A 111,579-nucleotide genomic window follows, 5' to 3' on the forward strand; every position below is an offset into this window, starting at 1 on the left:
GTGGGTCTCGTTTATGGTGGGGGGTGCGGTGTGGGGGGCCGTGGTGTGCGGGGCCGGCCGGGGGGGGGGGGGGTGGGGGCGGCGGGGGCGGGGGGGGGGGGGGGCGGGGGTGTCCCCGGGCCCCCGCGTCGATACCTGCTCCGGCGGGATGAAGCGGCGGCTTGAATCGCTCCGGGGCCCTTCAGTCGCCGTGGCCGACCCCGCCGCTGCCGAAGCCGCCGCTGGAGATGCCGCCCCACTTGCGGCGTTCCTCGCTCGGCGGCTCGGGCGATGTCTCGGATCCCGTGGTCCCGCCGCCCTTGAGCTGGTGAGGCGTGAGGCGATGGGGCCCATCGGAGAGAGGAACCTCGGCCGGCCGCCGGTACTCCGACATCTCGCCCGGCAGCCTGTCGGTCTGAGGCCGGTGCGGCTGTGACTCGGGATCGGGCGGCGGCAGTTCCTTGTCCCTGATCCTCATGCCGAGGACGAAGGCTCCGATGATGACAGCCACGAGGACGAGCCCTCCGAGAACCTGCGCGAGCCCTGATTGCCAGACGCCGGCCGTGGTCGTCAGAGAACTCGCTTCGAATCCGTGGGTACCCATGACTCACCTCAGATCGAACAAAGAGGACCGTGGCCCGGGGGGCTCGCGGTCTCACGCAGGAGGCGCCTCGATCGTGGCGCCACTTCACCCATGCTTCGGGTGTGTCCCGTGTTCCGGATGCAGTCAGCACGGGTGCCGTGGCCGCATCGTCCGGAGCGGCGCCTCCGCCCTTGGCGAGTCGGGCGGAGGCGCCGCGGGGCCGGCCTGTCGGAGCCGGCCGTTTCGGGGCCCGGTCGTGCCGGGCTTCACCAGGCCTGTGTGGAGGGCGGGGTCCCGTCCTGGCGGGGATCGAGGGCGGCGCGTACGGCCTCGGGATCCACCGTGAGGTAGCCGCGAGGCGGTGGGGGAGCCCCACGGGTGGCCTCCGGGGGCGGCCCGGCGTGCGGTGCGGAGCCCGGGTCGGCGTGAGGTGTGGCGTACGCCTCGGCCCGCTGACCGGCGTACGGCTCCGCGCGCGTTCCGGCGGCGCTGCGCGGGGTGAACGCCGACCAGCCGGCGGGCTGTTGCTCGGAGCGCCTGCCGGGAAGCGCGGACGGACCGTCGGCCGGCTCCATTCCGGTCGGTATCCGGTCCTCGTCGGCCTCGGTCCCCCTGCCGAGATGGTTGAGGAGGTAGTTGAGCAGCACGGCCACCAGGCAGCCCGCGGTGATGCCGGAGCCCAGGACGGTGGAGAGCGGCTCGGGCAGCCCGGCGTAGAAGTCCGGCTGCGTGATGGGGAAGAGGCCGAAGGCGAACGTCACCGAGACGATGAGCCCGTTGTGTCCGGTACCGAGCGACGCCTTGGCGAGGGTGCGGATGCCGGTGACGGCCACCGACCCGAAGAACACCACCCCCGCGCCTCCGAGGACGGGCATCGGAACCAGTGCGACGAGGGAGCCGAGCACCGGCACCAGGCCCATGAGCACCAGGATCGCGCCGCAGCAGGCGACGACGTGACGGCTGCGGATCCGGCTGAGCGCGACCAGGCCGACGTTCTGGGCGTACGCGGTGGTCATGAAGGCGCCGAACACGGAGCCCAGCGCGGTGGCCGCGCCCTGGGCGCGCAGACTCCCGGTGATGGTGCGGCCGTCGGCCGCGCGGTCCACCACGGCGCCGAGGGCGATGAGTGATGCGGTGGACTCGGTCATCGACACCAGCATCACGACGAAGGCGGTGGCGATCGCGGTGGCCTGGAACTGTGGGGCGCCGAACGCGAAGGGCTCGGGAAGGGCGAACAGCGGTGCCTGACCCAGCTGTTCGAGATCGACCATCCCCAGCGGGACGGCGCACAGGGTGCCGACGGCCATCCCGAGGAGGACGGCGATGCGGCCGAGGAACCTGCCACTGAGCAGTCGGTGCAGCAGCAGGGTGACGGCGAGGGTGCCTCCGGCCAGGGCGAGGTTCGCGCCGGAGCCGAAGCCGTCGGCGCCTGCGTTCCCGCCCCGGGCCCAGGAGCTGGCCACGGGCAGCAGTGAGATGCCCACGAGCGTGATCACACAGCCGCTGACCAGAGGTGGAAAGAATCTCACGAGGCGGGTGAACACGGGGGCGAGCAGCAGGCAGGCCAGACCGGCGACGAGCGACGAGCCCAGGATGACCGGCAGTGCGTCGTCGCGGTCGACGGCGACGAGAGCGAGCGCCGGAGAAACGACCGCGAACGACACGCCGTTGGTCAGCGGCAGCCGGGAACCGAAGCCCCACACGCCGATCGTCTGGGCGATGGTCGCGAGTCCGGCGACCAGCAGGCCGGCCGAGAGCAGCGTCGCGAGCTGGGCGGGGCTCATGCCCAGGGCCCCGCCGATGACCAGCGGAGGGGCGGCGAGACCCGCGTACATGCTGGCCACGTGTTGGAGGGCGGCGGGCAGCAGACGGCGGCCCGGCAGCCTCTCGTCGACCGGGTGCGGGTGCGGGTGCGGGTGGCCGGGGTCGGGGCCGGTGGCCGGGTCTTCGGTGCGGTGGGTGCCGCGGTGGGCGCGGGAGCGCATGGGGATCCTTCGGGTATCCGCTTGGCCTGGCTGAACCGGGGTGGGGACGGGCTGTCGGAGAGCAGGCGGGGCGGTGAGTCCTGGGCAGTGACGCTTGAGGTGCGGTGGTGGTGACGCGGGTGGACGGGCCCGCGTCACCGAACCGAGGGAGGCCCGTGCGCGGTGCGGCATGAGGGTGGGCGCCGCGATCGCACAGGTCTTTTCGTTCTGCGGAAAAACTTTTCCGATGTGGACGTCGGGACTCTAGGAAGTCCGGCGCGCAACCGTCAACTCCCCCAAGCGGAGGACATGGGCAGCCCGATATTTCGGAGGATCCGCCAAGAGCCTTCACCCGCCGGACAGCCCACAGGCGCCGACGTCCGCGCGGAGCCGCAGCTCGGAGGCGACCTACCGGGAGTACGTGCAGGTATGGCCGGGCAGCCCGCAGGCTCAGCCGCCGCGCCCTCGGACCGCCGTGTCGGCCTCGTCCCGTACCGCGCGCTACTTGGCGACCACGGTGCGCCTCTCTAGGGTGTCCGCTCATGCCCTCCAGAGAACCGAACGCAGAGCCCTTCCCTCCTCTCGATCCACACCGTCTCGTCGCCGTGCGAGAACAGCTCGGACTCACCGTCGGTCAGGTCGCCTGGGCGGTCGGAGCCTTCTGGGGCCGCCCGCTGCACCCCGGAGTGGTCATGGCGTGGGAAGTCGGCGAGGCGCTTCCCGACACGGACGGAGTCCGTGCCCTCGCCGCGGCGTTGTGGTGCGAACCCGCCGACCTCGTCGGCGAGCCCCGCACGCTGCTCCAGTGCCGTACGCTCGCGCGGCTCACCCTCGAACAGGCGGCCGCCGAGGCCCGGATGCCGCGCGACCGGTACGCGGAGTCCGAGGCGCGCGGCCGGTGGCGGGGCTCGCCCGAGCAGACCGCCGGCATGGTCGCCGCGCTCCGGCCGCCCCCGGCGGTGTACGTGGCCGCCTGCGGACTCACCGGACGGCTCCGTGTCACCCTGCGCGAGGCGGTGACCAGCTGGTGGCCCAACTACCTGGGACCACTGGGCCGGATCGTCCCCGTCCGGGCCGCCGACCTCGAACGCGCGCTGGACCAGCTCCATCGCACCTACCAGCGCCTCGACAACCTGGCGGATGCCGGGCACGGGCAGGCTCCGCACGACGCCGAACTCCGTGCCGCGGCCTTCCTGGACCGGATCGACCAGCACCTGTGGGACGCCCTGCGCGGCTCCACCGGCTGACCGGCCACTCCCCGAAATCCGAACCGTTCTTCCTTGAACAACGCTTGACAGCAGGGTGAATGCGTGAGGAACTTGCCCGGTCCGGTGGGACCGGAGCCGCACTTCGTCAGTGGATGCGAAGTGGCGCGGGTCCACCGGAGTGACGTCGGACCACCCGGGACACGATCCCGGCCCGAAGGTCACCGCACGCCGGCTCGCGCCGGAACCGTCACGTGCCCCAGCCGTTCAGAGGCCCGCACGCACCGACTCGGCGCCCGTGCACCTTCACCCGCTTCACCCTGCTCGATCATCACGACGCCGGACAGGCAGTTCCCTGCCGCGGTTCCGTGACCTTCGCATCCAGGCTCCCTCGGGCCGGTCCAGACCGAGTACCCGAGTACCCGCGTACCCCAGTACCCGCGTGTTCGTGCTCGACCGCAAGGCCGACGAGAAGACGCTCGCCGCCGCCCTGCGCGCGGACGGTCTCGGCACCGCCGTCAGCCCCTTCTTCAACGGCTTCGCGGCGAGCGCGTTCGCCCAGGACTCGGCCTCGTCGCCATCACCAAGGTCCGCAGCCGCTTCGTCGTGGCCGCGGCGGGCGGCATCCTGATCCTGCTCGGCCTCTGCCCCATGCTCGCGTCGCTCGTGGCTCTGATCCCGCAGCCCGTGCTGGGTGGAGTGGGCATCGTCCTCGACTCCGGCATCAGCACCGGGTGCGTGGTGGCCGTCCTGCTCAACCTGGCCTTCAACCACGTCGGCCACCGCACCGAGACACCGACCGACCCGGCGGCCGCACCCCACCTGACCCACTGACGGCCCGGTACCCCACCCTGCCCGGCGATCCCAAGTCGTGAACCCGACGGGCCGGCCGCGGCTCTCGACGCACCACCGCCTCGTGCGCATGCGCTCGTCAGCCGCGTCGCCCGTCGTTCATGGGGCCTTGAGGGCGTCGTTCAGGGTCGTGAACGGGTCCGTGAGCGTCGCCAGGAGGTAGGCCCTGTCGTACGCGCTGTCGCCGATCTGCTGTCGTGCCGAGCGCTGTGACCGTTCGCGCAGAGGGCCCAGCTCAGGGGTGCCCCGCTGGGGATGCCCGACCGTTTCCCAGAACGCCTGGCCCGCCCCGTACGCCGAAGCGGACTCGTCGGCGCGGTTCAGGGCGGCCAGAGCGGCTGCAAGGAGGTCGAGGCCCAGCCCGAGCCCGAAGGCGTCGCCGATCGCCCGTTTGTCCCGCAGCATCGACCGGGCGTGGGCGGCAGCGTCGGCCGGCCTCTCCTCGTGCAGCGCTATCAAGGCGAGTTGGTACTCGGTGTACGACCGGGTCCAGCGTTCCCCCGCCGCGGCGGAATGCTCGCGGAGGGCCTCGGCCTCGGCGCGTGCTTCTCCCAGGGCCCCGGACGCCGTGAGGGCGAACACACGGACAAGCCGGCACCGTGCCCTCGCGGCCGCGGCGCCCTGCAGATCCGCCAGCGCTCGCTCCGCGGCATGGAGGGCGTGCAGAGGGTCGCCGCGTAGCAGCATCACCAGGCCCTGCAGATAGGCGGCGTCCAGGAGGAGCGACTCGTTCGCCGCGCGCAGGGCCTCCGTCCGCGTCCTCTCACCCAGCCCGGCCGCTGCCCGGTACTCGCCCCGTAAGCAGCGGACCACTCCGAGAGACCAGCACAGCTTCGCCATGACGTCAGCCGACGCCTCCGCCGACTGCATGCACTCTTCCAGGTAGTGCCCTGCCTCGTGCAGGTAGCCGCAGCACGCCCAGAAGAAGCCGAGCTTCCCTGCCATATCCGCCGCCCGTGGCGGATCCGTGGCCAGGAGATGTTCCAGCGCTGAGCACAGGTCCGTGTGGCTCGCCGAAAGCCGGCTGTACGCGGCCGCCTGGCCCGGCCCCCACCAGTCTCGCTCGGCAGCTGCGGCCACGTCATGGAAGTGTCGTGCGTGCCGGTCGGCCAGGGCCCTCGTCTCGCCGAGCTCCGCCAGCCACATCGCCCCGTACTCGCGGACGGTGTCCAGCATCCGCAGGCGATCGCCGTGCAGTGCGACCAGACTCTTGCGCCGCAACCCCGAAACGGCCTCCGCGAGCACCCCGTCGGTCAGCGGCCCGCCGCGGCACACCCGTACGACCTCGTCCAGGGACGCGTCCGAGCGGAACACCGACAACCGTGCCCAAAGGAGCCGCTCATGCGGCTCGCACAGTTCATGGCTCCATCCGATTGTGGTGCGAAGCACCCGCTGGCGCGACGGCTGGACGGTGGTCCCGGTCTGCGCCGCGAGCGCGAGTCTGCGCGCAGCAGCCGAGCCATGGTGCGAACCGGCCGATCCGGTAGCTGCGCGGCGGCCAACTCCAGTGCCAGCGGGAGTCCTTCGAGCCAGTGACACACCTCGGCGGCCGCGACCCGGTCCTCCGGCTGCTCCCACCGCACCCCGACTGCACGTGCCCGCTCGGTGAGGAGCTCCAGCCCGTCGGTGTCGGGCGCCAGCGGATCGACACGGAACAGGCACTCACCGGCCACCCCCAACTGCTCCCGGCTGGTCGCGAGCACCACCAACGAGGGGCAACGGGCGAGCAGTACCTCCAGCAGCTCGGCGCACTCCGCGACCAGATGCTCACAGGAGTCCAGGACCAGCAGGACGCGGCGCGTTCCGATCCGCGCGGTCAGCGCGTCGACGGGATCGCGCGCCGAGTGGTCGGACAGCTCACAGGCATCGGCGACCAGCGCGGTCAGCAGGGTCCTGCTCCCCAGCGACCACAAGGGAGCCCAGTGGATGCTGTCGAATGCCTCGGGCGGGAGAAGACCGGCAGCCCGCGCGGCCAGGCGGGACTTCCCGACCCCACCCGTACCGACCAGCGTCACCAGGCGGTGTTCTGCCAACCCTGCCGTCAGCGCTGCGACTTCACTCTGCCGCCCTACGAACACTCCGCGCTCCGGCGGCATCCAACTCTGCACGAACGTATTGTGCGCACACGGTGTGGGGCCAGGGGGGTCATGCTTCCGCCGGGCGCATGCCGGAACGTCTCCGACGAGTGCGAGTGGGAGTGCGAGTGCGGGTACGAGGACGAGGACGAGGACGAGGCCGGGGGGTTCACCCCTGTGGCCGCACGACACAGCAGCGGATGGCAGGGGCCGTCCTCCCGTCAAGGTGTGGATCCACCCGCCCGGGGAGATGAGCAGGGCCCCCTGTTATCGTGCGCCGATGTCAACGATCAAGCAGTTCCAAGTGACCTTCGACTGCGCGGAGCCTGCGCGCCTCGCCGCCTTCTGGTGCGAGGTGCTGGGATACGTCGTACCGGCAGTCCCGGAGGGCTTTGCCACGTGGGAGGAGTACCACCACACGCTGCCGCCCGAGGACGAGGTCTATTTCGCGTGCACTGATCCCTCGGGTGTGGGCCCGCGCGTGCTCTTCCAGCGAGTTCCCGAAAGCAAGGTCGTCAAGAACCGGGTGCATCTTGACGTGCGGGTCGGCACGGGGCTCGTGGGCGACGAGCGCCTGGCCACACTCGAGGCCGAATGCGCACGGCTGATGGCGCTCGGCGGGAAGCACGTGCTGACGCAGCGCGCCGATGACGTCAACGAGTCGTGCATCACGATGCAGGACATCGAGGGCAACGAGTTCTGCCTCGGCTGATTCCCCTCCCGGACTGGGAGGGGAAGCCGTCTCCCGGTGCCTCTCAGGTCGCGTACGCGGCACCGGCGACTCCGCGCCCCACGTGCTGCGCCGGGACGCCGGGAGGCTTGACTCCGGCCGCATGGCGCAGTGCCATGGGTACGGATGGACGGGGGCGGGATGAGCAACGGGGATCGCGACACTGAGAGCCGGGGCGAGGGTTCGCCACGGCGCCCGAGTTCCTCAGGTTTCCCAGACAGGTTCTGGACCGTGCTGCTCGCGCTGATCGTACTGGGGCTGTTCCTGTACGGCCTCACGCGGGGCGAGACCGGCGGAGGGCACCCCGACGGGTACACCGGTTGGCGCTGAGCGGATGGGCGCTGGTTTCGATCGGTCGATCGGAAGGAACCGGGACCCCACACCGTAACCGCAGACGCTCCATCACGTAGGCACGTACGTCGTCGGGGTTCGGCCCGTGTGAACCGATCGAGCTCCAGGCCGTCAGCCCTCGAACGCCTCTTGCCCGGCGGGCAGTGTCTACGCTGTGACGTGCTGCCGCCGCATGACCCTCAGTCGTCACACACCGATGATCAACGGTGGCCGCACCTGTCTCCGCAGCGCGTCAGGGGCGCGCAGCGTCTGCCTTCCGTCATGTGTCTGGAGGACTTGTGCAACGTGGCGAAGTCTGGTGGGTCCAGTTCGACGAGCGGAGGTTGGTCGTACTGCTGTCGGGAGACGACACGTCCGGGATCCGGGTGATGCAGGTCGTCGCTCCGGCGGGCGTCGACATCGGCGGTCTGGGCATCGAGGTGACTGTCGGCGCCGGTGAAGGACTGCCGTTCGAAGGCGTGCTGCGGCTCGCGTTCCCGCGTCCAGGCTTCACCCCGTGCACGTGGCTGACCACGGTGTCCCGGGACGACCTGATAGAGCGGGCGGCCGTGCTGTCCTCCGTGAAGCTCAGCGAGATCGACGACGCCCTCCGACTCGCTGAACAAGCACAGGAGCGGCCCCCGGCCACGACCGCGAAACTCAGCGAGACAAGGGATGCCCTCCGTCTCGGTGAACTCGGGTAGACGAGCTGCTCCGCCGGGTCACCCCGCACCCCCGCCCGAGCACGCCCAGGCGCGAGGAAGCCGGGAATCCTTGCGCCTGTGTACGTGTGAGACCGAGCCGGAGCCCGACCCTGGTGTCCCCGGGCACATCGCCGCAGCCTTCGAAGACCTCGAACGCCGTGGCCGTGTCCACGCCCCCACCACCCAGGCCGTCGTGGTGCTGGCCGGCCTCGGAGACGAACGGGCCCTGCCCAGCTTGCTCATCGCGCTGGACACCGGCACCGATGCCTGGCGCGCGGTGGACGCGGCCGACCGCCTGCCCCGGGCCGCCGCCGAACTCGGGCCCCGGCTCATCCGTCGCTTCGCTGCCATCGACTACGCCCGGGAAGGGCCCGGTTTCGGTTTCACATCCTTCACCATCGCCCTCTCCAGGCTCGGCGACCCGGCGGCCGTGCCCGTACTCACCGAGGCATTGCGGGTCGCCGTCGAGCACGACCAGAGGCACATCGCAGAGGCCGTTCTCGAAGCGCTCGCCTCGTTCGGCCTCCACGCCGTATTCGCACTGGAGACGGTCCGCCCCCTCACCGAGGCGCACGACGCAGCCCTCCGGACAGCCGCGGCGAACGCCCTCTACGAACAGCGCTGGATCGGCGCCGTCGCTTTCGACCTTGAGATCGAACGCACCTGCCGAACGATCCTGGCGCGCCTGCAAGACTCCCGGCCTCTTGGCACCCGAACGATCGCTGCCAGCTTGCGGCAGTCGCCGCGTGCGGCCCGGAGGGCACCACTGCCGACGGCGCGTCCGGCGGCTCTACGGCCTCCGCCCAGCCGTCGGGGAATCCGTCCGCAGGCGAGAACTCCTCGGGCGGGCCTGCCGACGACTGCGGGAAGGCGCCCATGCTGCCGGCCGGCCACAAGATGGTGGAGATCGTCGAGCCGCCGTCGAAGGGTTCGATGTCCGCGAAGGACGCCCAGCCGACCTGCACGCCCAACGACTGGATCTACCAGGGTGAGGGCGAGGCGAAGTACTACCTGTTCGCGCAAGAGGTGCAGGCGGAGCTGTCCGCCGGTCCCGGCTCCACGAAGACGGTTCCCGTCGGCGAGTTGTGGGCGCATGCCGGTGACTGCATGACGAACCAGGCTGCGGTGAAGTCGCCGTACAGCTGCTCCGGGAACGTCTACGACATCACGCTGGACGGCGAGGGCAACGTGAAGACCGTCAAGGAGGTCTGGCACCCGTAGCCCTCCCTGGCGCTGCGCGGCGGGCCGCGCGTGCGCAGTCGGCTGCACACGGACGCAATCGTGTGCCTGCCGACCCGAACGACCACGCGTCCGGCTCCGTGGCCTGAAGCCGGACCGACGAATGCGGCGGGTCTGCGGCCGACCCCGGACCCGCCGCCGCTCGTCGGGTGCCGAGCGCGTCCAGGTGGTTCAGCGCCTTCTGCGAAGGCCGACGAGTGCTGGGGCCTGAACCCCGCCTTCTGACCTGCACGGATGCCGCAGGCCCCCGGCCTCCTCGCGATGGCGTGCAGGGCTGTCGTGCCGTCCGGACCAGGAGCGTTCCGAGCAGGTGACGGCCGGGTCGTCGGCGGCAGGTCGGGCCGGTCCGGGACGGACGCCGCCCGAGCGCGTCGTCGGCCCACCCCGGCGCGTTCGCCGGACCGGTCGTGCCGAGCGAACCGCCCGACCCCGGATGTGGCCCGAGACACACCCGTGACCTGCGGAAAGATCCACCAAGGGGGTTTCCACCGGTTTCGTCGCCACGCGCACAGGATCGTCACCGAACCGACATACCGAACGGTCGGAACCCCCTTACGTAGGAGCTATACCCATGAGTAACGTACGCGGACCACCAGCGCCACCCGCCCGTCCCCCGGGGCCGCAAGGAGCAAGATCGATGTCGTACCACCAGCCTTTCCCCGGCCCACCGCCCGTACCCCAGCACCGGAACGCCGGGCGGCACCACCAAGAGGCGGCGTCGCATTCCTGGGAGGACGGATCGCCGTCCTGGAACGCCGATCCACAGGCGGCCTGGGACTCGTCCCCGCGAGCGTGGGACTCCGCGCCGCAGGGCCGGGACTCCGCGCCGCAGACCTGGGGCGCGCCCCCGCAGCCGCAACCGCCCGCCGCCACCGGTGATCGTGATGATCTGCACCGGCTCGGATCGGCCTACCGCAGGCTCCGCCGCGTCGCCACCTTCACCGCCCTCGGCTACTTCGTCATCTTCCTCTTCCTGTCCGGCTACGCCCCCTCGCTGATGACCGGCAACATCACCGGTGGTCTCACCATCGGTCTGGTCCTGGGTCTCCTCCAGCTGCCCGTGGCGCTGGCTGCGATCGCGGTGTACGAGCGGATCGCGCGCAACAACGTCGACCCGCTCGCCGCGGCGATCCGCGAACGCGCCGAGCAGGCAGCCGCGGCAGCCGCGCCCAGGACGGAACGCCAGAGCCGCTCCGGACGTCCCGCGTGGCAGCAGCCCACCGGAGGTGCGCGCGCATGACCAGCTTCAGCCCCGAGGCCCAGACCATGTCGCTGATGGCGTTCATCGCGGTCATCACCGTCACGCTGCTGCTGTCCGTGATGACCAGCCCCGATCGTGACGACCTGGGCGATTTCTACACCGGCTACCGCTCGCTCTCCCCCGTGCAGAGCGGCCTCGCGATCGCGGGCGACTACATCTCCGCCGGCACCGTGCTCGGCACCATCGGCATCATCGCGCTCGTCGGCTACGACGGCGTCACCCTCGCCCTGAGCACCGCGCTCTCGCTGGTCCTGATGATGTTCCTGCTCGCCGAACCGCTCCGTAACGCCGGCCGGTTCACGATCGGCGACGTCTTCACCCGCCGCCTCCCGGGCCCCGCCGTGCGGATCACCACGGCCGCGGTCACCCTGACCGCACTGCTGCCGCTGGTGATCTTCCAGCTCGCGGGCGCCGGCGATCTCCTGTCCGTCGTCCTCGGCTTCGACTCCGACGGGTTCAAGACCGGGGCGATCGTGTTCCTGGGCCTGCTGATGATCGCGTACGCGGCGATCGGCGGCATGAAGGGCACCGCCTTCATCCAGATCGTCAAGACCGTCGTCCTGCTCGGCGCGTCCCTCGCGATCGCCGCGCTCATCCTCAACCGCTTCGACTTCAGCCTGCCCTCCCTGCTGGACGCCGCCAAGCGCGGCAGCGGGGCGGGAGACGCCTATCTCGCCTCCGGCCTTCAGTTCGGCGGCAACGAACTCGACATGATCAGCACTCAGTTGACGGTCGTGCTCGGCGCCGCGGTGCTGCCGCAGATCACCATGCGCATGTTCACCGCGCGCAGCGCGGCAGCCGTGCGGCGCTCGATGTCCTGGGCCGTGTCGGTCGTCGTCGTGACCTGTCTGCTGATCGCCGTCATCGGCTTCGGCGCGGCGGCGATCGTCGGCCACAAGGGGATCGTCACCGGTGACCCGCAGGGCAAGACGGCGTTCCTCATGGTCAGCCAGGCCGTCATGGGCGCGGACCAGACGACCGTCGAGACGCTGCTGTTCACGGCCGTGGCGACAGCCATCTTCCTCACCCTGCTGGCCTCGGTCGCCGGGATCACCCTCGCCTGCGCCAACACCCTGGCGCACGACCTCATCACGCACGGGTTGCGGCGCAAGGCGCGACTGAAGGCCTCCGCAGAGATGGCCATCGCACGGACCGCCGCGGCGGTCGTCGGGTTCGTGGCGATCGCGATCGCCGCCGGTGCACGGCATCTGAACCTTCAGGCACTGCTCACCCTGTCGTTCTGCATCGGCGCGTCCGCGGTCGCGCCGGCCCTCATCTACAGCCTCTTCTGGCGGCGCTACTCCCGTACGGGACTGCTCTGCACCCTCATCGTGGGCAGCGCCTCCGCGATCGTCCTCATGACCGGCAGCAACCTGGTGTCCGGAACGCCCCAGGCGATCTTCCCGGACCAGGACTTCAACTGGTTCCCGTTCACCACATCGGGCATCCTCTCGGCCCCGCTGGGCTTCCTCGCGGGCTGGCTCGGCACGGTGCTCCGCGAGCGCGACCCGGCCGACCAGCGCATGCGGTACGAAGCGGTGGAGGAGACGATTCTGGCCGGCACACCCGCGGCGAACAGCGCCTCCGCGTCCTGACGCGCCCGCCCTGACGGAAGGGAGCCCGGCCGGAAGTTCCAGGCAGGGCTCCCTTTGGTTGTCCTGAGATTCCTGGGCCCTCTCGTTCGGGTTCTGCCGGGCTCGCGGGCGGAGGGGGCCAGGCACGGCCCGTACTGGCTGAGGCTGGTCGACCCCGACGTCCACGAAGGTGTCAGCCCGGAGAGGAGCGCGTACGTCCTGCGGGCGTGTGCACGAGCACTCCCACGGGTTCGTGCTCTTCGACCGCTCGGCTGGACGGATCACTCTCCTTGTCGCGGCCGACGACTGAGTTGAAGCCTGGAGACCGTCACGGGACCGGGACTCGTGGCCGCCGGCGGACCACGTACCTCTACGCTCTCGATCATGACTCACGAACCTGTCGAACTGGTGATCTTCGACTGTGATGGCGTCCTGGTGGACAGCGAGCGGATCTACTGCCGGGTGGACCGCGAGGTGTTCGCCTCGCTCGGGGCGGTGTTCACCGAGGCGGAGATGGCGGAGCTCTTCGTCGGCGCCTCGCACGAGATGCTCACGACGATCGTGGAGGAGCGCAGGGGCGGATCCCTGGAGCCCGGCTGGCAGGTGCCCTTCAAGCAGCGGTACGAGGACGCCCTGGACGCGGAGCTGACGGCCGTCGAGGGCGTCACCGGAGTCCTGGACGCGCTGGCCGTCCCGTACTGTCTCGCCTCCAACGGCAGCCACACGAGCATCCGCAAGAACCTGGGCCGGGCCGGGCTGCTCGACCGCTTCGAGGGCCGGATGTTCAGCGCCCGTGACGTGGCGCGCGGCAAGCCCGCCCCGGACCTCTTCCTGCACGCGGCGGCCGCGATGGGCGTCGCTCCGGAGCGCTGCGCGGTCGTCGAGGACAGCCCTTACGGCGTCCAGGCCGCCCGAGCTGCCGGCATGCGCGCCTTCGGCTACTGCGGCGGCCTGACCAGGGCGGACCGGCTGATGGGCCCGCGGACGGTCGTCTTCGACGACATGCGGGAGCTGCCGGGCCTCCTCGGGGAGCCGGTGTAGGCGCGCCTGCCATCGGCTCCCGTCACGCGCGGTCTCAGGTGATCCCCGAGACGCCCCGAGACTGACGGCCGGAGCCTTGGACGCCGACCGGCCCACGGCGCTGCCGCGCCCCGGCGAGACCGGAGCGCGCGGGTGTTCTAGCGTGGAAGGAGACACGCACCGGGCAGCGGCGACGGCCGGGGCTTCCCGTCGTCCGTCGGCCGCCCTCGGGCAAGGGTCCGTTCGGCAGGTGAGGTCCATGAGCGGCGCAGCCGGCTCGACCGGCGACGGAAACCACCGATATGACGTGATCGTCGTCGGCGCACGGTGTGCCGGAGCACCGACCGCGATGCTCCTGGCCCGCCTCGGGCACCGGGTCCTCCTGGTCGACCGGGCGACGTTCCCGAGCGACACGATCTCGACGCATCTCATCCATCCGCCCGGGCTGGCCGCGCTCGACCGGTGGGGACTCCTGGAGCGGGTCGTGGCCACCGGGTGTCCGCCCATTGACACCTATGCGTTCGACCTCGGGCCGTTCACCATCGCCGGATCCCCGGCCGGCGAGGGATTCGACGCGTCCTACGCCCCGCGCCGCACGGTCCTGGACAAGATCCTCGTCGACGCCGCCGCGGAATCCGGCGTCGAGGTACGCGAGGGGTTCACGGTCGACGAGGTCCTCTTCGACGGGGCGGCGGTGACGGGCGTCAAGGGTCACAGCAAGGACGGCGGCACCGCCGTGGACGAGGCCCGAGTCGTCGTGGGCGCGGACGGGGTCCACTCGTCCGTCGCGAGGGCGACGGGTGCCGCGGAGTACGCGGAGAAGCCGAAGATCAACGCGTACTACTACACGTACTGGGCAGGCCTGCCCATGAACGGTGTCTTCGAGGCGTACGACCGCGGCGACTGCGCCTTCGCCGCGTGGCCCACCAACGAGGACCTGACGCTGGTCATCTGCGGCTGGCCCATGCGCGACTTCGAGGCCAAGCGCGGCGACGTCGAAGGCAACTACCACGCCACGCTGGCCCGGGCGCCGGGGTTCGCCGAGCGGGTCGCACAGGCGACCCGTGCCGAGCGGTTCGTCGGCATGGCCGTACCCAACTACTTCCGCGAGTCCTACGGGCCCGGCTGGGTCCTGGTCGGCGATGCCGGGTACCTGAAGGACCCCATCACCGCGCAGGGCATCCAGGACGCCTTCCGGGACGCGGAGCGGTGCACCCGCGCACTCGACGACGTACTCGCCGGCCGCCGGCCGTTCGACGAAGCGATGCGGGACACGCAGGAGGCGAGGGACCAGCAGGTCACGAGCATGTACGAGTTCACGGCGGACTTCGCGACGATGGAACCGCCGCCTCCCGAGATGCAGCAACTGCTCCTCGCCGTGACGCAGAGCCCTTCGGCCTGCGACGAGTTCGCCAGGGTGACGGCGGGTGTGACCCCGCCCGAGGAGTTCTTCGGCCACATGGCCGAACGAATGGACCGCCGGATGCCCGACGCGGCCTGATCCCGTTCATCGGCCGAGGCCGCGGCCGCGGAGGTCGCGCCATCGACCGCCCGGCCCCCGCTCCGGTGCGAGCGGGGGCCGGGCGGTGGGTGTCTCTGATGCGCGGTCGAGCGATGCGGTCGAGCGTGTCTACGGCGCGATCTCGAACTGCGGCGGCTGGAGGCCCGCCAGGCAGCGGGTGTCCGGACGGGCAGGGTCTGCGAAGAACGAGGTGGTGATCGTCTGGGCGCATCGCGAGTCGGCGAAGACGACGTGGGCCACGTAGGGGACCGTGACGGCGTGGGACCGGCTCAGCGTACGGGCCACGTAGGCCCCGTTGCTGGGTGCGGTCTGGGCGTCGAAGCCGCCGGACAGGGCGAGGGTCGGGATGTCGCTGTGTGTCACGTCCCTGATCCAGGGGGGTGCAGGGGGGACGTCCCAGGCGCGGCAGTCGTCGTGGAGCCAGGCGAGCTGCGGCGCGTTGGCCAGCATCGAGCGGGGGAACGACGGGAACGCGCGGTGCCCGCCCCGGATGATGTCGGCCCGGCTCTCGTACGGGGTCCACTGGCTGCAGAAGATGCCGTAGACCAGCCCATGGGCGACCCTTCCCATGGCCTGCGGGCTGTACTTGCCGCCCGCGAGCTGCTCGGCGATCCGCTGCCCGTTGCCGTGGGCCAGTTCGTCGATGGAGCGCGGCACTCCCTCCGCCAGGTGGCTGGCGAACGTCAGCCAGGTGACGAGCTGGCTCCCGTCCAGCACGACCTTCACCGGCTCCGGATGGACCGGGACCGGGACCGTGACCGTGACGGTGAGCGGCTTGGCCTCCAGCTCGCTGACGAGGCGGAGGAAGGTGGCCTTCAGGTTCGGGTAGCGGGTGTTGCAGGCGGGCTGCTCCGCGCAGGCCTTGAACAGACCGTCGAAACCTTCTCGCGCGGCCTTCCAGGTCACGGCCCCGCCGCCCAGTGAGGGTGGCAGGACGCCGTCGATGCCGACCGACCGGATGCCCTTCGGGTGCAGGCGCATGTAGTTGAGCGCCAGGTGGGTGCCGTAGGAGATGCCGAAGACGTTCCACTTCTTGACCCCGAGCGTCTTGCGCAGGGCGTCGTAGTCGGCCGAGCTCTCGATGTCGTTGTAGGCGCTGCGGTCGGCGCCCGTACCGTCCACGCGGTCCCGGCAGGCCCGGGTCGCCTGGACGTGCAGGCGACCGGTCGACGGTGCGTTGGAGACGAGACTCAGGGCGCGGGCGTTGAACTCGTCGATGTCGGGACAGGTGAGCACCGGGTCGGCAGAGTAGGTGCCGCGCTGGGACATGAAGATCACGTCGCGGTCCCGGTTCAGGTCGCCGGCCAGCGCCATCGGGATCTCGGAGACCGCGTCGTCGCCGGGACCGCCGGCGAGCCACACGATCGGGTCGGGTGACGGCTTGCTGCTCTCCGCGGGCATGATCGCGACAGCGAGGGTGATCTTGCGTCCCCCGTGGCTTCTGGGCTCCTTCGGCCCCTTGGGTCCCTTGGGCCGGTGCTTCTCGGGCACGGTGAGGGTGCCGCAGCGGGCGCGCGCGAGATCGGGGATCGGGTCCGCCGTCCTCGGACAGGGGCCCGGTTCGAAGTGGGCGTCACCCACCGTACGGGCGACCGTGCCGATCGGGCCTCCGGTGCCGGTGCCGGGGCCGGTGCCGGTCTCCGCGTGTGCGGGCAACGCGGCCAGGCCGATGACGAGGGCTCCGGCCGTGGCTCCGGCCAGTGTTGCCGGGAGCCGCCGCGCGGTGCTCCGGCGCGGGGTCTTACGTGGGGACATCGTGCGTCCTCCTGGTCAGGGGATGATGGTGAACGGCTTGGGCACGACATCTGCCACGCAACGGGTGTCGGGCTCGGTGGGCCTGTTCAGGAAGGAGCGCAGGACCGACGCGGCGCAGGGCTCCTGGGGAACCACCCAGTGGGTGATCCCGGGGACCACCACGGCGGTGGAGCGGGGGAGCGTACGGCCGGCGAACGGCCCCCAGCTCGCGCCGGTCTTCGCGTCGAAGGTCCCGCTGATGATGAGCGCGGGGACCTTGCTGTGGGTGGCCACCCGCTGGACCCCGGTGCGGTCCGGGACGTTCCAGGCGCGGCACAGGTCGTGCTCGAAGGGCAGCTGCGGGGCGTGGGCCAGCACGGAGTCCGGCCAGCCGGGGAAGGCCCGCCGGCCCGCCTGCAGCACATCGCGCTTCGAGTAGCCCGGGGCCCACTCGGCGCAGGCCACCGAGTGCGTCAGTCCGTGGGCGAACTCGCCGATGGCGGGCGTAGCCCCGGCGGCCTGGGCCCGGGCGAGGCGTTCCGGATTCCCGGCGGCCAGTTCGTAGAGCGCCGCGGGGACGTCGGCGGACGGGACCAGTTGGCCGTTGGTGACCAGCAGGTTCACCAGCGTGCCCCCGTCGAGGACGACGTTCACCGGGGTGCCGCCACCGGGCGGCGGCACGGTCAGCCTCAGGGGGTTGGCCTCCAGCCGCCGGACCTGCTCCGTGAGCGTCCGGGAGAGGTCCGGGTAGCGGGCCTTGCAGGCGGGCTGGGCCTCGCAGGCCGCGAAGATCGCGTTGATCCCCTCCCGGGCGCTGTCCCACGCCCACGGCAGGCTCACGATCTGCGGCGGGACGACCGAGTCGATCGCCAGCGAGCGGATGCCGTGGGGGTGGCGCCGCAGGTAGGTGAGGCCCAGGTCGGTGCCGTAGGAGTAGCCGTAGACGTTCCATTTCTTGATGCCCAGCGCCTTGCGCAGGGCGGCGAAGTCCGCGGCGTTCTCGGTGGTGTTGTAGGCGCTGAGGTCGGCTCCCTCGGCTGTCAGGCGGTCCCGGCACTCCTTCGCCGCGCGCACCAGCCCTCGCCCGGTGGACGGCGCGTCGTAGGGCATGCCGACGGCGGAGGCGTTGAACCGGTCCATCTCCGGGCAGGCGAGGTTCGGCTGCGAGTGGAGGGCTCCGCGCTGGGTCATGACGATCAGGTCGCGGTCCCGGTTCACCTGGGAGGCGATCAGGAAGGGGATGGTCCCGATCGCGTCGCCGCCGGGGCCGCCCTCCATGAAGACCACCGGGTCCCCGGCGGGCTTCGCCGACGTGGCCGGGATGATCGCGACGGTCGTCCGGATGGTCCGGGTGTGCTTGAGGGTGCGGTTCTCCGGCACCTCCAGGAACCCGCACCGCCCGGGGATCGGCTCCGCGGTCTCCGGGCACGGACCGGGCACGAACCGGGCCGGGTGTCCCGGCCGGGGGCCTTCCGTGGAGGGTGCCAGGGCGCTGGTCGGTGTGGGGCCGAGCGCGCCGACCACGGCCAGCCCGGCCGCGACGAGCGCCGTCCTGGTGCGTGTGCGGTGGGGGCGCCCTGGTCGAAGGGTGTGTCGCGCCGTCCGGCGCCGAACCGTCCTGCCGGTCCCGTGACCGGACGGCAGGTCGTCCGGACCGGTGATCTGTTCCGCCATGTCTTCCCGTCTCTCGGACGTCCCCGGTCACTCGGGGCCGGGGCGCGTGGGCGTGGCCGCCTCTCGCATGTCCGGCGAGGTCGGCGTACGTCAGCCTGCGTCCGCGGCGGGAGGCCCACCACTCAAGGACTCCACTCGGAGCACGGGGTCGTCGACACGGGAAGGTGGGCATGCCACGAGGGGGAGGGCGGGGGTTCACGGAGACCGTCGGCTCCTTCGGCCGCGGTCTGTGGCAGGCTCGGTCGCGTAGCGGCTCATCGCACCGCCGGGCGCCTGTCGGCGCTCCAAGACCCATCCCGGAGCGCCGATACCCCGTGAGTGTCGTTCCAGCGTGGAGCTACGGACCTTGCGCTGTTCCGCGGCCGTCGCCGAGGAACTCCACTTCGGCCGGGCCGCCACCCGACTGCACATGAGCCCCCCCCACATGCGATCATGCTGCTCGCCGATGTGCCAAGGAGGGGTGAATGGCGGGTGTTTGGGTGACGGTCTGTCTGCCGGGTGAGGCCGCAGGCGATGTCGAAGGGGCGCTGGAAACGGCTCTTGCGCCCTTCTACATAGACACGGATGAGAATCCCGTGGACCGCGGCATGTGGGACGCGCGGCGTGTCTACGGAGGCAGCGACGGCAGGGGCTTCGCAGTTGCCCCTGGGCACTGGGAAGATCCCCGGCTCATCCACGATGATCCTCAACACAACGGCTCACCGCTCCCCAGCGTCCCGGGTGTCTGTGCCGGAGGACCGCGTGCCCTGCTCGACTTCTCGCAGCCGGTTCTCGCTTCCGAGCGTGCGGTCGCCGCGTCCTGGGATCTGTGGCACAGCCTGTCGGACCTCCATCCTCCGGCCACACCGCTCGCGGTGTTCGTCGACCGCTGGCGGAACGACCCTGACGCTTTCCCCGGTGACCGGTGGGGAGACGAGATGCTTGCCGCTTACCGGGGCCAGCCGTTGATCAAGGCCTACCTCGACCACCCCTTCAGCCTGGGCATGGGGTATCTCGGGTTCGTGGGATCCATCGGTCCCGACGAACACCCTGTCATCGGCTACGCGGGAACACGTGCCGAGTACATCCGTGAGTTCACTGATTCGGAACCACCGAGCACGGACGTGCTCACAGAGGACGGCTGGTGGTTGGAGGGCGGCACGAACGCCATCCACGCCTCCTGTGATCCCGACTCCTGCCCTCACGACTCTCCAAGGCCCCCCGTGTGGCACGGCAGCGAGGCGTACCTCGCGAACCTCCCCGGCGACACCGTCATCGTCCGGCTCCGCTGCCACGCTTGATGTCACACCCGGTGCGCAGTCGACCGGGCAGCTCGGACGGTCCTCGAGGAGAGCCGTCCTCGGGCGGTGGGGACTCGGCCAGAAACAGCTCGTCCACGTAGCACCAGCCCCAGTCCTCGCCGGGGTCGAGGGAGAGCACCACCGGATGCCCCGTCGCCGCGTGGTGCGCGTGGCTGTGGCGCCCTCGGGAGCTGTCGCAGCACCCGACGTGCCCGCACGTGGTGCACCACCGCAGCCTGGACCAGGTCCAGCCCAGGACGAGGCACTCCGCGCAACCCTCGCCGACGGGACCGGCCGGTCGCGCGATGCCGGTGAGGTGCTCACAGCGGCGTTCGTACGGGCGCCCGGGGTCTGGCGCCACCGTCCATGACGCCTCGCTGCCCGCGACGGGTCCCCTGCGGTCCGCGCCTGCCCGACCTGTCGCCATGGCCCTGCCACCTCGCCTCTCGTACCGTCCCCTGCCCTTCCCCTTCGGGCGGGGGAGCGCCGGTGGATGCGCCGCTGCACCCCAGAGCGAACGAGAATGATCATCCGAGCCGGGCGCATGGCCAGGTGACGAGCCGATCTCGCTCAGCCCCACAGAAATGAAGGCAGTTCACTAAGCTGATACGAGCATGTACAGCCAGTGACGGAGGCTCTGATGTCCGACCCGATGACAGTCCTGGCCATGACGGGTGCGACCACTGTCGTAGCCGCGATGGCCACCAGTGTTTGGGAAGGCACACGGGACCGGGTCGTGGACCTGTTCCGGCGCCGTGACGAAGACCGGGGTGAGGTGGTGCGGGCCCAGCTGGACGGTGACGCCGAACTCGTCCTGGGGGAGGGGGACGACACCGACGGTGTACGGGATGACTTGGTACGGCCCTGGGCGCGTCGGCTCGCCGTACTGCTGCGGGACCATCCCGAGGCCGCCGAGGAACTGCGGGCTCTGGTCGAGGACAGTGCCGCGCCCAGGGACGGGGGCACGTGGTCCCAGCACGTCGTCGCGCGCGCGGGCGGCGCCGCGTTCGGGGCACAAGGCCCGGGCAGCAGCGTCCACGTTCACCACCACCGGCCGGCCTCCGGTGACGCCCCGGCATGAGCGAGCGGGACCCGATCGCACGCCAACACGTCAGAGCCGAGGGCGGCTTCGCGTACGCAGTGGTCGACGGTGACATCCATGTCTACGTGGACGGACTGCCCGTCTACGTTCTGGAGAACTGGCGCCCTGCCTTCGAATCGGACGCGGAGTGGCTGCGCGAGCTGCCCAGCCGCATGCTCAGCGCCCGGCACGAGATCGTGCCGTTCACGGGGCGGGCCGAGGAGCTTGCCGATCTGCGCGCCTGGCGCGACTCGACGCGCAGACTGGCCGTCCGATGGCTCCAGGGCCCCGGGGGGCAGGGCAAGAGCCGTCTCGCGGCAGCCTTCGCCCGGGAGGCCGCCGCCGATGGTTGGAAGGTGGTCAGGGCGGTCCACGGCCCCGGGAACGTGCTGGCGCCGCCGGCCGGCGGTGAAAGCGTCGACCTGCGGACCGGTGGCGCGTCCGGGCTCCTCCTCGTCGTCGACTACGCCGACCACTGGCCTTTGCCGCACCTGACCTGGCTGTTGAGCAACCGGTTGCTTCACCGGCCGACTCTCCCGACGCGTGTGCTGCTGCTCGCCCGTTCCTCCGACATGTGGCCGGCCGTGCAGGCCACGCTCAACGACGTCCAGGCCGCCACCTCCGTCCAGATCCTTGGCCCGCTGCCGGGCGGGGACGACGGCAGCGGACCGCGGGCCGAGATGTTCCGCGCCGCCCGGGACGCCTTCGCAGCCGCCTACGAACCGGTGCACGGTCCGGCCTTTGCCGCGAAGGCGGGGCCATCGATGCCTCTGGACGACGGGGACTTCGGCCTGACGCTCAGCGTCCACATGGCCGCCCTGGTGGCGGTCGACGCGCTGGTGAGGGGCGAACCCCCGCCCACGGACGCCGCGTTCCTGGTCACGTACCTTCTCAACCGGGAGAGGTCGCACTGGGCCCGGCTCCACACGCAGGACGCGGGCCGCCGTTCGGCCGCGGCCGGGCGGGTCTGGACGACGCCGCCCGAGGTCATGAACCGGACGGTGTTCGCCGCCGCTCTCACCGGACCGGTTCCCCGGCAGGCCGCTCTCGACGTCGTCGGCCTTGTGGCTGCGAACGCTCCGGCCGTGGCGCACCCCGTCGACCGGACCGTCACGGATCACGCCGCGTGTTACCCGCCTGACGGGCCCCGTCGGGGCACCGCGCTCGAACCGCTCCTTCCCGACCGGCTCGCCGAGGACTTCCTCGCCCTCACCCTCCCCGGCCACACAGCGGAGACCGCCTACCCGTCCGCGCCGTGGGCCCCCGCGGTCCTCGGTGCGCTGTTGCCGTACGGGGCGGACGAGCGGCCGGCGCCCTGGGCGCCACGGGCACTCACCTTCCTGGCCGCCTCGGCCGCGCGCTGGCCGCACCTGCGTCACGGGCACCTGTACCCGCTGCTACGGCAGGCCCCCTGGCTCGCCGTGGCCGCCGGGGGCCCGGCACTCAGCACCCTGCTGGCCCTCGACGACATCGAGCCCGCTCTGCTGGAGGACATCCATGCGAAGCTGCCCGGACACGAGAGCCCTGAGTTCGACCCGTCGCGTACCGTCCTCGTGGAACGGCTGTTCCCCCACTGGACGGACACCACTGACGACCCGGCCCGGCAGGCGGCGGCGTACGAGTCCCGCGCGTTCGCGCTGACGGGTTCCGGACGGCTCCTGGAGGCGCTCGACGACACCGAGAAATCCGTCGCACTGTACGAGGTCCTCGCGGCGCGGCATCCGGTGGCGCGCACGCCCGACCTCGCGAGGGCGCTGGCCAACCTGTGCGGTGTACTCAACCACCTCGACCGGCTGCCGGAGGCCGAGGAGGCGGGCCGCCGCGCGGTCGAGCTCAGACGCAGGCTGACACGGATTCACCTGGACGACCAGCGCCTTCCGCTGTCCGGCGCACTGGCCGGCCACGCGGCCCTACTGCGCCAGTGCGGGCGGGACATCGAGGCCTTGCGAGCACAGACCGAGGCGCTGGAACTGGTCAAAGAACTCGTCCGTGAGCATCCCGAGGCGCACGAGGACACCCTGGGCCTCCGGTTCCTCGAGGTCGGCGTCACCCTGACGGCGGCGTTACGGGAACCCGCCGCCCTCGCCGCGACGCACGCAGCGGTCCTCCTCCTCGACCGCGAAGCACGCGACGGGCTTCCCGTACGCGACGGCCCCCTGTCGACCGCCCTGACCAACCTGGCGCGCCTCCTGCTGCGGATCAACCCGGAACTGCTGACCGGGGTCGACCAGCGGAGGTGGGCGCTGCGGGCGAGTGCCCGCGCGGTGGACATCAACCGGCGCCGGGCCAAAGCGAATCCCTTCCCGTTGACGGAGGATCTCGTCCAGTCGCTGCGTGTTCACGCCGCCGCGCTGGAGGCGGCAGGCCGTCGCTCGGCCGCCCGTACGGTACGGGACGAGGCGGAGCAGCTCTCCTACGCGCCGCCTTCGTCCAACCGCCATCTCCCTTACGTCGAGTACGACCGTCGAGAGACCGAGGAGGTGGTGGACGCCGTCGAGCTGGCCGTGTTCCGGCACATGGCCCGGCACGACGTGCGCGGATATGGCGACCATCTCCTGCCTCGCCTCCATGCCGCCCTTCGCCAGGACGGCGCGGCGGAGATTCCCTTGCTGGTGGAGATCGCCGATCTCCACCGCCGCATGGCCCCCCACAACGGGGTGCACCGGTCCCTGCTCAGCGACACATACGTGTCGATCGGTCTGGGACTCTGGCAGGCGGACCGCCGTCTGGAGGCCATCCGAGCGCTGGAACGCGCCGTGGAGGTCGACCGGCACCTTGCGGCCTCGGACCCGGGACGATACCGCGACCACCTCATCGACCGCCTCTCCATGCTGGCGGCCCGCCAGAAAGCGGCCGGCCTGCGCCTCGAGGCACGTGCCATCCGACGTGAGGCTCGCCGCCTCCGCTGGTTCCCGCGCAGGTGGAAAGCCGGCCAGTCACCTCGATGACCGGTTATCCCGGGTCGGTTCCCGGATACGGGGCGACGGTGGTGGTGTCTATGTGGCGGCATCCGAGAAGGCGCTGAAGGTCTGCCGGAGCCCAATGCACTCAAGGGTGCGGAGCACGTGCAAAGCGCTGAATCCTCCTGTGGAAGGCAACTTACTCGGGCTCACGGAGCGGCGCGCTCTCGCGATTTGGCGGGGGTGACCGCCTGGTCGCTGCGCTGCGGTCGACGAGGTCCGGACCCGTACGGGGGAACTCGGCCGACGCACGCCTGACCGTGATCACAGCCTGCGACCATCGAGCGCATGGGCAAGCACCGCCGACCCGGCCCCCCGAACCAGCCGTCCCGCGCCTTCCCACGCGTAAACCCGGACGACCCGCTCGCGGCGTACGACAAGCGTCGCCGTCCGCCGCTCGACATCTCCCGCCGGCACCGGCCCGTCCACGGTGGCGCCGGCCACCTTCGGCCCGACGAGCCACGGATCCTGGAGGAATGGGACGGCTTCAACTACGTCCCGGCCGGGACCGCGCCGGATCTTGCGGCCGCGCAGGCGTGGGCGAACAGGACCGGCCCCGACGCCGCTCCCGACGGGCGGTAGGCGGCACCTGGGCGGACGCGGCGACCGAGTCCACCGCCCCACGCCGGCCTGATTGTCCGGGACCGGGCGTGGCCTGCTCGCGCATCGACGTAGCCACCACTGGCCCACCGCTGCGCCACGACATGCGGGCCACCCCGCCGACTGTGGCGGCCAGGGCGACGAGCCACCCGGACGCGGTGGCTGCCCTCTCCGCCGGACCCGCAGCGGAGATCCGGTGAAACGGTGATGTGAGCGCACTGGTGCCGCCACGATGGCGGCATGAGCGAAGAGGATGCGGGGCCGGGGGAGTGGCCGGTGGTGGTGGTTCCGGTGGAGCCGGTAGAGGCTGCGATGGAGGCTGATGCCGCCGACGCGGCGGTACGTCACAGTGCCCTGGCGGTACGGGGCCCGCTGTTCGGTGTCGCCACACAGGGCAAGGGCGGCGGGCGGCGGTGGCGGGTGGTCGTCGAGGTCACCCACGGCTGTCCGCAGCAGGCCCGCGACGCGCTGAACTCCCGGTTGTGGTTCCAGGCGAAGGACGAGGCGAAGAGCCCGGCGGAACGCCGAGCACTGTTGGAAGCGGTCGCCCGCCTGGAGACCGAGTACGTCGACGAGATCACCGTGCTCGGCACCCGCTACCGCGTGGTGCGGGCCGAGGAGTACGCGGCCCTCGACGAGCACGGCGGCATCGAAACGCCCCGCCCCACCGACCCCGAACCCCTGACCCTCGACTGGAGCCCCGGCGCAGGTGCTCGCAGCCCGAGGGTCGACGACGGCCTCGTCCTGGATCCGGACGCACCGCTGTCCCCGCTCCAGGCGGCGGAGCGAGTCGCCCTGCGCCCCCAGGCCTACAGCGGGACCGGCTTCCCCGCCCCCGTTGTGGCCGACTCCGCACGGGCCCTGGAAAGCCACCCGGACGTCCTGCTGATGCCGGCGGCGTTCCTGATCGTCGAGCGGACCGGCGACGGCCCCTGGTCCCCGGGCAGCGGGCTGCAAGCCACCGCCCACGACGCCCGCCGCACCCTGGATTTCGCCCTGACCTGGATGGAACCACGCACCCGCGGCCTGATCCCCCACAACGCCGACCGCACGGTCGACGCGCGCGGCCCCGCCGCCGGAACCACCGACGCGGCAGCCGCCGAGCTCAAGGAGTTCGCGGAGGCCGCGGACAGATTGCGCGCCGGTCGCTGCGACGAGACCGAGGCCCACGGCACCGTCTACCGGATCGCCCGCTCCCGACGCCTCCTGCGCTGGGGCCCCGACGGACCGGAAGGCCCGCGGCCGTCCGACACCAGCACCCACGCCCCCGCAGCGCTCCACCCGCGCCTCGACGAGTACGGCACCGTCCACTTCGACGAGCCGGAGGGTGACGACCCCGCCTGACAACGAGATCGCTCGTGTGGCCCCTGGCCGAGGAGGCCAGCTTCGTTCACGTGAAGTGGTTCTGGCTCAGCTTTCGTGCCGAGTGACGCTCACGGATCCGTTGGACACCTATTTGACGTTGTGCGCGAAGAGCGTGTGGGGGCAGTTGGCGCAATTGCCGTCATTGCCTCTCTTCCACCCCTCGCATACGACACATCTCAGACAGTTGATCGTGTCCAGGCCGGTCACCAGCCCCGCGCTCTCCAGGCGAGACCGGGCCCTTTTCTGCACATCATCAAATTGACGCTGAAAATGGTCCAGGTCGTCCGCGTTCTCCTGGAGCGCCCGCTTCTGAGCTTCGGTCAGTTCGGTGTGGAGACTCACTGTCCTGCCTCCCTTCGCAAGAGGACTTCTCTGTCCGATCCCATTCTCGTCCGGGCGCAGTGGGCGGGCATCCGGGATGCGATTCGATCGCGGTCAACTATTTCCCCGACAAACGAAGAAGGATCAACCAAGTCCGTCCGCGCTCTGCTCGTATGCGCGCCCGTATCTCCCACAAGGTAGATGGTGGCGGTCCTGTGGTGCCGGATGGCCAGATCGCGCCACGGCTCGACTGTCTTGATGCAGCGCTCGACGGTGTTGCGCCGCTCGTATGTCTCGCGGTCGAAGGCCGACGAGCGGCCGCCGGCGCGGCACAGCTGTTTGCGGTTGGCAATCTGGTCGGCGGGCTACGGGATGACCGCCCGGATCCCGCGCCGCCGGAGGTGGCGTGCGGTCGGCAGCTGTCGTCGGACGCGAGGTGGACCTTCGTGGTCAGACCGGCACGGGATCGCTTGAGAGCGTGATCATCCGGCTCGCCGGCCGGAGCCCCCTTTGACGGGCCCCGGCGGCGTGCCGGTGAGCACGGACGACGGTGGTGTCGACTGAGGCGACCCGGTCCGGTACGTGAAGGCGATCGCGTCGATCACCTGCCGGTGATCGCCACCGCCCGCCCCGCCGAGACGTCCGGTCCGGCGACAACGGCTCGATCCGAGCTCACTGGGCATCACTCAACGACACACCAGACCGACGACCAGATGTTATGAAACGACTGCCCTAGGTCGAGAGCGGACTGTACGTCGTGTACGCGTCGGCGTAAGCGGTCGTACCGAGCTTGCTCGGGGCATTCCCGGTGTCCGGGAAACGTTTCCGGCGTCCATCAGCGGCGGATGAATCGGCCGATTCGTCTGACGATCGGTGAGACGCCTTCGCGTCCCAGTTGCGAGATCTTGTTGACGGCCTCGACGCCCTTCGTGGTGGCTTTCTCCGTGAGGCGGGTCACTATTGCGGAGGGGACGATCGATTTGAGGCTGTACGCCGCCTGGCCCGCCTGCACGAGGAACTCACGGCTCGTCCAGCCGTATTCGATTCCGTACAGGATCGCGCTCGCGGAATTGAACGCGGCGGCACCGACGCGGAGGGTGGTTCCGATGGTGACGAGGAGCGCAGCGGCGGGTGGGAAGACGACCCCGGCCGCGATCCCGGCGATTCCGACGCCAGTGCCCAGCAGCCCGGCGACCGTGCCGGCCTGGCTGAGAACGTCCGCCCACCACTTGACGTCGGAGTCCCCGGCCGCAGGAGGGTCGACCTTGACGGTGTCGCTGGCGGTCGTGTCGCACGGGTTGGTGCCGGCGTCCTTGGACGCCTGGGCCGCCTCCGCGGCCTGCTTTGCCGCTGCCGCGACCTCCGCGCGGCGCTTTTCGCCCTCGATCTGCCACGCGTGGCTGGCGGCGGCCGCGGCGGCAGCCTTGTCCTGGCTGGCCTGGAGCGCTGAGGCACGAGCGGAGACGGCGGAGTTCTGTGCGGCGTTGGCGGAGGCGACAGCGCTGCGGGCCGATTGGATGGCCCGATTGGCGGAGTAGTTCGCCGACCGCTCGGCGAGCCGGGCGCCGGCGGCTGCCTGACCGGCCCGTTCGGCCGAGGCCTGCGCGTCTTTGGCCGACTGCTCGGCGTCGGCCGCAAGGGTGTTCGCCTGCTGGGCGGAGGTGGCGGCCTGCTCGGCCGAAGCCCTGGCCCGGTCCGCCCACTGGAGTGCCTCGGCGGCGGCGGAGCGTGCCGTGGCCGCCGCTTCCTGGGCGCGGGCGGCGTCCTCCTGTGCCTTGTGGGCGATCTTCGCGGCGGCGGCGATCGCGCCCTGCATGGCGGCGATGTGGGTGGCCGAGTCGAAGTCGAGCTGCGCGCTCTCGAACTGCACCGAGGCGATGAAGTTGCGGCGCATCCACGCCGGGCCGTCCATCGCGGCCTGGGCGTGGGCCTTCACGTAGGGGCCGCCGGTCCGTAGGAGCGTCGCGGTGGCCACCGCGTCGTCCTCTTCCTGCGCCTTCTGGAGACCCGTGGTGAGGAACGCGGACAGCGCCTCGGGGGTACCGGAGTCCAGGGCGGCGTTCGCCGCCTGGGTCACCGCCCGGCCGGGGTTCTCGTTCAGGACGCGGGCGACCGCGACGCGGTTGTCCATGGCGGCGGCCCGGACGGCGCCCTCGCGGAGGAAGGTTCCGGCCGCGTCCGGGTCGTTGCTCTCAAGGGCTGCCGCGGCGGCGAAGGCGACGTCGGGCGGAGTGATCCTGGCGAGGAAGAGGACGGACTCCCGGTCGTCCTGCCGCTGGGCGATACGCCGGTCGACGTCGATCCAGGCGTGGACCTCCGCGTCCGTCCCGGCCAGGGCGTAGCGGGCGGCCTCCTGGGACCAGCTGCCCGTGGCGTTCAGCAGAGCCAGGGCGGCCTTGCGGCCGAGGTCGGTGGCGCTCGTGGCGTTCCCTGCGCGCAGGGCCGCTTCGGCCTGGGCGATGAGGTCCTTGGTGGCCTGGTCGGTCTGCTCGGCCTGGGTCCGCTTGAGGTCGTACGCGGCCCGCTCCTCGGCTTCCGCCTGGGCGAGCAGGCGCATCTCCGTGACCGCCCGCTGTGTGTCCTCGTCCAGGCGCTGCCACTCGGCCTCGCGGGCCGCCTTCTCGACCGCGACGGCCTGGGCGACCGCTTCGGTGGCGGTGTTCGCCGCCTTGGTGGCCTCGTCGGCGAACTCGGTCGACTTGTGGGCGTACTCGACCGCCTGGCCGGCGTACTGGACGGCCCATTCGGCGGCCGCGGCGGCCTTGTCGGCGTGTGCGGCGGCGCTGTTCGCGGTGTCGCGGGCGGTTCGCGCGGCGGCGGCGGAAGCATGCGCGAGGGCCTGTGCGGTGCCGGCGGCGTTGGTGGCGATCGTCGCGTTGGAACCGGCGATCTCCGCCTGCTGCTTGGCCTCGGCGGCGGCATTGCGCGCGGCACCGGCGGAGGCCGAGGCCCGGGCGGAGGCCGACGCGGCGGCGGCGGCGTTGCGCGCCGCGGACGCGGCGGATTCCCCGGCACCGGCGGCCTGAGCGGAGGCGGCCGCCGCATGGTCGGCGGCCTGCGCCGCGCTGCGGGCCTTCGAAGCGGCATTACGTGCGGCAACGGCGGCGTCCTTGGCGGCGGCCGTCTGAGAGGCGTCCTTGGACGCGGCGATCGCGGCCCTGTACGCGACGGCAGCGGCCGAACCCGCGCTGGCCGCCGCCTGGCCCGCGGCCGCGGATGCGTAGGAGGCGCGGCGGGAGGCCTCGACGGCCGCGTGGGAGGCGTCGATCGCGAGGCGGGAGGCATCGGCGGCGCCCTTGGCGGCGTCACCGGCCTTGCGTGCGGCCCGGCCCGCGGCGGCCACGTCGTCCTGGGCCGCCTGCGCCTCGGCGGCGGCGTTCTCTGCGGCCTCCTTCGCCTTGGCGGCGGCGCTCACCGCGCGGGCGGCGGCCTCCTCCGCCTGCCGGGTCCTGGTCTCGGCGTTCCTGCCCTCGCGCTGGACGACGGCGACGAGCTCCTCGATCTTCGCGCGCTCCTGGTCGCGGGCACGGGCGATGTGCTGCCCGGTCTCCAGGAACCACACGACATCGTCGCCGGTGCCGGAAAGGGCCCGGTCGGCGTACTTCTGCACCTCGGGCCCGGCCTGGAACATCAGCTTGGAGGTCTCGACCCGCAGGTCCTGCAGCCGCGCTGTGTACTGGCCGTCGAGGAGGAAGGCCTCCAGGGCGGCCTGGCCGCCGTCGTCCAGCGCCGCGCTGCCGGCCCGGTTCACGGCCTTGCCGCCCACGCCCATCACCGTGGCCGTCGTGACCCGCAGGTCCTCCGTCACCGCGGCCTTGAAGCCGCCGCCCAGAAACGCGGCGATGGCCGAGTCCCCGTTGTCGAGCGCAGCGGTGGCCTCACGGCGAGTGCCCTTGCCGGCTGACGCAAGGCCCCGCATGACGGCGACCCGGTTGTCCTGCGCCGTCTCACGGGCCAGATGGACGTCGAGGAAGACCCGTACGTCGGCGTCGGATCCGATGAGCGCGGCCGCGGCGGCGGCGCGGACGGCCCGTCCGCCCATCAACCACGCCCTGACGACCTTCGCCCGCTCGGTCTCCGGAAGCCGGAAGGGATCGTCGCCGGCGGGCGGGGCATCCGCCGCCCGGGCAGCCAGGGGATTGAGTACGAGACTGGAGGTGGCGGCGACGGCCGCGGTGGCCGCGATGGCCTCCAGCACACGGCGTCGGCTCCAATAGGTGCTGTCCACAAAGGTCCTTCGGGATCAGCGTCCGGTGCGTGCCGCGCGGCACGCACCGGACGGAGAAAGAGGGAAAGGGGTGCGCCCGCGTCCCTGGCCCCCCGGGGAGGCAGGGACGCGGGCGCGCGGCCGGATCAGATCTTCCAGACCTGATCGGCGTACTGCGGGTCACAGCCGACCTGGAGCAGGGGAGCCCCCCACTCCGGAGTGGTCCACGAGACGTACATGCACTTGTCGGTCACCGAGTTGCGAAGGGAGTAGCCGCCGGCGACCGGATCCAGCCTCCACACCTGGTCGCCGAACTCCGGGTGGCAGTCGTACTGGGTGACGGGGGCACCGTCCTGGGGAGTCCTCCACGACACCACGAGGCAGCGGTCGGTCTGGCGGTTGCGGATCTGGTAACCGCCCTCGACCCGCTCGAACTTCCAGACCTGGTCGGCGTACTGCGGGTCGCAGTCCACCTGCTGGGCCGGTGCGTTGTTCTCGGGGGTGCGCCAGCTCACGTACGCGCAGCGGTTGCTCAGGCTGTTCTGGAGGGACGCGGTGGTGAGGCGGACCTCCTGCAGCCAGCCGGCGAGGGGGTCGGTGCGGACGGAGAGGGCGCCGGTGCGGGTCTCGGTGGCGGGGGTTCCGAGGCATCCTCCCTGCCAGGAGCGGGAGTTGATCCCCACGATCGCACCGTCGGCGTTGAGGAGCGGACCGCCGGCGTCGCCCTTGCAGATCGCCCCGCCGTTCTTGCCGGTCACAGCGAGGTTGGTGGCCGTGGTGGCGGCGGGGTCGATGGTGAAGGTGCCGGTGTGAGGTTTGTCCGGTACCCACTCGGTCTTGGTACGGCCGAAGCCGACGGCCGTCAGTTCGGTACCGTCCGCCGAGGCGGCGGCTGCCGAGACGGTGGTCGAGAGGCGAGCCGGTGTGATCGTGGTGACGGGCGTGGCAAGGCGGACGAGGGCGGCGTCCCGGTCCGCACGGGGGGCTACCTCGATGACCTCGATCCTCTTGCCGTCGCTGAGCGTGGCGGTGGTCTTGAGAGCCGGCTTGCCGGCGGGGACAGTGGTTCCCGGGGTGGCGGCGAAGCAACTCGCGGCGGTCAGGACCCAGAATCTGTCGACCAGGGTTCCGGTGCAGGCGCGGGAGTTCGCCTCGTCGCCGAGGTCGAGCCGGAGCACGGCCGGGTGCGTGCCTGTGGCGGCCTCGGGGCCGGGGACGGCGCCGGCCGGGGTGGCGGAGAGGAGGGCCGTCGACAACAGGGCGGTGGTGGCCAGGAGGCCGGAGATCCGCGAGGCACGCGGACGGAGTGCGGACACGTCTGTTCCTTCGAAGACAGGGCGCGGGCGTGGAGGCACGGCGATGCGGACGCCGGCGCGCGGGCCGACGCATCGGCCGGCAGGTTCATGGGATGCGGTGTGAAGGGCGCGGCAGGGGGCGCCCTGCGGTGCTACTTGGACGTGCGGATCTCCATGAGCATGAAGTCGCGACCCTGGTCGTCGGCGCTCTCCCCGATGGTGGTCCAGGCGTTCTTGTTCAGGTCGAAGGACTTCTCCTCGGTCCCGGTGGTCATGTCCACCGTCGTCGCGTAGCTGTTGCCCCTCATGGCGAACACCGCGGGAATCTCCAGACTCAGGTAGCCGGAGACGCCGGTGACCCGGAAACAGATCTTCTTGTCGTCGGCGCGGGACCAGAGCTCCAGCAGGTCGGTAGCGCTCCCGCAGTCGGCCAGTGTGATGTGACCGTCCCCGCGCTTCAGCGTGATGCCCCGCTCCGTCAGGATCCGGTCGGCGTCCGGATAGCCGAAGTCCTCGATCGCGTAACCGGGCCCCTCCTCGGCGACCACCGCCATCGCGGCCGGGGGCTCCTGCCTGGATACGAGCGAGGTCCCGCCACCGACGGCGAGCCAGGCCAGGGCGCCCGCGGCCAGGGCCGCGCCGGCGGTGCGGAGCATCGTCTTGCGTGTCTTCAAGGGGCTGTCCTCGTCATCGGTTCGGGTGAATGCACCGAAGCGGTCGTCGATAGGGATGTGAAGGAAGCCTTCCGAAAGAGGGAGGCCTGCTCCTCGGCGGTCGTCATCTCCGCCCTCGATCCGCGACTCACTCTCCCAATTCTCGACGGGGAACGCATTGACGGAGGGTGCACAGTGTCTTGACGGGCAGTCGACACCGGCGTTCCGCCCGAACCCCTGAAGGTTTAATTCCGGATTACTGGCCGGAGAGGGGAATGCCTGATTCAGGCGCCGGCCGCCGCCTCTCCCGTGCGCGCCGCGCCACGGAACTCCTTGTCCGGATGGCTTTCGCTGCTGTAGACACGTGGGCATGCTGCCCGAGATGACGTTTCGCAGTTCCGACTTGCCGCCCGCCGAACGGTTCGATTTCTGGCGAGAGCTCATGTCGAAGACCCACGCGCCCCTGGACCTGCAGAGCGATTATGCGGATGACTTCTGGGTGAACCAGCGCACGATTTCTCTGGGCGAGATAACCGTCTACCCTCTGGAATGCAATCCCCTCGCGTGGCGACGCACGCCGAAACTGATAAGACAGTCAGACCCCGAGGCCTTCCATCTCTCGCTCATCAAACGCGGGGCCGGAGTCGTCACGCGGGGGAAGGACAGCATCGCGCACAAAGCTTTCGAGTACCACACCAGCGACACCTCGCGCGCGTTCGAGATCACTTCCATCCGGGATTCATTCGAGGTCATAGGAGTGGAAATCCCCAAAGCTCTTCTTCCCTTACCCCCGCGTATCGCCACCCAGGTCGTCGGCAAGCGCATATCGTCCCGAGGCGGCATGGGGGCCCTGCTGGCCACCTTCCTCGACCAGATAACCAGGGACAGCCACACCTACCAGCCGGCCGACGGCCCGCGCCTGAGCACCGTGCTGGCAGACCTCGTCGCTTCGCTCTTCACCGGAGTCCTCGACGCCGACCGGTCCCTGACCCCGGAGACCCACCGACGCACCCTGACGCTCCGCGTCATGGCCTTCATACGAAACAACGCCGACGACCCGCGGTTGGACATCGCCACGATCGCCGCCGCCCACCACATCTCCGTCAGCTACCTCCACCGCCTGTTCCAACAGGAAGGCAACGGGGCGACGGTGGCAGGGTTCCTGCAGCAGCAGCGACTCGCGCGAGCACGCCAGGACCTGGCGGACCCCCTGCACCAGGGGCTGCCCGTGTACGTGATCGCCGCCCAGCGCGGCTTCACCCACGCCTCCGCCTTCAGCCGGTGTTTCCGGGATGCCTACGGCATCACGCCGGCGGCCTTCCGCGCTCGGTCCCTGGCCCTCCTCCCCAAGGAGTGCGACGCGCATCCGTGCCCCGATCCGAGAGCGAGCGGCGAGGCTGCGACATCCCGGTGAACGCCTGCCCCGAGCCACCCCCCACCTGCTTCGGCACGGCTGTGTTCGTGACAGGATGACGGCATGTTGATCAGAAAGGGCGATGCCTCGTAGGCGCCCGAAGGCCGTCCGTGACGAGCAGTGGCGGCCTCGCAGACACGTTGTAGTTCGGCGGATCCGGGGCGTGTCTGCGAGGACTCGTGCAGCTGTCCGCCGCGTCGAGGGTGAGCGGATGTGGTCTGGAGCCGTCTCGGACGCGCTCGACCGTTTCGAGTGGGCGTTCAGGCAACCCGGCCGTTATCTCAATGCTCCCCCGGTCTGGCAGCCCGGGCTGGAGGTGGAGTATGCCCGCGATGATCTGGAGGAGGCCATGCTTTACCTCCCTCGCGGTGCCCGGCGTGATCTCGGCCGGCTGATGGATCGTATCGACGAGGAGTTCGAGCGTCGCACTCTGCCGAACCCTGTGCCGGTGAACGCCGCCACGGTGGGCGGGTGGTGGTGGTCAAGGATCCGTGAGCACTGAGGAGGGAGGGTCCGGCGCTTCATCTGCTCACAACGAGGGCCCCGGCCGACGAAGGCCATGAGCTGTGGTAGATGCTGTCGGATACGTGGCCCGACAGCATCTTCGAGGAACCATGACCGACCACCTGCAGGCCGTCTTCGACATGCTCGGCCCGGCGGAGAGCCGATATGCCGATCCTGCCGCGTGGCTTCGTCTGGAGCAGGAACTCGGCAGAGAGCTCCCCACGGACTACAAGGCGATCGTCGACGTGTACGCACCCGTCCAACTCAACAGCCACCTCTACCTCTCATCTCATCCGGCTTGCGCATGGCGGGAGCTGGGCGAGGAGATCCGGTCGACGTCGAAGGTCTGGGCGGAGAGCCTGTGGGAGTCCTACGACCTGGAGCCCGACGAGGATCCCCGCGTGATCTGCAACCGCCCACAGGTCACCTTCGGCACCCCCGACGGGCTCATCCCACTCGCCAGCACGGACCAAGGAGCCGTCATCTTCCTTGCCCCGGAGGTCCACGGATTTCCCGACGGTGTGGTGGTGCTGGGGGAAGAGGGGGAATGGGCCGGCCACCCCATGACCTTCGCCGAGTGGCTGTACCGCTATCTGATCGGTGAGGAGATGGCCGGCTGGGACAGCGCGACCTCGTACCCCGGCCCCGTCCGGCTCGACTACCTGCCCACAGGACCGGGAGAACGCACCCGCGAGGCGTACGGGCCAGAGCGCGGCATGTGAGGTTCGCGCCAAGGGAGACGACCTCTCAGTGACCGTTACCGTTCCCGACTTGAGGACTCCAGGCCGAACCGGAGTCACCTGACCTCCCGACCCGACCGGTCCTCCCCCCCGCCATCGTGACCTCCGCCCGGCGGCGACTGTGAAAATCGCTGTCCGATCACCGCAGCACGGTGATAGACACCCGGCGTGGAAAAGAATCTTGAGTTCCCTGACCTGTTGCGACTGATCGATGAACGGTCGACCGCCTTCCGCGCCGTGGTCGCCGCCGCGCCCGGTCTCGACGCGCAGGTGCCGACCTGCCCCGGGTGGACGCTGTTCGATCTGGTGAAGCACCTGGGTGGGGGAGACCGTTTCTGGGCCGCCATCGTCGGCGCGGGGTCCGCCGACGCTCCACCCGCCGAGGCCGTCGCCGCGCGCGCCGCGCTGGAAGTGCCGCAGGAGCGTGAGGCCCTGCTGGCCTGGCTGGACGCGTCGACGCGGCTTCTGCTGGGCGCCCTGCGCGCGGCGGGACCGGAGAGTGGTTGCTGGACGTGGTGGCCCGCGTCGCAGTCACCGCAGACCGCCGGCGGCACCGCCCGGCACCGGGTCCAGGAGACCGCGGTGCACACCTACGACGCCCAGCTCGCCGGGGGCTTTCCGCAGCCGCTGCCGGTCGAGCTGGCACTCGACGGTGTGGAGGAGTTCCTGTTCACCGTCTGCGCAACGCCGAGTGCGTGGCCGCACAAGCCGACGGCCTTCGACTTCCACGCCGCCGAGGGCCGCTCCTGGCGCCTCACCGTCGACGGCGACGGCGCACGCATCACCCGCATCCCCGTTCCCACCGCCGCGACCGGCGAGGACTCGGACGCAGCCGGCGCCTCCGTCCACGGAACGGCCAGTGAGCTGGTCCTCTACCTGTACGACCGGATCCAGGCCGACTCCTTGCACGTTAACGGAGACGCAGGGCTGCTCGACCTGCTCCGCGCCTGGGAGCCGGAGGAGAAGTAGGACGTAGCAGGGGGCGGTTGGCCGCGCCTTGAGCCGGTAGGACAGGACTCTTCGCGAGCGACGGGGCAAAGGGCGGCTCGATCCCGACGAAGTATTGCCGGTTCCGTGGCACGGGCGGGCGCCTCCGCTCAGTCGATCACGGCGGTGGCTTCGATCTCGACCAGGTGCTCGGGGATGTCCAGGGCCGCGACGCCCAACAGTGTGCCCGGCGGTACCGGGGTGACCCCGAGCTTCGTGGCCGCCCTGGCGATCCCGTCCATGAGCTGGGACATCTTGTCAGGCGTCCAGTCGACGACGTAGATGGTCAGTTTCGCCACGTCGTCGAAGGAAGCGCCGACCTCCGCAAGGGCGGTGCTGACGTTGAGGTAGCACTGCTCGACCTGGGCAGCCAGGTCGCCTCTGCCAACGGTGGCCCCGTTGACGTCCCAGGCGACCTGCCCGGCGATGAAGACCAGCTTCGAGCCGGTCGCGATCGACACCTGCCGGTAGGCGTCGACTTCCGGCAATGCGCTCGGGTTCACCAGGATGACGGCCATGCTGCGTGCCTCCCTTGTTGTGAGCGCCCGTGAGTCCGTTGACATCAAGACCACGACACGAGCGCTCTCTTGTGGTTACTCAGGAACCGTAGGAGAGTGGCCGCTGACATGGAAGAACGCACTTTTCGGTGACTGGGGAACCTGATGGTGACCAAGCAGTTCACGGGCTCGCCCGACGAAGCAGACCTCAGGCGCGCGGACTCCCTGGCGCGGGAGATCTTCTCCGACGTCGCCAACAAGTGGGCGCTCCTGATCATCGAGGCCCTGGGGGATCGCACCCTGCGCTTCGGTGAGGTGCGGAGCGAGATCGAGGGCATCAGCCACAAGATGCTCACCCAGAACCTGCGCATGCTGGAGCGCTACGGTCTGGTCGAGCGGATGGTGCACCCTGTCGTGCCGCCAAGGGTCGAGTACACCCTCACCCAGCCTGGTCAGGCTTTGCGGGTGACGATCGACGGACTGTGCGACTGGACCCACCGGTACCTCGGTCACATCGAGGCGTCGCGCCACCGCTTCGACGCCTGACAGATGGGCGCGCGTGGTCAGCGGCGGGGGGCGTCTTGGGGCGGTGCTACGGGCCGGAGCCAGCGAGAAAATGGGGCCGGTACGCGGCTGACAGCCCTCAGTGGGAGGCAGTGCGATCCAGGCGTCCGTGAAGCTCCGCAGCGCCATCTCAGCGGCACCACCGCCCTGCGAGAGATTCGGTGAGGCGTGGCTTGTTCATTGACGGGTTGCGGGGGAGTCGCCCCGCAACCCGTCAACGTCGCCCGTCCAGAACCGGCTGCCGAACCGCGATTTCGTGATCGGATTGCTGGCGAGGTCGCTGCCGCGTGTGGGGGCGGTGGGCTCACACGCCACCAGTCGTGGACTCAGGACCCGGACGCTCCGGCACGCCGGGTCGCAACCGCGTACATCAGATGGGTTCTGCGGTTATCCAGTGTTCGTCGAGGAGGCCGTCCGCCACGCGGACCATGTCCATCAGGACGATCTCGAAGCGCCGGCCGGTGGGCGGCTTGCCGAAGAGGTCGCCTGCGTGGGTGCCGCGGACGGTGTAGCGGTTGGCGACCCAGTCACCGTTCTCCACACTTGCCTCGGTGATGATCTCTATGTCGGGGATGGCAGTCACCAGATGCTCCCACTTCCGCTGCCAGTTCTCCCGGTTGACCGGGCGCCCCTGATCGAGCGCTTCGGGTGCGACGTACGCCAGTGCGGAGTCGAAGTCACCGGCGCGACGGGCGCTGTTGATCGCCTGGACCACGGCGGCCGGCCCGAGGTGTTCGGACATGGACTGCTCCTTCCAGTCCAACCGGGGACTGTCCCCGTTTGGGTGGGATGCCATACGGGGACTGTCCCCGGTTAGACGATGGGAGCCTTGTGATGCCAGCCTCCGCGCATTCCGCACAACCGCCCGGAGCGCAGGGGCCGTCACGCTCCGACGCCAGGCGCAATCGCCAGAAGCTCCTCGACGCGGCGGCGCTGGCCTTCAACGACGAAGGCACCGGTGCCTCACTGGACGACATCGCGCGCGCTGCCGGCGTGGCCAATGCCACCTTGTACCGGCACTTCCCCACGCGGCAGGCGCTCATCACGGCGGTGTACGACGATCGGTTCCGCGGACTGTGCGCGGCTGCCGAGGAATTGCGCTCCGCCCGGCCGCCACTCGAAGCGTCCGGGGTGGGCAGTGGATATCGAGGCGAGTTTTGTCGGGTCGACAACGATGTGGATGAGTGCGAGGCCGACCGAATCGGCCAGCGCCACCAGCTCGTCCGGCGCGGGGGCATCGTGGGGCGTCACCACGAGCTGCGCGAAATCTTCCCATAGGCGCTTTCGGGCCGAGCGCGGCGGGATCTCAGGAGATCCAGGCTGAGGCGGCCGACCACGGTGGTCAGCCAGCCGGCCAGATTGCCGACGGTCGCCGCGTCCCGCCGAGCGAGACGTATCCAGGCTTCCTGGACCACGTCCTCGGCATCGGCATGCGAGGCCGGCACTCGGTACGCGACGGCACGCAGCCGATCACGCTGCGCTTCGAACGTCTCGACCAGGAGACCAGGCGGGTGCGCGGTCACGGCTTGAGCTGCTGACGGAGCGAGATCCGGTTGCCATCGGGGTCCATCGCCTCGATGCGGACCCCGAACGGATAGTCCACGGGTTCGGCCTCTTCGAAGACGACGCCGCGCCGGCGCATGGCCTCGAAGTCCTTGCGCAAGTCCTCGGATTCGAGGAGCAACGGACCAGGCGCGCCCGCTCCGCCTGGCTGCCCTGCGGCCGCCGGATGCGACCACAGGATGATCTGCACCGGGCTGCCGGGAACACCGACGGTGAGGAACCGTCCGGCGGGGCCCGGGTGGTCGAGCCGCTTCTCCAGTCCGAGTCCCTCGGTGTAGAAGTCCAGCGCACGGTCCTGATCGGTGACGTAGACCGACACGTACATGATGTTGGTCAGCATCCTGCTCTCGATGCACTTGCCGGTGTTCCGACCGCTCGTATCCGGCCGTCACACCCATGACGCGCGCCGACGGGTGAAGGTAACAGGACGGTGCGCCACAGCGGACACCAAGCGCATGCGGTGTGGTTCGGCAGCCCGCCTGCAGCCCGGCACGCCGAGAAGGATCATGAAAAGGACAGGTCGTGTGCGGCTCGCGGGACGTCCTCGGACATGCCGGAAGGGACCTGTTGCTCGCACGATCATGGTGGCCTGTGACCACAGGCGGCGCGGGGCAGGGCCGGCTCAGGGGGCGGGCGGTCAGTGGATGCGTACGGTGGCACAGGTGAACGTGGTGTCCTGCAGCAGCTCCGGAGTGACGGCGACGCCGGTCAGGTGTTCCGCCAGAGCGAACGCCGCTAGGTGATGAAAGTCCGGTTCCGGGTCCTCTATATCGCGAGGGAATCCGATCTGCCGTATGACGTCGCGAAGTTCGTCCGCTGCGGTGCCCCACCGGTCACTCGGCAACATGGGGTCGAAGCACAGCCGCAGCACCTGATCCTCTGCCCACAGGAACGTGCCGACGGCATTGATGTTGCTGAAGTGGGAGATCCAGCTCGTCCCGGCGGAGGCCGACAGCGCTCGTTCTTCCGTGACCCCGACGTAGCCGTTGGGCTCGATCAGCAGGGTCCAGGTACCCACAGTCGTCATGGCGACCAGCTGCCGGTCTCCTATGCCCAGTTCGTACTGGGCGAAGGCGGCGTCGACGACGGCGGCAATGCCCTGCACGGATCCCTCCGGTCGTCCTTCGAGCCGGGACGTCAGCTCAACAGGCGAAAGGCCCCGCACCAGGGTGATGCAGTACGCCTCGGCGATGTCGGGGAAATCGTCCTCGAACCACGCGTAGTCCGCTCCGGTCTTCGTCATGCCGCCCATCCTTGCGCCTGCCTCTGACACAGGGCGGTGCGTGGTCATCATCGGGCCGTGGTGCGGCGTGACGTGGACCGCTGGAAGAGCGTCTTGTCCGGGCAGGTGTGATGGAGATGTCGACGGTTCGTCGCCGCTCGGGAGCGCCTTGAGTCGAGGAAGGGCGCCTCTGGCAGGATGACGACATGCTCGATTTCGGCATTGCGGGCTACCAGCCGGCGTGGTTGGACAGCCGTCGTGAAGTCGCGCAGGCGCATGGGAATCGGCTGCGTGGTCTTGGCGGCCGGACGCTCACGAGGGTCTGGATGGTCTGGGACCTCAGGGATGACGAGTGGTTCTGTGACTGCCCGGTGCTGCTCGACTTCGGTGGCGAGCAGGTCGAGATCAACCATCACAAACTGGACGATCTCTCTCTGACGTGGAACACGATCGACCCCACCCAGCAAGTCCGGTGGCCCGGCTTCGACCTGCAATGGCGCCCTGAACCCCTCCCCGGGCTGCAGGCTCTGCAGGGGCTGCCCCTCAAGGGCGCCGAACTGCTCGAATGGACGGGCGGGGACGTAGCGCAGGGAAACGTCGACATCAGCTTCGCGTTCGAGACGGGTCGCGTGACCGTCTTCAACGCACTCGACGAGAACGGGGTGAGCTTCGACCCTCCAGGTCCGACCCAGCGGGTCCACACGTTCCATTGACGGTCCCGGAATTCAGGTAGACATGCGATGTTCCGCGGTGCCGCTTCTCCGGTTCAGCTGCTGAGTGCGTTGAGGAGCGGGTGGACCAGGTGCTCGCGTACGGCGTGTACCGGGTCTGCGCCAGGGCCGAAGGGCGGGGCGGTACCCACCGCAGGGTGGGCGGCGAAAGAGGTGTCCAGGTGCGGCATCCGCACGTCCATGACCTCGAGGCGGGCACGACGGGCCTCGCGTCCGGCGACGCCGAGCCAGGTGGCGAGAGCCGTCTTCGCTGCCGCGTAGTCGGCCATGCCCCGCGCGGGGCGGTCCACGATCTCGCCCGTCACCACGGCCACGACGCCACCCGGGGACAACACCCCCAGGGCGCCCCTGACGACAGCCATCGGCGCCAGGGCGTTGACGGTGAACAGGTGCTCGGCCGATGCGTCCGACACCTCAGTGGCTGATCCGAAGCCGGCCACGCCGATGGCCACCACCAGCCCGTCGAGCCCGCCCAGCGCGGCCTTGGCCCACGGGGCCAGCCGGGCGCAGCCGTCCAGGTCGTACGCCTCGAAGGTGCGCCAGGGGCGCCCGTCGAGCGCCGAAGCCCGTTCCGCGAGCCGGTCTCGGTCACGGCCGGCAAGAGCGGTCGCGATGCCGCTCTCGGCCAGCTGCCCCGCGGCCTGCCCGCCGATGGCACCGGTCGCGCCGACCACGAGGACTCCGGCTCGGACGAGTTCCATGGTCATGCTCCTTCGCGTGGGGGCTCCCGCTACTTCTTCGGCGGTTCGGTTCCTCCCGGATGCGCCACCACCGATCAGCATGGTCAGCATCGGCGATGCCACCACGCCAACTCCGGATCTGCCACGGGCTCGTGATGAGTTCGCCTGAGCAGCACCTCATCCAGACTCTCGACCTGTACCTGGAGCTCGGCAGCGGCGCTCGACGGCAGCATGAGCAGAGCTTCTTGCAGCTTGTCCCGAGCCCAGCCCTCACCACAGCACAGGCAGGTGAACTCGGCCTCCCAGCACCTCCAGCGGCGCTCGGTGCCGCGCCACCGGGCCCTGCTCAGGATCGAGCGGCTTCTCCTGACGCCGCACACACCCCCACACATCCCGCCCGGCCCGCACCGGACCCCCGGCATCACCCCACCCGACCCGCACGTACCACGACCCACAAGCCGTGATCGCACCAGGCACCTCCCTGCTCACAGCGGAAGAAGCCTGGCGCATACCGTCGACCGGGGGGCGCGCCCCAGCGAACTCCTAGGGCGTGTTGCGAAAGTCCCGCCTGCCCGACGGCGTCTGGCACGCACGCTCGCCGCGTTGTCGGGATCACCCCGATACATCCAGTATCGGGGCGACCCTCCGCCTTGCGATCGCACGCACCAGACGCCGTCGGGCCCGCCCTTCGGGCGGCCGGCGCTACTTTCGCAACACGCCCTAGTACGAGTCGAGGCGGAACTTCTGGAAGTGCCCGAAGTCACCGTCGGGGAAGTGGCACGGCCAGGTGCGCAGGTTCCCCCCGTGACTGTCGTCCAGGCACTTGCCGGTGGCCCAGTTCTTGAACCCGTATGTGCCGTCGCTGTTCTTCCAGCGGGTCCACCGCTGGAAGTCGGCGTAGTCGCCGGACGGGTTGTGGCAGTCGAAGTGCCGCAGCCCGGCATTGCTGTCGTCCATGCACAGACCGGTGGCGCGGTTCCTTATCGAGTAGCTGTCGCCGATGTACTGGATCAGATCGAACTTCTGGAAGTCGGCGTACTTGCCGTACCGGTCCTGGCACGTCCAGTGGCGGAGTCCGATGTTGCTGTCGTCCACGCACTGCTGGGTGGCCACGCTCTTGAGACGGCGTGTGCTGACACTTCCGAATCCGAAGGCCGTGGCACCGGTGGCGTCGGCCGAAGCCCCGGCGGCCGACGGCGCCTGACCCGTCCCGGTGGCGGTGTCACCGGCGGGAAGGGCCGTCGAGGGGCCGCTTGGGGCGACGACGAGAACGGCCGCCGTCAGGGCGGAGCCGACGAGGCGTGCGCCCCATCCGCGAAGCGTGTTCTGCATGGTGATCCGACCTCCGTGGAGCCGGCGCGAAGCGCGGCGACGAGTGATGTCCTTGGTGCCCGTGTTCTCGGCACGACACCCAGGATTCGCCGCCGTGATGTTGTTGCGCGGCCCCCTTCCGGCCGTGAAACAAACCTGGTCAACACCCCGGACCGCCGCCACTGCCCGGCCTGAAGAACACCTGATGCCGCTTGATCCCCCGGGAACCCGTCCCGATCTCCCGACGCCGACGGCCGTTCCCCTCTGGGGCCCGTCGGGCCAGAGGTCCACAGCCAGGAAGCCGATGAATGTGGTGCTGGTCTCGCGTCTTTTCTAGGTCTGCAGTTGTCCTACTTGGGTCCTAGGGTCGTCGCATCGAGAGGGACCGTGGGAGAGGACGAGACCGATGAAGCACACTGCGCCCGAGGGTTACACCAGCGTCGCACCGTGGGTGGTCACCGATGACACCGGTGCGCTGCTCGACTTCATCACCGCCGCGTTCGACGGCGAGGAGATCGCGCGGGTTCCGGTCGAGGACGGCACCATCGGCCATGGTGAGATCCGCGTCGGCGACACGGTGGTGCTGGCCTTCGACCGACGGCCCGACTGGCCGGTGATGCCCTCGCTGCTGCGGGTCTACGTCCCGGACGCGGACGCCGCCATGGCCGCCGCTGTTGCGCACGGGGCTCAGGTGGTCACCGAGATCGCTGACAGCGCGTGGGGGGATCGCGGTGGCCGGGTACGCGATCCGTTCGGCAACATCTGGTGGGTGGTGAGCCGGGTCGAGCACGTCGAACCGGACCAGGCCTGGGAGCGTATGTTCGAGCCGCAGTACGCCGCGTCGATGCGCATGGCCCAGGAGACGCTGGACGCCGAACTGAGCGGCCGGGACTCAGGAGTGGCGAGCGCCCCGCGGCGCCCGACCGACTGAGCCTTCTCGGGCTCGTGGTACCGGCCGCGAGCCCGACGTGCCTGTGTGACTGCGAGGCAGGTGACGGACGGGATTCTGCGCAGGGTGCGGCTCGGGGTGCAGTGGCGTGACCTGCCCGAACGGTTCGGGCCGTGGAAGGCGGCTACGAACTCCACCGCCTGTGGTCGGCCGACGGCATCTGGGAACGCCTGCTCCAGCAGGTCCAGGCCGCGGTCGACACGGCATCTGGCTCCGCACGTGATCGGCCGGGGCCGAGCGATTGGTCCCTCATCGTTCGTTCAGGGCGAGGGCAGGCCGTGCTCGTAGCCTTCAACCTCGTAGTCCGTGAGCATGCGCGAGACCGCTTCCCGAACCGGCCCTTGCAGGTAGGGAATGGCATTGTCCAGATACTGCCTCGCCTCGAGCAGGCACTCCAGAACCTGGAAGTAGACTGCGCCGCGCCGATGCGCGCTGGTGTCGGCGTAGACGTCCTCCACGAAGCCGAAACATCGCTGGAGCAGGTCGCTGTCCGGTTCCGCACGTTCCAGAGCCGGCTGGAGAACCCCCCTCGTCAAGAGGTCGAGGAGGTTCTCGTACAGATGGACCCCCGTGTCGACTGTCGGCGGCGCTTCATCTCGCCGAAGCCCGTACTTCTCCTCGACCAAGCGCCTGGTCTCGGGAACGCGTTCGACCAGTAGAGCCAGGAGATCGTCGTCAGCGATCTCGGCACCGTCTATTCCTGTCATGCGAGGACGATAGGGCATCGTCCAGCCGCCCGACCTTGTGTGAATCGAGGCTTGCCCGGCTGCATCCAGCTACACGCATGATCGCCCGGACAGTGCCCGGCCTAGACACCGGCGACCAGCATTCCGCCCATGGCCAGCATGGTCGCCGCGACCAGCCCGTCCAGTACCCGCCAGGCCTTCGGCCGGGACAGGACGCCGCTCAGCAGCCGCGCACCGAAGCCCAGCGCGAAGAACCAGCCCAAGCTGGCTGCGGCTGCGCCCACGCCGAAGGCCCATCGCAGGTCGCCGCGGTCGGAGGCGAGTGAGCCCAGCAGCAGCACGGTGTCCAGATACACGTGCGGGTTCAGCCACGTCATCGCCAGGCAGGTCAGGACCGCCCGCCGGGCCGAGCCCGCATCCGGTCCGCCCGTGGCCAGGGCCGCGGCCGGATCAGGACGAAGGACGCGACGGGCCGCGAGGAGACCGTAGCCGAGCAGGAACGCCCCGCCCGCCAGGCCCACCACGGTCAGCGCCGCCGGCCACGCCGTGACCACCGCACCGACACCCGCCACGCCGAGCGCGATCAGCACCGCGTCCGAAACAGCGCAGATCGCGACAACCGCGAGGACGGCGTGACCGCGGGCGCCTTGACGCAGGACGAACGCGTTCTGTGCGCCGATGGCCACGATGAGGGAGAGGCCGGTGCCGAATCCGGCGAGCACGGCGGCGAAGAGCGGGCTGATCATGTTCCGACCGTAGGAAACCCGGCCTGATGAGTACAGCTAAAGATTCTTAAGTAGCCTTAGCTCTACTTATGGATGAGCTTCCCCTGGACCAGGTCCGGACGCTGCTCGCGGTGGTCGACGAGGGCACCTTCGACGCCGCGGCCGTCGCCCTGCACGTGACGCCCTCCGCCGTCAGCCAGCGCGTCAAGGCTCTGGAGCAGCGCACCGGCCGGGTCCTGCTGCTGCGCACCAAACCGGTGCGCCCCACCGAGTCCGGCGAGGTGGTGGTGCGGTTCGCCCGCCAGCTGGCGCGGCTGGAACGGGACGCCCGCACCGAACTCGGCCTGGGGTCCGAATCGGGTCCGGTCCGGATCCCGATCGCGGTCAACGCCGACTCCCTGGCCACCTGGTTCCTGCCCGCGCTCACCCGGGTCCCGCAGGCCCCGCCGATCTCCTTCGAGCTCTACCGGGAAGACGAGTCGCACACCACTGCCCTGCTGCGTGAGGGGCAGGTGATGGCAGCCGTCACCTCGTCGCCCGACCCCGTGGCCGGCTGCACGGTGCGCCGGCTCGGACTTGCCCGCTACCGCGCCGTCGCAGCACCCGAGTTCGCCGCCCGCCACTTCACGGGGGCCCTGTCACAGGATCTGCGCGAGGCCCCGACCGTGGTCTTCGACCGACGCGACGGCCTCCAGGACGCCTTCGTGCGGGCGCTCACCCAGGGCCGTTCAGGCGCCGGGCGAATCCGTCACCTCGTGCCCACATCAGACGGGTTCCGGGATGCGGTGGCCTTCGGCCTCGGCTGGGGCATGGTGCCCGAACCGCAGGCAGAGCCGCTCTTGCGCTCGGGCCGGCTGGTGGAACTGGCGCCGACGCGACCCATGGACGTCCCGCTCTACTGGCAGCAGTGGAAGCTGGACTCGCCCGCCCTGTCCACCGTTGCCCAGGTGATTTCGACGGCCGCTGCCGAAGCGCTCCTGACCGACCGAGGAAGCGGCTCGTCCGCGCACCCGTGACCCCCGGCCTCCGGCAGGTGAGACAGGACGGCCCCGCAGAAGGGCAGACGCCGGCAGCGGGGGACCGTCGAGACCGTCGCCCGCCGGTTCGAGGAGCATCCGGAGGTGGAGATCGTCGGGCGCGACCGGGCCTTCCTGGCAGCCATGGGCGCGCTCCTCACCGAGGCGGCCATCGCGTAGTTCCGGCGGGAACTCGGACTTGCCACCTGTACCCGGGTACAGGTCTACCGTCGGAGATGTGCCCGCCCACGAGGGTGGAAGCGACGAGGACGGAAGGGGTCACGATGAGTGCCTGGGTACCGGACTCGTGCGCACTGCCGACCGCCGAGCAGCCGCTGCGGGTGGCCGAGTTCGACATGCTGTTCACCGAGCGCCTGACGGAAGTGGCCCGGCCCGACCGGCTCCGGCTGTGTCTCGCGCTCGTCGGCGGGGACGGCGTGCAGGAAATGGTGCGCGACCTGGTCGCGCGTGAGAGCGGCTGCTGCTCGTTCTTCACGTTCACCGTCAGCCCGGGCCCCGGGCTGATTCGTCTGGACATCTCTGTCGACTGCGCCCACGAGGCCGTGCTGGATGCCCTGGAGGAGAGGGCGGCCGCCCGCCGGGATACGCCGTGACCGGCGAAGCGATGCGCAGCGGGCAGGTCGCGGACGCGGCTGGGGTGAACATCCAGACCCTGCGCTCCTACGAGCGGCGTGGCCTGCTGCCCGCTCCCGACCGCAGCCCCGGCGGGCACCGTCTGTACGACGAAGAAGTGATCACCGTGCTGCGGGTGATCAAGGCCGCACAGTGGCTGGGCTTCACGCTGGACGAGGTCGCCGAGTTGCTGGAGGCAGGCCGCCACCGTCATGGGCGACCGGTGGCGGGGCATGATCGCCGCGACCACCCCGATTCCGAAGCCGGCCACAACACCTGCGGGCACCTGAGCCCACGGCGGCAGCGCGAGCGTCTCCACGGCGGCAGCGCGAGAGTCTCCACGGCGGTGGTGCGTGTGACAGCCAGGGCGGCTGCCATGAGCGCCATCAGAGCCGCCAGCACTTTGTAGAGGGTGGCGCTCCGCATGGGCACGGCCCAGGTCGCTCCCGCCCAGGCGCCCAGTAGGCTGCCGGCCAGCAGGTTGACCGCGACGGGCCAGCGTGCGGCCACTTCGGTGGCCGGGACCGCCGCGAGTCGGGCGGGCAGTGCGACCAGCACCACGATCAGGCTCATCGCCTTGTTCAGGATGACGGCCGAGAGCGCGGCGAACGCGAAGAGCCCGATCAGCAGCGGCAGGCGGAACTCCGCGCCGCCCAGACCGATCATCCCGCCCAGAACGCCGATGGCAGCTCCCGCGCCGAACACCACAGGCGCCGGGTGTGTCGAGCGGGCAGGGGCGAGGTCTTGGTCCGCGGTCATCAGGGGCATCCTCGCTGGTGACCGCCCACCCAGCGAGAGCGCAGCCAGACCTTCGGGGAATGACACCGGGCATACGCTCAGGATTCGGCTGGACCTCCGAGCCTGGGCATGGTCCCCAAGCGGGCAACCGCACGCCGGACCTCAGGGCGTCGACGGGAGCGATCCGCTTGACGAAGAGTCGGGTCCACCGCCCGAGCAGCCGCGCACCTCCGACGGTTACCGGCCTACGCCGAGCTGACCGCTGTCCGGATCCTTTGTCCGCTACGCCCAAGGCGCTGCGACCGACCCGGACCCGTGCATGGACGGCGACATCCGCACCATCCACACGCGTCCCGCCGGCTCAGGCGGTGCCGAGCAGGCCGGCGATCCGGCGGGCGGCTTCGCGAGCGGGCCGGCCGACGCCGATGAGGGTGGCGGACGCCGGTCCGGTCCAGTCGCCGTAACCGAGGAGGTGCAGGCGGGGCTCGCCGATCGCCTGGGTGCCGGCCGTGGGGATGTGGCCCCGGGGTCCGCGCAGGCCGAGGGGTGAGAGGTGGGCGAGGGCGGGGCGGAAGCCGGTGCACCAGACGATCGCGTCGGCGTCTGCGGTCGTCCCGTCGGCCCAGGCGATGCCAGTTGCCGTGATCCGGTCGAACATCGGCTGGGCTTTGAGCAGTCCGGCGTCGCGGGCCTCGCGTACGGGCGGGACGGCCACGATGTCGCCCAGGGAGGCGACGCCGCCCGTGTCCGTGTGGCCTTCGTCGAGGGCGCGGCGGCGGGCGGTGGCGTGGTCGAAGAGGGCTCGGCCGTCGATGTCGTCGGCGAGATACCGAGGTTCGCGCAGGGTGACCCAGGTCAGCTCGGTGTCGTACGCGAGATCGGCGGCGATCTGGGCGCCGGAGTTCCCTCCGCCCACCACCACGACCCGCTGCCCGGCGAAGTCGGCCGGGCGTCGGTATTCGACCGTGTGGAGCTGGGTGCCCTGGAAGTCCGTACGGCCGGGGACGGCGGGGATGAACGGACGCCACCAGGTGCCGGTCGCACTGACGACCGCACGGGCGTGCCAGGTAGCGGTATCGGCCTCGACGCGTAGGAACTCGCCGTCGCGGTGGACCGCTCCGACGCGGACGGGGCGCACGACGGGGAGCTCGTACCGCTGCTCGTAGTCGGTCAGGTAGTCGACGACGTGTGCGGCCTCCGGGTATGTCTCGCCCGGCTGTGGTGGCATGAGCCGGCCCGGGAGGGAGGAGTACGCGGCCGGGGAGAAGAGGTGGAGCGAGTCCCACGTGTGCCGCCAGGCTCCGCCCGGAGTGGCCTGGGCATCGAGGACGACGAAGTCCACGCCGAGGCGGCGCAGGTGGTAGCCGGCGGCGAGCCCGGCCTGGCCGCCGCCGATCACCACCACATCCACGACCTCGGTCATTCCGCGTCCGTCTTCCCACGCATGAAGATGACCGCGACCAGGGCCAGGCCCGCAGCTGCTCCGATGATCTGCATGCCGACGAAGGCGGGAACGGAGGCGGGCGCGATGCCGGCGAAGGTGTCGGTGAAGGCTCGGCCGATCGTGACCGCCGGGTTCGCGAACGAGGTCGAGGAGGTGAACCAGTAGGCGGCGCCGATGTACGAGGCGACGGCCACGGGTGCGAAGCGGAGCCGGTCGGTGCGGGCGAGACCGAAGATCAGCAGGATCAGGCCGGCGGTCGCGACGACCTCGCCGAGGAGCAGGTTCCCGGCCGAGCGGTCGTGCGTGGACCACTTCACCAGCGGCTCGCCGAACATCGCGTCCGCCAGGACCGCGCCCGCGATCGCGCCGACGATCTGGGAGGGCGCGTAGACGGCGAGTTCACGGGCGTTCACGCCCGCGCCGCCACGGCGGGCGGTCCACCACTCCGCCAGGGTGACGGCGGGGTTGAAGTGCGCGCCGGAGACCGGTCCGAGGAGTGCGATGAGGACGCCGAGGCCGAAGACGGTGGCGGTGGAGTTGGCGAGGAGCTGCAGCGCCACGTCGTCGGTGAGCCGGGTGGCCTGGATGCCGGACCCGACGACGACGGCGACGAGCGCGGCCGTACCGACCAGCTCGGCGGCGGCGCGGGCGACCAACGGGGTACGGGGCGGGGTGGCGCCAGGCGCGGGCTGCGGCGACGGGTCGGTGGCCATGGCGTCGCTCGCAGCGGGCTCGGTGGCGGTCACGGGCGGGTACTCCTCGGCAGGTGAGGCACAGGGGGCAGGGTCAGGGGCAGGATCGCTTGAAGTTCGCCTCGGCGGTCAGGCGCGCGGTCTGCGCGAGGGCGGCGAACTGCCCGGCGAGCTGCTCGATGACATCCGGCTTGAGGCGGTAGTAGGTGAACCGGCCGCAAGGCTCCGTCTCCACGACCCCCGCCTCGCGCAGCACTCTCAGGTGGTTCGAGAGGTTGGTCTGCTTGGCACCGGTCTCCTCCACGAGATGAGAGGTGCACAGCGTCTCTCGGGCGAGCAGGGTCACGATCTGGAGGCGCAGGGGATCACCCAGAACCCGAATCAGATCAGTATCGACTGACGTCATCATGTGCTGATACTCTCACATCACCCGGAGCTGATACCAGCCTGGGCTGACCTCTTTGAGCCCAGGGGGTTCTCTCCATGACCGCGTCCTCGCACCCGGTCCTTCCCGAGGAACGCCTCGCGGCCGGTGTCGCCCGCCTCGCCGTACGCCACCAGGGCCGGTACTCGCTGGAGACAGTGCAGCGGCTGATCGCCGACTCCTACGAGCAACTCGCCGAGAGTGCGCACGTCAGCACCCACCTCGTGGTCCTGGCGGAGCGGTTCGCGGCAGCATCACCACCCTGCTGGATACCCTGCCCAGCGCCTGAAGCCTCCCCTCCCCGCGCCACGCTCCATCCCCGCCTAAGGAAGAACCGATGACCACCGCTCCGCTCGCCTCCGTGCTCTTCGTCTGCGTCCACAACGCGGGCCGCTCCCAGATGGCCGCCGGATTCCTCAACCACCTGGCCGGCGATCGAGTCGAGGTCCGCTCCGCCGGTTCGATTCCGGGCGACCAGGTCAACCCGGCCGCCGTCGAGGCCATGGCCGAGGTCGGCGTCGACATCTCCGACCGGAAGCCGAAGGTGCTGACCACCGAGGCCGTCCAGGCGTCCGACTACGTCATCACCATGGGCTGCGGCGACGCCTGCCCGATCTTCCCCGGCAAGAAGTACCTCGACTGGGCGCTGGAGGACCCGGCCGGCCAGGGTGTCGAGGCCGTCCGCCCGATCCGTGACGAGATCAAGGTCCTGATCGAGGGCCTCGTCGCCGAGATCGACGCGAAGCAGGAGGCGTGACACGCGTGACCGACCACACCCCCGACGACATCCGCGAGGTCATCGTCATAGGCTCCGGCCCTGCCGGATACACCGCCGCCCTCTACACCGCCCGCGCGCAGCTGAAGCCGCTGCTGTTCGGCAGCTCGATCTTCGTGGGCGGCTCGCTGACCACGACGACCGAGGTCGAGAACTTCCCGGGCTTCCCGGAGGGTGTCGACGGGCCGGTCCTCATGGAGAGCATGAGGGCCCAGGCCGAGCGCTTCGGCGCCGAGATGATCGACGACGACATCGTCTCCGTCGAGCTGACCGGCGACATCAAGGAAGTCACCGACTCCGAGGGCACGGTCCACCGCGCCAAGGCCGTGATCATCGCGACCGGCTCCGGCTACCGCAAGCTCGGCCTCCCGAACGAGGACGAGCTCTCGGGCCGCGGCGTCTCGTGGTGCGCCACCTGCGACGGCTTCTTCTTCCGCGACCGGGACGTCGTCGTGGTCGGCGGCGGTGACACCGCCATGGAGGAGGCCACCTTCCTCACCCGCTTCGCCCGCTCCGTCACCGTCGTCCACCGCCGCTCGACCCTGCGCGCCTCCCAGGTCATGCAGAACCGCGCCTTCGCGGACGACAAGATCTCCTTCGCCTTCGACAGCGAGATCGCCGAGATCAAGGCCGAGAACGGCATGCTCGCCGGCGTCGTGCTGCGCGACACCTTCACCGGCAGGACCCGCGACCTCGACGCCACCGGTCTCTTCATCGCCATCGGCCACGACCCGCGCACCGAACTGTTCACCGGCCAGGTCGATCTCGACGACGAGGGCTACATCACGGTGGAGGCGTCCTCCACCCGTACGAACCTGCCGGGCGTCTTCGCCGCCGGTGACGTCGTCGACCACACCTACCGGCAGGCCATCACGGCCGCGGGCTCCGGCTGCCGGGCCGCACTCGACGCGGAGCGCCACCTCGCCGCGCTTGCCGACAGGAACAAGGCCGCCCCCAGCGTGTCGCTCGCTTCCTGAAGCAGTCGTCGCCGACAGCGCTCAGCCCCCCTGAACACCAGCTCCTGTCCGTCGCGTTGGCGGATGCGACGGGCAGGAGCTGGTTCCGCGGTGCCCGGCAGGAAGCAGAGCACTGCCGACCCAGACATGGACGAGTCCGCAGCCTCCGCCCCTGGCCGGCGCCTTTGCCTGGACCTCCGTGGCGCGGTCGACAGCGAACCTGCGATGTCACCGAACTGCTGCGCGGGTTCACCTCCGAGTGCCGGTTTGCCGCCCGCTGCCCGCTGCCCGCCGTGAGCCTCACGAGGCGGGCGACGCTCGCTCATGGAGACGTCAGCTCCTGCACGTCCGACGTCGCGATGGCCTGGTCGACTGCCGCAGGGCTGAGGGTGTGCTCGATGACCATGACGGAGGCGCCGATGACGCCGGCGCGGTCGGCGAGTTCCCGTCCCCGGATGGCGAGATGCTGGGTGGCCAGGGGCAGGGAGCGGCTGTAGACGACCTCGCGTACGCCGGCGAGCAGGTGCTCCCCGGCCTCCGAGATGTCTCCCCCGATGATGATCACGCCGGGGTTGAAGAAGTTCACCAGCGCGGCCAGGACGTCGCCGATGTCGCGGCCCGCCTGACGGATCATCTGGATCGCGGCCGGGTTCCCGGCGCGGACCAGGGTGACCACGTCCCGGCCGTCCTGGGCGTCCGCGCCCGCCTCCCGGAGGCGCGCGGCAAGTGCGGCGCCGCCGGCGACCGCTTCGAGGCAGCCGGTGTTGCCGCAGCGGCAGGGCCGGTCCTCTGCCCCGGCCACCCGGATGTGGCCGATGTCGCCGGCCGAGCCCTGGGCGCCGCGGTGGAGACGGTGTTCCGTGATGATGCCGCAGCCGATGCCGGTGCCGACCTTGACGAAGAGGAGGTGCTCGACCTCGGGGCTGGCGGCCCAGTGCTCCCCGAGAGCCATGATGTTGACGTCGTTGTCGACCAGGACGGGGGCGCCGAGGCGGGGCGCGAGCCAGCCGGGTACGTCGAAGCCGTCCCAGCCCGGCATGATCGGCGGGTTCACGGGCCGGCCCGAGGTGTGCTCGACGGGGCCGGGGAGGCCGATGCCGACGCCGCACACGTCGGCGAGGGTGCGTCCGGTCTCGGCGAGCAGCTCCGTGAACTCGTCGACGAGCCAGCCCAGGACGTACTCGGGGCCCTCGGTGATCCGCAGGTCGCGGCTGCGTTCGGCGAGGACCCGGGTGGACAGGTCGGTGAGGGCGATCCGCGCGTGAGTGGCCCCCAGGTCGGCGGCGAGGACCGTCCGCGCCTCGGAGTTGAAGGAGAAGGCGACGGCGGGCCTGCCGCCGGAGGAGATCGCGTCCTCCGTCGGCCGGATCCAGTGCTGGTCCGCGAGGGCGTCGAGCCGCTGGGACACGGTCGACCGCGCCAGGCCGGTGAGCTGCACCAATTCGGTACGGGTGCGGGCTCGGCCGTCGCGGAGGATCGCCAGGAGGGCGCCGGCGCCTGCCGGTTCGGTGGTCAACTCGCTGTTTCCTTCCCTGTCGCGGTCAGGACTGCCGGGAACGCACTAATCATAACTCCCGTCGCACTTATGGTTGACGCCCGTCATAAGTCATCCCTACGATCCGAAACATGCTCGACATACAACGACAGTTGGCGGAAGTACGGGTGGGGATCGTCGGAACTGGCTTCATCGGCCGGATCCACGCCCGGGCCGCGCGACAAGTGGGCGCACGGTTGGTGGGCGTCGCGGGAGCTGACCTGGCGAGTGCCCAGGAGGGGGCGCAGGCACTCGGCGCCGAGCGGGCCTTCGCGTCGGCCGCCGAGCTGATCGCCTCCGGCTGCGTCGACGTCCTCCACGTCTGCACGCCCAACCACCTGCACGCCCCGCTCGCGCTCGCGGCGATGGACGCGGGCCTGTCCGTGATCTGCGAGAAGCCGCTCGCGACCGACTCCGCGACGGCCCGGAAGATGGCCGAGCGGGCCAGGGAGAAGGAGCTGGTCGGCGCCGTCCCCTTCGTCTACCGCTTCCATCCGATGGTCAGGGAGGCGCGGGCACGCCTGGCCGACCTCGGCCGCGTCAGCCTCATCCAGGGCAGCTACCTCCAGGACTGGCTGCTGGAATCGACCGACGACAACTGGCGGGTCGACCCCGAACTCGGTGGTCCCGGGCGCACGATCGGCGACATCGGTTCGCACTGGTTCGACCTCGTCGAGTTCGTGACGGGGGACCGGATCACCAGGCTGTGCGCGCAGACCTCCGTCGTCGTCCCGCACCGCGTGGGCAGCGGACCGGTCCTCACCGAGGACCTCGCCACCGTGCAGTTCGCCACCGCCTCCGGGGCCCTCGGCTCCGTGGCCGTCAGCCAGGTCGCCCCCGGCCGCAAGAACCGCCTCTTCCTGGAGGTGTCCGCCGCCTCCGGCAGCCTCGCCTTCGACCAGGAGAACCCCGAACAGCTCTGGCTCGGCGGCCGGAGCGGCTCCCAGGCGCTCGTCCGCGACCCGCTCAGCCTGTCCGAGGCCGCCAGGCGGTACTCCCCGCTCCCCGCCGGCCACCCGCAGGGCTTCCACGACTGCTTCGAAGCCTTCGTCGCCGACACCTACGCCGCCATCGGCGGGGAGCTCCGCGACGGACTGCCCACCTTCGACGACGGCGCCCGCGCCGGGCAGCTCACCGACGCCGCCCTCCGCTCCGCACACGACGGCGGGTGGGTCACATGCTGAGAATGACCGGCATCGGCAAGAGCTTCCCCGGAGCCCGCGTCCTCACCGACGTCGACCTCGACGTCGAGCGCGGCGAGGTGCACGCCCTCATCGGCGAGAACGGCGCGGGGAAGTCGACACTGATGAAGATCCTCGCCGGGGTGCACACCCCCGACGAGGGAACGATCGAACTCGACGGCCGGACCGTCTCCTTCAGGCATCCGACGGACGCCCAGCGTGCCGGGGTGGCGATCATCTACCAGGAGCTCACCCTCCTGCCCGAGCGGACCGTCGCCGAGAACGTCTTCCTCGGCCGCGAACCGAAGCGTTTCGGCCTGGTCGACCGGGCGGCGATGGAGACGGCCACCGCCACCCTCCTCGACGAGCTCGGCGAGTCCTCCTTCGGCCCGCGCGATCTCGTACGCCGCCTCTCCGTGGCGCAGCAGCAGGTCGTCGAGATCGTCAAGGCGCTCTCGGTGGACGCCCGGATCGTCGTCATGGACGAGCCGACGGCCGCCCTTTCCGAGAGCGAGGTCGAGCTGCTGTACCGCCTGGTTCGCCGGCTCAGCGAACGCGGGGTCTCCGTCCTCTACATCTCCCACCGGCTCCGGGAGATCTTCGAACTCGCCGCCCGCGTCACCGTCCTGAAGGACGGTGCCAAGGTCGCCACCCTGCCGATCGAGGAGCTCACCACCGCCGGGCTCGTCCGGCTGATGGTCGGCCGCGAGCTCACCGAGTACTACCCGGCACGCGCCACGCGCCCTGCCGGGGACGTCCTCCTCTCGGTGACCGGCGGCGGCAACGACGTCCTGGACGGGATCGACCTGGAGCTGCGCGCGGGCGAGATCGTCGGCCTCGCCGGGCTCCAGGGAGCGGGCCGTACGGAGTTGGCCAAGGCGCTCTTCGGCGCCGAGCCCTTCACCCGGGGCGAGATGACGCCACGGCGCCCCGGCTCCGTGCAGGACGCGATCCGCGCGGGCATCGGGCTCGTCACCGAGGACCGCAAGGCCGAAGGCCTCGCCCTGCACCAGTCCGTACGGGACAACGCCCTGCTCGTGGCCCGGGCGAGCGGCGGCGCGGGCGCCGGGACCTCGGTCCTGGAGCTCCTGGAGCGGGTGCGCCTCGCCCCGCCGCGCCCGGAGCGGGAGGTGCGCCACCTCTCCGGCGGCAACCAGCAGAAGGTCGTCCTCGCCAAGTGGCTGACGGTCGCCCCGAAGGTCCTCCTCTTCGACGAGCCCACCCGGGGGGTGGACGTCGGGGCGAAGGCCGCCATCCACGAGCTCGTGAGGGAACTCGCCGAGGACGGCATGGCCGTCCTGATGATCTCCTCCGAGCTCCCCGAACTCATCGGCATGAGCGACCGGATCGTCGTCCTCAGGGACGGCCGGATCGCCGGACACCTGCCCGCAGACTCCTCGGAGGAAGCCGTGATGCACCTGGCGGCCGGATCATGAGCCAGCAGCTCCAGACCCCCCTCCCGCTCAAGCCGCCCGCCCTGCGGGGCTTCGCCGTGGACAGCCCGGCGAGGCCCGTGTTCGTGGCCCTGGGTGTCATGATCATGATCGGTTGGCTGCTCTTCGTCCTCGACGGCGGGGAGTTCTTCGGCCAGAGCAACATCGTCGGCATCCAGCAGCGGTCCGCCGCCCTCGGCATCGTCGCCGTAGGCCAGACCCTGGCCATCCTCGCCGGCTCCCTCGACCTCTCCGTCGCCTTCCTGATGAGCCTCTGCTCGCTCGTCGCCGCCGAGACCATGGCCGAGTACGGCGTCCTGCCCGCCATCGGCGCCGTCCTCCTCGTCAGCGCGCTCACCGGACTCGTCAACGGTCTCGTCATCACCGCCCTCAAGGTGCACGCCTTCATCGCCACCCTCGGCGTCTCGCTCATCATCAAGGGCATCCTCGAACACCGCTACGACGGACCCGCGGGCCGTGTCCCCGAGTCCTTCCAGCACCTCGGCTACGACCGCATCGGCCCCGTGCCCGTCTCGGCCCTGCTCTGGCTCGCCATCGCGGCCGCCGCCTGGTTCCTGCTGCGCCGCACCCCGCTCGGCTACCGCATCCACGCCGTCGGCGGCGACCCCGAGGTCGCCCGCCTCTCCGGCGTACGGACCGACCGCGTCCTCGTCGCCACCCACGTCCTCTGCTCCCTGACCGCCGGCGCCGCGGGACTGCTGCTCGCCGCCCGCCTCGGCGCGGGCGCACCCACCGTCGGCACCGACGGCGGCTACGACCTGGAGTCCATCGCGGCCGTCGTCCTCGGCGGCACCGCCCTCGCCGGCGGCAAGGGCGGCGTCGCCGGCACCGTCGGCGGAGTCCTCCTCCTCGCCGTCCTCGACAGCGTCTTCAACCAGCTGGAGATCGATTCCTTCGCCAAGGACGTCGTACGAGGAGTCGTCCTCGTCGCCGCCCTGGCGCTCTACGCCCGCCGGAGGCGCGCACGATGAGACGCAACCTGCCCATCCTCGGGGTCCTGGCCGTCCTCCTCGTGGCGATCGCGATCGCCAACCCCTTCTTCCTCGAACCCGAGGGCTTCCTCGCCTTCGTCAAGCGGGCCGCGCCGCTCGCGATCCTCGCCGCAGGCCAGTACTTCGTCATCGTCTCCGGCGAGTTCGACCTCTCCGTCGGCTCCCTGGTCACCGCCGAGGTCGTCATCGCCGCCCGCCTCATCGACGGCGACTCCGGCGCCACCTGGCCGGTCGTCGCCCTCCTCCTCGCCTTCGGGGCCCTCGTGGGCCTCGTCAACGGGACGGTGACCACCCTCCTGAAGGTGCCGTCGTTCATCGTGACCCTCGGCATGCTCCTCATCTTGTCCGGTGCCGTCTTCCTCTGGACCGACGGCTCCCCGCAGGGCGCGCTCTCCGAGGAGTTCCGCCGCTTCGGCCGCGGCACCCTCGGCCCGGTCCCGTGGTCGGTGCTCGTGCTCCTCGCCGTCATCGGAGCCGTACTCGCCCTCATGCGCTCCGACTTCGGCCGCACGCTCCTCGCCTCGGGCGACAACCCGGTCGCCGCCGGACTCTCCGGCGTGCGGGTGCGCCGCGTGAAGACCCTGGCCTTCGTCCTCTCCGGCCTCTCGGCGGCGGTCTGCGCCGTCCTCCTCGGCGGCTTCGCCGGGGTCTCCGCCAAGGTCGGCGAGGGCCTGGAGTTCCAGGCGATCACCGCGGTCGTCCTCGGCGGCGTCGCCCTCGGCGGCGGGCGCGGCTCCGCCGTCGCCGCCATCGCCGGAGCCTTCACGCTCCAGGCCCTCTTCACCCTGCTCAACCTGTACGGGATCTCCGGCGCCCTCGAATACACCGTCCAGGGCCTGATCCTCGTCGTCGCCGTCGCCCTCGGGAACCTCCGGATCCCGCGGCGCGCCAAGCCCTCCTCCACCCCCTCCGACCCCGTCACCACCACCGCCTAGAGGAAGCATCATGCAGCTCATCCCCAGACGTGTCCTCGCCGCCTCCGCAGTGGCCGCACTCGTGGCGCTGACCGGTTGCTCCAGCGACCTGCCCTCGGACTCCGCGGCCCCCGGCGCCGCGAAGACCCCCGGCACAGAGACGACCACCGAGGGACCGAAGAAGACCGGCGACCAGTCCGCCTTCTTCGTCCAGGCCGACTACGAAGCCCAGCTCGCCATGCGCGCCGCCCAGCCGACCGGCCCCGCCGACAAGCCGTGGGAGCAGGCCATCGACCCGAAGCCGGTCGACACCGCGAAGTACAGGAAGGCCGGCCCGCACCACCTCTGCTTCTCCAACGCGGCCACCAACAACCCCTGGCGCCAGGTCGGCTGGAAGACCATGCAGGCCGAGGTCGCCGCCCACCCCGAGATCGCGAAGTTCACCGTCCTCGACGCCGAGGGCAAGGACGACAAGCAGATCTCGGACATCGCCGAGCTCCAGGCCAAGGGCTGTGACGCCCTCATCGTCTCGCCCAACACCACCGCCACCCTCACCCCGGCCGTCAAGGGCGCCTGCCCGAAGGTCCCCGTCATCGTCTTCGACCGCGGTGTCGGGACCGACTGCCCCGTCACCTTCATCAAGCCGATCGGCGGCTACGCCTTCGGCGCCGAGGCCGCCGAGTTCCTCACCGAGAAGGTCAAGCCCGGCGGGAAGATCCTCGCGCTGCGCATCCTGCCCGGCGTCGACGTCCTGGAGACCCGCTGGTCGGCCGCGAAGGCCGCCTTCGACAAGAGCGAACTCGACGTCGTCGGAGTGGAGTTCACCGACGGCGACGCGGCCAGGACGAAGAGCGTCGTCACCAACTACATCCAGCGCCACGGAAAGATCGACGGCGTCTGGCTGGACGCCGGAGCCACCGCCGTCGCCGCCGTCGAGGCCTTCGAGGACGCCGGCCTGCCCGTCCCGCCGATCAACGGCGAGGACCAGCAGGACTTCCTCCAGAAGTGGAAGGACGCGAAGCTCACCGCGATCGCGCCGACCTACCCGACGTACCAGTGGCGCACGCCCGTCCTCGCCGCGCTGAAGATCCTCAAGGGCGAGAGCGTCCCCAAGGTCTGGAACCTGCCGCAGCCGACCATCACCCAGGAGAACCTGGACACCTACCTCAAGCCCGGCATGCCGCCGCTGCACTACGCGCTCTGCGGCTGCGAGAAGATGGCCGGCTACCCGCAGAAGTGGGGCGGCAAGTAGTGGCGGCGATCGGAGTCAACACCTGGGTCTGGGACTCGCCCTCCACCGACGGGACGCTCGGCCGGCTCGTCCCCAAGGTCGCCGGATGGGGCTTCGACGCCATCGAACTCCCCGTCGAGCAGCCGGGCGACTGGTCACCCGAGCGGGCCGCCGCCCTCCTCCACGAGCACGGACTCGCCGCCTCGGTGGTCCTCGTCATGCCCCCCGGCAGAGAGCTCGTGGCGGCCTCGCCCGAGACGGTCCGCGACACCCAGGAATACCTGCGGCACTGCGTGGACGTCGCCGTCGCCGTCGGCTCCCCGACGGTCAGCGGCCCGGCCTACGCCTCCGTGGGCCGCATCTGGAAGCTCGACGCGGACGAGCGTCGCGCCGTCCTCGCCGAGCTCCGCGAGAACCTCGCGCCCGTCCTCGCGTACGCCGGCGAGCGCGGTGTACGGATCGGGGTCGAGCCCCTCAACCGGTACGAGACCAGCCTGATCAACACCGTCGAACAGGCCCTCGACGCCCTCCCCGACGAGTGCGGCATCGCGCTCGACACCTACCACCTGAACATCGAGGAGAGGAGTCCCGCCCAGGCGATCCGGGACGCGGGATCCCGTATCGCGCTCATCCAGGTCTGCGGCACGGACCGCGGCGCCCCCGGCGCCGACCACTTCGACTGGACCGCCTTCGCCTCGGCGGTCAAGGACGCGGAATACACCGGCCCGTGGGTCATCGAGTCCTTCACACCGGACAACACCACGATCGCGACGGCGGCCTCCGTCTGGCGCCCCCTGGCCGCCAGTCAGGACGACCTGGCCACGAACGGACTCGCGTTCCTCCGCACCCTCTGACCCCTCCGTCACTTCCGTAGCGACCCACCACCACCGCACTACCGACGTACCGCACCTCACGTCTCTCCCTTCCTCATCACGGAGATCCCAGTGCAAGCATCACGCGTGAGCCGCGCTCTGGCGGCTCTCACCGGTACCGTCCTCACGGCCTTCCTCATACCGGGCGGTTTCGCCCAGGCCCAGCCCGTCGAGGACGCCGCCGCCACCCACAAGGTCCTGCTCTTCACGAAGACGGCGGCCGGTGCCTACCGGCACTCCTCGATCGACGCCGCCGTCCAGACCTTCACCCAGCTCGGCGCCGAGAACGACATCCAGGTGGACCGGAGCGAGGACGCCGACGTCTTCAACACCGCCGCCCTGAACACCTACGACGCCGTGGTCATGCTCCAGACCTCGGGCATGGTGTGGGACACCGACGCCCAGCGCGCCGCCGCCCAGGAGTACGTGCGCAGCGGACACGGCATCGTGGCCGTCCACAACGCCACGGACATGAACATCGAGTCCGAGTTCCCCTGGTGGGACGAGGTCGTCATGGCCGGCGCCCACATGACCGCGCACTCCAGCATCGTGCAGGGCACCGCCAAGGTCGCCGACCGGACGCACCCGTCGACGAAGGGGCTCCCGGACCGCTGGACGCGGGCCGAGGAGTGGTACAACTTCGACAAGAACGCCCGCGGTGACGTGCACGTCCTCGTCACGGCCGACGAGACCACGTACGACGCGGGCGGCGCGAAGATGGGCGCCGACCACCCCATCTCCTGGTGCCGCAACGCCGAGGGCGGCAAGGTGTGGGTCACCGCCATGGGCCACGAGACCGCCTCCTACAGCGAACCGCTGTTCCGGCAGCACCTGCTCGGCGGCCTCAAGTGGGCCGCGGGTGCCGCCGAGGGCGACTGCGGCGGCACCGTCGCCGACCGCTACCAGAAGGTGACGCTCGACAGCGCGCCCGACCAGCCCATGCAGCTGGACGTGGCCGACGACGGCGACGTCTGGTACGTCTCCCGCTCCGGCGCCGTCAACGTCATCCACACCCACGACAACGTGCCCGAGACCCATGTGGCCGGACGCCTCGGTGTGTACGACGGCGGTGAGGACGGCGGCATCGGCCTCGCCCTCGATCCGGACTTCGCCACCAACCGCTGGGTGTACGTGAACCACTCGCCGGCCGGGACCGCCGAGATCAACCGGGTCTCGCGGTTCACCGTGAAGAGCGACGACACGCTCGACATGGCCAGCGAGAAGACCGTCATCGAGGTCCCGGCCTACCGCCAGACCGACGAGCCCGGCCACACCGGCGGCGGCCTCGACTTCGGCCCCGGCGGCAACCTCTACATCGGCGTCGGCGACGACACCAACCCCTTCGCCTCCGACGGCTACACGCCGATCGACGAGCGCCCGGGCCGCGAGAAGTACGACGCCCAGCGCTCCTCCGCGAACACCGACGACCTGCGCGGCAAGATCCTCCGCGTCCACCCCGAGGCGGGCGGCGGCTACACGATCCCCGCGGGCAACATGTTCGCCCCCGGCACCGCCAAGACCCGCCCCGAGATCTACGCGATGGGCTTCCGCAACGCCTTCCGCTTCGGGGTCGACCCGGTCACCGGCTGGATCTCCGCCGGCGAGTACGGCCCCGACGCGGGCTCGGCCAACCCGAACCGCGGCCCCGAGGGCACCGTCGAGTGGAACCTCATCAAGCAGCCCGGCTTCTACGGCTGGCCGTACTGCGTGGGCGACAACACCCCGTTCAACGACTACGACTTCGCCACCGGTGCCTCCGGCGCGAAGTTCGACTGCGCGGCGCCCGTCAACAACTCGCCGAACAACACCGGTCTGACCACCCTGCCCCCGGCCAAGGCCGCCACCGTCTGGTACGACTACCACGCCTCGGAGGAGTTCCCCGAGATCGAGGTCACCGGCGGCGCGGCCCCGATGGGCGGCCCGTTCTACCACTACGACGCGGCCAGCACCTCGGAGCGGAAGTTCCCCGCGTACTACGACAAGACGCCGTTCTTCTACGAGTGGAGCCGCAACTTCGTCAAGGAGTTCCGTCTCGACGGGGGCGGCGGCCTCCTGAAGATCAGCCCCTTCGTCGCCGAGCTCGCCCCGCGCGCCCCGATCGACATGAAGTTCGGCCCCGACGGCGCCCTGTACATCGCCGAATGGGGCAACGGCTTCGGCCACTCGAACACCGACGACGGCATCTACCGCGTCGACTACGTGGCCGGCAACCGCACCCCGCTCGCCAAGATCGCCGCCACGCCCGACTCCGGCCAGGGCCCGCTCCAGGTCACCTTCTCCGCGGCCGGCTCCGCCGACCCCGACGGCGACGCCCTCACCTACGCCTGGGACTTCGGCGACGGCGCCACCGGGACGGGACCGGACCCCACGCACACCTACACCGTCAACGGCACCTACACGGCCCGCGTGACGGCCACCGACACCGCCGGCAAGGCAGGCATCGCCAGCACCACGATCACCGTCGGCAACACCCGTCCCAAGGTCACCTTCACCACCCCCGCCAACGGCAGTGTGGTCAACTACGGCGACACGCTCTCCTACACGGTCTCCGTGACCGACCCCGAGGACGGCACCGTCGACTGCTCGAAGGTCGTCGTCACCGCCGCGCTCGGCCACGACAGCCACAGCCACGACACCGGCCAGTACACCGGCTGCACCGGCTCGATCACCACCAGTGCCTCGGGCCACGACGCCACCGCCGACACCTCCGTCGTCCTCTCCGCCGACTACGTCGACGACGGCGGCCTCCAGGGCACCACGACGGTGAAGCTCCAGCCCCGCCACAAGCAGGCCGAGTACTTCACCGGACAGTCCGGCATCCGGGTGGTCGAGCAGAGCGGCGCCGAGAACGGCAAGCGCATCGGCGACATTGACGACAACGACTGGATCTCCTTCTCGCCGCTGAACCTGGCCGGCGTGGAGACCGTCACCTTCCGCTTCTCCGCCCCGACCGCGACCGGCGGCGCCATCGAGCTCAGGGCCGGTTCGCCGACCGGCGCCCTGATCTCCTCCACCCCCGTCCCGGCCACCGGGGACTGGGACACCTATGTCAACACCGTGCCCGTCCCGATCACCGATCCGGGTGGCACGCAGACGGTGTACGCGGTGTTCAAGGCGCCCACGGCCCGCTCGTACGACGTGGACGCGATCGTCTTCGACGGCGCCGGAACCGGTGTACCGACCCCGCCGGAGAGCGGCCACACCTACACCGTGACCAGCGCGCACAGCGCCAAGCGGATGGACGTGCGCGCGGTGTCGCACGCCGACGGCGCCGCCGTCATCCAGTACGAGGCGAACGGCGGCACCAACCAGCAGTGGCGGCTGACCGCGGCCGGCACCGACGCCTTCACCCTCGCCGCGGTCCACAGCGGCAAGTGCCTCGACCTGCCGGACGGCAAGGGCAGCGTGAGCGTCCAGCAGTGGACCTGCTCCGCCACGGCCACCGACCAGCGGTGGAAGCTCGTCGAGGTCTCGACCGGCGCCTACCAGGTCGTCTCGCTCTCCAGCCGCAAGTGCCTGGACATCCCCCGGAGCTCGGCCGACAACGACATCCAACTCACCACGGCGCGCTGCTCCACCGGCGCGACCAGCCAGCTGTGGAGGTTCGGCCTGATCGGCTGAGCCCCACCCGACACCCGGTGCCCGCCCGCACCCTGACCGCGGGCGGGCACCGGGACCCACCCCTCCCGCAGCGCACACCCCCTGTTCCTGATGCCGGAAGTGGAGACGCCATGACCCGTCCGATCACCCTCTTCACCGGTCAGTGGGCCGACCTCCCGTTCGACGAGGTCTGCAGGCTCGCCTCCCAATGGGGCTACGACGGCCTGGAGATCGCCTGCTGGGGAGACCACTTCGAGGTCGACCGGGCCCTCGCCGATCCGGCGTACGTACGCCGCAAGAGAGACGTCCTCGACGCCCACGGCCTCTCGGTCTGGGCGATCTCCAACCACCTCGTCGGCCAGGCCGTCTGCGACGACCCCATCGACGAGCGGCACCGGGCCATCCTGCCCGCGCGCCTCTGGGACGACGACCCCGAGACCGTACGCCGCAACGCGGCCCGCGAGATGGCGGACACCGCGCGCGCGGCGGCGCTCCTCGGCGTCGACACCGTCGTCGGCTTCACCGGCTCGTCGATCTGGCACACCGTCGCCATGTTTCCGCCGGCCACCCCCGGCATGATCGAGGCCGGCTACCGCGACTTCGCCGACCGGTGGAACCCCGTCCTCGACGTCTTCGAGGAGCACGGCGTCCGCTTCGCCCTCGAAGTCCACCCCAGCGAGATCGCCTACGACTACTGGACCACCCGCCGCACCCTCGAAGCCATCGGCCACCGCCCCTCCTTCGGGCTCAACTGGGACCCGTCCCACATGGTCTGGCAGGACATCGACCCGGCCGGCTTCCTCCTCGACTTCGCGGACCGCATCTACCACGTCGACTGCAAGGACACCCGCGTCCGCGTCGGCGACGGCCGCCGCGGCCGGCTCTCCTCCCACCTGCCCTGGGGCGACCCCCGGCGCGGCTGGGACTTCGTCTCCACCGGGCGCGGGGACGTGCCCTGGGAGGACTGCTTCCGCGCGCTGAACTTCATCGGCTACGAGGGCCCCGTCTCCATCGAGTGGGAGGACGCCGGGATGGACCGCCTCGACGGCGCGGCCGAAGCCGTCGGCCTCATCCGCCGCCTCGCCTCCACCCGGCCCCCCACCGCGTCCTTCGACGCCGCGTTCGCCACCGCCGAACCGATGGACCAGAAGGACCTGAAGGACCTGAAGGACCAGAAGGAAGGAACCCGCCATGAGTGAGACGACCACGCGGGAAACGGCAGGCGCGACCGGGCGCCTCGGCGTCTGGTTCGTCGGCGCCCGCGGCTCTGTCGCCACGACCGCCGTCGTCGGCGCCGCCGCCCTCGCCGCGGGCCTCGTCCCGCCCACCGGCCTCGTCACCGCCCTCGACGACTTCGCCGCCGCCGGGCTCCCCGCGCTCGACCGGCTCGTCTTCGGCGGCCACGACGTCACCGACACCCCGCTGCCCAAGCGGGCCGAACAACTCGCCGCCGGGGGAGTGTTCCCCGCGATGCTGCTGCCCGCCGTCGAGGCCGCGCTGCTCGCCGCCGACCGCGAGATCCGACCCGGCGCCCGCATGCCGTCCGACCGGCCCCAGCGCGAGCCCGCCACCGCCCTCACCGACGACATCGTCTCCTTCCGCGAGCGCCACGGCCTCGACCAGGTCGTCGTCGTCGACGTCTCCTCCACCGAACCCCCGGCCGCCGCCCACCCCGCCCACAGCGACCTCGCCGGCCTCGAAGCCGCCCTCGACCACGAGCCCGACGTCCTCCCCGCCAGCTCCCTCTACGCCTACGCGGCCCTGCGCGCCGACTGCGCCCACGTCGAGTTCACGCCCTCCCAGGGCCTCCGCGTCCCCGCCCTCCGCGCCCTCGCCGCACTGCGCCGGCTGCCGTACGCGGGCTGCGACGGGAAGACCGGCGAGACCCTGGTCCGTACGGCCCTGGGGCCGATGTTCGCCCACCGGGCCCTGCGCGTACGGTCCTGGTCGGGCACCAACCTGCTCGGCGGCGGCGACGGCGCCACCCTCGCCGACCCCGAGGCCGCCCTCAGCAAGAACACCTCCAAGCGCAGCGGCCTCACCGCCATGCTCGGCGACGGCGTCGAGGGCCTCACCCACATCGACTACGTGCCGAGCCTGGGCGAGCGGAAGACGGCATGGGACCACATCGCCTTCGACGGCTTCCTCGGCACCCCGATGACCCTCCAGTTCACCTGGCAGGGCGTCGACTCGGCGCTCGCCGCGCCCCTCGTCCTCGACCTCGCCCGCTTCCTCGCCCGCGCCCGCGAGCACGGCGCCACCGGACCGCAGGAGCAGCTCTCCTTCTTCTTCAAGGACCCGGTACGGACGGAGGGCGCACCCGCCGAACACCGCCTGGTCACCCAGTTCGAGGCGCTGCGGAGCTGGTACGCGGGGGAGGCCCGGTGATCGGCGCCAAGGCCCGCGCCTTCGCGGAGCTCGTACGGGCACCGGCCGCGCTCACCGTCCTCGGCGACACCCTCGCCGGCGCCGCCGCGAGCGGCCGTCCCGCCGCGCCGACCGGGCGCCTCGCGGCCGCCTCCACCTGCCTGTACTGGGCGGGCATGGCGCTCAACGACTACGCCGACCGCGAGGAGGACGCCGAGGAACGCCCCGCCCGCCCCGTGCCCTCCGGCCGGGTCAGCCCGCGCGCCGCGCTCGCCACCGCCACCGCGCTCACGGCGGCCGGACTCACCGCCGCGGCCGCCGCCGGGGGCCGCGACACCCTCGCGGTCGCCGTCCCGCTCGCCGCCACCGTCTGGGCCTACGACCTGGGGGTGAAGAACACCCGGTACGGGCCGGCCGCCATGGCCGCCGCCCGGGGCCTCGACGTCCTCATGGGCGCCGGCGCCCGCCGGGCCCGGCGCGCCCTCGCCCCGGCCGCCCTCCTCGCCGGTCACACGTACGCCATCACGGCGGTCAGCCGCCGCGAGACCCTCGGGGCGGGCGCCTCCCTGCCGGCCGGGGCGCTCGCCGCCACCGGCGCGGTCGGCCTGGTCACCGCCGCGCTCACCCCGCCGGCCACCGCCCGCGCCCACCGCGTCGTCTCGACCGCCCTCATCGGCGGCTACGCCCTCGCCGCCGGCTCCGCCCAGCTGGCCGCGACCGTCCGCCCCGACGCCACCCACCTGAAGCGCGCGGTCGGGGCCGGGATCCACGCCATGATCCCGCTCCAGGCGGCCCTGACCGCGCGGGGCGGCTCCGTCCGTACCGCGCTCTCCCTCCTGGCCGCCTACCCGCTGGCCAGGAGCCTGTCCCGGAAGGTGTCCCCGACATGACCCCACGGCCCGGGCCCCCCGCGGCCCCCGCGCCTCTTGCGCCGAGAGCGCTCCGCTTCGGCTACGGCACCAACGGCCTCGGCGACCACCGCCTCGACGAGGCCCTGGAGGTGATCGCCGGACTCGGGTACAGCGGTGTCGCCCTCACCCTCGACCGCGGCCACCTGGACCCGTACACCGCCGACCTCGGGCGCCGCCTCGCCCGCACCCGCCGCAGGCTCGCCGCGCTCGGCCTCTCGGTCGTCGTGGAGACCGGCGCCCGCTACCTCCTCGACCCCTGGCGCAAACACGCCCCCACCCTCCTCGACAGCGACCCCGAGGGCCGCGCGCGCCGACTCGGCCACCTAAGGCGGGCCGTCGGGATCGCCGCCGACCTGGGGGCCGAGGCGGTCTCCTTCTGGAGCGGCACCCCCGAACCCGGGCTGTCCGACGAGGAGGCGTTCCGGCACCTCACCGAGGGCTGCGCGGCGCTCGTCGAGACCGCGCGACCGGCCGGAGTGCGGCTCGGGTTCGAACCCGAGCCCGGCATGCTCGTCGAGGACCTCGACGGGTACGAGCGGCTGCGCGAGGCCCTCGGCGACCCGGAGACCTTCGGCCTCACCCTCGACATCGGCCACTGCCAGTGCCTGGAGAAGGCCCCGCCCGCCGACTGCGTACGCCGTGCCGCGCCCTGGCTCGTCAACGTACAGATCGAGGACATGCGCCGGGGCACCCACGAGCACCTGGAGTTCGGGGACGGCGAGATCGACTTCCCGCCCGTCCTCGCCGCGCTCGCCGAGTCCGGATACGGCGGTCTCGTCTCCGTCGAGCTCCCGCGCCACGGACACAGCGGCCCGCGCACCGCCGCCCGCTCGCTCGACGCCCTGCGCGCCGCCTCTGCCCACCCCTGGACCACCGAGGCGGTCCACCGCGTCCGCACCGAACCCGAATCTCTCGCGACGCTCTTCCCCGTCGCAGCCCGGCACACCGACCCCGGCACCGGGGACGCCGTCCGCGCCCAGCTCCTCCAGGCAGTTCCCGGCCCCGAACAGGTGAATTTCCTCGTGGAGTTGTACGAGCAGGGGGACGCGGCCGAACGGCTCGCCGTCCTCCGGGCCCTGCCCCTCCTCGACCGCGACGGGGAGCTCGGCGCCGGGGCGCTGCCGCTGGTCGCCGACGCGCTGCGCACCAACGACGTCCGGCTCGTCACGGCCGCCGTCGGCCCGTACGCGGCCCGGCACCTCGACCGGGCGGACTGGCGCCAGGCCGTCCTCAAGTGCGTCTTCATGGGCATCCCGCTCGACGCCGTCGCGGGTCTCGCCCGCCGCGCGGACCCCGAACTCGTCCGCATGTTCCGGGCGTTCGCCGCCGAGCGCACCGCCGCCGGCAGGCCCGTCCCCGACGACCTGCGGGAACGGCTCGACCTCCACGAGACGGGAGAGCGCCATGCGCATCTTTGACCCCCACATCCACATGACCTCCCGCACCACCGACGACTACCGGGCCATGGCCGCCGCGGGCGTCCGTGCCCTCGTCGAGCCCGCGTTCTGGCTCGGGCAGCCGCGCACCAGCCCGGGCAGCTTCCACGACTACTTCGACGCGCTGCTCGGCTGGGAGCCGTACCGCGCCGCCCAGTACGGCGTCCGGCACTTCTGTGCACTCGCCCTCAACCCCAAGGAGGCCAACGACCCGCGGTGCCTCCCGGTCCTCGACGACCTGCCCCGCTACCTGCTGAAGGACAACGTCGTCGCCGTCGGCGAGATCGGCTTCGACTCGATGACCGAGGCGGAGGAGCACGCCTTCACCGTGCAGCTGGCGCTGGCCCGCGAGCACGGCCTGCCCGCCCTCGTCCACACCCCGCACCGCGACAAGGCCGTCGGCACCGCCCGCACTCTGGAGATCGTCCGCGCCGACGGCATCGACCCCTCGCTCGTCGTCGTCGACCACCTCAACGAGGTCACCGCGCCGCTCGTCGCCGCCTCCGGCTGCTGGATGGGCTTCTCCGTCTACCCCGACACCAAGATGGACCCGGACAGGACGGTCGCGATCCTCAAGGAACACGGCACGCGCCGCGTCCTGGTCAACTCGGCCGCCGACTGGGGCCACAGCGACCCGCTGCTCACCCACGCGACCGCCCTCGCCATGCTCGGCACCGGTTTCACCGAGGACGACGTCGACCAGGTGCTGTGGCGCAACCCCGTGGAGTTCTACGGACAGAGCGGCCGTCTCCTCCTGGACGAACCCGAACTCCAGCCGCTCGACGAACTGTTCGCCGGGAACTCGATCCGCCGGGGCGGCTGCTGATGCGGCTGCGCCACCCCGGCGGCGAGCTCGTCCACCTCGGCTACTGCACCAACGTGCACCCGGCCGAGGACCTGGACGGCATCCTCGCCCAACTCGACGCCTACGCCCTGCCCGTCCGCGCCCGCCTGGACGAACCGGTCCTGGGCCTGGGCCTGTGGCTCGCCCACGAGCCGGCCGCCGCGCTCGCAGCCGACCCCGGCCTGACACGGCGCCTCCGGGCCGAACTCGCCGTGCGCGGCCTCGAAGTGGTGACCCTGAACGGCTTCCCGTACGGCGGTTTCCATCAGCCCGTCGTCAAGCACGCCGTCTACCGCCCGGACTGGACCACACCCGAACGGCGGCTCCACACCGAGAACCTGGCGTGCGTCCTCGCCGGACTGCTCCCCGACGACGTCGAGGAGGGCAGCATCTCCACGCTCCCGCTCGGCTGGCGCGACGACTGGCAGCACCCGTACGACTCCGATCTGGCGAACCGCCAGATCAAGCTGCTCGGGGACGAACTCGACGCGATCCGGAGGGCGACGGGACGGACGATCCGCATCGCGTTCGAGCCGGAGCCGGGCTGCGTCGTCGAGACCACCGACGACGCCGTACGACACCTCTCCGGACTCGACCCGCGCCACTTCGGACTCTGCCTCGACGTCTGCCACCTCGCCGTCGCCTTCGAGACTCCCGACGAGGCCCTGCGGCGGCTCGCCGGAGCCGGGATCCCCGTGACGAAGGTCCAGGTCTCCTGCGCCCTGCACGCCGACGACCCGTCCGACCCCGCCACCCGCGCCGCGCTCGCCGCCTTCGACGAGCCCCGCTTCCTCCACCAGACGCGCAGGGCGGGACACCCCGCCACCGGCACCGACGACCTGCCGGCCGCCCTCACGGGCCTCGCCGCCGACGTCCCCTGGCGCACACACGTCCACATCCCCCTGCACACCGACCCCGCACCCCCGCTCGCCTCCACCCGACCCGTCCTGCGCGCCGCCCTCGCCGCGCTCCTGCGCGCCGACCACCCCGTCGCCCGCCACCTCGAGACCGAGACCTACACCTGGTCGGTGCTGCCCGAGCCCCCGCGCGACACGGCCGGGCTCGCCGACGGGATCGCCGCCGAACTGGACTGGACCCGCCGCGAACTGCTCGCACTCGGCCTGACCGGACAGGCCCTGGCCCCCGAACCGAACAGGAGCACCCACAACCGATGAGTGTCGTCGTCCTGGACGTCGTGGGCCTCACCCCACGCACGCTCACCCACATGCCCAGCCTGCGCGCCACCGCCGGGACGGGCTTCACCGCCACCCTCGACACGGTCCTGCCCGCGGTCACCTGCTCCGTCCAGTCCACCTTCCTGACCGGCCTGATGCCCGCCCAACACGGCATCGTCGGCAACGGCTGGTACGACCGCGACATGGGCGAGTTCGCCTTCTGGCGTCAGCACAACGCCCTGGTGCAGGGTGAGAAGGTCTGGCAGACCGCCCGCCGCACCCGCCCCGGCCTCAAGGTCGCCAACATCTGCTGGTGGTACGCGATGGGCGCGGACGTCGACATCACCGTCACCCCACGCCCCGTCTACCGCTACGACGGCCGCAAGTCCCCCGACTGCTACACCGTCCCGGCCGAGCTGCGCGACACCCTCACCGAGGAGCTCGGCCCCTTCCCCCTCTTCGACTACTGGGGCCCCAAGGCCGGCCTCGCCTCCTCCCGATGGATCGCCGACGCCACTCGCCGGGTCCTCGCCGACCACGACCCGGACCTCACGTTCGTCTACCTCCCGCACCTGGACTACGACCTCCAGCGCTTCGGCCCGGACTCCCCGCAGGCCCGCACGGCCGCCCGCGAGCTCGACACCGTCCTCGCCCCGCTCCTGGACACCCTGGCGGCCCGGGGGAGCACGGTCGTCGCCCTGAGCGAGTACGGCATCACCGAGGTCCGGCGGCCCGTCGACATCAACCGGGCGCTGCGCCGCGAGGGCCTCCTGAACGTCTACACCCAGCAGGGGATGGAGTACCTCGACCCCTGGACCTCGCGAGCCTTCGCGACCCCGGACCACCAGCTCTCGCACGTGTACGTGGCCGACCCCGACGACGTGGAGCGCGTACGGGAGCTGCTCCTGAAGGTCGAGGGCATCGACCAGGTGCTCGACCGGGACGACCAGGCGAAGGCCGGGCTCGACCACCCCCGGACCGGGGAGCTCGTCGCGGTCGCCGCGGCCGACAGCTGGTTCACGTACTACTACTGGCTGGACGACGACCGTGCCCCGGACTTCGCCCGGGGCGTGGAGATCCACCGCAAGCCCGGATACGACCCGGCGGAGCTGTTCTTCGACCCGGCCGACCCGCTGGTCATGGCCAGGGCCGCCATGAGCGTCGCGAAGCTCAAGCTGGGCATCAGGGGCACCCTGTCCGTCGTCCCGACCGACCCGTCCTGCGTCCGGGGCAGCCACGGCCGCCTCCCGGACAATCCTGAGGACACGCCCGTACTCCTCTGCTCCCGCCCCATGCACACACGGGACCGCTTCCACGCCACAGAGGTGAAGGAGTTCCTGCTCACCTGCTTGGACGACGCGAAGTCCGACTGACCACGCGAGGGCGGCGCCAAGCAGCAGGCCGAGGGTGTCGACCACGACGCGCCGCTTGCACCGCTTCGATGCCGTTGTCGACGAGACAGCCGATCGCGTCCGGCATCGCCCGGTGGGGCACGCTTCCGGACCCGGGAGCAGGACGACAAGAGCTGCTCACGCGTCGGGGTGCTCCGGCAGGGCGAGCCAGTCCGACCAGGAGATCTCTCGGCCGAGGAATCGCGGCTGCTCGAACGGCCAGTCGGCGGCGATCCACTGCGGCACGAGCTCATCGAGGGCCTGCTCGACCTTGCTGTCCACCAGCTCGTCCACCACCCACCAGGAGATCTCGCCGTCCGCGCCGGCCCTCTCCGGTGGGTCGATGTAGACGCAGCCGAGCAGAGCCGTCTCCGCCGCGTCGAACAGCGCGTAGTTGAAGGACTCGTGTGCGGCGATCTCCAGCTCGTGCCGCAACAGGTCGGCCTGGTCGGCCTCGTAGGTCATGGTGGCCGCAGGCCAGCCCCAGGCCGGGCCGAAGATCGTCCACAGCCGCTCGCGCGAACCCATCACAGCCGGATAGTCGAGCGGGGTGTCCGCCTCCCGGATCGGCCGCAGGTGATGGCCACCGCCCGGCAACGGCACCAGGACGGGATGGACGAAGTCATCAGGAAGCCAGCTCATGGAGCCCGACGGTAGCAGCGCGCAGCCGTCCGCTCCCCTGTATTTCCCCCGTCATACGGCCAGGCTCGGCTCCTCTGCAGGGCAGGGCTCGCGATCACCCGAACGGACTCTCGTTCGATCGACCGACCCCATGCCCACCGCTCGCCCTGCGGTGAGAGCCCGGCGAGGTGAATCCGCAGGCCAATTGGCGCGAGTCAGCTTGTGGACAGGTCCTGTTGGAAGAGTGGATCTTGTTCGTTCATGATCGCTTCCTGTGGGGTGTGAGGCTCGGACGAACGACCGGTGGTCGCGGCTCATGTCGCTGTTGCCCTGGAGCATCAAGCCGGGTCGTCCGCAGGTGTGGACGCGGCTGCAGCGACCGCGTCCATGGTTCGACCCCCTGTGAGAGGAGCGACGTGATGCTCGGCTACTGCCTGGCGCTCGTTCGCCGGCCGGCCCTGCCCGCGCTGGCGATCGGTGTGGTGTTCGCGGCGGCCGCGACTGCCGTGCCGGTCCTGGACGACGGCACGCCGTGGAGCGAAGCCGCTCCCGATGCCCTGGCCGCAGGTGCGGCGGTCGCCTTCGTCTTCACCTTCGTACTGGCCCTCACCGCAGCGGTGGGCGCCGCCCGCACGGCTCGCCGGTACGGGATGGCGCTCGGACCCGAAGCCGTGGCCCTGCCCTGCCCTGCGTTCGTGAAGTGAGGATCCCCGCCGTCGCGGGCAGAACCGCCTTCCAGCTGACGGACAGCGTGCGACACGTCATTGAGAAGGACCCCGTCCTGCGGGTGCAGGAGATCACCTCGTTCGGGCACGGCGTCCTGGACCTGACCCTGCGCGGACCGTCGGACGCGACGGTCTTCGTGAGTGTCCGCGTCACCACCGGACCGAACGAGACGGCTGCCGTCGTGGAAGCGCGTCCGGAAGCCACGTACAAGAAGCTCGACGCGGCGGTCTGCTGGGCCCTCGCCCGCGTGGTCGAGAAGCACGCGGCACAGGCCCTGCATGACGAAGCTGCGGGTGACTCCCTCTGACGCCAGGTCACGCCCGCGGCTGCCGGAAAGCTGCCGACGGCCTTCCTACGGCGTGTCGAGACGCTCGCCCAGTTCACTGTCCGAGAGGGCGCCGACGGCGTACTGATGGCTCCGGCTGAACGTGCAGTCGACCAACAGGGTCCACTCCACGGCTCCGGCGGAGTTGTCACGGACCAAGACCTGGTCGACCAAGGGGCCCCGAGTGCCGTCCGCTCGGGGGAAGCGTGGAGGGGGCTGCCTTGTCGTGCGCAACCGCTCAACCTCCCGGCATGTAGCGGAGTCCGAAGGGGAAAGGCAGGCAGCAGAAAGAGGGATGCGGTGGAAGAGGTCCTGGTGGCGGCAGTCAAGTGGGCTGGTCGAGGCGTGATGCTCGCCCTCGACTACCTCAACCTGCGTGCCACCTTCGAGCAGATCCGGCGCGGCGTCCGAAAGAACCGTCGCTAGCGTGCGGAGCGGATGAGAGGTTCACAGCCAGACGGGCGGCCGCCCCGGCCTGGACCCAGCCGGTGCCATCGGCCTCGCCGACTGTTGTCCACCAGGACATCAGCCGGACCGCCATCGCTTCTGGCTCTGATGGAAGAGGGGTGAGACCGAAGTGATCTTCCAGCTCGTGCCGCAGGAACTCGCCGATCTCCGCCTGGTCAGTGCCACGCCGGAGCCTCTGGAGCAGAGGGGCGAGCATGCAGTCGTACTCGTCCTGCACATCGTCGGCGACACCGATCGGATCCCACTCGTTGAGGAGATGCCGAAGGCCGTTCTCGGTGACGTCGGTTTCGGATCGCATCGCTCCAGAGTGCCATCCGAGAACCGACGCCATCACTCACCCCCACCTTGATCCAAACGAAACTGGCCAGTTCAGGGGAGAGTGACGTTGTTGAGGGCATCGTGGGTGGGCAGGTTACCGGCGGCGGCCTTGTCCTGCTGGTCACCGTTCCCGAAGGTCTGGGACAGGAGCCCGACCCCGGGGAGGTTGTTGCCGACGCTGTCGGCGGTCGCTGCTCCGGCGGAGGCGAGGACGGCGGTGGCGGCGACAGCGGCGGCGGTGAGGACACGGCGGTTGAAGATCGTCATGCCGGACTCAACGACTCCGGCGGCGACAGGGCACGGGGGTTACGCCGCCCCCACCCTCGGCGCCCCGCTGCGGCACCCCTGCTGCGTGCATCTTCAACCGCCACGGCAGTCGCGGAAGAGACTCCTTCCCTACCAGTCCTACGCGAGGGGGACGTCGTCAAGCCGAACACTGAGCTGGGCGCCCACCTCGTGAAATCCCAGAGCCACAGCCACACGCTGTGATGGAAGAAGTCGTGCTCTCCACTGTGGGCGCAACCCGGCATCGAGAGCATGGGCCACCGCTGCGGATGCCACGGCCCGGGCCAGGTGCCGGCCCCGATGGTGCCGGGCGACCAGCACGCTCAGGTGGGCTACCGAACGCGGCCAGGACTGGTACCCGGCTGCGGCCACCACTTCATCGCCCTGGCGAAGACAGAACGAGGGAGAAGAGATGCTCTCCAGACCGCTCTCGCCGGCCTCGGCCTCCCCGGTCAGTGCCAGCATCCTGGCCAGCCCTCCATCACCGATCGGCAGCTGCTCGACGTTGGTTCCCTCGTGCGCAGGAAGAAAGCCGTCCCGGTCGAGGTAGAAGAGCGAAGCCGGCCCGAGAACCTCGAGAACAGGCAGCACCGCACGCAGGCGAGCGATGTCGAGGACCTCTTCGTGGGTCATTTTCCGTGCGGCGTCGTCCACCATTCTGGCGGCCTGCACGCTCGGCGCAGTGACGAGTGTGGTGGCGCCGATCCGCACGATCCCGGTCCACGCCGGCGGGCACAACAGCGATTCGGGCGCGACCACAACTCTTGCCCCACCCGCAGGTCCGAACGCGACTGGTGTGCCCGCCAGGTCCTCCCACAGCTCGCGGGCGTGCATGAACAGGAGATCGTCGGTCATGACCGCATCTTGTCGACTCCGCAGCGGGGGAGCGACCAGATTTCAGGCCGGGCACATGGCCAGACGCCAAGGCGCCGACACATCTGGCCAAGCGCCGACCGGAGCGGTCGGTCACGCTCACCTCCGAAAGGTCATTTATACGCCCCCCAAATTCAGGGGCTGCTGGCATTTGCAGGTTCGGGCGGTAGGGGTGCGCGGGGGCTCACGAGGTCGAGCAGTTCGATGCCGAGTGGGGGCGGTGAGTAGATACCGATGTATTCGCGTGCCAGCTCGAGAAGTTGGTGGTGGCCGTGAGGGCCGTCAGGGATCGCGGATCCCCGTCTGCGCGCTGTCATTCCGTCGATGGGTGATCGGTGCGGGCTGCGGGGCCGGTTCACGCCGGTCTCGACGCGGTCCTGGGCCGATCGGAGGATGGAAGGCAGCGTGGCGGCGTCGAAATCTCTTGAGGAATCGTGGGCGGCGAGATAGCTGGCGAGTTCCTCATGGGCCTGGTGTATGAGATGCCGCGCAGCGGTCAAGTCGCGGTGACGGAGCGCCAGGTGCTCGGCCAGACGGGCGAGTGATTCGATGTGCACCGCGCGCATGGTGATCCGCGAGAGGATCCGCATGGCCTCGTTGATGTCCGAGTCCGACACAGTTACCGCGGCATGGCCGAGTGCCTGGTCGCGCTTGCGTGGGTCGGTGATGTGATCGAGGTGGGACAGGGCGAGAGCAGGATCCCTGGCGGAAATGGTCAGGGAGACCCATGCGCTGTCCGCGTGTTTGCCGGGAGGCAGTCGCCGCGCGAGGGCGACGGCGCGTGCCAGGTTGTCGGTACGGGCCAGGTGCCCCACCAGTTGCGACATGGCGTCGCCATCGTGGCCGAGGTGGTGCTCGGCGGCCGCCAGCAGGCTTGCGACGCGTCTGGGCGCCAAGGCCCACAAGCACGCGACCAGTTGACTGAGGCCCATCATGAACCAGCCTGGACGGGGGAGTTCGTCCCACAGGCGGGCCTCGGCCGTCTCGACCAGTTCCAGTGCGAGTGCAGGGCTCACCAGGGCTGCGAGCTCGGCCGCCTGGGCGAGTTCGAAGCAGTCGGTCGAGGTTCTGAGCCGTGCCAGGAGCCAGGCCACCACCGGTCCCTCGACGGGGCGACCGTCGCCCCCGCGAGCCACGGGCAGCACCCCGCCGGGCAGGTCTCGCACCCGGGCCAGTACGGCGGCCACGTCACGCGCCGATCGCGGCCGGCGCGCGGGATGCTTCTCCAGCAGCGCGGCCACGAGCCGGACCAGTTCGAAGGGCAGGTCGGGCCGCAGGCTGTGCAGCGGGGCAGGGGTCTCCTCGCAGTGCCGACGCATCAGGACGTAGTAGTCCCCGTTGAAGGGAGGGGTGCCGACGAGCAACGCGTACAACACGCAGCCGAGGGCGTACAGGTCGCACCGGAAGTCGACGTGGGCCCCGCGCCACTGCTCGGGTGCCATGTACGCCGGCGTGCCGAACGGACGTCCCGTCACCGTCAGGCCGCTGGTCGAATCAGCGGTACGGGCGATCCCGAAGTCGCAGATCCTCACGCGACCGTCGTGCTGACGAAAGAGGTTCGCGGGCTTGAGGTCCCGATGGACGATGCCGTGGTCATGCGCAGCGGCGAGTACCTCGGCGCTCTGCAGGGCCAGGTCCACCGCCTCGTCCAGGGGGAGTCCTGAGGGCATCGTGGCAAGGGCGGCGCTCAGATCCGCGCCCTCCAACAGTTCCATGACGATGTACAGCTGGCCGGCGTCCTGCCCCGCGTCGTGGACGGTCACGACTCCCGGATGGGACACCCGGCCGCCGATGACCGCCTCGCGGCGAAACCGGGCCACGGCCTCGTCGTCCTCTCCTTCGGACCGCATCAGCTTCACGGCGACGAGCCGTTGCGTGTCCAGGTCGAGGGCCTTCCACACCTCGCCCATGCCACCCCGGCCTATGAGCTCGACCAGCTCGTATCTTCCTGCTAACTGCTCTTCCGCCTGCATGACATCCCCCGAATCTCGAACACGCATCAGCCGAAGGCCTGGCCGGCCCTACCGGTCCTGCTTCCAGGAAACGCGCTTCCCGCCGAGTTGCGTTCCCATGCACGCGGAAGCGTGGGTCGCGCGGCCCGCCGAACAGCCGGATTACGGTCGGTTGGTCCCGTAGAAGTATCCGGAGCGCACATGTTTCGGCGAACCTGTGCCAGGCAGCGGCGAAACAGGACGGTTTCAGCCCTGCTGGGGTGGGTGATCAGTCCTCGGCAAAGGAGAGACACACTGCGCGCGGATCCAGGATCACCTGGTTATCGGTATAGCAATCTGCCTGCCGGGTGCCGACCTCGCTCGCACAGCCCATGCAGACGAGGTTCGGGCCATCGGTGCCAGAAGAGCCCTGGCAGCAGCCGATCGATCGCATGACGTCGGGGTGTTGTTCTGTGCCGATCACGTCGTCAGGGTGCACGGTGAAGCCCGGGACCTCGATGCCGAAATCGCTTGCCTGAAGATTCCTGGCGTAGGTGCCGCGGGGCATCCGGGCCGGCCGTGTCCGGATGCCCGGTATCTCCGACATCGGGACCGGCGGCGGCAGCCTCACCTTGGTGAGCGGTCCGGTGAGGGGAAGTCGGCAGTGGTCACACAAGAAGCGCGGCATTCTGCCGATTCTGCAGATCGAGAACTGCCTTCACCAGCGAATTTGCCTCGACGAAGAGCTGGAGAGACTGCGCTCGCATCTCGGTGCCGCCGCCGGGCGCGTCGCCGAGGCCCCCATGCCCCGAAGGTGGACAGAGGGTGCGTCGTCACGCGCCAGAACGGCCGCTCCGGAGGACGCGGATGCGTCGAGCGTGGGGGGTGTCGGGACGAGGAGCGGCCGGCCGGGGGCCGGCCGGGCGGGACCACCCGCCCTCGCGGATGATGTCTAATCTCGCGGTATGAAGATCGACTGGAGGGCGGAGTACTTGCGCCTGTTGGATGGCCGTCGTCGTGGGTTCCTGGACCCTGAGGTCATGCGGCAGGACGGTCTTCCGGTGGACCGGAGGCTGACCGAGGCGGACCTGGCATCGGCGGAAGGGGAGCTCGGGATCTCATTCCCGGCCGAGTACCGCGAGTATCTCCTGCGGCAGGGAAACCCCGGGAGGGGGTGCAAGCAGCTGTGGCGCGGCCCGCGGGGCTGGGGCTGGTACGACGACACCCACACCAACTACGACCTGCTGACCGAGCCGTTCCCGCACCCCGACTCGTACCGCGCTTACGACGAGGAGCTGCATGAGCGCGAGCCGCCCCGTGAGGACGCGGAGGCCTGGGAAGAGTGGGACTGCGAGGGCGGGGTGCTGGAGGAACGGAAGACGGCCGGTGCGGTGTACATCCAGGAGGGCGGTTGCGGCTTCTCCACGCTCCTCGTCGTCACGGGCCCGCACCGAGGCGAGATGTGGTTCGACGGCCGAGCCACCTGCGACCGGATCCTCCCCCTGAGGTGGGGCGGCCGGCCCGTTTCCTTCGCCGAGTGGGTCGAGCGGGGCATGAGCCTGACCCCGTGGTGAACGGACGGCACGGCGACGTCGATGGCCCCGACAGGACCGGCGAGGCGTCGTGGCGTTGAGCGCGTGGTCTGGACGGAAGTGAGGAAGAAGGGCGGGCCGGCGAAGCGGGTGTTCCTCAAGCAGGTGCCGAAGGACGGCATCCTGTGCGTGCTTCTGGTCCTCGGCACGTTCGCGCTGCACTTCGCACGTGCCGCCGTCCTGGCCGATCCTCGCCACAGTGAGGCCTCAGAGCAAGGACCCACCGCGGGAGCGGCTGGATCGTTCCCGCCGTGCTGGGCTCTTGCATCGCCAAGAGGCGCCGTGACGTCGGCGGCCCGCTGCTGCGGGCCAGGTGGTCAGAAGAGGGCGTCCTGGTCGGGCTCCGGCCGAGGCAGGTCGGCGACGTCCTCGCCCCGCCATTTCGTCTCCAGGTGCTTGCGTCACCCTTGCGGCGGGGGGAACGGGATGCCCCACTCTGCGAGCTGCTTCTTGGTACTCGCCCCCAAGACTGGCCGCGACGGGTACGTCGAGCCCTCCGGCATCGCCGAAGCCGTCGTCACGGCCGGCCTGGCACGGACCTCCGCCATCAGCGTCGGCGACGACTGGGCCGTTCACCGCCTCATCTCCCCCGAGACAGTCAAGGCCAAGCGTTGAAAGCCGTTCCCTCCGGCTCATCACGCGGTCGCCCGGTACATCCGGCCGACCGGAACAGCGCACGGCATCTCGGAGTCAGGGGCCGGTGACGCGGACCCGGAGCTCGTACTGGGCGCCGCTGCTGATCGCCTGCGCCTGCTCGACGAGGTCGGCGGCCGTGAAGCCGAGAGTGCGGCGTCGGCGGCTGCGCGGAGCAGCGGCACGATCTCGGCGACCGGCCGACAATCCGGCCTCAGGCGCGATCAGCCCCCGTCGACGTCGTCACACAGGATGACCGGAGTGGGATCGGTGGCCGGCGCGCATGATGACCGCCCATCTGGCAACCTACGCAGCACCTGAGGTGGACCGGCCTGAATGAGACGCCGCACGACCGCTCACGAAGGGACGAGAATTCGATCAACCGGCATGCAGCGACGTGACGTCGTAGTACACCGCTGAGCTGGGAGACAGGGCGCGGCAGGTCAGTTGGTGCATGCGTGCTCTGCGGGCGTGGATCTCGACCTGGAAGGTCGACAGTCCGGCGAGTCGGCCGGTGACGCGGACCCGCCAGCGGTCGTCGTCCCTGACTGTCTCCTCGATGACGTAGTCGTGCCGACGCGATGGACCCGCGTGGTGGAGGACGGCCGACAGGGCCGCCTGCTGGGGCGGGGTGAGGTCCGTGTAGCCGCGCAGGTGGTTCGGGTGGATGTGGTCCGACAGGTGTTCTTCGACCACCGTCACTGCCGAGAGGGCGTCGAGATTGCCGTAGTAGACGCCGTCGGGTACGACGGCGACGTTCGCGGCGAACCGATCGCCACCCACGTGTGTGCACTCCCACACGAGCTGTGGCCAGACATCACTGAGCGCGCCTGCCACGGGACGGCCGCGGAGAGCGCAGCAGGTGTCGCGCAGACCGTGGGTGCAGACGAGGATGACAGATGGGTGCCCCTGTTCTCCGGGCGTGTCCATGGCGGCGACGATTTCCACCAAGTCCCTGTCGTCGCCCCACGTACCCCATTTCTGAGTGTGGGCGCTTCCCGCGTCGTAGCGGAGGACCGCCCACAGCGGCCGTTCGTCGGAACGACTGCGGCCATGTCGGCGGATCAGCAGGATGCGGGCGCGCATCGCCCGTGCGGCTGCGCTCACCCGTGCCTTGACGCCGGGATCGAGAGCGATTCCGGCGAAACCGTTGGGCGGCCAGCCGGCCCGGTACTCGATGAGGATCCAGGCCGAACCGTACGGTGCTGTGCCCGCGATCGGGTCTCCGCGCAGGCGGGCGGCGTCGGAGCAGAGGAACCGTGCTGGAGTCGTCATCGGGTCTGTCTCATGACTCGACGGGGACGAGTACGCCGGCGCGGAGCAGCCGTTCGACGAAGGCAAGCCCCAGTTCGGAGGCAGTGTGAGTGCCGCCGTCGAGGAGCTTCGGCGTCGATGCGAGTTCTGCCTCCGACAGATCGAGCCACCCGACGCGGGTGGCGAGGCGCCGGCCCACCAGCCTCGCCTCCAACGCCTCCCGAAGCCGCACCGGCAAGTCGGGCGCGAGGCCGGCCAGAGCCGCGAGCTGCGCCAGGGGCCCCATCGGCGCCGGGCGCGCCTGGCCGCGGCGGGTGCGATGGAACAGGGGGGTGGGGTCGGCCTCGGTGAGCGCGGCGACGAGACGTCGGCGGACCCAGTCGATTTCGTCGTCCGGACCATCCACACCCAGGGGGAGGGACCCGCGCATCTCCACATCCTCGCGCAGCAACGCCACTGCGGCCTCGGCGAGTTGTTGCGCCAGCGCGTGCCGAGTCCAGGTGTGGACGCCGAGTGTCAGATGGATCGACACCGCGCCCAGCGCTTCGGCGGCGTGCAGCCAGCCGCGTGGCAGATAGAGGACGTCGCCGGGTTCGAGCACGGCGTCGATGTACGCCCTTCTCCGCGCGGCATCGGCGACCGCGGCGCGGTGGTCAGTCCAGGGCTGGTCGCGCAGCGGAGCCGGGAACACGGGCTCGTGGACGATCCAGCGCTTGGTGCCGGTGACCTGCAGCACGAACACGTCGTGGACGTCGTAGTGATCGTCGAAGCCGCGGTTCTGCGGCGGGGTGACGTAGGCATTCACTTGGACGGGGTGGCCGAGCTCCGTGCCGAGCCGCCCCGCGAAGTTCGTGACCGGCTGCCAGGTACGCTGCAGCGCCTGCAGAACCAGGGTGCTGCCGCCGGCGAAGCTCCGCCACAGGGCGGTGTCGTCCAGCTGGTCCGCGACCGACGCGCCCACTCCTCCCGGCGAGGTGAACGACGAGTCGGGGGCGGTGGAGCCGCCCTTGGCGACGCGGAGGAACGGCGTGCGCAACCCGCGTCGGGAGACCAGCTCGTCCACAGCAGATGCTGAGAAGAGGTCGGAGAAGTCATCGACTCCGCGGGTGAGCAGCGGGGCACGGCCCCAGATGTCTCGAGCGAACTCCTCGTAGGTCAGGCCGATCAGGCGTGTTTCCAGGACACGGCTCCCGACATCCGCGGCCGTGTCCCGAAGCGTCTTGGGAACGGTGCTCAAGCGGGGCCGCCAGCCTCATGGGCTCCACCGTCCGCGCCGCTGTCCGCGCCCCCGTCTGCGCCTCCGTCGGCTCCACCGTCTGCGCCGCTGTCTGCGCCTCCGTCCGCGCCGCTGTCTGCGCCTCCGTCTGCGCCTCCGTCGGCTCCACCGTCTGCGCCGCTGTCCGCGCCTCCGTCGGCTCCCCCGTCTGCGCCGCTGTCTGCGCCTGCGTCCGCGCCGCCGTCTGCTCCGCCGTCGTGGACGTCGGGCGTGCCCTCCGCGCCGCCGTCCTCCGGACCTTCCTGCCGCTTCGGGTCCTGCTCGGGGTGCGCCATTTCTCCTCCTGGGGACAAGACAGATCGTTGAGGGGCCGGTCCCGTCCGGACCCCCTCTCCAAGCTCACCCACGCGGGTGACTGCGGCAACCGGAGCGGCGGCTCAGCGGGCGGCGCACGGGAGCGAGGGCGCATCGACGCCTCTGTGGCGGGAACGTCTTCGTGCGTCGTACGGAGTCCGTCACAGACGCTGGGCGCGGTGGAGCGTCGCGTGCAGGGCACGGGGGCGCAGGGCGGCACGGGCCGCGTTGGCGCCCGGCGCGCCGTGGACGCCGCCACCCGGATGGGCGGCTGCGGAGGCGAGGTAGAGGTGCTTGACCGGTGTCTCGGGACGGCCGGTGCCGGGAGTCGGCCGGAAGACCGTCTGCTGGTGGAGAGCCGTGGTGCCGTTGTTGATGGCGCCGCCGTGGAGGTTCTCGTCCATGGCCTGGAGGGTCGGAGGGGCGAGGATACGGCGTGCGGCGATCAGGGAGCGGAAGCCGGGAGCGAGCCGTTCGACCTGGTTCTCGACGCGGTCGGCCATGACTTCTCGCTCTCGGCGGTCCCACCGGCCGGTGATGCCGTCGGGGCCCGCGTCCGCGGTGACGTGCTGCGGGAGGTGAGTGTAGGCCCACGCCGATTCCGTACCGGCGGGGGACCGGGTGGGGTCCGCGGTGGTCATCTGACCGAACAGGACGAACGGCTCGTCAGGGATGAGCTCCCTGGCGATCTGCGCGGCGAAGCGGGTGAGGCCGTCCACCCCGTCGGAGAGGTGGACGGTGCCCGCGCCGACCGCTCCGGACGCAGCCCAGGGCACGGGTCCCGTCAGCGCCCAGTCCACCTTGAAGGTCGCGAAGTCCCACTGGAAGCGTTCCAGGTCACGCAGGAGGCGAGGCGGAAGGTGCTGCTCGCCGACGAGATCCCGGTAGAGGGCGGGCGCCGAGGTGTCGGCCAGGACGGCCCGACGTGCGTCGACCGTCTCCCCGCCCGCCGTTCCGACGCCCACGGCGATGCCACCGCGGATGACGACGGACGTGACGCGCTGCCCGCACCGCAGGACTCCACCTCGGCGCCGGAGGCGGCTCACGAGCGCCGCCGTGAGCGCTCCGGCTCCCCCGACGGGAACGGGGAACCCGTGACTCTGGCCGAGCATCGACATCAGCCAGCCGAAGCCGCCGCTGCCTGCCGCCTCGGGAGCCAGATCGGCGTGGAGGGCGTTGCCCGCGAGCAGGAGTCGGCCGCCTTCTCCGGCGAACTCCTCCTCACCCAGGCGTCGTACGGGCAGTGCCAGACTCCGGGCCAGCCGCAGCCCCGCGGGGCCCCTGAGCTTCGCGGCCAGCCGCAGTCCCGGGCGGATCGGTGGGAAGGGCGTGAAGAGGGCTCGCAGGAGGTCCGGTTCCAACCGCAGCCACGTCCGGTACAGGGCCTCCCAGGAGGGGCCGTCGACGGCTGCGAACCGCCTCAGTCCGGTACTCGTGTCCTCCACGCGGCGTTCGAGTACGGCGCAGCGCCCGTCGGGCAGCGGGTGCGCCAGCACACGGGGGGCGTGGCTCCAGCGCAGCCCCTCGGCGGCCAGGTCGAGCCCGGCCAGGACGGGGGAGGCGGCGGCGAGCGGGTAGAAGGCACTGAAGAGGTCCGAGACGTAGTCCGGATGCACCCCGCGATCACTCCTGACGGCCCCGCCCGGCTCGTCCTGCGCTTCGAGGACCTCCACGCTCCACCCGGCGTCGACGAGCAGGTTCGCGGCCACCAGCCCGTTGGGCCCGGCTCCGATCACCACCGCGTCAGGCACGGAACACCTCTTCGGGCCGTCGTTCCACCACCGTGGCCAGGCGGGCCAGCATGCCGCGGTGTCTCAGCTGGAGGGCCGCCTCGCTCACGGGGTTGTGCAGGGTCCCTCCGAGGCCGCGCAGCGGATGCTCGTCGCAGACGACGAGGGTCTCCTCGCCCCAAGGCCTGAGCTGGAGAAAGATCCTCGCCGTGCCGAGGGGCTTGAACGAGGCCTCCAGCTCCAGTTCCCTGCCGGTCTCCCGGTGGCGAACGGTCGTCACACCCTCGACGGCCCAGGGCCCCAGCCGAATCGTGTAGCGCAACCGGGAGCCTGGTGCGGGCCAGGTGTCGTCGAGCGGGACGGACTCGGACGGGCCGGCCACCCACTCTCCGTAGCCGGTCGGATCGGCGAGGACGGCCCACACCGCGAGTGGGGGACGTCGGACGAGCTGGTGACGGACGGCCACGACGGATCCTCCTAGCGAACGACGGGGGTGCAGCCCCGTACGACCCGGTGAGGTGCCCGCCCGGGGGAAACCACTGAAATCGGAGGCTTTCGCGGCGGGAGTTCCTGCGCCGGCCTCCCCGGACGTGACCGGGGCTCGGCCGGCGCCGGCCGGATCATCTCCTCGCCGGAGTGATGCCACGGTCGTGGCGCGCCTACCCCGGTGGGCATGCCTCAAGCGGTGGAGGCCGGACGAGCTTGTTGCCCGCGCCGACCCGGACAAGGTCGGTCGTCCCCCTGTGCCACTTGCTCCCGCCTGCGGGTGACCGCTGGTCAGGAGCATCCTGGAAGGAAGGGCCCGCCCTCGGGGCGTACGGCGCCGCTGCGGTCGGTCCGAGACGGAACGCGTGGGAGGCGCCAGGTGAGGACGCGGACACACGGCCGGGCCCTGCAAGGCCGCACCGCCGTGGTGACAGGGGCGGCGCGAGGACTCGGAGCGGCGCTGGCCTGGTCCTTCGGCGAGCGGGGAGCGCGCTTGGCCCTTCTGGGCCTGGAGGGAGAGCGTCTGGAAGCGTTGGCCGCCGCGTCGGGCGCCGAGGCCGCCTCCTGGGAGGTCGACGTGACCGACGACGCGGCCATGGCCGACGCGGCCCGAGAGGTCCGTTCCCGATTCGGACCGGTGTCCGTGGTGGTGGGCAACGCCGGTGTCGCCCAAGGAGGCCTGTTCGCCGACACCGATCCGTACGTGTGGCGCCGTGTCGTCGAGGTCAACCTCATCGGCAGCGCGGTCACGGCACGGTCCTTCCTGCCCGACCTCCTCCACACGCGCGGCTACTACCTGCAAGTGGCCTCCCTGGCGGCGCTGGGAGCAACCCCGCTCATGAGTGCCTACTGCGCCTCCAAAGCAGGTGTCGAGTCCTTCGCCCAGTCCTTGCGCGCGGAGCTCTCGCCTCGCGGCGTCACCGTCGGGATCGGCTACCTCAACTGGATCGACACCGATATGGTCCGGGACGCGGACCGCCATGCCGTGCTGCGGGCTCTGCGCGCCCATATGCCGCCGCCGGCCCGCAGGGTGTCCTCCGCGGCACGGGTCGCGGAGCGGCTGACCACTGCCGTGGACCGGCGCCAGACCTCCGTCTACGTGCCGGCGTGGCTTCGTGCCGTCCAAGCCGTGCGTGCTTGTGTCCCGCCGGTGGTCACGCGTGACGCCCGTGCCTGGTTGCCTGGCCTGGAACGGGAGGAGCGCTTCGAAGCGACCGGGCTGCTCGGTGCGGGGGGCCGCGCCGACGAGCAGCGCGACAGCGTGGGCAGGCCGGGTCCCGCGGCGCGGGGGAACGCGGGCCCTCCGGGCGGGTAGACGGCGCGGCACGTCTTCTGCGGGAGGCGCGGACCTTACGCGGAGTCCTCGCGGTTGTGGGCCCCGGCCGTCTCCGAGAACGTTGCTGAGCCCCCGGCCGTCTCTGAAACCGTAGCTGAGCGTCCCCCGGCCGTCTCCGAGACCGTTGCTGAGCCCCCGGCCGTCTCTGAAACCGTAGCTGAGCGTCCCCCGGCCGTCTCCGAGACCGTTGCTGAGCGTCCCGGCCGTACCCGAAACCGTCGCTGAGCGACCCGGCCGTCTCCGGGACCGTCACTGACACGTCGCCCGCCCGCCGACCGCGGGCCGAGAGGAGCCCCGGCCGGGTCCGTCAGCGCGGTGCGCCGCGTACCGAATCCTCCCGGATGCCTGTTTTCGTGTTCGGTCCCGGGGCAGGCGCGCGCTATGGATCAGTCGAAGGCACCCGTGCTCGACGCATTGGCGGACTACCGCGAGAAGGGGCAGACGCCGTTCACGCCGCCTGGGCACAAACAGGGAAGGGGCGCCGACCCCAGGGTGTCGGCCGTGCTCGGCGACGCGGTGTTCCGAGCCGATGTCCTCGCCGCCAGTGGCCTGGACGACCGGACGTCCTCCCAGGGCGTGCTGGAGGAGGCCCAGGCACTGATGGCCGAAGCCGTCGGCGCGGACCATGCCTTCTTCTCCACCTGCGGCAGCTCCCTCTCGGTGAAGTCGGCGATGCTGTCCGTCGCGGGGCCGCACGAGAAGCTGCTGGTGGGACGGGACGCCCACAAGTCCGTGGTGTCGGGTCTGATCCTGTCGGGGATCGAGCCCGCCTGGGTGGATCCCCAGTGGGATGCCGAGCGCCACCTGGCCCACCCGCCGACGGCGGAGGCGTTCGAGGCGGCGTTCGCGAACCACCCCGACGCGCGGGGCGCGCTGGTGACGACGCCGACCCCCTACGGCACCTGCTCGGACCTGGCCGCGATCGCCGAGGTCTGTCACCGGCGGGACCAGCCCCTCATCGTCGACGAGGCGTGGGGCGCCCATTTGCCGTTCCACCCCGACCTTCCCACCTGGGCCGTGGACGCCGGGGCCGACGTGTGCGTCACGTCCGTCCACAAGATGGGCTCCGGCCTGGAACAGAGCTCCGTCTTCCACCTCCAGGGCGATCTGGTCCGGCCCGAGGTGCTCCGAAGCCGCGAGGACCTGTTGGGCACCACCAGTCCCAACGTGCTCATGTACGCCGCTCTGGTCGGCTGGCGTCGGCAGATGGTCGAACACGGCGAGGCCCTGTACGACCACGCACTGGCCCTCGCCCGTAAGACCCGCGAACGCATCTCGCGAATCGACGGCATCCATGTGAACGACCGCGGCGACTTCTGCGGGCCGGGTCGGGCAGCGGACATGGACCCCCTCCAGATCATCATCGACATCAGCGAGTGGAAGATCACCGGCTATCGGGCCGCCGACTGGCTGCGTGCGAACCACCGGATCAACCTCCACGTCGCCGACCACCGCCGCATCAGCGCCCAGCTCACCCACGCCGACGACACCGACACGGTGGAGGCACTCGTGGCGGGACTGACGGACCTGTCCGCGCGCCGGGCGGAGCTGCGCTCGGGCCAACCCGTCGAGATCCCGCCACCGCCGACGCTGCGGCTGGACCAGGTGATGCTTCCGCGGGATGCCTTCTTCGGCCGGACGGAGCAGGTCGCCTGGGACAAGGCGGACGGCCGGATCGCCGCCGAGATGCTGACCCCCTACCCCCCGGGCATCCCGGCGGCGGTCCCGGGGGAGCGCCTGAACGGCGACGTCCTGCGCTACCTGCGGACCGGGGTGGGGGCGGGCATGGTCGTGCCGGACGCCGTCGACACCGAGGTCACGAGTGTCCGGGTGGTGCGCGATGAGTGATCCGACAAGTACGGCCCTGATCCCGAGGACGCTCCCCGGTGGCCTGGTCGCCCTCCCGAGCGTCTACCGGCCTCAGGCGGACACGCGTCTGCTCGCCGCAGCCCTCGCTCAGGAGGAGATCGGCCCCCTCACGGACGTCCTGGAAATCGGCACCGGGACAGGCGCACTCGCCCTCTACGCCGCGCGCAGGGGCGCCGCCACGGTGACGGCGGTCGACGTCTCCTGGCCAGCAGTGGCGACGGCACGTATGAACGCCCTGCTCCACCGGTTGCCCCTGCGCGTTCTCCACGGCGACTTCGCCGAACGGACCTGCGGGCGACGCTTCGACCTGGTCGTGACCAACCCTCCGTACGTTCCGGCTCCAGGCACCCGGTTGCCCCCGCGGGGCGCGGAACGGGCTTGGGACGCGGGCCCCGACGGACGCATGGTGATCGACCGTATCTGCGCGGCAGCCGCCGCTCTGCTGCGCCCCGGCGGCGTTCTGCTGATGGTGCACTCGGGCATGTGCGGGGCGCAGACGACCGTGGACCGGCTGACCGGGGAGGGAATGGCTGCCGGAGTCACGGCGCGCGCATCCGTTCCGTGGGGCCCGGTCCTGCGTTCGCGACGAGCCTGGCTGGAACGGCGGGGCCTGGCGGACGCAGACGAGCAGCGGGAGGAACTGGTGGTCATCCGTGCCCGAAACCCCTGACGAACCCCCCGTCCCGACGCCCGCGCGCCGGGTGTTCGTGGACCCTCAGGGACCGGTCGTCGTGGAGGGTCCCGTCGAGATCGTCATGGACGACGGGACGGTCGCCCGTTCCGACCGCTTCTCCGTCGCCATCTGTACGTGTCGGCGCAGTCGCGCGTACCCCTGGTGCGACACCAGCCACCGCCGACGCGAGCGAGCCGGCCGGCCGGCCGTGGAAAGGAAGCCTTGATGCCCCCTCGGAGCCCAGGCGCAACGGCCGCCGAGACCGCTCCCCGCCTCGCCGAGGAGCGGGGCGAGTTGTCCCGCGCCGTGACGGAGGCCCTCCGGTCGTGCGACGCGCCGCGATACGCGGCCGGGGCTGTCCCGAGTGCCGACCCCTGGGGCGAGGACCTGCACCTCGCGCTCTATCTCCTGTACGAACTGCACTACCGAGGCTTCGAGGGAGTGGACGCCGCCTGCGAGTGGGATCCCGATCTCCTGCGGCTGCGCAGGGCGCTGGAAGCACGATTCACCGATGCCCTGCGCGCCGAACTGCCCGACATGCCAAAGACGGTGGAAGAGGCCTTCGCACCGCTTCTCGTGGAGCCCGTCGACCTCACCGGCAGCCTCAGCCACCGTCTCGAAGCGGACGGGGAGTTGTGGCAGCTGCGCGAGTACGCAGCCCTGCGTTCCCTGTACCACCTCAAGGAAGCCGACCCCCACATCTGGGTGGTTCCCCGGCTCACCGGACAGGCCAAAGCCTCCATGGTCGCCATCGAGTACGACGAGTTCGGCGCCGGCCGTGCCGACCGCATCCACGCGCGGCTCTTCGCGCGCCTGATGGACGACCTCGGTCTCGACCGTTCCTACGGCCGGTACGTGGACCACGCGCCCGCCCCGCTGCTGGCGACCGTGAACCTGATGTCCCTCTTCGGGCTCCACCGCGCTCTGCGCGGGGCCCTCGTCGGCCACTTCGCCTGTGTCGAGATCACGTCGCCGCCCGGATCCAGGCGCCTGGCCAAGGCGATGCGGCGGTGCGGCGCGGGAGCCGCGGCCGAGCACTTCTACGCCGAACACGTCGAGGCCGACGCCGTCCACGAACAGGTGGTGCGCCACGGCGTCGTCGGCGGACTCCTGGCGGACGAGCCCGCACTGGAGGCCGATGTCGCCTTCGGCTGCGCCGCGACCGTCCTTCTGGAGGACCGCCTCGCTGATCACATCCGGAAGGCGTGGGACGGGGAAGGCAGTGCGTTGCGCCGCCCTCTGGACTGAGGGGTGGCAACCGACCGGCGCACCGGCCTGCCGGTCGGACGGCAGGCCGGCCGTCCGGCCCGGACGGCGTCCATGTGTTCGTCAACGGCCGTTCGCGCCGCAGGTCTCGGCCCCCTGCGCTGCATGCGTCGGGGAGACGAACTCGAAACGGGTGATCATGACGTGCCTGGGTAGGCGCACTCTGTGATCACCGTGGGCGTGGAAGAGGAATACCTGCTGGTGGACCCGGTGACAGCTGTCCCGGCCCCGGTGGTGGAGGAGGTGCGCCGCGCGGCAGGGCTGGGCCCCTTCGCGGAAGGCGCCGAGATCCAGGACGAGCTGCTGCAGGCCCAGATCGAGGTGGCCACGCCCGTGTGCTGGACCCTCGACGAAGTGGGAGGCCACCTGCTGCGGCTGCGCCACGCGGTCGCCACTGCCGCCGAGACGAGCGGCTGCAGGGTCGCCGCGACGGGTGCGGCGCCCTTGCGCGGCGACCTGCCCGTTCCCGTGACCCCCAGCGCGCGCTATCTGAGGATGGAGGGCGAGGCTCGCCGGCTCGTCGACGAGCAGTTGATCTGCGGGATGCACGTGCACGTGGGGGTCCCCGATCCGGAGACGGGCGTGGCGGTGCTGAACCGGATCCGGGGATGGCTCCCCACGCTGCTGGCCATGTCCGCGAACTCACCCCTGTGGGACGGTCGGGACACCGGGTTCGCGAGTTGGCGCACCGTCCTGTTCGGCCGGTGGCCCGTCAGCGGCCTGCCGCCGCACTTCGACGGGCTCGGCGACTACGAAGAGCGTCTGGAGCAGCTGGTGGAGTCGGGGGTGATCGCCGACCGGGGCCAGGCCTACTGGCAGGCCCGGCTCTCCGACCGTTACCCCACCGTCGAGGTGCGCTGTCTCGACGTCCCACTCCGCGCCGACGACGCCGTCATGTTCGCCGGGATCGTTCGAGGGCTGGTTGCCACGGCGATCGCCCAGGAGAAGGCGGGCGCGCCCCTGCGGGTGGTGGAGCCGGAGTTGGCGCAGGCAGCGAACTGGCACGCCGCCCGGCACGGCCTGGACGGGACCCTGCTGGATCCCTGTGGTCGCCCGCTCAGCAGCGGAGACGCGCTGCACGCCCTCCTGCGACACATCACGCCCGCCCTGGAGGAGGCGGGCGACCTTCGCGGAGTGAGCGGCCTCGTCCACCGGCTCCTGCAGCACGGCACGGCCGCCGAGCGCCAGCGCCGTGCTTGGAACGGGACGGGGCTGCCGGGGCTGATCGACCTGGTGACCGGGGCCGACGCGTCCGCATGAGGCAAACTCGGGAGCGTGGTCCGACGGGAGCGGACCACGTTCCCGCTCGCGGTACGCCGCTCGCCTGGCGGCGGCGTACCGCTTCTGTCGACGGGGCGGGACCTGTGGATCAGTCCTCGCCACGGACGATCTGGGGCTCCGGGTCGGCATCCGGGCCCTCGGTGTCCGGGGCGGTATCGACGTCCGACTCGCGAGGGCGGGGCGGTAGGTCCTGACGTGTCCCGCGACCGCCGCCTCAGTCTTTCCAGACTGGATGGAGCTGTGGACGGCGTTCACGGCCGTCACCTCCTGAGACTGATGATCCGAATTGATGGTCGGGTCAACTACTGTTCGGCTGCCCGCTCCGCCCAGCCCGACACGTTGCCCCTCGACAGTCCGCCCTCATCACAGGCGCCCGGGCCCGCACCGGCGTCCGAGCCGTGGGGCGAGCGAACCTTCATCGCTCTCACCTCGACCTCGCCGGTGCTCCGCCGGTCAGCCGAAGCCCCGGAGTGCGGGCGGGCAGGCCGGGTAGCCGACCGTCATGTACCGACTCGACACCGCCATCGCGCCGTGGAGCGACAGCACCCTCCCCCTCCTTGCCCGCGGCTACGCCTGGCTGCCCGACCTGATGCGTGCCACGAACGGCGGCCCCGTGAGGACCAGGCTGCTGGGACGGCCAACGGTCGCCCTGCGCGGACAGGACGCCATCGACTTCTTCTACGACGAACAGAACGTCAGGCGCGCATCGGCGCTCCCCGGACCCGTGCTCGACACCCTGTTCGGACGGGGAGCCGTGCACACCCTGGACGGCGCAGCTCACAGAGTCCGGAAGGCCATGTTCCTGGCGATCCTCAAGGACGGGGCGGGCGTGGCTGCCCTCGCCGACCACGTGACCCGGAGCTGGTCCGAGGCAGTGGACGACTGGCGCGACGGCCGGCGCGTCGTACTCTTCGACGCGGCAGCGCTGATCCTGGCCCGTTCCGTCTGCGCATGGGCGGGGATCCAGCTGTCCGACGAGGCCGTCCGGCGGATGGCCGTCGACTGCCAGGCCATGGTCGACGGATTCGCGGCACCAGGCCCGCGACACCTTCGCGCCCGACGTGCTCGCGCCCGCCAGGAGGACGTGCTCGCCGGCCTGATCCGTACCGTCCACGAGGGCGAGGAACTGACTGCGGACAACGGAACGGCCTTCGAGACCGTGGCCTGGCACCGTGATGTCGACGGCGCACTCATCGACCCGCAGACGGCCGCCGTCGAACTGCTCAACATCATCCGGCCCACCATCGCCATCGCATGGTTCGTCGCCTTCGCGGCCCACGCCCTGCACCGGTGGCCGAACCACCGGGAACTGCTGCGGAACGACGACGAGCGGCGGTACGCGCGGGCCTTCGCCCACGAGGTGCGGCGCTTCTATCCGTTCGCCCCGTTCGTCGGCGGACTGGCCGCCACCGAGCTGGCCTGGCGGGGTGAGGTGATCGCCGAGAACACACTGGTCCTCCTGGACCTCTACGGACACAACCACGACCCCGAGCTGTGGAAGGACCCGTACCGCTTCGACCCGCAGCGCTTCACCGCACACGAACCGAGCGCCGACGAGCTCATCCCGCAGGGCGGCGGAGATCCGGGCCGTGGCCACCGCTGCCCCGGCGAGGACATCACCGTGGCCGTACTGGCCGCCCTGGTGCAGCAGCTCGCCGGCCTCGACTACGCGGTGCCCGCACAGGACCTGTCGATTCCCCTCTCCAGGATTCCCACCCGCCCACGGAGTGGCTTCGTCTTCACCGTTGTGAGCCCCGCTCAGGGCGAGAACCATTGATCAACTGACGATGCCGCTCGAGCCGCCGATGCATGGGTTCGGCTCTCCGGGTGGCCACCGCTGTGTGGTGACGCTTGCTTCCGGCGGCCGGACACTGCTGGGCCTTCCTCGGCATGCCGAGGTCCCGTGGCCCCGCCGGCGAAACGGCCGCCCACCGCCTCACCGAGTGCCGAGGGATATCGCGTACGCCAAGAAGAACAAGGCGACGACGAGTGCGAGGAGAAGCACGGCGACCAGCGGGCCGCGTGCCCAGCCACGTCGCAGCGGCCGGTACGGTCCCGTGCCGGTGCCCGTTCCCGATTCGGCGGGCGGAGTCCGGCCCGGGGGAACGCCCCCGCCGGGCTCGAGCCCCGTGACAGAGCGGGGGTCGGGGTCGGGGTTGCTCGGAGTGGTCATGACGTGCCTCCTGACCGAGCGTATGGCTCAGGTACGGCTGCTACCCAGAGGTGCGCCGCTCACCCCAGAGATCGAAGCCGGGCTCCAGAGGTTTGGGCAGGATGGTCCGTCGGCTCTTGATCGCCTCTGCAGCGTCCCGGCACGCGCGGCGTATGCCTGTCTCGGCAGGCGGCAGGCGGCAGGCGGCAGGCGGCAGGCGGCTGGCGGCAGGCGGCTGGCCTGGAGGCCGGGATCGCTCCGTGCCTGCCGCCTCAGGCCGGCACGCCGGGCCGGTCCTTTGACGGAGGTCTGGGGGAGCCGGGACGGGGTAGTTGCTTGCCAGCACAGCAAGACCCGAGCCGGCAGCCGGACTGCGTAGACCGCGGTGGCGGAGTCGCGGACTGCTTCTGCGTAAGGAGTCTGGGCTTGTGAGCGATGCGTAGCGGATGGAAGACCGGTCCCGGTGAGATGCGATGCCGTGTGGGGCTGGGCCGGGAACCCCGAGCCCCGGATGAAGGAAGTGCATCAGTCATGCCTAGAGGAAGTAGTCCCAAGCGAGAGCGCCAGTACGAGCACATCAAGGAGTCCGGCGAGAAGCGTGGCATGTCCGAGGACCGAGCGAAGGAGATGGCCTCCCGCACCGTGAACAAGGAGCGCGCGCGGTCGGGGGAGAGTAAGTCGGCCAGCCGCAGCTCCACCCAGGGCAAGTCCGCTTCCCGGCGCGGTGGAGAAAAGTCGGGCGGTGGCAGGTCGTCCGAGCGCACCAAGGACGACCTGTACCAGGAAGCCAAGAAGCGCAACATCGAGGGGCGCTCCAGCATGACGAAGCAGCAACTCAAGAACGCCCTCGGCCATTGAGGGCACAAGCCCGGCATCTGCCCGCGCGGGTCCCGATCACCTGGACCTCGACCAGACCCCCGGGAAGACCGCCGCGTCCCGACCATCACCCCTCCCGATCCAGCCGGAAGGAAACCCCATGCCCTCCCGCGACCAGGCCCACCTCACCGATCCTGTGGAACTCCACCCCCGGCCCCCGTTCCCCGAGCAGGATCAGGATCACCCTGGCTCGACGGAGGCGATGGATCCCCGGCCCGACCACGGTGAGGACACCTACGAGGGCCACGGCCTGCTGAAGGGCCGCAGGGCGCTGGTCACAGGAGGGGACTCAGGCATCGGCCGGGCCGTCTGCGTGTCCTTTGCACGGGAGGGCGCCGACGTCGTCTTCACCCATCTGCCCGAGGAAGCCGCTGAGGCCGAGGAGACCACCCGCCTGATCCGGCAGGCCGGCCGCACAGCGGTAGCCGTCGCCTGCGACATCCGGAACGAAGGCGAGTGCACCGCCCTCGTCGAGAAGGCGGTGGGCGAGCTGGGAGGCATCGACCTGCTCGTCAACAATGCCGCGTACCAGATGGCCCAGCCGGACGGGATCGAGGCGATCACCACGGAGCAGTTCGACCGGGTGATGAAGACCAACCTGTACGGAATGTTCTGGCTGACCAAGGCCGCGCTCGCCCACATGCCGCGCGGCGGATCCGTGATCAACACCGCCTCCGTGCAGGGCTACCAGCCCAGCCCGCACCTCCTCGACTACGCCATGACCAAGTCCGCGATCATCTCCTTCACCCACAGCCTGGCCCAGATGCTTGCCGAACGCGGTATCCGGGCCAACGCCGTGGCACCCGGACCGGTCTGGACCCCCCTGATCCCCGCGACGATGCCCGACCCGACGACGTTCGGCGAGCAGTCGCCCCTGGGCCGGCCCGCGCAGCCTGCGGAGATGGCACCCGCGTACGTCTTCCTCGCCTCCGACCAGGCCACCTACATCACCGGCGAGATCGTCAACGCCACCGGCGGAACGCCCCTGCCGTGACCCCGGACGAAGCTCTGCGTCGGATCGCCTTCCTCCTCGAATGGCGCGAGGCGTCCCCCTACCGCGTGCGGGCCTTCCACACGGCTGCCGACGCCGTCCGCGACCTGCCGTCGGGCCCGGTGGACGCCGCGCAGGCCGAACGCCTGCGCGGGATAGGCCCGGTCACCGCCGAGGTGATCGCCCAGGCATCCACGGGAGCGGTGCCGAGCTACCTTGCCACCCTGCAGGCCGCTGCCGACCCGAAGGCTCTGGCCGGCTGGGACCTCGCGACCGCGAGCACCGGGGACTGCCACCTGCACTCCGACTGGTCGGACGGCGGCAGCCCGCTCGAGGACATGGCCGACGCAGCACACGTCCTGGGCCGCCAGTGGGCGGTTCTGACCGACCACTCGCCGCGGCTGACGATCGCTCACGGGCTGAGCCCGGACCGGCTCGAAAGGCAACTGGAGGCCGTGGCCGCCGTCAATTCCAGGCTGAGCCCAGAGTTCCGGCTCCTCACCGGCATCGAGTGCGACATCCTCGAGGACGGCTCACTCGACCAGGACGAAGACCTGCTCGGCCGACTCGACATCGTCGTGGCATCCGTCCACTCCAAGCTCCGCTCAGAACCCGAACCGATGACCGCCCGGCTACTGGCCGCGGTACGCAACATACACGTCGACGTCCTGGGACACTGCACCGGCCGGATCATCACCGGCCGGGGACGCCCACCGTCCCGCTTCGACGCCGAAGCCGTGTTCGCAGCATGCGCAGAGTCCCGCACCGCAGTGGAGATCAACTGCCGTCCCGAACGGCGCGACCCGCCGGACGACCTGCTCCTGCAGGCCGCGGCCGCCGGTTGCCGCTTCGCGGTGGACACCGACGCCCACGCCCCCCATCAGCTCCGCTGGCAGAGCACGGGCTACGCCCGCGCGGCACGCATCGGCCTCGGAGCGGACCGGCTCATCACGACCTGGTCGCTCGTGCGGCTCCTGACCAGCAGAAGCGGCCACCGGTGACCCACCTGCCCGCCGCGATGTCGCGTCGGCCCCGCAGCGGGAACCGCCAATTCCGAGAGGGTGAGACGCCGCGTGCGCACGGCGCGGAACTGAAGGCTCGGGCCGGGCAGCCCGACACGCACGCACAGCTCCGGACCACCGGGGACGGGGCCTCGCGCTCCTCCAGGCCCCCGGGCATCTGACAGGCCGGCCGGAGCCGAGCGTGTCGGCATTCCTGACGGCACGCCCTGCAGCCCCACCCACTCGGCGCCGGAGCCGGCCGACGGGGACATCCTGGCCTTGACTCTGGCACCCGATCTCGACATCCCCGGCCGCGCGGCAGCGGCCGCACGCGTACAGGCCCTGGTCCTGGCCTACCGACCTGCGCTCGTACGCCTGCACATCCCGCCCGGCCCGCCGAACACGGCGGCGCTCAGCGTCCTCGCCCGCCTCCGCCGCCTGTGCGAAAGCCTCGGCATCCCCCTGACGCTCACCGGGCCCCCCGCGACCCCCGTGCACGGTCACGGCGGCGCGGACGGTCAATCGGCTGCCGTGAGTCCCGCCCTTGGAGGACATCGAGGTGCATCCTCATGACATCCGACCGCGTCGACCACCTCTCCTTCGAGCAGGTCGAGCACACCCTCCTGGCCGGCGAGCACCTCTACCGTTCGCCCGAAGCTCGCGTGTACCGGCAGCACACGCGAACCGACGGCACGGCGCTGCTCCAGGCGGCCGGGGAGTTCGACCTGGACAGCGTCGGCTGCCTGCGCCAGGCCGTGGCGGACGCCCGCTACGAAGGCGCCTCCCTCGTGGTGCTCGACGTCTCCGAAGTTGCGTTCGGTGACTCCTCGTTCCTCCACGCCTTGGTCGCAGCCATCAGGGCACCCGGCCGACTCGTCCTCCGGGGTCCCGTACCCGACCAGCTGCGCCAGCTGTTCAGCCTCACCGGCACCACCCAGCTCTTCCAGGAAGACGAGGAATCGGAGCTCTGACGGCTGCTCTCGGGACTCAGGGTCAGGGCGAGCACTGTTCCGGTGTTAGGGCGGCGTCCCGTCGAGAGGGTCGACCGCGGTCCGGCTCGGCCGGACGGGGTTGCGGGCCTGGCTCAGGCAGGCCCTGCCGACCGAGCGCGGGTGGTGAACCGGTGCTCGGATCCGGTCAGACGCAGCAGGCGGGTGATCCGAGGGGTGAGCGCGGTCAGCACGAGGGATTTCCCGACTGTTCTGGCTCTCTGGTTCAGGCGGAGCAGCATGTGCAGACCTGAACTGTCGCAGAAGGTGACGCCCGACAGGTCGACGTCCAGGCCGGAGGCGCTGGCTTCCAGGGCCGCGGTGAGCTCCTGCCCCAGCTCGTCGGCGTCGTCCATGTCGATCTCGCCGCACACGCGCGCCAGCACCCGTTCGGGTCCCGGTTCGATGGCCACGGCGACTACGGGCGGCGACGCGCCCTCGCTGATGTCTCCCCCGCGGGCGGGCGGGCGGCGGGGTTGATTGGTCATGGCCTGTCCCTCCGCTGTCTCGAAAGTCCGGCGGCCTGGCAGGACGAGTCCGGGCCCGTGAGGTCTACGGGTGCTTCCGGTGCTCACCGTCCGCGGCCGGACGTGGGGTTGCTTCGGTCGGCTGGTCGAGGTCGACGAGAAGTCGCAGCAGGTCGGCGATCTCGTGGTTGCCCTCGGCCGGGTGGCGGAAAAGTGTGCCGGGCGTGACCTCGTAGTGGTTCCGACGGCCGTGGCGTACCCGCGTCAGGTATCCGGCCATCTCCAGATCCGTGACGATGGCCTGCGCTGCCCGTTCGGTGATCCGACAGTTCTCGGCCAGGTCACGCAGTCGGATTTCCGGGTCGCCCAGGATCATGGCGAGGATCCGGGCGTGCTGTGTGACGAACGTCCAGCTGGTGCGAGGCTCCACCGGTTCCATGCCCGGAATTATACGATTCCTGATACCGGTTTCGCCATACAGGAACCGCGGATCCCGTGTGGCCGCCGTGCGAGCCTTGCAACCTTCCGCCGTGGGCGGCGCGGTTGCAGGGGTTCGTCGGGGCCTCACCTATCCGCAGCGGCTGATCGAACCCGCACGGGAGGAGCTCGATCGGTTCGTCACTCTGCTGCGGTCTCTCGGTGTCACCGTCAGACGCCCGCATCCGGTCGACCACGAGCGACGTTCGCCACCCTCGACTGGTCGTCGTGCGGCTTCGGCAGCCCCTGCCCAAGGGACAGAATGATCGTGATCGGCGACGAGACGAGCCCATCCCCTGCGACCTGCTGCACTACGCGCCGTTCGGCGGCTCAACTCACTGCGCCACGCTCGACATCCGGCGCCGTGGCTCGCTCGAATCGTATGTCGAATGATCGACCGTCGATGGTGTTCCGGAATGAGGAGTCTGCGGCAGGCAAGCACCCAGGGTCGGTGCCGGCGCCGTGGGCGGGGAGGACGGTCAGGGGGAGGGCCGTGAGGGACGGCCGGTGGTCCGCCCGTCGAGGTGGTCGCCGACGTACTCCTGGAGTGCGTGCCAGGCCACCGGCGGGATCGGCGGACGTTTCCGGCGCTCAGCCGGTGAACCCCGGGACCACCAGGCCTGATTCGTACGCGATCACCACCGCGTGGGTCCGGTTCTGTGCACCGAGCTTGGTCAGCACGTTCCCGACGTGCGTCTTCACCGTCTCCAGGCTCACCGTGAGCGACTCCGCGATCTCCGGGTTGGACAGCCTCCTCCCGCCCCGTCAGCGCCGCCCTCGGCAGGGCCTCGGCGGAGTGCAGCGGCCGGGGTGCGACCATCCGGCGCAGGGTCGTCGGGAACAGGATCGCTTCCCCAGCCGCCACCACCCGCACCGCCTCCGCGATCTGCCGGACCGGAAGCCGCTTCAGCACGAACCCGCTGGCGCCCGCGCTGAGCGCTGCGGTGACGTGGTCGTCGTTCTCGAAGGTGGTGATCACCACGACCTTCGGCGGTTCGGCCGACCCGGCGAGGAGGTGCCGGGTGGCCTCGATCCCGTTGCGGCGCGGCATCCGTACGTCCATCAGGACCACGTCCGGACGCAGCCGCCGTGCCTCTTCGACCGCCTCGACGCCGTCGGCGGCCTCGCCGACCACCGAGAGCCCCGGCTGCGCCGAGAGCAAGGTGCGAAGACCGCTGCGGGTCACCTCGTCATCGTCCGCGATCAGGAGGGTGACAGGTGTGCTGCCGGCGCCGGTCATGGCGACAACCGTACGGGGAGCCGGACGGCCAACCGCCAGTGCCGCGGCCCGTCCGGGCCCGCGTCGATCTCGCCGTGCAGCAGCCGCACGCGCTCGGCGAGGCCGGGCAGGCCGTGCCCGGACCTGGGGAAGGCGCCCGGCCCCGTGCTCGCACGCGGCCCGTCCCCGGTCCGGTTGACCACACCGAGCTCCAGCCTGTCCGGCATGGCCGCCACGCGGACCTGGATAGGACCGCCCGCTCCGTGCCGCATCGCGTTCGTCAGCCCCTCCTGCAGGATCCGGTAGGCCGCGCGGGAGACGGTCCCCCGCACCTGCGCCGGGTCCCCCGAGAGCTCCAGCTCCACCACCGCGCCCGCGTGCCGCAACCGGTCGAGCAGCTCGGGCAGATCGGCCAGGGTGCGGGTCGGCGCCGTCTCGGCCGCTCGTTCGCGCAGGACGCCGAGCACGTAGTCCAGGTCCTCCAGCGCGGCCCGGGACGACTCCTCGATGCTGCGCAGGGCTGCCCGCGCCGCCACCGGGTCGGCGGAGAGCACCTCGCCCGCCACCGCCGCCTGGATCGTGGTCGTCGTGAGCGTGTGCCCGATCGAGTCGTGCAGTTCGTGGGCCAGTCGGTTGCGTTCGGCCAGCCGGAGTTCGCGCTCGGCCGCCAGCGCGAGCCGCTCGGCCGAGGACGGCCCGAGCAGCCGGGGCGCCGACCAGCGCAGTGCCTTCGTCACCACCACGCACACGCTCGCCGCGAGCAGCAGGCAGCCGAGAGCGACCGCCCAGCTCCGCCAGCCGTCCTCCACCCGTACCGTCCGGCCGAACAGGCTCAGCCCCAGCTCGGCGTCGAGCCAACCCCCCCGGAAGGGTCAGCGCCGCGAAGAGCAGCACGCCGCTCGCCAGTGCTCCCGTCCATCCGAGCGCCACGTGCAGCAGCAGCCAGAGAGGCGTCCGCCAGCGGTCGACGCGGGACGCCACAGCGGCGGCTGGCCTGTCGTCGGGCCGGCTCGTGGGCGTACGGACGGAGACAGGCTCGGGCAACGACACCTTCAGCAGCCGGCGGGCGGACACGACCAGCACCCGCCGCGTGGGGCGTGCGAGACCGACCAGGCCGATCAGCGCCGCCCAGCCGAGCAGGACCACCACGATCTGTACACCCTCGGGAGCGGAGCGCCACGCCAGCGCCGGCAGCAGCGCGAAGGACAGCAGGGGAAGGCTCGCCAGGACGGCGCCGTAGGCGAACAGCGCACCTGAGTACGTGGAGCGGCGCAGCAGCGGCCGAAGTCCCTTGATCATGATCGGCCAGTATGTACGGGCGGCACCCGCGCGTCCTCCCCCGATCGGGGGAGGGCGTTCTCCCGCTTTCCCGCGATGTGCGCCGGAGCCCGGGAATCCATGATCGTGCCCTGCCCGGTCGACGGGCGGCTCAGCCGACAGCACCCCATGATTTCCCTGGAGTTGACTTATGCATAAGCAGACCTGGCACGGGGCCCTCACCTCCTCGACGAGGCGCCGCGGAGTGCTGGCGGCTGTGGCCGCCGTGGCCGTCTCCGTCATGACCACGGGCGCCGTGGCTCCGCCCACGGCATCCGCCGCCGCCCGCCCGGACACCGTCCAGCAGGGCCTGAACGGACTGGTGCGCGACGGCCGGCCCGCCGCGCTGGCGACCGTCCAGGGTCCTGACGGCCGCACCCGTACGTACACTGCGGGCGTCGGCGACCTGGCCACCGGTGCGAAGGTGCCGAGGGACGGCCAGGTGCGGATGGGCAGCAACACCAAGACGTTCGTCGCGGTCGTCGTGCTGCAACTGGTCGGCGAGGGGAAGATCGCCCTCGACGCCTCCGTCGACACCTACCTCCCGGGCCTCGTACGCGGGAAGGGGAACGACGGCCGCCGCATCACCGTCCGTCAGCTCCTGCAGCACACCAGCGGGCTTCCCGAGTACGGGGCGCACATCAGCGACGACGAGATCGCGTACCGGTACTTCGAGCCTCGCGACCTCGTCGACATCGCCCTCAAGAACAAGGCCGAGTTCCGGCCCGGGGCGAAGTGGAGCTACAGCAACACGAACTACGTCCTGGCCGGCCTCATCGTCCAGAAGGTCACCGGCCGGCCCCTCGCCGAGGAGATCGACCGGCGTATCGTCCAGCACCTCGGGCTGCGCCACACCTACTTCCCCGCCCCCGGCGACAGGACCATCAGGGAACCCCACCCGAAGGGCTACCGCGTGATGCCGGCGGGCGAGCCGCTGCGCGAGTACACCGAGATCGACCCGTCGGCAGGCTGGGCGGCGGGCCAGATGATCTCCACCAACTCCGACCTCAACCGCTTCTTCACCGCGCTCCTCGACGGCGGCCTCCTCCGGGCCGCCCAGCTCGCCCAGATGCGCACCACCGTTCCGGTCGGCGACACCGGTGCCCACTACGGCCTGGGTCTCATGAGCAGGAAGCTGTCGTGCGGCGGCGTCTACTGGGGCCACGGCGGCGACATCGTGGGATACGAGACCCGCGGCGGAGCGACCGACGACGGCCACGCCGCGAACGTCGCGGTGACGAGCATCCCGGCCGACATCTCGGGCACGAGGCGCGTCGAGACCGTCGTGGACACGGCCCTCTGCCGCCGCTGAAACCGCCTCGCGCCGGCGGCCGGCACGCGGGAAGGGCCCCTGACCAGGCATCAGCCTGATCACGGACCCCTTCCCACGTAGGCCAGCAGACGAGTCGGGCTCGACGCCGGGTTCTGTGCCCCGGGACCTTGACTTGTTCACCTTTCAGGCAACGACCCACAGGTGGACCTGCGCCGCGCAGGAACAGTGCGTCTGGGGCCTCCGGTCGTCAGGCCCCCTTCCCGAAGACCAGGACCTCGGTGGAAGCGAAACCCATCGGGGCCGGGAAGTCGGCCTCCAGCCTGCAGCCGAGGCTCGCGAAGAGATCCACGCACGCCTGGCGGGGCATGGCGGCAGGGTAGGAGTCGTGCCCCACCCCGCCCTTCTCCGCCCACGCGCGCATCGCCGCCGGTTCCAGGCAGCGCTCCGTCATGACGTCGAAGACGATTCGGCCCCCGGGGCGGACGACGCGTGCCATCTCGAAGAAGTAGCGGGAGGCACTGAGGAACGTCACGGTGTTGAACACCTTGTGGGCCTGGACGAGGTCGACGCTTCCGTCGGGCGTAGGGGCGAGGCTGCTGCCCGAGGTGGGCTGGGCGACCACCTTGAACGTGTCCACCAGGTAGTCGGCCCAGGGCGCCGCCGTCTCGTAGATCTCATAGCGGCCCGGCGAGCACTCCTTCAGCGTCCGCTCCAGGTACCGACCAGATCCGGGGCCGATCTCCAGCACCGTCTCCGGGGAAGCGGCGAAGACGCCGAGGGCGCGTAGTTCGTCGATGGTGGACTGGGTGGCGCCGGGCGTGCCGTTCATGACCTCGTCGAGGTAGTCGCCGACCGACAGTCCGGCCGATCGCGCGGCCCGCATGGTGGCCTCGAACGGGAGGAAGTCGTCCACCCCGCCCCGGTTGTTGACGCTGCGCACGATGTCGTATCCGGTGCGCGCCAGGAGCCTCCTGAGGCTCGACTTCAATGCACCCCTCATGCGGATGTACCTCCCAGGTCGTTTCCGTGTCCGGTGCGCGCAAACGCGGCTCCGGGTGCAAGGCGGGACGTGGGACCAGCGGCAGGGTTGGTGCACACGTCGGGTGGTGACAATTCCGGGCGCGGCTGCGAGGGTTTCGGTGAGGCGGTCGTGGCCGTCAGGGCAGGCACAGCGGCTACTCCGGGGTCGCTGAGGGCATGCGAAGTCACAGGCGTGCGTGAGGGCATGGCGGCAGGGTGCCGCCTGGGAGTTACGGGGCGCAGGGCTGCGCGCGATGGAGCAGTGCCAGGAGCGACCGGGGTCGGGGCAGCCCGCCGGCCGGGCGGGCCGACCCTCGTGACTGGGGCAGGTCGGCGTCTCTGCGGCGCGTGAGGAGGCGTACCGCGTACGGCAGGCGTGTCCACCAGCGGCGGGCGGCTCCGACCGCCGCCCACGCCGGCCGGGCGGGCAGGGCGAGCGTGCTGCGGAGGAGCAGGCTCAGCGTGAGCCCTGCCAGGAGGTGCAACGCCGCCATGGCCAGAGGCTGGTGGTGCCAGGACGCCGGAAGACGGTGATGCCCGTCCAGCCGAGCCGCGGGGACGTGCGTTCCCGTCAGGGCCGACCAGGCGGGGAGGAGGGCATGCGCGGCGGCAAGGGCGAGGACTCCGGTGCGAGAGGCTCCGGAGCGTACGGTCGGGTAGGCGCAGCCGACGAGAAGAGCTGCCGCCATTCCCAACGCGGGCCAGGAAACAGTGGAGTCCGTCGAGGAGTGGTGCAGTCCCGCTGCGAGGGCCGTTCCGGGCAGGGCGAGGACGAGCGACCAGACGACGCAGACACGCGGGAGGATGTTCGGTACGGGCCGAGCAGTGATGGTCGAACGCGCGGAAGATCGGCATGGCTGGACCAGCATGACCGACAACTGCCCTGCTCTGTGCGGGAATGCGACTTTCCGGACTGGCATCTGCCGGACGGCGAGAAGACGCCTCTTCTCGACTCAGGCGGGCTCGCGGCCCGGCAAGTCGGCACGTCCGTCGTACTCGTACACGCCGTCGAAAACCGGCGTGGTGACCGCCATGGCCTGTTCGTCGCTGCCAGTCATGGCCAGGCCTCTTACTGAACCTCTCTCATCCTGTGCTGGTGGGTGAAATGGGCTGGTCAGCGGGTCCGGTGACGAGGCAGGGCCCCTCGTCGTTGGCGTGGTGATCCCACTCATCACACCGGCGACCGAAGGGCCCTGTTGGTTCCGTGTCCTGCCATGCTCGACGTCCCGCAAGAGCTCGTCGAGCATGTTGCCTGGCTGCTGTACGAGCACCGCCGGACCCGCAACACCCGCTGGCGCAAGCTCGGCTGATTCGACCAGGCACCGCTCACCCTGGTCCACCTGCGTAAGAACGAGACGTTCGCCCAGCTCGGTGCCGGGTTCGCCGTATCACAGGCCGCAGCCTGGCGCTACGTGGACGAAGCTCTGGACGTCCTCGTGGCCTGGGCGTCAGGTCTGCACGAGGCCTGACCGCGGCCCGCGCCCATGGCATCGTCCAGGCTATCCGCACGCTGCTGACCTGCAACTATTCAGGAGGAGAGAAGCCGAAGGAATCAGGCTGGCCTCCTCGCCTATGGCTTCACATCGAGACGCACGAGCGCGCCGATCTCCACGAGTTGGTCCGGCAGTGCCAGGTCGGAAACGCCCATGACCGTGCTGGCGGGCCGGTGCTCCCCGAAGTACTCGGCGTGGAGGCGTGCTGTCGTGTCGAAGTTCTCCCGCAGGTTCCTCACCAGAACCGTGGTTTCCACTATCTGGCTACGCTCGGCCCCGAACTGCCTCAGCACCAGGTCCAGATTCTCCAGCGTGGTGCGGACCTGCAGTTCGAAGTCGCCGGCACCCACGAAGTCGCCGTGACGGTCATGAGACAGCTGCCCGGACACATAAACCGTGTCACCGACCTGAGTGGCCTGACTGTACCCGTACAACGACTCCCACGGCATGCCGAACCCGAATGCCTTCACCTGAGAACTCATGACTCACTCCCTTGATACAGCGCGCGGAACCGTCAGTTGTGGACAGGCCCCTTACGCGTAGAAGTTACGGGTCCGTGAAAACGATGCTTGTCCGGTAGCGCCTTCCAAGTGTTCTCCGCGCGCACAGAATTGGCTGCAGTGGGCTCCTTAGGGCGCCGGTGCGATGAGTGGAACCTGTACGCCGACGAGGTGCCCTGCCTCTTCACCACACCCGTCGGCCAGCCCGTTTCACCCTCCAGTAGAGGATGAAAGAGGCTCACTGATCGTTTCAGAATGAGGGCACGAGGCGACGAAGGTGTATGGGGCGCCGGTGGTCGAGGCGAGGACCTATCGGGTCTGCCCCGTACAGTGCTGTCTCGCGGCCTGACCCAAGACGGCCATGGCAGTCGTACTGGCTTGCCCGGCCGGCCCGCGCACCGGGCATAGTGTGCTCATGGATCGATTCGTGGGTCAGGGACGCCTCGAATGGTGGGCCAATCACTCGATTTGCCTTGAGATGTACGACGTCGACATCACCGTCGCTGTCGACGCGGTCGGCCAGTGGCGGGCAACCGGTCGGCATGCCAACGCCCTTGACGCGACGCAACGCGAAGGCTGGGACTTTCTCATGGAGATGGATCCCCATTTCTCCATTGCGCTTCCCGGCGAGGACCGCGGAGGGATCATGGTGCGAGTCGTCGAGGCAGGGGATGGAACCCTCACGCTCACAGAGGCACCGGACTGGGACGGCTCCGTGAACGTCACCTTCGACCTCACCTGAGGGCAGCTCGCAAGGGCAAAAGACCGACTTCGTCACCCTGCCGACGACTCCGGCGTGTCACCCCTGATCTTTCAGAACGAAGTTCGGAAGCGGCGAAGGCATATGAGGCTGCAGGCCGCCGACCTCTTCGTCCACTTCCGGGCGGTCGAAGTGAACGGCTTCAAGTCCCTGCGAGAGGGCCAGAAGGTCACCTTCGAGGCTGTCCAGGGGCAGAAGGGGTTGCAGGCCGACAAGGTCCAGGTCATCGGGTAGGAGCCCCGGGCCCGGCCCGAGCCCTCTGGCTCCGCATCGTGCGGCGTCGGCGGCTGCGCGGAGCGATCGGGACATCCACCCCGTGAAGGAGGGTGCGCCCCCGCATCCACCGGGTGATCTCGTCCGGCGCCGCGTCATGGAGCCGGAGCACGCCGCTGATCTGCGCGAGGAGCGCCGTGGGCGGGAGGGGCTGGGCGACGGGGGGGTGACGTTCGTAAGAAGGTCGAGGACGGTCTGGTACTCCTCAGACTCGACGTCCGGACGGCATCGCACGAGCATGATCACGCTCTCGGCCATGCTGCTCGCACCCTTTTCCCGCGGTCGGTGTGGACCAGCTCGCGCAGCGCGACCCGGTCCGCCGGGCCGACGGACGGCGTGTCCCAGTACGGGTGCCACCACAGCCGTACGGACAGCTGCAAGAGCCGCCGTCGCAGGGCCGTCGTGCTGCCGGTGCCCGCCCTCGCCAGCGCGGCGTAGGTCTCCGCCCATGCCGTCTGGGTGCGGATGAGGTCATGAGGGAAGGGGGTGCGCTCCACCCCTTCAGTAAAACATGTGTTCGATTTCTCCGGCCAGTCGAAGACTCGCCCCGGCGCTGGGCGTGAGGTGACTGAGCGCTGTCAGTTGATGGCTGAGTGCCCTACTTGGGGGGCTGAGCAGCGTAGATGGCGGACGACTTGTGGCAGGCGGCGCCGCTGCGGAGCGCACGGAGGGAGCTGGGCCCCCGGTCGCGGCCAGCCTCCACGGCCACAGGCCCGGCCTGTCGATGTCGAGCCAGGTGACTGCTCGCTGTACCCGTCGTGTTCGTCGCCGATCACGCACTCGAATCTGGGACTGATCCGTGAAGGGGCTCTCCAGGACGTTGCGTGGACGCGACGCACACGCGTCACCGTCACCGCCGCGGGGAGGCCGGCCAGGAGGAAGGCCAGTCCCACCGGGAGCACCCCGGCCCACACCGTTGGCGAGATGTACGCGGTACCGGATGTACCGTCCACCAGCCACGCGCGGACCGGTTGCGAATCGATGTCGCCCGCGACGAGGACGTCGAACGACGAGCCGCCGTCGTCGGGGGTGAAGGTGCCTGAGCAGGACGTCGACGTTCCCGCGTTGGCCACGGTGTTGTCGTACGTCCGGCAGTCGGCTTCGGTCACGGTGCCGGGCTCGCCCCACAGCGCCGCCCGCAGCTCTGCGGTGAAGTTCGTCAGTACGGCGTAGGCCAGAAACAGCCCGACCAGACAGGCCGGCGCCAGCCACGGGGCGGGCCCGACCTGCTTCGGCCTGTTCCGTGGCCCGCCCGCAACGTTCCCACCCTCGCTCATCCCCACCCTCGGATCTCCGGCGGACGTCCATGGTGACCGATCCGAGGTGCCCTCGGAAGGCCTCCATGACGTGCTGGTGGGCTCGCACGATCGTCGAGTCGACCGACAGCGGCCAGTTCTTTTGTGCCCGGACCGCCCGCGGCATCCGCGAGAACATCACTGTCGACTGTCGACGTTTCGGCAACGCGGCGGGGTGCCGCGCCAGAGGCTGCGGCCTCGGCCGTGATCCGCCGGACGAGTCCCGGGGTGGGGCCGGGTTCTCAGGCGGCGAGGGTTTGGTGGAGGGCCTCGAGGCCGTCGGCGTAGATGCCGGTGAAGAGCTCGACGACTTCCTGCTCGGTGGCGCCCTCGGGGTTGAAGCGGCCGGACCACTGGACCTCAGCGACGTCGTCGCGGCCGGGGACCGTGTGGACGCGGAGAGTGGAGACGTATCCGCTGACGGGGAACGGCGCTTCGAGGATGGCGTAGCTGTAGTGGCGCTCCGCCTCGTCGAAGCCGACCAGGCGCTCGATGATGACGTCGCCGTCGGGGTTGGTGAGGCGGCGGACGCGGCCGCCTTCGAGGGCGGTGCTCTCGGGGATGTACGGGAGCCAGTCCGGGAGGGCGTCGAAGCCGCCCATGAGGTTCCAGACCTCCTGGGGGGAGGCGGGGACGACGCGGGAGACGGACGTGGAAGCCATGGTGGTGCTCCTGTTGCTGTGTGTGTGGGGGGAGAAGGTGGTGGGGTGTGGGGGTCAGGCGTTGTCCGGGAGCGGGGCGGCCGGGCTGACCAGGCCGGCGGCGCGCAGGTCGGTCCAGAACGCGGCGGGGATCGTCTCGTTCAGCGCCGCGGTGTCCTCGGCGATGCGGCTGGGGCGGGTGGCGCCCGGGATGACGGCGGCGGACGCCGGGTGGGCGAGGGAGAACTGCAGGGCGGCGGCCTTGATGCTCACGCCGTGTTCGGCGGCCAGCGCCTTCAGCTTGCCGACGCGCTCGATGATCTCGGCGGGGGCCTGCTGGTACTCGAAGTGGGTGCCGCCGGCGAGGATTCCCGAGCTGTACGGGCCGCCGACGACCATGTCGACGCCCTGCTCCTGCGCCATGGGCAGCAGGCGCTGGAGGGCGTGCCCGTGGTCGAGGAGGGTGTAGCGGCCGGCGAGGAGGAAGCCGTCGGGCTGCGGCTCGTCGAGAGCGAGGGTCAACTCGATCGGCTCGGTCTTGTTGACGCCCAGGCCCCAGGCCCTGATCACGCCCTCGTCGCGCAGCCGGGACAGGACGCGGAAGGCACCGGTGCGGGCCTCCTCGAACTTGCCGATCCACGCGTCGCCGTGGAAGTCCTGGGCAATGTCATGGACCCAGACGATGTCCAGGCGGTCGGTGCCCAGGCGCCTGAGACTGTCCTCGATGGAGCGTTCGGTGGCCTCGGCGGTCCACTCGTGGACGACCTTGTTGGGGTTGCCGTGCTCGAACAGGCCGCCCTTCTCGCCGAAGTCGGGGACGTCCGTCTCGTGCTCGTCGAGAACGACACGCCCGACCTTGCTGGACAGGACGTAGGAGTCGCGCGGCTTGGTCGCCAGGACCTCGCCGAGCCGCTCCTCGGCAAGACCGGCGCCGTAGAAGGGGGCGGTGTCGTAGAAGCGGATGCCGTGGTCCCAGGCGGCCTCGACGGTGGCGCGGGCCTCGTCGTCGGGGATCGCACGGAACATGTTGCCGAGCGGGGCGGTGCCGAAGCCGAGGTGGCCGGGAAGGACGTTCTTGAGAGACATGAGGAGTGCCTTTGCGAGATCTGGGGGAGGGGCCGGAGCGGCCTCGCGTGAACGCCGCATCTTGATGCATGCGCGTCTTACATGTGAAGACAATACTTGCAGACGCTAGCTATTGCAATCGCTTGATACGTTCGCGCGCCTGATGTTGCTCGCGCTTGCCGGCGCCCACTCGTACTCGCCGGCGCCCACCCGTCCGTCAGGCCGTGCGGCGCAAGGTGGCATCTGCGTACTCCTGGAACGGCACCGCGGCGTCACCTCCCGACCGGCACCCCCTCGCTCTGCGGGTTGCGCGGGCCGGGCACGGTCAGGTCCGGGCGGCTGCGCACCTGGCCCAGCCCGGCTCCCGAGAGCTTCGACCTCGTCCTTGTCCTCGCCCGCCATGCCGGCCGCGGCAAACGCCCGACCGACGTGGCGCTGATTCCGTTTGACGTAGGTCTCCCCGTACCCGAGCAGACGGGACGGGCACGGCAGCCGGTTGTCGTTGCTGGACACGTATTACTTGGTTGAGGAGTGGGGTCTGCCTTCGCCCCTGGTCCTGCTGTCCGGGGATGGCCACTGCTGGATTGCTCTCGACTACCGGGCCTGCGGGAAGGACGAGGAGCCGTCCGTGACCTGGTTCGACGTGGACCACGGCACGGAACTCCCGCTGGCTGCGGACTTTCAGGCGTTCGTCGAGCGGCTGACTTCGGGCGCGTCGCTCGATCTCGATCAAGCGGACGGCAGCCCGTCGGCGTCGTGATCTGGCTCCGGCGACGCGCCGACCAGGGCGAGAACGCGGATTGGATCATGCCCGCGATCATCGAGGTCCACACCTAGGGCGTGTTGCGAAAGTAGCGCCGGCCGCCCGAAGGGCGGGCCCGACGGCGTCTGGTGCGTGCGATCGCAAGGCGGAGGGTCGCCCCGATACTGGATGTATCGGGGTGATCCCGACAACGCGGCGAGCGTGCGTGCCAGGCGCCGTCGGGCAGGCGGGACTTTCGCAACACGCCCTAGCAGGGCAAGAGGCTCCGGGTGGAGCCGATCGCGCAGCTCTACGCCTCGTCCACCACGTCGGCGAACACCCCGCCTGGAGAGCCAATTGTCACGTGGACCCCAGGCGTGAACTCCCCCCGACCGGATGAACACACTCGTGCACGCTCTGGCCGAGCTCGCCGGCCTGGCCGCCACCACCGGCACCGGCTCGTACGCCGACCAGCGGCTCCCCGGCCGCCGCCGAACACCAGTCTGCATATGCCAAAGGCTGATTCGTGCACGCCTCTGGCGTAAGTGCGCAGCCCGGTGGCAGGGTGACGGCACGCGGCTCACCCGTCCTCACCCCGGCGGGCCACGCCGTCGGCCCCGACCGCACGGACGGGGCCGCGCCCGCCTCCCGGCTCCCCACGGGAGGCCGCAGGCGTGTCAACAGTTCTACAGAGAGGCCAGGGGCGGAACCACGCATAGGCCGTGTCCTGTCGCTGCCCATGAGCAGCAGGGTCCGTTCATCTCCACCTGACTGCGGCTTCGGGTTCGGTTGTGGCTTGCCAGCACCTCCGGCCGCCTTGATGCCGTCCCAGATGGCTGAACCCATCACCCCGATCTCCATCTGTACGTCGGTCGTGCCCCACTGGACAACTTGTCGTCCGGCGATGGGAAGCCGGGGTCGTGGTAGCGGCGCCTGACTGCTGGTCATCAGGCAATCTCAAAGCTGTGGGGACGGTCGAAAAGCATGACCGCTGACGACCGGCGTGCTCACGCAGGGAAGCACGGCTCGACTCCGGCCGGAGCCGGCCTCCGCGGGCGGCCCGTGGAGCGGCCCCGGCGCGTCAGGCGTCCCCGCAGATCCTCAGCCCCTTCGGGGTGGCGCAGGGCAGGTGGCCGTGGGTGCGGATGACGTCCTGGCCGCCGCCCCGGCTGAGGTAGGTGAGGAAGCTGGCGGTCAGCGAGCCGGCGGGGGGTACGCCCCAGGTGTAGGCGTACTCGATCTCCCGGTACGGATAGCTGGACTCGCCCAGCTCCTCCACGACGGCCAGCCGCCCGTCGACGGCCACCTTGTGCATGCCCTTGCGTCCCTCGCTCGCGCGGAGTTCGGAGTAGCCGATGGCCCCGGGGAGCTTGGCGACGGTGGTCAGGACCTGTTCGGTGGAGTCGAGTTCGCAGCGGATGACCTTCGCCCGGTGATCGTCGAGGGTCTGGCAGTTCTGCGAGGAGTTCGCGGGTTCGTTGCGGTCGAGGACCCGGCGCTGGAACACCTGCCGGGTACCGGAGTTGGCGTCCCGGCTGACCAGCAGCACCGGCCGGTCGAGGCCGGGGACCAGTTGCTTCCAGTTGGTGATCTCGCCCTGGTAGATACGGCGGACCTCGTCCAAGCTGAGGTCGTCGAGGGGGATCCCGTCGTTGAGGACGAGTGTGAAAAGGGAGGCGGCGACCATGTTCTCCCGCAGCTCCGGGTAGCCGCCAGGCTTACGCCCGTCGGAGAGGGCGACGACGGCCGGCGTGCCCTTGGAGGTCTTCGCCCCGATCTCGGCCAGCTTCCGTATCCCGGCGGTTGAACCGTGCACGTCCACGATGACGTCAGAGCCCTCGCAGTCCTTCTCGTACGCCTTCTCAATGTCCCGCAGGGCTGGGGCGAAGGCCGTCGATCCGGTGACGGTGAGCGTGCCGGTGGCACAGCCGATGGGGGGCGGGGTCTGCTCCCGGACGATGATCGCGGCCAGCGCCACCACACAGGTGGCGAGGACGATGGTGACGCTCCGGACGGTGGAGCTGAACCGGGGCTGCTTGTCGTCGAAAGTGGTGGAGCGGTTCCTCTGCGGGTCACCGTTCGTGAGTCCGCCGATGATCTTGATGTTCCCGTCGGTCACGGGCCGGGAGAGCTGGACGAGCAGCTTGAAGTACTGGCCGCGGGCGAGCGGAACCTTGGGTACGACGACCATGTTCCGCTCGAACCTCAGCTTTGGATCGTCCGCCTGGCCGCCGCCTTCCAGGGCGGTCCGGATGTGGCCTTGGCCGGGCGGGATCGTGGCGACGACGCCCTGGACATCCACGTTCTCGCCGTCTGGCGGGTCCGTGTACGTACCGAAGGTGACGCGCAGCCCGTTCGGGTCGATGGCGTGCCCGTAGGCCTCGGTCTCGATGTCGAGGTCCCCGTGGTTCTCGATCCGCAGCAGGACGA

Annotated in this window: 101 protein-coding genes and 12 pseudogenes (1 of these 113 running past the window's edge); 65 read left to right on the top strand and 48 right to left on the bottom strand. The window is 70.7% G+C overall.

The window, feature by feature from the left end; genetic code table 11:
* Positions 1-181: 181 nt before the first annotated feature.
* Entirely contained in the window at positions 182-583 is a 402-nt protein-coding gene (locus ACF08F_RS10360) for a DUF6479 family protein (protein WP_392298095.1), read from the bottom strand.
* A 245-nt stretch (positions 584-828) separates the two neighbouring features.
* Positions 829-2,547: a solute carrier family 23 protein gene (locus ACF08F_RS10365; protein WP_392298096.1), complete on the bottom strand. Its 1,719-nt coding sequence runs from the start codon at positions 2,545-2,547 to the stop codon at positions 829-831.
* A gap of 584 nt (positions 2,548-3,131) precedes the next feature.
* On the opposite strand from ACF08F_RS10365, the gene ACF08F_RS10370 reads away from it, so the two are divergent.
* Positions 3,132-3,773, top strand: coding sequence for a helix-turn-helix domain-containing protein (locus ACF08F_RS10370; RefSeq protein ID WP_392298097.1), 642 nt, complete (start codon positions 3,132-3,134; stop codon positions 3,771-3,773).
* A 406-nt stretch (positions 3,774-4,179) separates the two neighbouring features.
* Positions 4,180-4,565 (top strand): annotated as a pseudogene (locus ACF08F_RS10375) (solute carrier family 23 protein); the annotation flags it as partial.
* 117 nt (positions 4,566-4,682) lie between these two features.
* On the opposite strand, the gene ACF08F_RS10380 reads toward ACF08F_RS10375, so the two are convergent.
* The gene (locus tag ACF08F_RS10380) at positions 4,683-5,897 is read right to left on the bottom strand and encodes a hypothetical protein (RefSeq protein WP_392298098.1); all 1,215 of its coding nucleotides are present in this window, start codon (positions 5,895-5,897) and stop codon (positions 4,683-4,685) included.
* A complete protein-coding gene (locus tag ACF08F_RS10385; RefSeq protein WP_392298099.1) occupies positions 5,837-6,691 on the bottom strand; it encodes an NB-ARC domain-containing protein in 855 nt (284 codons plus the stop codon). Before ACF08F_RS10385 ends, ACF08F_RS10380 begins: the two co-directional genes overlap by 61 nt.
* 247 nt (positions 6,692-6,938) lie before the next feature.
* On the opposite strand from ACF08F_RS10385, the gene ACF08F_RS10390 reads away from it, so the two are divergent.
* From ACF08F_RS10390 to ACF08F_RS10425, 8 genes and pseudogenes are all read left to right on the top strand, one after another.
* Positions 6,939-7,370 carry a VOC family protein gene (locus ACF08F_RS10390; protein WP_392298100.1) on the top strand — a complete coding sequence of 144 codons (432 nt, stop codon included), beginning with the start codon at positions 6,939-6,941 and terminating at the stop codon, positions 7,368-7,370.
* 647 nt (positions 7,371-8,017) lie between these two features.
* Positions 8,018-8,422, top strand: a complete 405-nt coding sequence (locus ACF08F_RS10395) for a type II toxin-antitoxin system PemK/MazF family toxin (RefSeq protein ID WP_392298261.1) — start codon at positions 8,018-8,020, stop codon at positions 8,420-8,422.
* A pseudogene (locus ACF08F_RS10400) lies at positions 8,394-8,852 on the top strand (hypothetical protein); the annotation flags it as partial. The gene ACF08F_RS10395 and the pseudogene ACF08F_RS10400, both read left to right, overlap by 29 nt.
* A gap of 446 nt (positions 8,853-9,298) precedes the next feature.
* Complete coding sequence (locus ACF08F_RS10405) at positions 9,299-9,643, top strand: hypothetical protein (protein WP_392298267.1); 345 nt, start codon at positions 9,299-9,301, stop codon at positions 9,641-9,643.
* A gap of 655 nt (positions 9,644-10,298) precedes the next feature.
* Complete coding sequence (locus tag ACF08F_RS10410; protein WP_392298101.1) at positions 10,299-10,901, top strand: DUF485 domain-containing protein; 603 nt, start codon at positions 10,299-10,301, stop codon at positions 10,899-10,901.
* Entirely contained in the window at positions 10,898-12,517 is a 1,620-nt protein-coding gene (locus ACF08F_RS10415) for a cation acetate symporter (protein WP_392298102.1), read from the top strand. The genes ACF08F_RS10410 and ACF08F_RS10415 overlap by 4 nt, the downstream gene beginning before the upstream one ends.
* Positions 12,518-12,880: 363 nt before the next feature.
* Complete coding sequence (locus tag ACF08F_RS10420) at positions 12,881-13,537, top strand: HAD family hydrolase (protein ID WP_392298103.1); 657 nt, start codon at positions 12,881-12,883, stop codon at positions 13,535-13,537.
* Positions 13,538-13,775: 238 nt separating this feature from the next.
* Positions 13,776-15,017 (top strand): NAD(P)/FAD-dependent oxidoreductase, encoded by a 1,242-nt coding sequence (locus tag ACF08F_RS10425; RefSeq protein WP_392298104.1) that lies wholly within the window; start codon positions 13,776-13,778, stop codon positions 15,015-15,017.
* Between the two features lie 129 nt (positions 15,018-15,146).
* Here the strand turns inward: ACF08F_RS10425 and ACF08F_RS10430 are convergent, their stop codons facing one another.
* Positions 15,147-16,793: an alpha/beta fold hydrolase gene (locus tag ACF08F_RS10430; RefSeq protein WP_392298105.1), complete on the bottom strand. Its 1,647-nt coding sequence runs from the start codon at positions 16,791-16,793 to the stop codon at positions 15,147-15,149.
* A gap of 15 nt (positions 16,794-16,808) precedes the next feature.
* The gene (locus tag ACF08F_RS10435; protein ID WP_392298106.1) at positions 16,809-18,446 is read right to left on the bottom strand and encodes an alpha/beta hydrolase; all 1,638 of its coding nucleotides are present in this window, start codon (positions 18,444-18,446) and stop codon (positions 16,809-16,811) included.
* Positions 18,447-18,753: 307 nt separating this feature from the next.
* On the opposite strand from ACF08F_RS10435, the pseudogene ACF08F_RS10440 reads away from it, so the two are divergent.
* A pseudogene (locus tag ACF08F_RS10440) lies at positions 18,754-18,867 on the top strand (LysR family transcriptional regulator); the annotation flags it as partial.
* A gap of 43 nt (positions 18,868-18,910) precedes the next feature.
* The gene (locus ACF08F_RS10445) at positions 18,911-19,726 is read left to right on the top strand and encodes a hypothetical protein (protein ID WP_392298107.1); all 816 of its coding nucleotides are present in this window, start codon (positions 18,911-18,913) and stop codon (positions 19,724-19,726) included.
* 79 nt (positions 19,727-19,805) lie between these two features.
* Here the strand turns inward: ACF08F_RS10445 and ACF08F_RS10450 are convergent.
* Positions 19,806-20,087, bottom strand: a pseudogene (locus tag ACF08F_RS10450) (UBP-type zinc finger domain-containing protein); the annotation flags it as partial.
* A gap of 279 nt (positions 20,088-20,366) precedes the next feature.
* Between ACF08F_RS10450 and ACF08F_RS10455 the strand changes: the two are divergent.
* From ACF08F_RS10455 to ACF08F_RS10470, 4 genes are all read left to right on the top strand, one after another.
* The gene (locus ACF08F_RS10455) at positions 20,367-20,807 is read left to right on the top strand and encodes a hypothetical protein (RefSeq protein WP_392298108.1); all 441 of its coding nucleotides are present in this window, start codon (positions 20,367-20,369) and stop codon (positions 20,805-20,807) included.
* Complete coding sequence (locus tag ACF08F_RS10460; RefSeq protein ID WP_392298109.1) at positions 20,804-23,755, top strand: hypothetical protein; 2,952 nt, start codon at positions 20,804-20,806, stop codon at positions 23,753-23,755. The genes ACF08F_RS10455 and ACF08F_RS10460 overlap by 4 nt, the downstream gene beginning before the upstream one ends.
* Before the next feature lie 300 nt (positions 23,756-24,055).
* Positions 24,056-24,349: a DUF6087 family protein gene (locus ACF08F_RS10465; protein WP_392298110.1), complete on the top strand. Its 294-nt coding sequence runs from the start codon at positions 24,056-24,058 to the stop codon at positions 24,347-24,349.
* 258 nt (positions 24,350-24,607) lie between these two features.
* On the top strand, positions 24,608-25,711 hold the full coding sequence (locus tag ACF08F_RS10470) for a DUF5954 family protein (RefSeq protein WP_392298111.1): 1,104 nt from the start codon (positions 24,608-24,610) through the stop codon (positions 25,709-25,711).
* A gap of 539 nt (positions 25,712-26,250) precedes the next feature.
* Here the strand turns inward: ACF08F_RS10470 and ACF08F_RS10475 are convergent.
* The 4 genes and pseudogenes from ACF08F_RS10475 to ACF08F_RS10490 all read right to left on the bottom strand — a co-directional run.
* Positions 26,251-26,617, bottom strand: a pseudogene (locus tag ACF08F_RS10475) (IS5/IS1182 family transposase); the annotation flags it as partial.
* A 271-nt stretch (positions 26,618-26,888) separates the two neighbouring features.
* Complete coding sequence (locus ACF08F_RS10480) at positions 26,889-30,281, bottom strand: ALF repeat-containing protein (RefSeq protein ID WP_392298112.1); 3,393 nt, start codon at positions 30,279-30,281, stop codon at positions 26,889-26,891.
* A 125-nt stretch (positions 30,282-30,406) separates the two neighbouring features.
* Positions 30,407-31,576: an RICIN domain-containing protein gene (locus ACF08F_RS10485; protein ID WP_392298113.1), complete on the bottom strand. Its 1,170-nt coding sequence runs from the start codon at positions 31,574-31,576 to the stop codon at positions 30,407-30,409.
* 131 nt (positions 31,577-31,707) lie between these two features.
* Positions 31,708-32,229: a hypothetical protein gene (locus tag ACF08F_RS10490; RefSeq protein ID WP_392298114.1), complete on the bottom strand. Its 522-nt coding sequence runs from the start codon at positions 32,227-32,229 to the stop codon at positions 31,708-31,710.
* 349 nt (positions 32,230-32,578) lie between these two features.
* On the opposite strand from ACF08F_RS10490, the gene ACF08F_RS10495 reads away from it, so the two are divergent.
* From ACF08F_RS10495 to ACF08F_RS10510, 4 genes are all read left to right on the top strand, one after another.
* Entirely contained in the window at positions 32,579-33,622 is a 1,044-nt protein-coding gene (locus ACF08F_RS10495; protein ID WP_392298115.1) for a helix-turn-helix domain-containing protein, read from the top strand.
* Positions 33,623-33,833: 211 nt separating this feature from the next.
* On the top strand, positions 33,834-34,124 hold the full coding sequence (locus tag ACF08F_RS10500) for a hypothetical protein (protein ID WP_392298116.1): 291 nt from the start codon (positions 33,834-33,836) through the stop codon (positions 34,122-34,124).
* 112 nt (positions 34,125-34,236) lie between these two features.
* Positions 34,237-34,848, top strand: a complete 612-nt coding sequence (locus ACF08F_RS10505; protein WP_392298117.1) for an SMI1/KNR4 family protein — start codon at positions 34,237-34,239, stop codon at positions 34,846-34,848.
* Positions 34,849-35,034: 186 nt separating this feature from the next.
* Complete coding sequence (locus tag ACF08F_RS10510) at positions 35,035-35,835, top strand: maleylpyruvate isomerase family mycothiol-dependent enzyme (protein WP_392298118.1); 801 nt, start codon at positions 35,035-35,037, stop codon at positions 35,833-35,835.
* Between the two features lie 128 nt (positions 35,836-35,963).
* On the opposite strand, the gene ACF08F_RS10515 is transcribed toward ACF08F_RS10510, so the two are convergent.
* A complete protein-coding gene (locus ACF08F_RS10515; protein WP_392298119.1) occupies positions 35,964-36,371 on the bottom strand; it encodes a RidA family protein in 408 nt (135 codons plus the stop codon).
* Between the two features lie 144 nt (positions 36,372-36,515).
* On the opposite strand from ACF08F_RS10515, the gene ACF08F_RS10520 reads away from it, so the two are divergent.
* Complete coding sequence (locus ACF08F_RS10520) at positions 36,516-36,896, top strand: winged helix-turn-helix transcriptional regulator (protein WP_392298120.1); 381 nt, start codon at positions 36,516-36,518, stop codon at positions 36,894-36,896.
* A 388-nt stretch (positions 36,897-37,284) separates the two neighbouring features.
* Here the strand turns inward: ACF08F_RS10520 and ACF08F_RS10525 are convergent, their stop codons facing one another.
* Positions 37,285-37,656 (bottom strand): ester cyclase, encoded by a 372-nt coding sequence (locus tag ACF08F_RS10525; RefSeq protein WP_392298121.1) that lies wholly within the window; start codon positions 37,654-37,656, stop codon positions 37,285-37,287.
* A gap of 92 nt (positions 37,657-37,748) precedes the next feature.
* Here ACF08F_RS10525 and ACF08F_RS10530 point away from each other — a divergent pair.
* Positions 37,749-37,955 (top strand): annotated as a pseudogene (locus ACF08F_RS10530) (TetR/AcrR family transcriptional regulator); the annotation flags it as partial.
* A gap of 129 nt (positions 37,956-38,084) precedes the next feature.
* On the opposite strand, the pseudogene ACF08F_RS10535 reads toward ACF08F_RS10530, so the two are convergent.
* The 3 genes and pseudogenes from ACF08F_RS10535 to ACF08F_RS10545 all read right to left on the bottom strand — a co-directional run.
* Positions 38,085-38,437, bottom strand: a pseudogene (locus ACF08F_RS10535) (sigma factor); the annotation flags it as partial.
* A complete protein-coding gene (locus ACF08F_RS10540; RefSeq protein WP_392298122.1) occupies positions 38,434-38,817 on the bottom strand; it encodes a VOC family protein in 384 nt (127 codons plus the stop codon). The pseudogene ACF08F_RS10535 and the gene ACF08F_RS10540, both read right to left, overlap by 4 nt.
* A 297-nt stretch (positions 38,818-39,114) precedes the next feature.
* The gene (locus ACF08F_RS10545; protein ID WP_392298123.1) at positions 39,115-39,720 is read right to left on the bottom strand and encodes a DUF6461 domain-containing protein; all 606 of its coding nucleotides are present in this window, start codon (positions 39,718-39,720) and stop codon (positions 39,115-39,117) included.
* Between the two features lie 185 nt (positions 39,721-39,905).
* Between ACF08F_RS10545 and ACF08F_RS10550 the strand changes: the two genes are divergently transcribed.
* A complete protein-coding gene (locus ACF08F_RS10550; protein WP_392298124.1) occupies positions 39,906-40,412 on the top strand; it encodes a hypothetical protein in 507 nt (168 codons plus the stop codon).
* 53 nt (positions 40,413-40,465) lie between these two features.
* On the opposite strand, the gene ACF08F_RS10555 is transcribed toward ACF08F_RS10550, so the two are convergent.
* Positions 40,466-41,131: an SDR family NAD(P)-dependent oxidoreductase gene (locus ACF08F_RS10555; protein WP_392298125.1), complete on the bottom strand. Its 666-nt coding sequence runs from the start codon at positions 41,129-41,131 to the stop codon at positions 40,466-40,468.
* Between the two features lie 699 nt (positions 41,132-41,830).
* Positions 41,831-42,442 (bottom strand): ricin-type beta-trefoil lectin domain protein, encoded by a 612-nt coding sequence (locus ACF08F_RS10560; protein ID WP_392298126.1) that lies wholly within the window; start codon positions 42,440-42,442, stop codon positions 41,831-41,833.
* A gap of 385 nt (positions 42,443-42,827) precedes the next feature.
* Here ACF08F_RS10560 and ACF08F_RS10565 point away from each other — a divergent pair, with 385 nt between their 5' ends.
* Together ACF08F_RS10565 and ACF08F_RS10570 are read left to right on the top strand one after the other, a co-directional pair.
* Positions 42,828-43,352 (top strand): VOC family protein, encoded by a 525-nt coding sequence (locus ACF08F_RS10565; protein WP_392298127.1) that lies wholly within the window; start codon positions 42,828-42,830, stop codon positions 43,350-43,352.
* Positions 43,353-43,406: 54 nt separating this feature from the next.
* A pseudogene (locus ACF08F_RS10570) lies at positions 43,407-43,624 on the top strand (transposase); the annotation flags it as partial.
* A gap of 6 nt (positions 43,625-43,630) precedes the next feature.
* Here the strand turns inward: ACF08F_RS10570 and ACF08F_RS10575 are convergent.
* Both ACF08F_RS10575 and ACF08F_RS10580 read right to left on the bottom strand, forming a co-directional pair.
* A complete protein-coding gene (locus ACF08F_RS10575; protein ID WP_392298268.1) occupies positions 43,631-44,077 on the bottom strand; it encodes a hypothetical protein in 447 nt (148 codons plus the stop codon).
* A gap of 101 nt (positions 44,078-44,178) precedes the next feature.
* Positions 44,179-44,802, bottom strand: a complete 624-nt coding sequence (locus ACF08F_RS10580) for a LysE/ArgO family amino acid transporter (RefSeq protein ID WP_392298128.1) — start codon at positions 44,800-44,802, stop codon at positions 44,179-44,181.
* Positions 44,803-44,870: 68 nt separating this feature from the next.
* On the opposite strand from ACF08F_RS10580, the gene ACF08F_RS10585 reads away from it, so the two are divergent.
* From ACF08F_RS10585 to ACF08F_RS10595, 3 genes and pseudogenes are all read left to right on the top strand, one after another.
* Positions 44,871-45,797, top strand: a complete 927-nt coding sequence (locus ACF08F_RS10585; RefSeq protein ID WP_392298129.1) for a LysR family transcriptional regulator ArgP — start codon at positions 44,871-44,873, stop codon at positions 45,795-45,797.
* Positions 45,798-46,081: 284 nt separating this feature from the next.
* Positions 46,082-46,411: a hypothetical protein gene (locus ACF08F_RS10590; protein ID WP_392298130.1), complete on the top strand. Its 330-nt coding sequence runs from the start codon at positions 46,082-46,084 to the stop codon at positions 46,409-46,411.
* An 11-nt stretch (positions 46,412-46,422) separates the two neighbouring features.
* A pseudogene (locus tag ACF08F_RS10595) lies at positions 46,423-46,617 on the top strand (MerR family transcriptional regulator); the annotation flags it as partial.
* Positions 46,618-46,640: 23 nt separating this feature from the next.
* On the opposite strand, the gene ACF08F_RS10600 reads toward ACF08F_RS10595, so the two are convergent.
* The 4 genes from ACF08F_RS10600 to ACF08F_RS10615 form a co-directional block, all read right to left on the bottom strand.
* Positions 46,641-47,189 carry a TSUP family transporter gene (locus ACF08F_RS10600; RefSeq protein WP_392298131.1) on the bottom strand — a complete coding sequence of 183 codons (549 nt, stop codon included), beginning with the start codon at positions 47,187-47,189 and terminating at the stop codon, positions 46,641-46,643.
* A gap of 340 nt (positions 47,190-47,529) precedes the next feature.
* Entirely contained in the window at positions 47,530-48,591 is a 1,062-nt protein-coding gene (locus tag ACF08F_RS10605) for an ArsO family NAD(P)H-dependent flavin-containing monooxygenase (protein WP_392298132.1), read from the bottom strand.
* On the bottom strand, positions 48,588-49,358 hold the full coding sequence (locus ACF08F_RS10610; RefSeq protein ID WP_392298133.1) for an aquaporin: 771 nt from the start codon (positions 49,356-49,358) through the stop codon (positions 48,588-48,590). The genes ACF08F_RS10605 and ACF08F_RS10610 overlap by 4 nt, the downstream gene beginning before the upstream one ends.
* A 40-nt stretch (positions 49,359-49,398) precedes the next feature.
* Entirely contained in the window at positions 49,399-49,713 is a 315-nt protein-coding gene (locus ACF08F_RS10615) for an ArsR/SmtB family transcription factor (protein WP_392298134.1), read from the bottom strand.
* Positions 49,714-49,787: 74 nt separating this feature from the next.
* On the opposite strand from ACF08F_RS10615, the gene ACF08F_RS10620 reads away from it, so the two are divergent.
* The 3 genes from ACF08F_RS10620 to trxB are packed head-to-tail and all read left to right on the top strand — an operon-like array spanning position 49,788 to position 51,480.
* A complete protein-coding gene (locus ACF08F_RS10620; RefSeq protein WP_392298135.1) occupies positions 49,788-50,069 on the top strand; it encodes a three-helix bundle dimerization domain-containing protein in 282 nt (93 codons plus the stop codon).
* The gene (locus tag ACF08F_RS10625) at positions 50,066-50,485 is read left to right on the top strand and encodes an arsenate reductase ArsC (protein WP_392298136.1); all 420 of its coding nucleotides are present in this window, start codon (positions 50,066-50,068) and stop codon (positions 50,483-50,485) included. The genes ACF08F_RS10620 and ACF08F_RS10625 overlap by 4 nt, the downstream gene beginning before the upstream one ends.
* Positions 50,486-50,490: 5 nt before the next feature.
* Positions 50,491-51,480, top strand: coding sequence for a thioredoxin-disulfide reductase (trxB, locus tag ACF08F_RS10630; protein ID WP_392298137.1), 990 nt, complete (start codon positions 50,491-50,493; stop codon positions 51,478-51,480).
* Positions 51,481-51,781: 301 nt separating this feature from the next.
* On the opposite strand, the gene ACF08F_RS10635 is transcribed toward trxB, so the two are convergent.
* A complete protein-coding gene (locus tag ACF08F_RS10635) occupies positions 51,782-52,975 on the bottom strand; it encodes an ROK family protein (RefSeq protein WP_392298138.1) in 1,194 nt (397 codons plus the stop codon).
* A 110-nt stretch (positions 52,976-53,085) separates the two neighbouring features.
* Between ACF08F_RS10635 and ACF08F_RS10640 the strand changes: the two genes are divergently transcribed.
* The 14 genes from ACF08F_RS10640 to ACF08F_RS10705 all read left to right on the top strand — a co-directional run bounded on the left by ACF08F_RS10640 (position 53,086) and on the right by ACF08F_RS10705 (position 71,343).
* A complete protein-coding gene (locus tag ACF08F_RS10640; RefSeq protein WP_392298139.1) occupies positions 53,086-54,177 on the top strand; it encodes a Gfo/Idh/MocA family protein in 1,092 nt (363 codons plus the stop codon).
* Positions 54,171-55,610: a sugar ABC transporter ATP-binding protein gene (locus tag ACF08F_RS10645; RefSeq protein ID WP_392298140.1), complete on the top strand. Its 1,440-nt coding sequence runs from the start codon at positions 54,171-54,173 to the stop codon at positions 55,608-55,610. Before ACF08F_RS10640 ends, ACF08F_RS10645 begins: the two co-directional genes overlap by 7 nt.
* Positions 55,607-56,599: an ABC transporter permease gene (locus tag ACF08F_RS10650; protein ID WP_392298141.1), complete on the top strand. Its 993-nt coding sequence runs from the start codon at positions 55,607-55,609 to the stop codon at positions 56,597-56,599. Before ACF08F_RS10645 ends, ACF08F_RS10650 begins: the two co-directional genes overlap by 4 nt.
* Positions 56,596-57,555, top strand: a complete 960-nt coding sequence (locus tag ACF08F_RS10655; RefSeq protein ID WP_392298142.1) for an ABC transporter permease — start codon at positions 56,596-56,598, stop codon at positions 57,553-57,555. The genes ACF08F_RS10650 and ACF08F_RS10655 overlap by 4 nt, the downstream gene beginning before the upstream one ends.
* A gap of 10 nt (positions 57,556-57,565) precedes the next feature.
* Positions 57,566-58,786, top strand: coding sequence for a substrate-binding domain-containing protein (locus ACF08F_RS10660; RefSeq protein ID WP_392298143.1), 1,221 nt, complete (start codon positions 57,566-57,568; stop codon positions 58,784-58,786).
* Positions 58,786-59,619 carry a sugar phosphate isomerase/epimerase family protein gene (locus ACF08F_RS10665; RefSeq protein WP_392298144.1) on the top strand — a complete coding sequence of 278 codons (834 nt, stop codon included), beginning with the start codon at positions 58,786-58,788 and terminating at the stop codon, positions 59,617-59,619. The genes ACF08F_RS10660 and ACF08F_RS10665 overlap by 1 nt, the downstream gene beginning before the upstream one ends.
* A gap of 105 nt (positions 59,620-59,724) precedes the next feature.
* Complete coding sequence (locus tag ACF08F_RS10670) at positions 59,725-63,258, top strand: ThuA domain-containing protein (RefSeq protein ID WP_392298145.1); 3,534 nt, start codon at positions 59,725-59,727, stop codon at positions 63,256-63,258.
* Between the two features lie 110 nt (positions 63,259-63,368).
* The gene (locus tag ACF08F_RS10675; protein WP_392298146.1) at positions 63,369-64,436 is read left to right on the top strand and encodes a sugar phosphate isomerase/epimerase family protein; all 1,068 of its coding nucleotides are present in this window, start codon (positions 63,369-63,371) and stop codon (positions 64,434-64,436) included.
* Positions 64,429-65,625 (top strand): inositol-3-phosphate synthase, encoded by a 1,197-nt coding sequence (locus ACF08F_RS10680; RefSeq protein WP_392298147.1) that lies wholly within the window; start codon positions 64,429-64,431, stop codon positions 65,623-65,625. Before ACF08F_RS10675 ends, ACF08F_RS10680 begins: the two co-directional genes overlap by 8 nt.
* Positions 65,622-66,494, top strand: a complete 873-nt coding sequence (locus ACF08F_RS10685) for an SCO3242 family prenyltransferase (protein ID WP_392298148.1) — start codon at positions 65,622-65,624, stop codon at positions 66,492-66,494. The genes ACF08F_RS10680 and ACF08F_RS10685 overlap by 4 nt, the downstream gene beginning before the upstream one ends.
* Complete coding sequence (locus ACF08F_RS10690) at positions 66,491-67,933, top strand: EboA domain-containing protein (protein WP_392298149.1); 1,443 nt, start codon at positions 66,491-66,493, stop codon at positions 67,931-67,933. Before ACF08F_RS10685 ends, ACF08F_RS10690 begins: the two co-directional genes overlap by 4 nt.
* Positions 67,920-68,777 carry a TatD family hydrolase gene (locus ACF08F_RS10695; protein WP_392298150.1) on the top strand — a complete coding sequence of 286 codons (858 nt, stop codon included), beginning with the start codon at positions 67,920-67,922 and terminating at the stop codon, positions 68,775-68,777. The genes ACF08F_RS10690 and ACF08F_RS10695 overlap by 14 nt, the downstream gene beginning before the upstream one ends.
* Positions 68,777-69,970, top strand: a complete 1,194-nt coding sequence (gene eboE / locus ACF08F_RS10700; protein ID WP_392298151.1) for a metabolite traffic protein EboE — start codon at positions 68,777-68,779, stop codon at positions 69,968-69,970. The genes ACF08F_RS10695 and eboE overlap by 1 nt, the downstream gene beginning before the upstream one ends.
* Positions 69,967-71,343 (top strand): alkaline phosphatase family protein, encoded by a 1,377-nt coding sequence (locus tag ACF08F_RS10705; protein WP_392298152.1) that lies wholly within the window; start codon positions 69,967-69,969, stop codon positions 71,341-71,343. Before eboE ends, ACF08F_RS10705 begins: the two co-directional genes overlap by 4 nt.
* 156 nt (positions 71,344-71,499) lie before the next feature.
* Here the strand turns inward: ACF08F_RS10705 and ACF08F_RS10710 are convergent, their stop codons facing one another.
* The gene (locus ACF08F_RS10710; protein ID WP_392298153.1) at positions 71,500-72,003 is read right to left on the bottom strand and encodes an N-acetyltransferase; all 504 of its coding nucleotides are present in this window, start codon (positions 72,001-72,003) and stop codon (positions 71,500-71,502) included.
* 395 nt (positions 72,004-72,398) lie between these two features.
* On the opposite strand from ACF08F_RS10710, the gene ACF08F_RS10715 reads away from it, so the two are divergent.
* Together ACF08F_RS10715 and ACF08F_RS10720 are read left to right on the top strand one after the other, a co-directional pair.
* Positions 72,399-72,686, top strand: coding sequence for a hypothetical protein (locus ACF08F_RS10715; RefSeq protein WP_392298154.1), 288 nt, complete (start codon positions 72,399-72,401; stop codon positions 72,684-72,686).
* A 47-nt stretch (positions 72,687-72,733) separates the two neighbouring features.
* Complete coding sequence (locus ACF08F_RS10720) at positions 72,734-73,015, top strand: hypothetical protein (RefSeq protein WP_392298155.1); 282 nt, start codon at positions 72,734-72,736, stop codon at positions 73,013-73,015.
* 45 nt (positions 73,016-73,060) lie between these two features.
* On the opposite strand, the gene ACF08F_RS10725 is transcribed toward ACF08F_RS10720, so the two are convergent.
* The 6 genes from ACF08F_RS10725 to ACF08F_RS10750 form a co-directional block, all read right to left on the bottom strand.
* Positions 73,061-73,207, bottom strand: a complete 147-nt coding sequence (locus ACF08F_RS10725; RefSeq protein WP_392298156.1) for a hypothetical protein — start codon at positions 73,205-73,207, stop codon at positions 73,061-73,063.
* A 193-nt stretch (positions 73,208-73,400) separates the two neighbouring features.
* Positions 73,401-73,799, bottom strand: coding sequence for a hypothetical protein (locus tag ACF08F_RS10730; RefSeq protein WP_392298157.1), 399 nt, complete (start codon positions 73,797-73,799; stop codon positions 73,401-73,403).
* A 71-nt stretch (positions 73,800-73,870) separates the two neighbouring features.
* A complete protein-coding gene (locus ACF08F_RS10735) occupies positions 73,871-74,086 on the bottom strand; it encodes a hypothetical protein (RefSeq protein WP_392298158.1) in 216 nt (71 codons plus the stop codon).
* 138 nt (positions 74,087-74,224) lie between these two features.
* Positions 74,225-74,959 carry a GNAT family N-acetyltransferase gene (locus tag ACF08F_RS10740; protein ID WP_392298159.1) on the bottom strand — a complete coding sequence of 245 codons (735 nt, stop codon included), beginning with the start codon at positions 74,957-74,959 and terminating at the stop codon, positions 74,225-74,227.
* A gap of 152 nt (positions 74,960-75,111) precedes the next feature.
* Positions 75,112-76,950, bottom strand: a complete 1,839-nt coding sequence (locus tag ACF08F_RS10745; RefSeq protein ID WP_392298160.1) for a serine/threonine-protein kinase — start codon at positions 76,948-76,950, stop codon at positions 75,112-75,114.
* A 247-nt stretch (positions 76,951-77,197) separates the two neighbouring features.
* Complete coding sequence (locus tag ACF08F_RS10750; protein ID WP_392298161.1) at positions 77,198-77,596, bottom strand: hypothetical protein; 399 nt, start codon at positions 77,594-77,596, stop codon at positions 77,198-77,200.
* Between the two features lie 352 nt (positions 77,597-77,948).
* On the opposite strand from ACF08F_RS10750, the gene ACF08F_RS10755 reads away from it, so the two are divergent.
* Together ACF08F_RS10755 and ACF08F_RS10760 are read left to right on the top strand one after the other, a co-directional pair.
* Complete coding sequence (locus tag ACF08F_RS10755; protein WP_392298162.1) at positions 77,949-78,482, top strand: SMI1/KNR4 family protein; 534 nt, start codon at positions 77,949-77,951, stop codon at positions 78,480-78,482.
* Between the two features lie 444 nt (positions 78,483-78,926).
* On the top strand, positions 78,927-79,115 hold the full coding sequence (locus tag ACF08F_RS10760) for a DUF3052 family protein (RefSeq protein WP_392298163.1): 189 nt from the start codon (positions 78,927-78,929) through the stop codon (positions 79,113-79,115).
* A gap of 396 nt (positions 79,116-79,511) precedes the next feature.
* On the opposite strand, the gene ACF08F_RS10765 is transcribed toward ACF08F_RS10760, so the two are convergent.
* From ACF08F_RS10765 to ACF08F_RS10780, 4 genes are all read right to left on the bottom strand, one after another.
* Positions 79,512-80,408: a sucrase ferredoxin gene (locus tag ACF08F_RS10765; protein ID WP_392298164.1), complete on the bottom strand. Its 897-nt coding sequence runs from the start codon at positions 80,406-80,408 to the stop codon at positions 79,512-79,514.
* Positions 80,409-80,418: 10 nt separating this feature from the next.
* Positions 80,419-81,624 carry a cupin domain-containing protein gene (locus ACF08F_RS10770; protein ID WP_392298165.1) on the bottom strand — a complete coding sequence of 402 codons (1,206 nt, stop codon included), beginning with the start codon at positions 81,622-81,624 and terminating at the stop codon, positions 80,419-80,421.
* A gap of 494 nt (positions 81,625-82,118) precedes the next feature.
* Positions 82,119-83,708: a phytoene desaturase family protein gene (locus tag ACF08F_RS10775; protein ID WP_392298166.1), complete on the bottom strand. Its 1,590-nt coding sequence runs from the start codon at positions 83,706-83,708 to the stop codon at positions 82,119-82,121.
* The gene (locus tag ACF08F_RS10780; protein WP_392298167.1) at positions 83,701-84,153 is read right to left on the bottom strand and encodes an SRPBCC family protein; all 453 of its coding nucleotides are present in this window, start codon (positions 84,151-84,153) and stop codon (positions 83,701-83,703) included. The genes ACF08F_RS10775 and ACF08F_RS10780 overlap by 8 nt, the downstream gene beginning before the upstream one ends.
* 399 nt (positions 84,154-84,552) lie before the next feature.
* On the opposite strand from ACF08F_RS10780, the gene ACF08F_RS10785 reads away from it, so the two are divergent.
* The 7 genes from ACF08F_RS10785 to ACF08F_RS10815 all read left to right on the top strand — a co-directional run bounded on the left by ACF08F_RS10785 (position 84,553) and on the right by ACF08F_RS10815 (position 92,375).
* Positions 84,553-85,488 carry a short-chain dehydrogenase/reductase gene (locus tag ACF08F_RS10785; protein WP_392298168.1) on the top strand — a complete coding sequence of 312 codons (936 nt, stop codon included), beginning with the start codon at positions 84,553-84,555 and terminating at the stop codon, positions 85,486-85,488.
* 402 nt (positions 85,489-85,890) lie between these two features.
* On the top strand, positions 85,891-87,357 hold the full coding sequence (locus ACF08F_RS10790) for an aminotransferase class I/II-fold pyridoxal phosphate-dependent enzyme (protein ID WP_392298169.1): 1,467 nt from the start codon (positions 85,891-85,893) through the stop codon (positions 87,355-87,357).
* Positions 87,350-88,048, top strand: a complete 699-nt coding sequence (locus ACF08F_RS10795; protein ID WP_392298170.1) for a HemK2/MTQ2 family protein methyltransferase — start codon at positions 87,350-87,352, stop codon at positions 88,046-88,048. Before ACF08F_RS10790 ends, ACF08F_RS10795 begins: the two co-directional genes overlap by 8 nt.
* Positions 88,049-88,133: 85 nt before the next feature.
* Positions 88,134-88,277, top strand: coding sequence for a CDGSH iron-sulfur domain-containing protein (locus tag ACF08F_RS10800; protein WP_392298262.1), 144 nt, complete (start codon positions 88,134-88,136; stop codon positions 88,275-88,277).
* Positions 88,277-89,299, top strand: a complete 1,023-nt coding sequence (locus ACF08F_RS10805) for an iron-containing redox enzyme family protein (RefSeq protein ID WP_392298171.1) — start codon at positions 88,277-88,279, stop codon at positions 89,297-89,299. The genes ACF08F_RS10800 and ACF08F_RS10805 overlap by 1 nt, the downstream gene beginning before the upstream one ends.
* Positions 89,300-89,482: 183 nt before the next feature.
* Positions 89,483-90,577, top strand: coding sequence for a glutamate--cysteine ligase (locus ACF08F_RS10810; protein ID WP_392298172.1), 1,095 nt, complete (start codon positions 89,483-89,485; stop codon positions 90,575-90,577).
* Positions 90,578-91,100: 523 nt separating this feature from the next.
* The gene (locus ACF08F_RS10815; protein WP_392298173.1) at positions 91,101-92,375 is read left to right on the top strand and encodes a cytochrome P450; all 1,275 of its coding nucleotides are present in this window, start codon (positions 91,101-91,103) and stop codon (positions 92,373-92,375) included.
* A gap of 159 nt (positions 92,376-92,534) precedes the next feature.
* Here ACF08F_RS10815 and ACF08F_RS10820 read toward each other — a convergent pair whose 3' ends face one another.
* Positions 92,535-92,771, bottom strand: coding sequence for a DUF6480 family protein (locus tag ACF08F_RS10820; protein WP_392298174.1), 237 nt, complete (start codon positions 92,769-92,771; stop codon positions 92,535-92,537).
* A 510-nt stretch (positions 92,772-93,281) separates the two neighbouring features.
* On the opposite strand from ACF08F_RS10820, the gene ACF08F_RS10825 reads away from it, so the two are divergent.
* From ACF08F_RS10825 to ACF08F_RS10840, 4 genes are all read left to right on the top strand, one after another.
* Positions 93,282-93,608, top strand: coding sequence for a plasmid stabilization protein (locus ACF08F_RS10825; protein ID WP_392298175.1), 327 nt, complete (start codon positions 93,282-93,284; stop codon positions 93,606-93,608).
* Positions 93,609-93,726: 118 nt separating this feature from the next.
* Positions 93,727-94,620 (top strand): SDR family oxidoreductase, encoded by an 894-nt coding sequence (locus ACF08F_RS10830; RefSeq protein WP_392298176.1) that lies wholly within the window; start codon positions 93,727-93,729, stop codon positions 94,618-94,620.
* Positions 94,617-95,618: a PHP domain-containing protein gene (locus ACF08F_RS10835; protein WP_392298177.1), complete on the top strand. Its 1,002-nt coding sequence runs from the start codon at positions 94,617-94,619 to the stop codon at positions 95,616-95,618. The genes ACF08F_RS10830 and ACF08F_RS10835 overlap by 4 nt, the downstream gene beginning before the upstream one ends.
* A gap of 569 nt (positions 95,619-96,187) precedes the next feature.
* Positions 96,188-96,589, top strand: coding sequence for an STAS domain-containing protein (locus tag ACF08F_RS10840; protein WP_392298178.1), 402 nt, complete (start codon positions 96,188-96,190; stop codon positions 96,587-96,589).
* A 113-nt stretch (positions 96,590-96,702) separates the two neighbouring features.
* On the opposite strand, the gene ACF08F_RS10845 is transcribed toward ACF08F_RS10840, so the two are convergent.
* From ACF08F_RS10845 to ACF08F_RS10860, 4 genes and pseudogenes are all read right to left on the bottom strand, one after another.
* A complete protein-coding gene (locus tag ACF08F_RS10845; RefSeq protein WP_392298179.1) occupies positions 96,703-97,095 on the bottom strand; it encodes an STAS domain-containing protein in 393 nt (130 codons plus the stop codon).
* Between the two features lie 64 nt (positions 97,096-97,159).
* The gene (locus ACF08F_RS10850) at positions 97,160-97,513 is read right to left on the bottom strand and encodes a helix-turn-helix transcriptional regulator (protein WP_392298180.1); all 354 of its coding nucleotides are present in this window, start codon (positions 97,511-97,513) and stop codon (positions 97,160-97,162) included.
* Positions 97,514-98,142: 629 nt separating this feature from the next.
* Positions 98,143-98,791, bottom strand: a pseudogene (locus ACF08F_RS10855) (response regulator).
* Entirely contained in the window at positions 98,788-99,579 is a 792-nt protein-coding gene (locus ACF08F_RS10860; RefSeq protein WP_392298181.1) for a sensor histidine kinase, read from the bottom strand. The pseudogene ACF08F_RS10855 and the gene ACF08F_RS10860 overlap by 4 nt, the downstream one beginning before the upstream one ends.
* A gap of 659 nt (positions 99,580-100,238) precedes the next feature.
* Between ACF08F_RS10860 and ACF08F_RS10865 the strand changes: the two genes are divergently transcribed.
* Positions 100,239-101,399, top strand: coding sequence for a serine hydrolase domain-containing protein (locus ACF08F_RS10865; protein WP_392298182.1), 1,161 nt, complete (start codon positions 100,239-100,241; stop codon positions 101,397-101,399).
* A gap of 208 nt (positions 101,400-101,607) precedes the next feature.
* Here the strand turns inward: ACF08F_RS10865 and ACF08F_RS10870 are convergent, their stop codons facing one another.
* Both ACF08F_RS10870 and ACF08F_RS10875 read right to left on the bottom strand, forming a co-directional pair.
* Positions 101,608-102,360, bottom strand: coding sequence for a methyltransferase domain-containing protein (locus tag ACF08F_RS10870; RefSeq protein WP_392298183.1), 753 nt, complete (start codon positions 102,358-102,360; stop codon positions 101,608-101,610).
* A gap of 250 nt (positions 102,361-102,610) precedes the next feature.
* Positions 102,611-102,874: a hypothetical protein gene (locus ACF08F_RS10875; RefSeq protein ID WP_392298184.1), complete on the bottom strand. Its 264-nt coding sequence runs from the start codon at positions 102,872-102,874 to the stop codon at positions 102,611-102,613.
* Positions 102,875-103,535: 661 nt separating this feature from the next.
* Between ACF08F_RS10875 and ACF08F_RS10880 the strand changes: the two are divergent.
* A pseudogene (locus ACF08F_RS10880) lies at positions 103,536-103,846 on the top strand (transposase family protein); the annotation flags it as partial.
* Between the two features lie 104 nt (positions 103,847-103,950).
* Here the strand turns inward: ACF08F_RS10880 and ACF08F_RS10885 are convergent.
* The gene (locus ACF08F_RS10885) at positions 103,951-104,355 is read right to left on the bottom strand and encodes a RidA family protein (RefSeq protein WP_392298185.1); all 405 of its coding nucleotides are present in this window, start codon (positions 104,353-104,355) and stop codon (positions 103,951-103,953) included.
* 433 nt (positions 104,356-104,788) lie between these two features.
* On the opposite strand from ACF08F_RS10885, the gene ACF08F_RS10890 reads away from it, so the two are divergent.
* Together ACF08F_RS10890 and ACF08F_RS10895 are read left to right on the top strand one after the other, a co-directional pair.
* Positions 104,789-105,115: a hypothetical protein gene (locus ACF08F_RS10890; RefSeq protein ID WP_392298186.1), complete on the top strand. Its 327-nt coding sequence runs from the start codon at positions 104,789-104,791 to the stop codon at positions 105,113-105,115.
* 120 nt (positions 105,116-105,235) lie between these two features.
* Positions 105,236-105,367: pseudogene (locus tag ACF08F_RS10895) on the top strand (cold-shock protein); the annotation flags it as partial.
* 281 nt (positions 105,368-105,648) lie between these two features.
* Here ACF08F_RS10895 and ACF08F_RS10900 read toward each other — a convergent pair.
* From ACF08F_RS10900 to ACF08F_RS10910, 3 genes are all read right to left on the bottom strand, one after another.
* Positions 105,649-105,903: a hypothetical protein gene (locus ACF08F_RS10900; RefSeq protein ID WP_392298187.1), complete on the bottom strand. Its 255-nt coding sequence runs from the start codon at positions 105,901-105,903 to the stop codon at positions 105,649-105,651.
* A 1,040-nt stretch (positions 105,904-106,943) separates the two neighbouring features.
* Positions 106,944-107,363 carry an SRPBCC family protein gene (locus tag ACF08F_RS10905; RefSeq protein WP_392298188.1) on the bottom strand — a complete coding sequence of 140 codons (420 nt, stop codon included), beginning with the start codon at positions 107,361-107,363 and terminating at the stop codon, positions 106,944-106,946.
* A gap of 54 nt (positions 107,364-107,417) precedes the next feature.
* Complete coding sequence (locus tag ACF08F_RS10910; RefSeq protein ID WP_392298189.1) at positions 107,418-108,428, bottom strand: aldo/keto reductase; 1,011 nt, start codon at positions 108,426-108,428, stop codon at positions 107,418-107,420.
* Positions 108,429-108,927: 499 nt separating this feature from the next.
* Here ACF08F_RS10910 and ACF08F_RS10915 point away from each other — a divergent pair, with 499 nt between their 5' ends.
* Positions 108,928-109,167 (top strand): SMI1/KNR4 family protein, encoded by a 240-nt coding sequence (locus tag ACF08F_RS10915; RefSeq protein WP_392298263.1) that lies wholly within the window; start codon positions 108,928-108,930, stop codon positions 109,165-109,167.
* Positions 109,168-110,230: 1,063 nt separating this feature from the next.
* Here the strand turns inward: ACF08F_RS10915 and ACF08F_RS10920 are convergent.
* A protein-coding gene (locus tag ACF08F_RS10920; RefSeq protein ID WP_392298190.1) for a PstS family phosphate ABC transporter substrate-binding protein crosses the window boundary here: on the bottom strand, positions 110,231-111,579 show its 3' portion. The gene runs 244 nt beyond the window's last position; only the last 1,349 of its 1,593 coding nucleotides appear in the window; its start codon lies off the right edge, out of view — the gene reads right to left on this strand; its stop codon occupies positions 110,231-110,233.

This window comes from Streptomyces sp. NPDC015130 (assembly GCF_043080005.1).
GTDB lineage: Bacteria > Actinomycetota > Actinomycetes > Streptomycetales > Streptomycetaceae > Streptomyces.

What these genes read in the sequence shown, in the direction of transcription:
- ACF08F_RS10545 (WP_392298123.1), bottom strand. Translation starts at nt 39,720, where the DNA reads ATGACGAAGACCGGAGCGGACTACGCGTGGTTCGAGGACGATTTCCCC.
- ACF08F_RS10415 (WP_392298102.1), top strand. Translation starts at nt 10,898, where the DNA reads ATGACCAGCTTCAGCCCCGAGGCCCAGACCATGTCGCTGATGGCGTTC.
- ACF08F_RS10575 (WP_392298268.1), bottom strand. Translation starts at nt 44,077, where the DNA reads ATGACAGGAATAGACGGTGCCGAGATCGCTGACGACGATCTCCTGGCT.
- ACF08F_RS10360 (WP_392298095.1), bottom strand. Translation starts at nt 583, where the DNA reads ATGGGTACCCACGGATTCGAAGCGAGTTCTCTGACGACCACGGCCGGC.
- ACF08F_RS10735 (WP_392298158.1), bottom strand. Translation starts at nt 74,086, where the DNA reads ATGACGATCTTCAACCGCCGTGTCCTCACCGCCGCCGCTGTCGCCGCC.
- ACF08F_RS10905 (WP_392298188.1), bottom strand. Translation starts at nt 107,363, where the DNA reads ATGGCTTCCACGTCCGTCTCCCGCGTCGTCCCCGCCTCCCCCCAGGAG.
- ACF08F_RS10660 (WP_392298143.1), top strand. Translation starts at nt 57,566, where the DNA reads ATGCAGCTCATCCCCAGACGTGTCCTCGCCGCCTCCGCAGTGGCCGCA.
- ACF08F_RS10865 (WP_392298182.1), top strand. Translation starts at nt 100,239, where the DNA reads ATGCATAAGCAGACCTGGCACGGGGCCCTCACCTCCTCGACGAGGCGC.
- ACF08F_RS10815 (WP_392298173.1), top strand. Translation starts at nt 91,101, where the DNA reads ATGTACCGACTCGACACCGCCATCGCGCCGTGGAGCGACAGCACCCTC.
- ACF08F_RS10525 (WP_392298121.1), bottom strand. Translation starts at nt 37,656, where the DNA reads ATGTCCGAACACCTCGGGCCGGCCGCCGTGGTCCAGGCGATCAACAGC.
- ACF08F_RS10850 (WP_392298180.1), bottom strand. Translation starts at nt 97,513, where the DNA reads ATGGAACCGGTGGAGCCTCGCACCAGCTGGACGTTCGTCACACAGCAC.
- ACF08F_RS10520 (WP_392298120.1), top strand. Translation starts at nt 36,516, where the DNA reads ATGGTGACCAAGCAGTTCACGGGCTCGCCCGACGAAGCAGACCTCAGG.
- ACF08F_RS10645 (WP_392298140.1), top strand. Translation starts at nt 54,171, where the DNA reads ATGCTGAGAATGACCGGCATCGGCAAGAGCTTCCCCGGAGCCCGCGTC.
- ACF08F_RS10655 (WP_392298142.1), top strand. Translation starts at nt 56,596, where the DNA reads ATGAGACGCAACCTGCCCATCCTCGGGGTCCTGGCCGTCCTCCTCGTG.
- ACF08F_RS10495 (WP_392298115.1), top strand. Translation starts at nt 32,579, where the DNA reads ATGCTGCCCGAGATGACGTTTCGCAGTTCCGACTTGCCGCCCGCCGAA.
- ACF08F_RS10675 (WP_392298146.1), top strand. Translation starts at nt 63,369, where the DNA reads ATGACCCGTCCGATCACCCTCTTCACCGGTCAGTGGGCCGACCTCCCG.
- ACF08F_RS10690 (WP_392298149.1), top strand. Translation starts at nt 66,491, where the DNA reads ATGACCCCACGGCCCGGGCCCCCCGCGGCCCCCGCGCCTCTTGCGCCG.
- ACF08F_RS10615 (WP_392298134.1), bottom strand. Translation starts at nt 49,713, where the DNA reads ATGATGACGTCAGTCGATACTGATCTGATTCGGGTTCTGGGTGATCCC.
- ACF08F_RS10590 (WP_392298130.1), top strand. Translation starts at nt 46,082, where the DNA reads ATGAGTGCCTGGGTACCGGACTCGTGCGCACTGCCGACCGCCGAGCAG.
- ACF08F_RS10420 (WP_392298103.1), top strand. Translation starts at nt 12,881, where the DNA reads ATGACTCACGAACCTGTCGAACTGGTGATCTTCGACTGTGATGGCGTC.
- ACF08F_RS10425 (WP_392298104.1), top strand. Translation starts at nt 13,776, where the DNA reads ATGAGCGGCGCAGCCGGCTCGACCGGCGACGGAAACCACCGATATGAC.
- ACF08F_RS10585 (WP_392298129.1), top strand. Translation starts at nt 44,871, where the DNA reads ATGGATGAGCTTCCCCTGGACCAGGTCCGGACGCTGCTCGCGGTGGTC.
- ACF08F_RS10445 (WP_392298107.1), top strand. Translation starts at nt 18,911, where the DNA reads ATGGCGGGTGTTTGGGTGACGGTCTGTCTGCCGGGTGAGGCCGCAGGC.
- ACF08F_RS10435 (WP_392298106.1), bottom strand. Translation starts at nt 18,446, where the DNA reads ATGGCGGAACAGATCACCGGTCCGGACGACCTGCCGTCCGGTCACGGG.
- ACF08F_RS10605 (WP_392298132.1), bottom strand. Translation starts at nt 48,591, where the DNA reads ATGACCGAGGTCGTGGATGTGGTGGTGATCGGCGGCGGCCAGGCCGGG.
- ACF08F_RS10760 (WP_392298163.1), top strand. Translation starts at nt 78,927, where the DNA reads ATGCCCCACTCTGCGAGCTGCTTCTTGGTACTCGCCCCCAAGACTGGC.
- ACF08F_RS10430 (WP_392298105.1), bottom strand. Translation starts at nt 16,793, where the DNA reads ATGTCCCCACGTAAGACCCCGCGCCGGAGCACCGCGCGGCGGCTCCCG.
- ACF08F_RS10910 (WP_392298189.1), bottom strand. Translation starts at nt 108,428, where the DNA reads ATGTCTCTCAAGAACGTCCTTCCCGGCCACCTCGGCTTCGGCACCGCC.
- ACF08F_RS10730 (WP_392298157.1), bottom strand. Translation starts at nt 73,799, where the DNA reads ATGCGATCCGAAACCGACGTCACCGAGAACGGCCTTCGGCATCTCCTC.
- ACF08F_RS10640 (WP_392298139.1), top strand. Translation starts at nt 53,086, where the DNA reads ATGCTCGACATACAACGACAGTTGGCGGAAGTACGGGTGGGGATCGTC.
- ACF08F_RS10755 (WP_392298162.1), top strand. Translation starts at nt 77,949, where the DNA reads ATGCGGCAGGACGGTCTTCCGGTGGACCGGAGGCTGACCGAGGCGGAC.
- eboE (WP_392298151.1), top strand. Translation starts at nt 68,777, where the DNA reads ATGCGGCTGCGCCACCCCGGCGGCGAGCTCGTCCACCTCGGCTACTGC.
- ACF08F_RS10705 (WP_392298152.1), top strand. Translation starts at nt 69,967, where the DNA reads ATGAGTGTCGTCGTCCTGGACGTCGTGGGCCTCACCCCACGCACGCTC.
- ACF08F_RS10580 (WP_392298128.1), bottom strand. Translation starts at nt 44,802, where the DNA reads ATGATCAGCCCGCTCTTCGCCGCCGTGCTCGCCGGATTCGGCACCGGC.
- ACF08F_RS10390 (WP_392298100.1), top strand. Translation starts at nt 6,939, where the DNA reads ATGTCAACGATCAAGCAGTTCCAAGTGACCTTCGACTGCGCGGAGCCT.
- ACF08F_RS10795 (WP_392298170.1), top strand. Translation starts at nt 87,350, where the DNA reads ATGAGTGATCCGACAAGTACGGCCCTGATCCCGAGGACGCTCCCCGGT.
- ACF08F_RS10620 (WP_392298135.1), top strand. Translation starts at nt 49,788, where the DNA reads ATGACCGCGTCCTCGCACCCGGTCCTTCCCGAGGAACGCCTCGCGGCC.
- ACF08F_RS10745 (WP_392298160.1), bottom strand. Translation starts at nt 76,950, where the DNA reads ATGCAGGCGGAAGAGCAGTTAGCAGGAAGATACGAGCTGGTCGAGCTC.
- ACF08F_RS10710 (WP_392298153.1), bottom strand. Translation starts at nt 72,003, where the DNA reads ATGAGCTGGCTTCCTGATGACTTCGTCCATCCCGTCCTGGTGCCGTTG.
- ACF08F_RS10550 (WP_392298124.1), top strand. Translation starts at nt 39,906, where the DNA reads ATGCTCGATTTCGGCATTGCGGGCTACCAGCCGGCGTGGTTGGACAGC.
- ACF08F_RS10600 (WP_392298131.1), bottom strand. Translation starts at nt 47,189, where the DNA reads ATGACCGCGGACCAAGACCTCGCCCCTGCCCGCTCGACACACCCGGCG.
- ACF08F_RS10455 (WP_392298108.1), top strand. Translation starts at nt 20,367, where the DNA reads ATGTCCGACCCGATGACAGTCCTGGCCATGACGGGTGCGACCACTGTC.
- ACF08F_RS10405 (WP_392298267.1), top strand. Translation starts at nt 9,299, where the DNA reads ATGCTGCCGGCCGGCCACAAGATGGTGGAGATCGTCGAGCCGCCGTCG.
- ACF08F_RS10845 (WP_392298179.1), bottom strand. Translation starts at nt 97,095, where the DNA reads ATGACCAATCAACCCCGCCGCCCGCCCGCCCGCGGGGGAGACATCAGC.
- ACF08F_RS10825 (WP_392298175.1), top strand. Translation starts at nt 93,282, where the DNA reads ATGCCTAGAGGAAGTAGTCCCAAGCGAGAGCGCCAGTACGAGCACATC.
- ACF08F_RS10885 (WP_392298185.1), bottom strand. Translation starts at nt 104,355, where the DNA reads ATGAGTTCTCAGGTGAAGGCATTCGGGTTCGGCATGCCGTGGGAGTCG.
- ACF08F_RS10555 (WP_392298125.1), bottom strand. Translation starts at nt 41,131, where the DNA reads ATGGAACTCGTCCGAGCCGGAGTCCTCGTGGTCGGCGCGACCGGTGCC.
- ACF08F_RS10365 (WP_392298096.1), bottom strand. Translation starts at nt 2,547, where the DNA reads ATGCGCTCCCGCGCCCACCGCGGCACCCACCGCACCGAAGACCCGGCC.
- ACF08F_RS10625 (WP_392298136.1), top strand. Translation starts at nt 50,066, where the DNA reads ATGACCACCGCTCCGCTCGCCTCCGTGCTCTTCGTCTGCGTCCACAAC.
- ACF08F_RS10740 (WP_392298159.1), bottom strand. Translation starts at nt 74,959, where the DNA reads ATGACCGACGATCTCCTGTTCATGCACGCCCGCGAGCTGTGGGAGGAC.
- ACF08F_RS10680 (WP_392298147.1), top strand. Translation starts at nt 64,429, where the DNA reads ATGAGTGAGACGACCACGCGGGAAACGGCAGGCGCGACCGGGCGCCTC.
- ACF08F_RS10515 (WP_392298119.1), bottom strand. Translation starts at nt 36,371, where the DNA reads ATGGCCGTCATCCTGGTGAACCCGAGCGCATTGCCGGAAGTCGACGCC.
- ACF08F_RS10800 (WP_392298262.1), top strand. Translation starts at nt 88,134, where the DNA reads ATGGACGACGGGACGGTCGCCCGTTCCGACCGCTTCTCCGTCGCCATC.
- ACF08F_RS10460 (WP_392298109.1), top strand. Translation starts at nt 20,804, where the DNA reads ATGAGCGAGCGGGACCCGATCGCACGCCAACACGTCAGAGCCGAGGGC.
- ACF08F_RS10695 (WP_392298150.1), top strand. Translation starts at nt 67,920, where the DNA reads ATGCGCATCTTTGACCCCCACATCCACATGACCTCCCGCACCACCGAC.
- ACF08F_RS10765 (WP_392298164.1), bottom strand. Translation starts at nt 80,408, where the DNA reads ATGACGACTCCAGCACGGTTCCTCTGCTCCGACGCCGCCCGCCTGCGC.
- ACF08F_RS10565 (WP_392298127.1), top strand. Translation starts at nt 42,828, where the DNA reads ATGAAGCACACTGCGCCCGAGGGTTACACCAGCGTCGCACCGTGGGTG.
- ACF08F_RS10650 (WP_392298141.1), top strand. Translation starts at nt 55,607, where the DNA reads ATGAGCCAGCAGCTCCAGACCCCCCTCCCGCTCAAGCCGCCCGCCCTG.
- ACF08F_RS10790 (WP_392298169.1), top strand. Translation starts at nt 85,891, where the DNA reads ATGGATCAGTCGAAGGCACCCGTGCTCGACGCATTGGCGGACTACCGC.
- ACF08F_RS10410 (WP_392298101.1), top strand. Translation starts at nt 10,299, where the DNA reads ATGTCGTACCACCAGCCTTTCCCCGGCCCACCGCCCGTACCCCAGCAC.
- ACF08F_RS10465 (WP_392298110.1), top strand. Translation starts at nt 24,056, where the DNA reads ATGGGCAAGCACCGCCGACCCGGCCCCCCGAACCAGCCGTCCCGCGCC.
- ACF08F_RS10505 (WP_392298117.1), top strand. Translation starts at nt 34,237, where the DNA reads ATGACCGACCACCTGCAGGCCGTCTTCGACATGCTCGGCCCGGCGGAG.
- ACF08F_RS10750 (WP_392298161.1), bottom strand. Translation starts at nt 77,596, where the DNA reads ATGCCGCGCTTCTTGTGTGACCACTGCCGACTTCCCCTCACCGGACCG.
- ACF08F_RS10830 (WP_392298176.1), top strand. Translation starts at nt 93,727, where the DNA reads ATGCCCTCCCGCGACCAGGCCCACCTCACCGATCCTGTGGAACTCCAC.
- ACF08F_RS10870 (WP_392298183.1), bottom strand. Translation starts at nt 102,360, where the DNA reads ATGAGGGGTGCATTGAAGTCGAGCCTCAGGAGGCTCCTGGCGCGCACC.
- ACF08F_RS10820 (WP_392298174.1), bottom strand. Translation starts at nt 92,771, where the DNA reads ATGACCACTCCGAGCAACCCCGACCCCGACCCCCGCTCTGTCACGGGG.
- ACF08F_RS10500 (WP_392298116.1), top strand. Translation starts at nt 33,834, where the DNA reads ATGTGGTCTGGAGCCGTCTCGGACGCGCTCGACCGTTTCGAGTGGGCG.
- ACF08F_RS10875 (WP_392298184.1), bottom strand. Translation starts at nt 102,874, where the DNA reads ATGGCGGCGTTGCACCTCCTGGCAGGGCTCACGCTGAGCCTGCTCCTC.
- ACF08F_RS10470 (WP_392298111.1), top strand. Translation starts at nt 24,608, where the DNA reads ATGAGCGAAGAGGATGCGGGGCCGGGGGAGTGGCCGGTGGTGGTGGTT.
- ACF08F_RS10805 (WP_392298171.1), top strand. Translation starts at nt 88,277, where the DNA reads ATGCCCCCTCGGAGCCCAGGCGCAACGGCCGCCGAGACCGCTCCCCGC.
- ACF08F_RS10560 (WP_392298126.1), bottom strand. Translation starts at nt 42,442, where the DNA reads ATGCAGAACACGCTTCGCGGATGGGGCGCACGCCTCGTCGGCTCCGCC.
- ACF08F_RS10890 (WP_392298186.1), top strand. Translation starts at nt 104,789, where the DNA reads ATGGATCGATTCGTGGGTCAGGGACGCCTCGAATGGTGGGCCAATCAC.
- ACF08F_RS10540 (WP_392298122.1), bottom strand. Translation starts at nt 38,817, where the DNA reads ATGCTGACCAACATCATGTACGTGTCGGTCTACGTCACCGATCAGGAC.
- ACF08F_RS10840 (WP_392298178.1), top strand. Translation starts at nt 96,188, where the DNA reads ATGACATCCGACCGCGTCGACCACCTCTCCTTCGAGCAGGTCGAGCAC.